The organism is Ketobacter sp. GenoA1 (assembly GCF_003671475.1).
In the GTDB taxonomy this organism is placed as follows: Bacteria; Pseudomonadota; Gammaproteobacteria; order Pseudomonadales; family Ketobacteraceae; genus Ketobacter.
Map to the genome: position 1 here is coordinate 1 of NZ_RCHM01000014.1, position 115,343 is coordinate 115,343.

At 55.2% G+C, this 115,343-nt stretch carries 114 protein-coding genes (1 of these 114 running past the window's edge); 51 read left to right on the top strand and 63 right to left on the bottom strand.

What is annotated here, in order from left to right; genetic code table 11:
• Positions 1 to 730: 730 nt before the first annotated feature.
• The 13 genes from D9N13_RS05025 to nifH all read right to left on the bottom strand — a co-directional run bounded on the left by D9N13_RS05025 (position 731) and on the right by nifH (position 13,780).
• Positions 731 to 1,168, bottom strand: a complete 438-nt coding sequence (locus D9N13_RS05025) for a hypothetical protein (RefSeq protein ID WP_290586765.1) — start codon at positions 1,166 to 1,168, stop codon at positions 731 to 733.
• Positions 1,169 to 1,806: 638 nt separating this feature from the next.
• Positions 1,807 to 2,580 (bottom strand): hypothetical protein, encoded by a 774-nt coding sequence (locus tag D9N13_RS05030; RefSeq protein ID WP_290586767.1) that lies wholly within the window; start codon positions 2,578 to 2,580, stop codon positions 1,807 to 1,809.
• 1,231 nt (positions 2,581 to 3,811) lie between these two features.
• The gene (locus D9N13_RS05035) at positions 3,812 to 5,449 is read right to left on the bottom strand and encodes a SagB/ThcOx family dehydrogenase (RefSeq protein ID WP_290586770.1); all 1,638 of its coding nucleotides are present in this window, start codon (positions 5,447 to 5,449) and stop codon (positions 3,812 to 3,814) included.
• A complete protein-coding gene (locus tag D9N13_RS05040; RefSeq protein ID WP_290586773.1) occupies positions 5,446 to 5,718 on the bottom strand; it encodes a nitrogen fixation protein NifZ in 273 nt (90 codons plus the stop codon). The genes D9N13_RS05035 and D9N13_RS05040 overlap by 4 nt, the downstream gene beginning before the upstream one ends.
• A gap of 181 nt (positions 5,719 to 5,899) precedes the next feature.
• Positions 5,900 to 6,124 carry a hypothetical protein gene (locus tag D9N13_RS05045; RefSeq protein WP_290586776.1) on the bottom strand — a complete coding sequence of 75 codons (225 nt, stop codon included), beginning with the start codon at positions 6,122 to 6,124 and terminating at the stop codon, positions 5,900 to 5,902.
• Between the two features lie 23 nt (positions 6,125 to 6,147).
• Positions 6,148 to 7,338, bottom strand: coding sequence for a Na/Pi symporter (locus D9N13_RS05050; RefSeq protein WP_290586779.1), 1,191 nt, complete (start codon positions 7,336 to 7,338; stop codon positions 6,148 to 6,150).
• Between the two features lie 208 nt (positions 7,339 to 7,546).
• On the bottom strand, positions 7,547 to 8,356 hold the full coding sequence (locus D9N13_RS05055) for a 4Fe4S-binding leucine-rich repeat protein (protein ID WP_290586782.1): 810 nt from the start codon (positions 8,354 to 8,356) through the stop codon (positions 7,547 to 7,549).
• Positions 8,325 to 8,600: a DUF6129 family protein gene (locus D9N13_RS05060; protein ID WP_290586785.1), complete on the bottom strand. Its 276-nt coding sequence runs from the start codon at positions 8,598 to 8,600 to the stop codon at positions 8,325 to 8,327. Before D9N13_RS05060 ends, D9N13_RS05055 begins: the two co-directional genes overlap by 32 nt.
• Positions 8,597 to 9,304, bottom strand: coding sequence for a dinitrogenase iron-molybdenum cofactor biosynthesis protein (locus D9N13_RS05065; protein WP_290586788.1), 708 nt, complete (start codon positions 9,302 to 9,304; stop codon positions 8,597 to 8,599). Before D9N13_RS05065 ends, D9N13_RS05060 begins: the two co-directional genes overlap by 4 nt.
• A gap of 1 nt (position 9,305) precedes the next feature.
• Positions 9,306 to 9,527, bottom strand: coding sequence for a putative nitrogen fixation protein NifT (nifT, locus tag D9N13_RS05070; protein WP_290586791.1), 222 nt, complete (start codon positions 9,525 to 9,527; stop codon positions 9,306 to 9,308).
• Between the two features lie 121 nt (positions 9,528 to 9,648).
• The gene (gene nifK / locus D9N13_RS05075; protein WP_290586794.1) at positions 9,649 to 11,220 is read right to left on the bottom strand and encodes a nitrogenase molybdenum-iron protein subunit beta; all 1,572 of its coding nucleotides are present in this window, start codon (positions 11,218 to 11,220) and stop codon (positions 9,649 to 9,651) included.
• A 65-nt stretch (positions 11,221 to 11,285) separates the two neighbouring features.
• Positions 11,286 to 12,770 carry a nitrogenase molybdenum-iron protein alpha chain gene (gene nifD, locus D9N13_RS05080; RefSeq protein WP_290586797.1) on the bottom strand — a complete coding sequence of 495 codons (1,485 nt, stop codon included), beginning with the start codon at positions 12,768 to 12,770 and terminating at the stop codon, positions 11,286 to 11,288.
• A gap of 134 nt (positions 12,771 to 12,904) precedes the next feature.
• Positions 12,905 to 13,780: a nitrogenase iron protein gene (nifH, locus tag D9N13_RS05085; protein WP_290586800.1), complete on the bottom strand. Its 876-nt coding sequence runs from the start codon at positions 13,778 to 13,780 to the stop codon at positions 12,905 to 12,907.
• Positions 13,781 to 14,277: 497 nt separating this feature from the next.
• Here nifH and D9N13_RS05090 point away from each other — a divergent pair, with 497 nt between their 5' ends.
• Positions 14,278 to 15,138 carry an SIR2 family protein gene (locus D9N13_RS05090; RefSeq protein WP_290586803.1) on the top strand — a complete coding sequence of 287 codons (861 nt, stop codon included), beginning with the start codon at positions 14,278 to 14,280 and terminating at the stop codon, positions 15,136 to 15,138.
• A 72-nt stretch (positions 15,139 to 15,210) separates the two neighbouring features.
• Here D9N13_RS05090 and D9N13_RS05095 read toward each other — a convergent pair whose 3' ends face one another.
• On the bottom strand, positions 15,211 to 15,417 hold the full coding sequence (locus D9N13_RS05095) for a hypothetical protein (protein WP_290586806.1): 207 nt from the start codon (positions 15,415 to 15,417) through the stop codon (positions 15,211 to 15,213).
• Between the two features lie 257 nt (positions 15,418 to 15,674).
• On the opposite strand from D9N13_RS05095, the gene D9N13_RS05100 reads away from it, so the two are divergent.
• Together D9N13_RS05100 and D9N13_RS05105 are read left to right on the top strand one after the other, a co-directional pair.
• On the top strand, positions 15,675 to 16,022 hold the full coding sequence (locus D9N13_RS05100) for a NifB/NifX family molybdenum-iron cluster-binding protein (protein ID WP_290586809.1): 348 nt from the start codon (positions 15,675 to 15,677) through the stop codon (positions 16,020 to 16,022).
• A 184-nt stretch (positions 16,023 to 16,206) separates the two neighbouring features.
• Positions 16,207 to 16,425, top strand: a complete 219-nt coding sequence (locus D9N13_RS05105; RefSeq protein ID WP_290586811.1) for a Nif11-like leader peptide family natural product precursor — start codon at positions 16,207 to 16,209, stop codon at positions 16,423 to 16,425.
• Positions 16,426 to 16,466: 41 nt separating this feature from the next.
• Here D9N13_RS05105 and D9N13_RS05110 read toward each other — a convergent pair whose 3' ends face one another.
• From D9N13_RS05110 to nifL, 10 genes are all read right to left on the bottom strand, one after another.
• Entirely contained in the window at positions 16,467 to 17,195 is a 729-nt protein-coding gene (locus tag D9N13_RS05110) for a dinitrogenase iron-molybdenum cofactor N-terminal domain-containing protein (protein ID WP_290586814.1), read from the bottom strand.
• 26 nt (positions 17,196 to 17,221) lie between these two features.
• Positions 17,222 to 17,488 (bottom strand): BolA family protein, encoded by a 267-nt coding sequence (locus tag D9N13_RS05115; protein WP_290586817.1) that lies wholly within the window; start codon positions 17,486 to 17,488, stop codon positions 17,222 to 17,224.
• Positions 17,489 to 17,824, bottom strand: a complete 336-nt coding sequence (gene grxD, locus D9N13_RS05120) for a Grx4 family monothiol glutaredoxin (protein WP_290586820.1) — start codon at positions 17,822 to 17,824, stop codon at positions 17,489 to 17,491.
• Positions 17,825 to 17,849: 25 nt separating this feature from the next.
• A complete protein-coding gene (locus D9N13_RS05125; protein ID WP_290586823.1) occupies positions 17,850 to 18,638 on the bottom strand; it encodes an ankyrin repeat domain-containing protein in 789 nt (262 codons plus the stop codon).
• A gap of 17 nt (positions 18,639 to 18,655) precedes the next feature.
• Positions 18,656 to 19,204, bottom strand: a complete 549-nt coding sequence (locus D9N13_RS05130) for a nitrogen fixation protein NifQ (RefSeq protein ID WP_411268135.1) — start codon at positions 19,202 to 19,204, stop codon at positions 18,656 to 18,658.
• A gap of 119 nt (positions 19,205 to 19,323) precedes the next feature.
• Positions 19,324 to 19,773, bottom strand: coding sequence for an ArsC/Spx/MgsR family protein (locus D9N13_RS05135; RefSeq protein ID WP_290586829.1), 450 nt, complete (start codon positions 19,771 to 19,773; stop codon positions 19,324 to 19,326).
• Positions 19,774 to 19,779: 6 nt separating this feature from the next.
• On the bottom strand, positions 19,780 to 20,058 hold the full coding sequence (locus D9N13_RS05140; RefSeq protein ID WP_290586832.1) for a 4Fe-4S binding protein: 279 nt from the start codon (positions 20,056 to 20,058) through the stop codon (positions 19,780 to 19,782).
• Between the two features lie 72 nt (positions 20,059 to 20,130).
• Entirely contained in the window at positions 20,131 to 21,651 is a 1,521-nt protein-coding gene (nifB, locus tag D9N13_RS05145; RefSeq protein WP_290586835.1) for a nitrogenase cofactor biosynthesis protein NifB, read from the bottom strand.
• Positions 21,652 to 21,835: 184 nt separating this feature from the next.
• Entirely contained in the window at positions 21,836 to 23,422 is a 1,587-nt protein-coding gene (gene nifA, locus D9N13_RS05150) for a nif-specific transcriptional activator NifA (protein ID WP_290586838.1), read from the bottom strand.
• 18 nt (positions 23,423 to 23,440) lie between these two features.
• Positions 23,441 to 25,021, bottom strand: a complete 1,581-nt coding sequence (gene nifL / locus D9N13_RS05155) for a nitrogen fixation negative regulator NifL (protein WP_290586840.1) — start codon at positions 25,019 to 25,021, stop codon at positions 23,441 to 23,443.
• 453 nt (positions 25,022 to 25,474) lie between these two features.
• Between nifL and rsxA the strand changes: the two genes are divergently transcribed.
• The 7 genes from rsxA to D9N13_RS05190 are packed head-to-tail and all read left to right on the top strand — an operon-like array spanning position 25,475 to position 30,772.
• Positions 25,475 to 26,047 carry an electron transport complex subunit RsxA gene (rsxA, locus tag D9N13_RS05160; RefSeq protein ID WP_290586843.1) on the top strand — a complete coding sequence of 191 codons (573 nt, stop codon included), beginning with the start codon at positions 25,475 to 25,477 and terminating at the stop codon, positions 26,045 to 26,047.
• Between the two features lie 10 nt (positions 26,048 to 26,057).
• On the top strand, positions 26,058 to 26,582 hold the full coding sequence (locus tag D9N13_RS05165) for an RnfABCDGE type electron transport complex subunit B (RefSeq protein WP_290586846.1): 525 nt from the start codon (positions 26,058 to 26,060) through the stop codon (positions 26,580 to 26,582).
• Position 26,583: 1 nt separating this feature from the next.
• Positions 26,584 to 28,053 carry an electron transport complex subunit RsxC gene (gene rsxC / locus D9N13_RS05170; RefSeq protein WP_290586849.1) on the top strand — a complete coding sequence of 490 codons (1,470 nt, stop codon included), beginning with the start codon at positions 26,584 to 26,586 and terminating at the stop codon, positions 28,051 to 28,053.
• Positions 28,050 to 29,165, top strand: a complete 1,116-nt coding sequence (locus tag D9N13_RS05175) for an RnfABCDGE type electron transport complex subunit D (protein ID WP_290586852.1) — start codon at positions 28,050 to 28,052, stop codon at positions 29,163 to 29,165. The genes rsxC and D9N13_RS05175 overlap by 4 nt, the downstream gene beginning before the upstream one ends.
• A gap of 8 nt (positions 29,166 to 29,173) precedes the next feature.
• Positions 29,174 to 29,806, top strand: coding sequence for an RnfABCDGE type electron transport complex subunit G (locus tag D9N13_RS05180; protein WP_290586855.1), 633 nt, complete (start codon positions 29,174 to 29,176; stop codon positions 29,804 to 29,806).
• Complete coding sequence (locus D9N13_RS05185; RefSeq protein ID WP_290586858.1) at positions 29,803 to 30,489, top strand: electron transport complex subunit E; 687 nt, start codon at positions 29,803 to 29,805, stop codon at positions 30,487 to 30,489. Before D9N13_RS05180 ends, D9N13_RS05185 begins: the two co-directional genes overlap by 4 nt.
• Before the next feature lie 19 nt (positions 30,490 to 30,508).
• Positions 30,509 to 30,772: an RnfH family protein gene (locus D9N13_RS05190; protein ID WP_290586861.1), complete on the top strand. Its 264-nt coding sequence runs from the start codon at positions 30,509 to 30,511 to the stop codon at positions 30,770 to 30,772.
• Here D9N13_RS05190 and D9N13_RS05195 read toward each other — a convergent pair.
• Positions 30,769 to 31,887 carry a 5-(carboxyamino)imidazole ribonucleotide synthase gene (locus D9N13_RS05195; protein ID WP_290586865.1) on the bottom strand — a complete coding sequence of 373 codons (1,119 nt, stop codon included), beginning with the start codon at positions 31,885 to 31,887 and terminating at the stop codon, positions 30,769 to 30,771. The two genes, D9N13_RS05190 and D9N13_RS05195, sit on opposite strands and share 4 nt — an antisense overlap.
• Entirely contained in the window at positions 31,887 to 32,369 is a 483-nt protein-coding gene (purE, locus tag D9N13_RS05200; RefSeq protein WP_290586868.1) for a 5-(carboxyamino)imidazole ribonucleotide mutase, read from the bottom strand. The genes D9N13_RS05195 and purE overlap by 1 nt, the downstream gene beginning before the upstream one ends.
• A gap of 202 nt (positions 32,370 to 32,571) precedes the next feature.
• Between purE and D9N13_RS05205 the strand changes: the two genes are divergently transcribed.
• On the top strand, positions 32,572 to 33,522 hold the full coding sequence (locus tag D9N13_RS05205; RefSeq protein WP_290586869.1) for a LysR family transcriptional regulator: 951 nt from the start codon (positions 32,572 to 32,574) through the stop codon (positions 33,520 to 33,522).
• A 47-nt stretch (positions 33,523 to 33,569) separates the two neighbouring features.
• On the opposite strand, the gene D9N13_RS05210 is transcribed toward D9N13_RS05205, so the two are convergent.
• Positions 33,570 to 34,022 carry a DUF805 domain-containing protein gene (locus tag D9N13_RS05210; RefSeq protein WP_290586872.1) on the bottom strand — a complete coding sequence of 151 codons (453 nt, stop codon included), beginning with the start codon at positions 34,020 to 34,022 and terminating at the stop codon, positions 33,570 to 33,572.
• A 167-nt stretch (positions 34,023 to 34,189) separates the two neighbouring features.
• On the opposite strand from D9N13_RS05210, the gene D9N13_RS05215 reads away from it, so the two are divergent.
• The 8 genes from D9N13_RS05215 to D9N13_RS05250 all read left to right on the top strand — a co-directional run bounded on the left by D9N13_RS05215 (position 34,190) and on the right by D9N13_RS05250 (position 44,448).
• On the top strand, positions 34,190 to 34,828 hold the full coding sequence (locus D9N13_RS05215) for a 2OG-Fe(II) oxygenase (protein ID WP_290586875.1): 639 nt from the start codon (positions 34,190 to 34,192) through the stop codon (positions 34,826 to 34,828).
• Positions 34,829 to 34,931: 103 nt separating this feature from the next.
• The gene (locus D9N13_RS05220; RefSeq protein ID WP_290586878.1) at positions 34,932 to 35,918 is read left to right on the top strand and encodes a metalloregulator ArsR/SmtB family transcription factor; all 987 of its coding nucleotides are present in this window, start codon (positions 34,932 to 34,934) and stop codon (positions 35,916 to 35,918) included.
• 33 nt (positions 35,919 to 35,951) lie between these two features.
• Positions 35,952 to 37,112 (top strand): methionine adenosyltransferase, encoded by a 1,161-nt coding sequence (metK, locus tag D9N13_RS05225; RefSeq protein WP_290586880.1) that lies wholly within the window; start codon positions 35,952 to 35,954, stop codon positions 37,110 to 37,112.
• A gap of 27 nt (positions 37,113 to 37,139) precedes the next feature.
• Positions 37,140 to 38,528, top strand: a complete 1,389-nt coding sequence (ahcY, locus tag D9N13_RS05230) for an adenosylhomocysteinase (RefSeq protein ID WP_290586883.1) — start codon at positions 37,140 to 37,142, stop codon at positions 38,526 to 38,528.
• Between the two features lie 156 nt (positions 38,529 to 38,684).
• Positions 38,685 to 39,536, top strand: a complete 852-nt coding sequence (gene metF / locus D9N13_RS05235; protein ID WP_290586885.1) for a methylenetetrahydrofolate reductase [NAD(P)H] — start codon at positions 38,685 to 38,687, stop codon at positions 39,534 to 39,536.
• Positions 39,537 to 39,598: 62 nt separating this feature from the next.
• Positions 39,599 to 40,951: a phosphomannomutase gene (locus tag D9N13_RS05240; protein ID WP_290586887.1), complete on the top strand. Its 1,353-nt coding sequence runs from the start codon at positions 39,599 to 39,601 to the stop codon at positions 40,949 to 40,951.
• 113 nt (positions 40,952 to 41,064) lie between these two features.
• On the top strand, positions 41,065 to 43,020 hold the full coding sequence (locus D9N13_RS05245) for a TonB-dependent receptor plug domain-containing protein (RefSeq protein ID WP_290586889.1): 1,956 nt from the start codon (positions 41,065 to 41,067) through the stop codon (positions 43,018 to 43,020).
• Between the two features lie 75 nt (positions 43,021 to 43,095).
• Positions 43,096 to 44,448, top strand: a complete 1,353-nt coding sequence (locus D9N13_RS05250; RefSeq protein ID WP_290586891.1) for an adenosylmethionine--8-amino-7-oxononanoate transaminase — start codon at positions 43,096 to 43,098, stop codon at positions 44,446 to 44,448.
• Positions 44,449 to 44,454: 6 nt separating this feature from the next.
• On the opposite strand, the gene D9N13_RS05255 is transcribed toward D9N13_RS05250, so the two are convergent.
• Together D9N13_RS05255 and D9N13_RS05260 are read right to left on the bottom strand one after the other, a co-directional pair.
• The gene (locus D9N13_RS05255; RefSeq protein WP_290586894.1) at positions 44,455 to 44,982 is read right to left on the bottom strand and encodes a DinB family protein; all 528 of its coding nucleotides are present in this window, start codon (positions 44,980 to 44,982) and stop codon (positions 44,455 to 44,457) included.
• On the bottom strand, positions 44,979 to 45,338 hold the full coding sequence (locus tag D9N13_RS05260; protein WP_290586896.1) for a hypothetical protein: 360 nt from the start codon (positions 45,336 to 45,338) through the stop codon (positions 44,979 to 44,981). Before D9N13_RS05260 ends, D9N13_RS05255 begins: the two co-directional genes overlap by 4 nt.
• Before the next feature lie 138 nt (positions 45,339 to 45,476).
• Between D9N13_RS05260 and D9N13_RS05265 the strand changes: the two genes are divergently transcribed.
• Entirely contained in the window at positions 45,477 to 46,211 is a 735-nt protein-coding gene (locus tag D9N13_RS05265) for a 16S rRNA (uracil(1498)-N(3))-methyltransferase (RefSeq protein ID WP_290586898.1), read from the top strand.
• A 123-nt stretch (positions 46,212 to 46,334) separates the two neighbouring features.
• A complete protein-coding gene (locus D9N13_RS05270) occupies positions 46,335 to 46,811 on the top strand; it encodes a tetratricopeptide repeat protein (RefSeq protein ID WP_290586900.1) in 477 nt (158 codons plus the stop codon).
• On the opposite strand, the gene D9N13_RS05275 is transcribed toward D9N13_RS05270, so the two are convergent.
• The 10 genes from D9N13_RS05275 to pilG form a co-directional block, all read right to left on the bottom strand.
• Positions 46,812 to 47,546 carry an anti-sigma factor domain-containing protein gene (locus D9N13_RS05275; RefSeq protein WP_290586902.1) on the bottom strand — a complete coding sequence of 245 codons (735 nt, stop codon included), beginning with the start codon at positions 47,544 to 47,546 and terminating at the stop codon, positions 46,812 to 46,814.
• Positions 47,531 to 48,133 carry an RNA polymerase sigma factor gene (locus D9N13_RS05280; protein WP_290586905.1) on the bottom strand — a complete coding sequence of 201 codons (603 nt, stop codon included), beginning with the start codon at positions 48,131 to 48,133 and terminating at the stop codon, positions 47,531 to 47,533. Before D9N13_RS05280 ends, D9N13_RS05275 begins: the two co-directional genes overlap by 16 nt.
• 247 nt (positions 48,134 to 48,380) lie before the next feature.
• Entirely contained in the window at positions 48,381 to 48,830 is a 450-nt protein-coding gene (locus D9N13_RS05285; RefSeq protein WP_290586907.1) for a chemotaxis protein CheW, read from the bottom strand.
• A gap of 12 nt (positions 48,831 to 48,842) precedes the next feature.
• The gene (locus tag D9N13_RS05290) at positions 48,843 to 49,883 is read right to left on the bottom strand and encodes a chemotaxis protein CheB (RefSeq protein ID WP_290586909.1); all 1,041 of its coding nucleotides are present in this window, start codon (positions 49,881 to 49,883) and stop codon (positions 48,843 to 48,845) included.
• A gap of 1 nt (position 49,884) precedes the next feature.
• Entirely contained in the window at positions 49,885 to 56,394 is a 6,510-nt protein-coding gene (locus D9N13_RS05295) for an Hpt domain-containing protein (RefSeq protein WP_290586911.1), read from the bottom strand.
• A 32-nt stretch (positions 56,395 to 56,426) separates the two neighbouring features.
• The gene (locus tag D9N13_RS05300) at positions 56,427 to 57,287 is read right to left on the bottom strand and encodes a CheR family methyltransferase (protein WP_290586912.1); all 861 of its coding nucleotides are present in this window, start codon (positions 57,285 to 57,287) and stop codon (positions 56,427 to 56,429) included.
• A gap of 72 nt (positions 57,288 to 57,359) precedes the next feature.
• Positions 57,360 to 59,426 carry a methyl-accepting chemotaxis protein gene (locus tag D9N13_RS05305; protein ID WP_290586915.1) on the bottom strand — a complete coding sequence of 689 codons (2,067 nt, stop codon included), beginning with the start codon at positions 59,424 to 59,426 and terminating at the stop codon, positions 57,360 to 57,362.
• 243 nt (positions 59,427 to 59,669) lie between these two features.
• Positions 59,670 to 60,209, bottom strand: coding sequence for a chemotaxis protein CheW (locus D9N13_RS05310; protein WP_290586917.1), 540 nt, complete (start codon positions 60,207 to 60,209; stop codon positions 59,670 to 59,672).
• An 8-nt stretch (positions 60,210 to 60,217) separates the two neighbouring features.
• Positions 60,218 to 60,586, bottom strand: a complete 369-nt coding sequence (gene pilH, locus D9N13_RS05315; RefSeq protein WP_290586919.1) for a twitching motility response regulator PilH — start codon at positions 60,584 to 60,586, stop codon at positions 60,218 to 60,220.
• A 74-nt stretch (positions 60,587 to 60,660) separates the two neighbouring features.
• Positions 60,661 to 61,047: a twitching motility response regulator PilG gene (pilG, locus tag D9N13_RS05320; protein ID WP_101894655.1), complete on the bottom strand. Its 387-nt coding sequence runs from the start codon at positions 61,045 to 61,047 to the stop codon at positions 60,661 to 60,663.
• Between the two features lie 283 nt (positions 61,048 to 61,330).
• Between pilG and gshB the strand changes: the two genes are divergently transcribed.
• The 7 genes from gshB (at position 61,331) to D9N13_RS05355 (ending at position 67,155) form a co-directional block, all read left to right on the top strand.
• Positions 61,331 to 62,278 (top strand): glutathione synthase, encoded by a 948-nt coding sequence (gene gshB / locus D9N13_RS05325; protein ID WP_290586923.1) that lies wholly within the window; start codon positions 61,331 to 61,333, stop codon positions 62,276 to 62,278.
• Positions 62,279 to 62,296: 18 nt separating this feature from the next.
• Entirely contained in the window at positions 62,297 to 63,187 is an 891-nt protein-coding gene (locus D9N13_RS05330) for an energy transducer TonB (protein WP_290586926.1), read from the top strand.
• A gap of 90 nt (positions 63,188 to 63,277) precedes the next feature.
• Positions 63,278 to 63,850, top strand: a complete 573-nt coding sequence (locus D9N13_RS05335; RefSeq protein WP_290586928.1) for a YqgE/AlgH family protein — start codon at positions 63,278 to 63,280, stop codon at positions 63,848 to 63,850.
• A gap of 53 nt (positions 63,851 to 63,903) precedes the next feature.
• Positions 63,904 to 64,341, top strand: a complete 438-nt coding sequence (gene ruvX / locus D9N13_RS05340; RefSeq protein WP_290586930.1) for a Holliday junction resolvase RuvX — start codon at positions 63,904 to 63,906, stop codon at positions 64,339 to 64,341.
• The gene (pyrR, locus tag D9N13_RS05345; RefSeq protein ID WP_290586932.1) at positions 64,338 to 64,844 is read left to right on the top strand and encodes a bifunctional pyr operon transcriptional regulator/uracil phosphoribosyltransferase PyrR; all 507 of its coding nucleotides are present in this window, start codon (positions 64,338 to 64,340) and stop codon (positions 64,842 to 64,844) included. The genes ruvX and pyrR overlap by 4 nt, the downstream gene beginning before the upstream one ends.
• Positions 64,841 to 65,851 (top strand): aspartate carbamoyltransferase catalytic subunit, encoded by a 1,011-nt coding sequence (locus D9N13_RS05350; protein WP_290586934.1) that lies wholly within the window; start codon positions 64,841 to 64,843, stop codon positions 65,849 to 65,851. The genes pyrR and D9N13_RS05350 overlap by 4 nt, the downstream gene beginning before the upstream one ends.
• Entirely contained in the window at positions 65,848 to 67,155 is a 1,308-nt protein-coding gene (locus D9N13_RS05355) for a dihydroorotase (protein WP_290586937.1), read from the top strand. Before D9N13_RS05350 ends, D9N13_RS05355 begins: the two co-directional genes overlap by 4 nt.
• Before the next feature lie 22 nt (positions 67,156 to 67,177).
• Here D9N13_RS05355 and D9N13_RS05360 read toward each other — a convergent pair whose 3' ends face one another.
• The 4 genes from D9N13_RS05360 to D9N13_RS05375 form a co-directional block, all read right to left on the bottom strand.
• The gene (locus D9N13_RS05360; protein WP_290586939.1) at positions 67,178 to 67,756 is read right to left on the bottom strand and encodes a DUF6436 domain-containing protein; all 579 of its coding nucleotides are present in this window, start codon (positions 67,754 to 67,756) and stop codon (positions 67,178 to 67,180) included.
• Entirely contained in the window at positions 67,756 to 69,246 is a 1,491-nt protein-coding gene (locus tag D9N13_RS05365; RefSeq protein ID WP_290586941.1) for a methyl-accepting chemotaxis protein, read from the bottom strand. The genes D9N13_RS05360 and D9N13_RS05365 overlap by 1 nt, the downstream gene beginning before the upstream one ends.
• Positions 69,246 to 70,385, bottom strand: a complete 1,140-nt coding sequence (locus tag D9N13_RS05370) for a PilT/PilU family type 4a pilus ATPase (RefSeq protein ID WP_290586943.1) — start codon at positions 70,383 to 70,385, stop codon at positions 69,246 to 69,248. The genes D9N13_RS05365 and D9N13_RS05370 overlap by 1 nt, the downstream gene beginning before the upstream one ends.
• A gap of 61 nt (positions 70,386 to 70,446) precedes the next feature.
• Complete coding sequence (locus tag D9N13_RS05375; RefSeq protein WP_290586945.1) at positions 70,447 to 71,484, bottom strand: type IV pilus twitching motility protein PilT; 1,038 nt, start codon at positions 71,482 to 71,484, stop codon at positions 70,447 to 70,449.
• A gap of 188 nt (positions 71,485 to 71,672) precedes the next feature.
• Between D9N13_RS05375 and D9N13_RS05380 the strand changes: the two genes are divergently transcribed.
• Together D9N13_RS05380 and D9N13_RS05385 are read left to right on the top strand one after the other, a co-directional pair.
• Positions 71,673 to 72,338: a YggS family pyridoxal phosphate-dependent enzyme gene (locus D9N13_RS05380; RefSeq protein WP_290587142.1), complete on the top strand. Its 666-nt coding sequence runs from the start codon at positions 71,673 to 71,675 to the stop codon at positions 72,336 to 72,338.
• Entirely contained in the window at positions 72,335 to 73,888 is a 1,554-nt protein-coding gene (locus tag D9N13_RS05385) for a glycosyltransferase family 39 protein (protein ID WP_290586948.1), read from the top strand. Before D9N13_RS05380 ends, D9N13_RS05385 begins: the two co-directional genes overlap by 4 nt.
• An 8-nt stretch (positions 73,889 to 73,896) precedes the next feature.
• On the opposite strand, the gene D9N13_RS05390 is transcribed toward D9N13_RS05385, so the two are convergent.
• Complete coding sequence (locus tag D9N13_RS05390) at positions 73,897 to 75,054, bottom strand: alkane 1-monooxygenase (RefSeq protein WP_290586950.1); 1,158 nt, start codon at positions 75,052 to 75,054, stop codon at positions 73,897 to 73,899.
• A gap of 138 nt (positions 75,055 to 75,192) precedes the next feature.
• Between D9N13_RS05390 and D9N13_RS05395 the strand changes: the two genes are divergently transcribed.
• The 13 genes from D9N13_RS05395 (at position 75,193) to hemW (ending at position 87,599) form a co-directional block, all read left to right on the top strand.
• On the top strand, positions 75,193 to 75,858 hold the full coding sequence (locus D9N13_RS05395) for a GntR family transcriptional regulator (protein WP_290586952.1): 666 nt from the start codon (positions 75,193 to 75,195) through the stop codon (positions 75,856 to 75,858).
• A gap of 119 nt (positions 75,859 to 75,977) precedes the next feature.
• The gene (gene proC / locus D9N13_RS05400; RefSeq protein ID WP_290586954.1) at positions 75,978 to 76,787 is read left to right on the top strand and encodes a pyrroline-5-carboxylate reductase; all 810 of its coding nucleotides are present in this window, start codon (positions 75,978 to 75,980) and stop codon (positions 76,785 to 76,787) included.
• Between the two features lie 107 nt (positions 76,788 to 76,894).
• Positions 76,895 to 77,455, top strand: coding sequence for a YggT family protein (locus tag D9N13_RS05405; RefSeq protein ID WP_290586956.1), 561 nt, complete (start codon positions 76,895 to 76,897; stop codon positions 77,453 to 77,455).
• Between the two features lie 5 nt (positions 77,456 to 77,460).
• A complete protein-coding gene (locus D9N13_RS05410; RefSeq protein WP_290586958.1) occupies positions 77,461 to 77,754 on the top strand; it encodes a DUF167 family protein in 294 nt (97 codons plus the stop codon).
• A 75-nt stretch (positions 77,755 to 77,829) separates the two neighbouring features.
• Positions 77,830 to 79,821 carry a dynamin family protein gene (locus tag D9N13_RS05415; RefSeq protein WP_290586960.1) on the top strand — a complete coding sequence of 664 codons (1,992 nt, stop codon included), beginning with the start codon at positions 77,830 to 77,832 and terminating at the stop codon, positions 79,819 to 79,821.
• Positions 79,822 to 79,988: 167 nt separating this feature from the next.
• Complete coding sequence (locus D9N13_RS05420; RefSeq protein ID WP_290586962.1) at positions 79,989 to 81,155, top strand: homoserine O-succinyltransferase MetX; 1,167 nt, start codon at positions 79,989 to 79,991, stop codon at positions 81,153 to 81,155.
• Positions 81,156 to 81,158: 3 nt separating this feature from the next.
• The gene (gene metW / locus D9N13_RS05425; protein ID WP_290586964.1) at positions 81,159 to 81,749 is read left to right on the top strand and encodes a methionine biosynthesis protein MetW; all 591 of its coding nucleotides are present in this window, start codon (positions 81,159 to 81,161) and stop codon (positions 81,747 to 81,749) included.
• A 13-nt stretch (positions 81,750 to 81,762) separates the two neighbouring features.
• Positions 81,763 to 82,227 carry a DUF4426 domain-containing protein gene (locus tag D9N13_RS05430; protein ID WP_290586966.1) on the top strand — a complete coding sequence of 155 codons (465 nt, stop codon included), beginning with the start codon at positions 81,763 to 81,765 and terminating at the stop codon, positions 82,225 to 82,227.
• 170 nt (positions 82,228 to 82,397) lie between these two features.
• Positions 82,398 to 83,447: a hypothetical protein gene (locus D9N13_RS05435; protein ID WP_290586968.1), complete on the top strand. Its 1,050-nt coding sequence runs from the start codon at positions 82,398 to 82,400 to the stop codon at positions 83,445 to 83,447.
• Between the two features lie 30 nt (positions 83,448 to 83,477).
• The gene (locus tag D9N13_RS05440) at positions 83,478 to 84,539 is read left to right on the top strand and encodes a hypothetical protein (protein ID WP_290586970.1); all 1,062 of its coding nucleotides are present in this window, start codon (positions 83,478 to 83,480) and stop codon (positions 84,537 to 84,539) included.
• 207 nt (positions 84,540 to 84,746) lie between these two features.
• A complete protein-coding gene (locus D9N13_RS05445) occupies positions 84,747 to 85,781 on the top strand; it encodes a hypothetical protein (RefSeq protein WP_290586973.1) in 1,035 nt (344 codons plus the stop codon).
• A gap of 74 nt (positions 85,782 to 85,855) precedes the next feature.
• Positions 85,856 to 86,458 carry an XTP/dITP diphosphatase gene (locus tag D9N13_RS05450; protein WP_290586975.1) on the top strand — a complete coding sequence of 201 codons (603 nt, stop codon included), beginning with the start codon at positions 85,856 to 85,858 and terminating at the stop codon, positions 86,456 to 86,458.
• A gap of 7 nt (positions 86,459 to 86,465) precedes the next feature.
• Entirely contained in the window at positions 86,466 to 87,599 is a 1,134-nt protein-coding gene (gene hemW, locus D9N13_RS05455) for a radical SAM family heme chaperone HemW (RefSeq protein ID WP_290586977.1), read from the top strand.
• Here the strand turns inward: hemW and D9N13_RS05460 are convergent.
• Positions 87,593 to 88,465 (bottom strand): methylated-DNA--[protein]-cysteine S-methyltransferase, encoded by an 873-nt coding sequence (locus tag D9N13_RS05460; RefSeq protein ID WP_290586979.1) that lies wholly within the window; start codon positions 88,463 to 88,465, stop codon positions 87,593 to 87,595. The genes hemW and D9N13_RS05460 overlap by 7 nt on opposite strands.
• A gap of 280 nt (positions 88,466 to 88,745) precedes the next feature.
• Here D9N13_RS05460 and D9N13_RS05465 point away from each other — a divergent pair, with 280 nt between their 5' ends.
• A complete protein-coding gene (locus D9N13_RS05465) occupies positions 88,746 to 89,021 on the top strand; it encodes a CPCC family cysteine-rich protein (protein WP_290586981.1) in 276 nt (91 codons plus the stop codon).
• A 7-nt stretch (positions 89,022 to 89,028) separates the two neighbouring features.
• Here the strand turns inward: D9N13_RS05465 and D9N13_RS05470 are convergent, their stop codons facing one another.
• The 7 genes from D9N13_RS05470 to D9N13_RS05500 all read right to left on the bottom strand — a co-directional run bounded on the left by D9N13_RS05470 (position 89,029) and on the right by D9N13_RS05500 (position 97,874).
• Entirely contained in the window at positions 89,029 to 90,198 is a 1,170-nt protein-coding gene (locus D9N13_RS05470; RefSeq protein ID WP_290586984.1) for a hydroxymethylglutaryl-CoA reductase, read from the bottom strand.
• A gap of 130 nt (positions 90,199 to 90,328) precedes the next feature.
• On the bottom strand, positions 90,329 to 92,614 hold the full coding sequence (locus D9N13_RS05475) for a CHASE domain-containing protein (RefSeq protein WP_290586986.1): 2,286 nt from the start codon (positions 92,612 to 92,614) through the stop codon (positions 90,329 to 90,331).
• A 63-nt stretch (positions 92,615 to 92,677) separates the two neighbouring features.
• Entirely contained in the window at positions 92,678 to 95,527 is a 2,850-nt protein-coding gene (locus D9N13_RS05480) for a hypothetical protein (protein ID WP_290586988.1), read from the bottom strand.
• Positions 95,528 to 95,579: 52 nt separating this feature from the next.
• A complete protein-coding gene (trmB, locus tag D9N13_RS05485; RefSeq protein WP_317622464.1) occupies positions 95,580 to 96,275 on the bottom strand; it encodes a tRNA (guanosine(46)-N7)-methyltransferase TrmB in 696 nt (231 codons plus the stop codon).
• A gap of 50 nt (positions 96,276 to 96,325) precedes the next feature.
• Positions 96,326 to 97,108, bottom strand: coding sequence for a thiazole synthase (locus tag D9N13_RS05490; RefSeq protein WP_290586990.1), 783 nt, complete (start codon positions 97,106 to 97,108; stop codon positions 96,326 to 96,328).
• A 56-nt stretch (positions 97,109 to 97,164) separates the two neighbouring features.
• Entirely contained in the window at positions 97,165 to 97,365 is a 201-nt protein-coding gene (gene thiS / locus D9N13_RS05495) for a sulfur carrier protein ThiS (protein WP_317622466.1), read from the bottom strand.
• 137 nt (positions 97,366 to 97,502) lie between these two features.
• Complete coding sequence (locus tag D9N13_RS05500; protein WP_290586994.1) at positions 97,503 to 97,874, bottom strand: DUF423 domain-containing protein; 372 nt, start codon at positions 97,872 to 97,874, stop codon at positions 97,503 to 97,505.
• Positions 97,875 to 98,049: 175 nt separating this feature from the next.
• Here D9N13_RS05500 and D9N13_RS05505 point away from each other — a divergent pair, with 175 nt between their 5' ends.
• A complete protein-coding gene (locus tag D9N13_RS05505; RefSeq protein WP_290586997.1) occupies positions 98,050 to 99,111 on the top strand; it encodes an NADH:ubiquinone reductase (Na(+)-transporting) subunit F in 1,062 nt (353 codons plus the stop codon).
• A gap of 40 nt (positions 99,112 to 99,151) precedes the next feature.
• Complete coding sequence (locus D9N13_RS05510) at positions 99,152 to 100,357, top strand: alkane 1-monooxygenase (protein ID WP_290586998.1); 1,206 nt, start codon at positions 99,152 to 99,154, stop codon at positions 100,355 to 100,357.
• A gap of 274 nt (positions 100,358 to 100,631) precedes the next feature.
• On the opposite strand, the gene D9N13_RS05515 is transcribed toward D9N13_RS05510, so the two are convergent.
• The 5 genes from D9N13_RS05515 to ftsY all read right to left on the bottom strand — a co-directional run bounded on the left by D9N13_RS05515 (position 100,632) and on the right by ftsY (position 105,289).
• Positions 100,632 to 101,150 carry a hypothetical protein gene (locus D9N13_RS05515; protein ID WP_290587000.1) on the bottom strand — a complete coding sequence of 173 codons (519 nt, stop codon included), beginning with the start codon at positions 101,148 to 101,150 and terminating at the stop codon, positions 100,632 to 100,634.
• A gap of 146 nt (positions 101,151 to 101,296) precedes the next feature.
• Entirely contained in the window at positions 101,297 to 102,154 is an 858-nt protein-coding gene (rpoH, locus tag D9N13_RS05520; protein WP_290587002.1) for an RNA polymerase sigma factor RpoH, read from the bottom strand.
• 196 nt (positions 102,155 to 102,350) lie between these two features.
• Positions 102,351 to 103,337: a permease-like cell division protein FtsX gene (ftsX, locus tag D9N13_RS05525; RefSeq protein ID WP_290587004.1), complete on the bottom strand. Its 987-nt coding sequence runs from the start codon at positions 103,335 to 103,337 to the stop codon at positions 102,351 to 102,353.
• Positions 103,337 to 104,047, bottom strand: coding sequence for a cell division ATP-binding protein FtsE (gene ftsE / locus D9N13_RS05530; RefSeq protein WP_290587006.1), 711 nt, complete (start codon positions 104,045 to 104,047; stop codon positions 103,337 to 103,339). Before ftsE ends, ftsX begins: the two co-directional genes overlap by 1 nt.
• A gap of 72 nt (positions 104,048 to 104,119) precedes the next feature.
• Positions 104,120 to 105,289, bottom strand: coding sequence for a signal recognition particle-docking protein FtsY (gene ftsY, locus D9N13_RS05535; protein WP_290587008.1), 1,170 nt, complete (start codon positions 105,287 to 105,289; stop codon positions 104,120 to 104,122).
• A gap of 189 nt (positions 105,290 to 105,478) precedes the next feature.
• Here ftsY and D9N13_RS05540 point away from each other — a divergent pair, with 189 nt between their 5' ends.
• From D9N13_RS05540 to D9N13_RS05555, 4 genes are all read left to right on the top strand, one after another.
• Positions 105,479 to 106,831: a M16 family metallopeptidase gene (locus D9N13_RS05540; RefSeq protein WP_290587010.1), complete on the top strand. Its 1,353-nt coding sequence runs from the start codon at positions 105,479 to 105,481 to the stop codon at positions 106,829 to 106,831.
• 27 nt (positions 106,832 to 106,858) lie between these two features.
• Positions 106,859 to 108,346, top strand: a complete 1,488-nt coding sequence (locus tag D9N13_RS05545) for a M16 family metallopeptidase (RefSeq protein ID WP_290587012.1) — start codon at positions 106,859 to 106,861, stop codon at positions 108,344 to 108,346.
• Positions 108,343 to 108,945, top strand: a complete 603-nt coding sequence (gene rsmD, locus D9N13_RS05550; RefSeq protein ID WP_290587014.1) for a 16S rRNA (guanine(966)-N(2))-methyltransferase RsmD — start codon at positions 108,343 to 108,345, stop codon at positions 108,943 to 108,945. Before D9N13_RS05545 ends, rsmD begins: the two co-directional genes overlap by 4 nt.
• A gap of 95 nt (positions 108,946 to 109,040) precedes the next feature.
• Positions 109,041 to 110,429 carry an aminoacyl-tRNA deacylase and HDOD domain-containing protein gene (locus D9N13_RS05555; protein WP_290587016.1) on the top strand — a complete coding sequence of 463 codons (1,389 nt, stop codon included), beginning with the start codon at positions 109,041 to 109,043 and terminating at the stop codon, positions 110,427 to 110,429.
• 2 nt (positions 110,430 to 110,431) lie between these two features.
• On the opposite strand, the gene D9N13_RS05560 is transcribed toward D9N13_RS05555, so the two are convergent.
• The 6 genes from D9N13_RS05560 to rubA all read right to left on the bottom strand — a co-directional run bounded on the left by D9N13_RS05560 (position 110,432) and on the right by rubA (position 114,964).
• Positions 110,432 to 111,277 (bottom strand): hypothetical protein, encoded by an 846-nt coding sequence (locus D9N13_RS05560; protein WP_290587018.1) that lies wholly within the window; start codon positions 111,275 to 111,277, stop codon positions 110,432 to 110,434.
• The gene (locus D9N13_RS05565; protein ID WP_290587020.1) at positions 111,274 to 112,605 is read right to left on the bottom strand and encodes a dicarboxylate/amino acid:cation symporter; all 1,332 of its coding nucleotides are present in this window, start codon (positions 112,603 to 112,605) and stop codon (positions 111,274 to 111,276) included. The genes D9N13_RS05560 and D9N13_RS05565 overlap by 4 nt, the downstream gene beginning before the upstream one ends.
• A 168-nt stretch (positions 112,606 to 112,773) precedes the next feature.
• Positions 112,774 to 113,154, bottom strand: a complete 381-nt coding sequence (locus D9N13_RS05570; protein ID WP_290587022.1) for a hypothetical protein — start codon at positions 113,152 to 113,154, stop codon at positions 112,774 to 112,776.
• Between the two features lie 27 nt (positions 113,155 to 113,181).
• On the bottom strand, positions 113,182 to 113,457 hold the full coding sequence (locus tag D9N13_RS05575) for an HU family DNA-binding protein (RefSeq protein WP_290587025.1): 276 nt from the start codon (positions 113,455 to 113,457) through the stop codon (positions 113,182 to 113,184).
• A gap of 165 nt (positions 113,458 to 113,622) precedes the next feature.
• Positions 113,623 to 114,771 carry an NAD(P)/FAD-dependent oxidoreductase gene (locus D9N13_RS05580; RefSeq protein ID WP_290587027.1) on the bottom strand — a complete coding sequence of 383 codons (1,149 nt, stop codon included), beginning with the start codon at positions 114,769 to 114,771 and terminating at the stop codon, positions 113,623 to 113,625.
• 28 nt (positions 114,772 to 114,799) lie between these two features.
• Positions 114,800 to 114,964 (bottom strand): rubredoxin RubA, encoded by a 165-nt coding sequence (gene rubA, locus D9N13_RS05585; protein WP_290587029.1) that lies wholly within the window; start codon positions 114,962 to 114,964, stop codon positions 114,800 to 114,802.
• Positions 114,965 to 115,128: 164 nt separating this feature from the next.
• Between rubA and D9N13_RS05590 the strand changes: the two genes are divergently transcribed.
• Positions 115,129 to 115,343: the beginning of a chorismate--pyruvate lyase family protein gene (locus D9N13_RS05590; RefSeq protein WP_290587031.1), read on the top strand. It continues 370 nt past the right edge of the window; the window shows 215 of its 585 coding nt (coding positions 1–215); its start codon is at positions 115,129 to 115,131; the stop codon falls past the right edge of the window.

Here is a 115,343-nt window from a genome sequence, read left to right on the forward strand (position 1 = left end):
TTGAATATTTTTATCTCCCTGCGCGAATATATTTGTACTTAACACCACTAAACCAATCATCATCCAATTTCTTAGAATATTCATAATCGTTGTCTCCTTATATGTATGAAATATGACCTTGCATAACGCCTTGCACACCGGCCCAGTGGAGCAGAGCCAGCATGTGGTAAGTTTGCGCAGCAAACCACATGATGGCGGCGCGTAACTGGGTCCGCGTGCTGCAATTTGTTAAAACTAGCGCCACTTAAAGCACCCGACAACCCATTTGTGAAGCGCAAGCGGAACCAGATCTATAAACTGAGACAATTAGAACACCGCAATTGCCCCAACCAAAATACCTGCTATACCACGAAGAACGAACGGTATAAACGTGGCAACCTTAAAGATAGCCCATACCCAGTAAGCTGTGACTTTACCTGGCATGGCAACCCCACCACCCAAGCGCTAACTCGATTTTTCCGACCGGTAGAGCTGGGGCGAACTGAACCAACCAGCCCGCGTTTCATTTTATATTGCCACCACCAAAGATCGATCAGGCGAAGCAACTTCTAAATTTAGTTATCAAAACCAACCGCGATTTTAACGCCAAAATCACTGGCGCAGTGTAGCGGAGCAGTTTTTATGGTAAACGAGCGAAGCGACACCATAAAAATTGCGGAGCGTAACTGTGTCCACGTGCATTTTTTTGTTATGCATATGTGGCACTATCATAGTTGATGATAGGTACTTTTTAGCATGATTTTGCAAATGCGACACATATAAAAAAAGTATAGGCTATAAAGGCTAACATCAGTATGGATTCAAAAAACCAAAGCAAGCTATCACCAGAATGTTTGGTTTTCCACGCTTTTATAAACTTGTCACCCAGCTTCAATCTGCAATTTTTTAACCTTTCCCTTCTAGCTTCTATCGAACCATCTAGTCTCTGTAGCAGCCCACAACCAGCTAACCAAATCAAAAACCCTGCGATAACGAAGATAACGTTATTATTACCGCTCCCAAATTCAAAACTGTGCTCTATAGTTGCCAAAGCACCAAATAATACTAGTGACTGGTTTAAAATATACCATTGAGTCTGCTTAAAGTTAGCAATATCAGACACTGACACAGTATATAGTAGCCTGATGTTATCAAAATCATCAGAAGTCATATCATTTGATGTATCCACGTCGAAATATTCCTTTGTCTAAACCCCAAATCTAAACGGACTGCAATAAGGCCGATATTGCATAACGCTGAGGTAACCGGCCCAGCTGCGTTGTGCCAACATGTGGTAAAAAGCGAAGCGACCACATGTTGGTGCGGCGTAGCTGGGTCCGCGTTGACCGGATAGTTAAAACGGTGCCGGTACCAACCTACCAACAACCTCGTTGTGGCGCGAGCGCGCCACCCTAAATTCAACGAACATGACGATTAGAATACCGTAATTGCCACCGCCAATTCACCCTACTACAACCTCGAAGAACGAGCAGTTTGATGGTCGACCTTCAACAGCCCGCCAGACCTATTAAGAACTACGCAATTTATGTCTCAGCGCCACTTGGATAATACGATTGCAACACTCGTTGCTGGTAGAGTTCAACGAACGTGATCACTATCAGCCACTCAAATATTTGATACCACTACCCAAACTTATAGCGCTCCGGCGAAGCCGAATATCACTTAAAACGAATCAAACTACAGGGCACCATTTAACGCCTGCATCACAGGAGACAACGGAGCAGAGCCAATTGTGGTAAAGTGCGCGTAGCGCACCACAATTGGTGGCGCGTAGTTGGCTTCCTGTGCATGCCTTTGTTAACTGTGCTATGGCCATTTTGGAGGTGGATTCCCCGCCAATGCGCTATTTATTGTTGATTCATATTCTTTATTTAGAACTTTTCCAGAGGAAGCATTTACTACTTCAATTGCTTCATCTCTTCTATCCAAATTCACAAGTACCGCCACCAACGAACCTATACCATATGTATAGCTCTGCTCAGAGTATTCAAGCATTCCGGCACCCATTTCAGGGTCGTTAAGGTATTTCAAATGTGTATCATACAGCTTGTTAATTTGCTTCAAACGCTTCTGGACATCAATATATTTACCGATAATCACGTATTCATGTGCATCAATTAATGCAGGAAAAGCCAGATTAAAAACTTTTGATGCCTTATCTGGGGCATTCCTATCAAGCCATTCGAATAACTTAATGGTATCTTGTGTGGAATCTATATACTCATTAATAGAAGAAAAATCGTGAAATGCATCCCTTACATTTCCGGAGCCTTCCTCAATTTCGGTTTTTGCCAGATTAGCTTTGGTCACAAGAGCAAGTTTTGCTGGAGGATACTTGTCCCCGAGAAGCGCCCACTCGTCCAAATTGTAGGATAGACGAACCCCAAAATATGCCTCATCAATTTCTAGTGCATGATCAAGAAACCAAATATGCTTATCTAAAGCTAGTCCGTATTCCCCATTGTTTCGGTCTTCAACAGCTTGCCTCAATACATCTCCAGGATCTATACCTTTAGGTGGTATCCACTCCGCACTTGCCATCATAGAAATCCAAAACGCAGGTAATATTAAAATACGCATATATTGCTGACTTCAGTTAACGCTGAGGTAACCGGCCCAGCTGCGTTGTGCCAACATGTGGTAAAAAGCGAAGCGACCACATGTTGGTGCGGCGTAGCTGGGTCCGCGTTGACCGGATAGTTAAAACTGTGCCGGTACCAACCTACCAACAACCACGTTGTGGCGCGAGCGCGCCACCCTAAACTCAACGAACATGACAATTAGAATACCGTAATTGCCACCACCAATACACCCTACTACAACCACGAAGAACGTACGGTTTGAGGGTCGACCTTCAACAGCCTGCTAAACCTATTTAAATCCACGCAATTTATGTTTCAGCGCCACTTGGATAATACGATTGCAACACTCATTGCTGGTAGAGTTCAACGAACGTGATCACTATCAGCCACTCAAATATTTGATACCACTACCCAAACTTATAGCGCTCCGGCGAAGCCGAATATCACTTAAAAAGAATCAAACTACATGGCACCATTTAACGCTGAGGTAACCGGCCCAGCTGCGTTGTGCCAACATGTGGTAGAAGCGTAGCGACCACATGTTGGTGCGGCGTAGATGGGTCCGCGTTGACCGGATAGTTAAAACGGTGCCGGTACCAACCTACCAACAACCTCGTTGTGGCGCGAGCGCGCCACCCTAAGCTCAACGAACATGACAATTAGAATACCGTAATTGCCACCACCAATACACCCTACTACAACCACGAAGAACGTACGGTTTGAGGGTCGACCTTCAACAGCCCGCCAGACCTATTAAGAACCACGCAATTTATGTCTCAGCGGTACTTGGAAAATACGACTGCAACACTCATTGCTGGTAGAGTTCAACGAACGTGACCACTATCAGCCACTCAAATATTTGATACCACTACCCAAACTTATAGCGCTCCGGCGAAGCCGAATACCTCTTAAAACGAATCAAACTACAGGGCACCATTTAACATTTACATCTACGTACCAAAAACGTATATCCCCAAATCAACCGTCTTGAGTACGATATCAACCTATCCACATCCGTACATTTATCTTCCTAACTATCTGATAAACAATGATATAGCACTTATTTAAATTCACCTAATCACCCGAGATATACGTCTCTACGACTTATATCCCCTCATCTCATTCCTGTCGGTAAGGTAATGTTTTTTAAATAATTATCAGTAATTTTACACAAGCCTCACCAGATCACCGTCCCAACCACAGATGAACACAAGGCCGATAATTAGGGGCTAACGATTCCGGGGATATGGCGGTAAGGTCGTGATGCGGTGGTCCACTAACGGGCCACCCACGGTGAAGTGGTACAAACTTTGGAGAGTATGATCAGATACTCCGAGCAATTCATGCACGGGGTCATCAAAGTAACAGCCGATTCCGGTGCCACGCAGGCCGGCGGCCTCCGCCTCCACGTACAACACCTGCCCCATTACCCCCGCCTCCCAGAACAACCTGCGGTAATGCCAGGAACCTTGTATCAGCGCGGCATCAAATTCAGCCAACATCGCCACACTAAAACAACTGTCACCGGCAATGGACTGCTGGCAACTTAATTTCGAGATGGTGCGTTCTGCTTTGGCCAGAAACAAACAGTATAGCGGCAGGCTTGGAGGGGCCACTTCTGCCTGTTGCCACAGAAATTCCCGGCGCAGTGACTGGCGCATCATGCCCTCCCCTTTTTTACTTCGTGGCATTGCATACAGCCCAGGTGCAAGCCCTTCCACCCGATGAACAAACAGGATCAGGTGCAACTGGGGCAACCACGGTGCAGCGCTCCAGGGTGCCATGGAGGCGCGAACCTGCAATTGATCCAAACAACGCACAAAAGCAGGTAGCGGCATTTCAGTTTTACCATCAAACGCCTGAGCTGAGCGGCGCCGACGAAACAGCTTGCCGGCCGAGCCCGGATGATTCGTTGGAACGGCAACACCCGGAGTGGTGTGGTCGCAGCTTTCCTCGTTCATCACCATAGGTTCGGAATCCGGCTTTTCACAGGCCGAACTCACGTCGTCGATCAGTTTCCATTGGTATAGGTGACGTTGATCCAATACATTAGCCTGCCCAAACCAAGTGCCTCGTTGCGATCGTAGCAATAAGCGCTCTACATCCAGGCAAGGGTTGCTGCACTGGTCTGTCACCATCGACATGAGCAGGTCAGGGTGCTCATGTTCAGCATCACCATAATCCGCATCCCGTTCGAGCCCCAGCAAATGGCCCAGACTGCAATCGCCCATGTGCAATTGAGGTTTTGCGCTCCACCCTAACGCGGCGGCACTGTAACTGACTGCAGCCATCGCATGGCCCACGTCGTGCTGGCAGTAACGATAGGCACGCTCACCATACTTCCAGGCCTCACGCCAATGTACGGAGCTAAACGCCACATGTAGGGCTGCATCGCGTGGAGCACTGTCGCCGCCCTCCTCCAAAAAGGCGCAACGCAGTTCCAGGGCATGTTCATCGGCACGATAATGGTAAACACCATCAGCCAGCCCTGCTACGCTCTCCGCGATCACATAGGTTTCAGTGGGATGAAGATTACCGCTGGAGGGATTCACCCGCAGCGACCAGCGGGCGGCACCATATTGTTTCCAGGCTGAGAGTGCCAACGCGTTTTCCAGCAAGATGGAAACACTGGTGAGCGCTAACGAATGAACGGGTATTGGATCACTTGATGATAGGTTCGAAAACGGCACCGATAACTGATCAGCCACCAACGGAAGGGCAATGCATTCAGCGCCGTCAAAACGCCGGAATGGGTCCGGTTGCGCATCCCAATCCAGGGTATCAGGGCCCCTGGCATAGCCATCCAATCGATGCTTGGTCCGATCATGGTACTGAACAACAAGATCCCGGTTGGAAGAATCCGTCATACTTTAACGTGGGGTACCGGTGGCGTGGTACTCAGCTCATGCTCGAGACAGGTTACAGGTGGGCCCAATTCCCCGCTGGGTAGCTGAAAGCTCACCAGGAACAACTCTTCGTTAGGGTTTTCTTCCAGATGGCCGGTGTTGATCAACATACCCATGGTGCCAACTTCGGCAAACACCTCGTTGTCGTCGGCATGAGGAACAGATCCGTCGTTTACGATACGAACGGCAGCGTAGATTGCGTCGCCATTGTGGACGTGTCTCAGGCTCATGGTTGGATTTCCTCTACGGTTGTCGCAAAGCCAACAAAACTGACACGGCACCAGGCCAATAGTAAAAGGGTAATCATGCTATGGCTCCTTGTAATTCCCCGTTTGTCAGGGTGTTAAGGAAAACAGGGCAGCGGTGTCTCTGTTTTCCTTATGGAGTCAATGCAATTGGTTTGCCAGAGGATTATTTTTTGGCAACGAAGCGCTCACGAAATTCCTTAACCACAATCGGCCAAAACTCTCGGATGTTTTCCCACTTGTGTTCCATCTCCTGCAGGTGCTCATCCAGATGTTCGATACTTTCGTGCTGCTCTTCTTCCACCGCCCGGTTCAGCTGCTGCTTCATACTGGCAAGGGCAGCTTCCATCTCTTCAATTTTGCGTTCCAGCTCTTGGCGCTTTACGTTCATGGCTTGGTTCCCCACTGACTGGATCACGCGGCAATCAGATTGCTGATGCCGATCATCACAAAAGGAATGACAAAGAACATCCCTGCGATGTAGCCCAAGGCCACCAGTTTGTTGCGCACGGCAACATCAGCGATTTTTTCGGCGCCCTTGATGGGCAGCTCACGCAGGAACGGTATGCTGTAAATAACCAGCACTCCTAATACATTATAGAGCAAATGCACCAACGCGATTTGAAGCGCAAAAACCGCGCTGGGGCCCACAATGGCGGTGGCTGCCAACAATGCGGTGATACAGGTACCGATATTGGCGCCCAGGGTGAAGGGGTAAACCTGGCGCAGGGAGAAGACCCCACTGCCCGCCAGTGGAACCACCAGGCTGGTGGTGGTTGAGCTGGACTGCACCAATACAGTCACCACCGTACCGGAGGTAATTCCACTGATGGGGCCACGGCCCACGGCAGAGTGGAGAATATCCTTGGCCTTGCCCACCATCAGGGACTTCAGCAGCTTCCCAATGAAGGTAATCACCACAAAAATGGTCAACACACCCAACAGGATCATCACCCCACCGGTGAGCATGTCCGGCAGGCCGCTCATGGTCGACTCGATGAGTTTGACCGGCGGTTTTACCACGGGCTTAATGAAATTCATCCCCTTCATGGACATGGATTCCGCCCCAATCAGATGCGTCGAGAGCCAGCCACCCGCCTTCTCCAGAAAGCCGAACATGATCTCGAGGGGTAAAAAAATCAATACACACATGATGTTAAAGAAGTCGTGGATGGTGGCCGCCGAAAATGCACGCCGGAATTCATCGCCCCGGCGCACATGGCCCAAGCTGACAATGGTGTTGGTAATGGTGGTGCCGATGTTGGCTCCCATGATCATGGGAATCGCAATCCCCACCGGCAACCCGCCTGCCACCAGGCCCACGATAATGGAGGTAACCGTACTGGAAGACTGAATCAGAGCAGTGGCAACCGTACCCACCACCAAACCGGCAACCGGATTACTGGCAAAAGCAAACAGCTCCTTGGCGTGCTCACCGGCGGCCAGCTTGAAACCACCACCAATCAGGGAAACAGAAACCAGAAGAAGGTATACCAAGCCGGCGATCTTCAGCCATTTCAACCAGCTGGGGCCATGTGCCAGCTCAGCTGCGTGGCTATCTGAAACATGGGTGGGTGTCGCGGTCAAGACCGTTTCCTTAGACATGTTCTGCTGCTCGTTTTAGTGGTGGATCACAAAATGCGTGTAACCTACCACCAAACCGCGCTTATTACACTATGGTTTCAGCTCAAATTTTGGAAGGTTTTGTACAGAAAACGAACAGGGTGCAACTGCAGATACCGGCCGCCTACCCTATCTGCCTGTCGGGCTTGGTATTTTTCTAATCAGCGCCCACGACCCGGAAGTCTTGATCCTAGTCAGTGTGTGAGGTGCTTTGCTCCAGCAGCCGTTCCTGGACCGCTTCCCTCACCTCAGGATCAGCATCCTCCGCCATCGCTTCCAGACAGGATAACGGTGCATTCAGCACAGCCGCCAGACGCACTGTCCAATCCTCGTCATCCAGCAGGACTTTCACCGATTCCCCGCTCATGCGGGAGGCCACAATCCGGCGCACCTCGGGCTCCGGATCCATCGCCATCAACCCCAGGCTTTCTTCCGGCAGCCGCTTGGCCACCAGCTTGCGTACCTGACGGTCGGCATCACGCATAAACCGAAACAAGCGGCCTACCGGCAAGCGCTGTACCACGTAGGCCCGCACCAGGTAGTCGGCGTCGGACGCCATGCGCTCCAGCTGCTCGATGGGTAAACGGTCTGCCACCGTAATTCGCACTTCGCGGTCTTCATCATCGATCAGGGCCACCAACTGTTCCCGGGGTAGACGATAGGCCACGGCGCGGCGCACCGCCTCATCCGGATCGTTCATCAGTTGGGTCAACTTCTCCACCGGCAGGTAACGTGCGGCAATGGCCCGCCGTTCCCAAAACTTATCCTGGGTATATAAAGGTGCCAACTCCGGGTTGATGCGAAAGAAACGATCGATCTGGCGCCCACTGTCCACCACGACACAGCTGTCACCGGGGCTGCAACGCCCGGACAGCAACAGCGTGCGCCGATACTGACACATACGGCAATCGGCTATGGGGGTCAGGTCATCATCGCAACGGGAATCCATTATCACGTCCACATCCTGTTCAGGCGGCTTCTTCCGCCACCACTTCAGCAAAGACAATACCTGATGCCACATCGGCATCCGCTGTCAGCGTGGAACAGTGAGCGCGGGAATCCACCAGGTAAACGTTATAACCTTCCGTCTCGGCATAGGCTTTAGAATAAATAACGTCATCGTCCATGCAGTAGGTGAAATGACAATCCGGGAACTGACCGCGCAACTCAGTTAAGGTCTGTTCACTCAATCCCTTTTGATCCACATAATCCAAAATGGCTTGTAATGAATGTCGGTTAATCATGATGCTGCCTCCTGATTGAATCGAACCCGCTGTTCCGGCTTTTCACCCATCACCTTGGCCAACCAGGGCGGTGGGGACACTTTTAGCACTGTCTGCAACTCTGCGATGTATTCATCGGCGGGAGCAGCGGCCTTCAATTTGATAGGATGCAACCCCTCACGGATCACTTTCGCCGCCGCCGGGCCCCCAATGGAGGTGGTACACAGTACATGACAGTCGTTGATCAACTCGGCGCGGTGTTTGTTCTTGTCCGCTTCCGGGTCGATCTCGGGTATGGTGCGAATTTCTATCAAGCGGATCTCATCGGCGGCCACCTGATAAATCAGGAATCGCTCACAGGAGCCGAAGTGGCCATCGATCTTATCGCCGTTGTCTGAGCTACAGGCCACCCGAATGGAACCCGGCATATCTCCCGGCTGGTAGGCACTGACTTCAGGCAGCGGTTCCGCTTCGAGCTTGATGCCACGGCCTTTTAAAAAAGAAAGTGCACGTTTCAAATCGTGCTCATCCACAATATCCAATACACCATTGCCGGCCTGCTTCAACCGGTTAAGGCGCAATTTTGACAGTTTGCTGGTGGTAATAGGTTGACCTACAGCAGATATCACTATAGAAACAAATGATTTTGCGTCAACATCCGGCAACGCGCGCGCTGCCAGACCGATGCGCAATGCCACATCGTCATTAACAGCCTGGGACACCATATTAGCCTGCCTCGCCACGCTTGGCGCGGACGGTGATGGGTAAGGAAGGGGCCGCAGTCAGTGGTTCCACATAGTAACTGGAACCATCCGCCAGGGTAATCTCACCGCCCCAACGGTCTTCCGCTTCATGCTCTATGGAAACAATATCCTCTTCCAGGTCCCGCTTGGCGACATAAAGCGTCATCTTGCCCGCTTCATCTTTACGAATCATTACGTTTGGCATAACACCACCTCACTGTTGCGGTAAATCGCGACAAGTCGCGTTAAAAAGTTCCGCAGCGGGCGGGAATTCCCGCTGCGGAATAAAGGACGATCTACAAACAACCTCTGGGAGAAGTTACTACTTAACGAACCAGGTCGTAGTTGTAGTCTGTTGTCTGCATGCCGCGGGTGGCTTCGTCCAAGCGCTCCAGCTCTGCATTCACCAGGGTGGTGAGGATTTGCATGGCTCCCTCATAACCCATAGTGGTTTGACGATGCAGGTGATGTCGATCGAAGATCGGGAACCCGATCCGGATCAGCGGCACTTCATGCTCTTTGCCTTTGTACAAGGTGTCACGCTGAATGAACTTACCGTAGGAATTCCCGATCATGAAATCAGGCTTGTCGGTAAACACCAGCGAACGCATGTGCCACAAGTCTTTACCAATGTGCACTTCACTGTTGGCACCATAGGGTGACTCAGACAGGATTTTCTCCATTTCCTTTTTCCAACGCTTGTTGGCGTTGTTACAAAGAATATGAATAGGCTCACAGCCCAGCTCCAGCAGGAATTTGACCATGCCTTCAACAAAGTCCGGGTCGCCCCACAGGGCATAACGCTTACCGTGCAACCAGGCGTGGGAGTCGGTCATCATATCAACCAGACGGCCACGCTCTTTGGCCAGGGATTCTGGAATTTCCTTGCCGGTAATTTCGCTGACTTTCATCAGGAACTCATCGGTCCAGTCCAGGCCCATTGGTATAAGGTTTTTGGGTACTTCGTGCTTCCAGGTATTGGTGACAAACTTTTTGGTTTTCTGCAAATGCCAAGGTTGCAACAGGAATGTGTTGTGCGCATTCGGTGCATCCTTGATTTCCGCCTGCGTGGTACCGCCGGCGTACATGCGGAACTCACCATCCGCTGGAGTATCAAGCACTTCTTCGGGATCGGACAACATGGTGAAATCCACGTCCATATCCTTCAGCATACGCTTGATAACACGGAAGTTACCCAAATAGGTTTCGAAGCCGGGTACGATGTTGATCTTACCGTTGCTACCGACTTCTTTGTCTTCCATATAGTTCAAAGTAAAGTAACGAATCATGCCTTCGAACATGTTATCCCAACCGGTTACGTGACTACCCACAAAGCTGGGGGTATGGGCAAACGGTACTGGGTACTCATCAGGAACATGACCTTCCTTCTTGGAGTTGTTGATGAAAGCGTTCAGGTCATCGCCGATTACTTCAGCCATACAGGTGGTCGATACCGCAATCATGTCAGGCTTGTAAGTTGCCTTACAGTTTTCCAGCCCGTCCATCATGTTTTTCTGTCCACCGAATACAGCAGCGTCTTCTGTCATGGAGTCGGATACACAGGCAATCGGCTCCTTGAAGTGACGGTTGAAGTAGGTTCGGAAGTACGCCACACAACCCTGACTACCGTGCACATATGGCATGGTCTTCTCAAAACCCAGGGCACAGAGTACTGCACCCAGAGGCTGGCAAGCCTTGGCTGGGTTCACTGTCAGCGCTTCGCGCTGAAAGTTCAGGTCCTGGTATTCTTTGGTGGTGGTCCACAGGAACGTTTCATCGATTTTTTCCTGTGAGTGTACTTCTTCGAAGTTTTCACGCTTGTTCTTCAGTGACTCTTTATAATCCTCGTCACGAAACAAGGGATAACTCGGCTTGATGTTGTCAACTTCCTGACTCATGATCTTTGCCTCCTCCCGCGCCACTAATCTGTGGTCCGGCGGGTAACTGGGTATGGTTTATGGAATTAAGCAGACGCGGCAACAGCTTCGTCAGCAGCAGCTTCTGTCTTTTTCCAGGGTGCTTGCAGTTTTTTCCAGCAAGGGTTATTCAGGGTCATGTCCATGTCACGGGCAAAGATGGCGAAACCATCAAAGCCATGATAAGGGCCTGAATAATCCCATGAGTGCATCTGACGGAACGGCACACCCATTTTCTGGAAAATATACTTTTCCTTGATACCGGAACCGATCAGGTCAGGCTTGACGGCTTTCACAAATTCCTCAAACTCATAACCGGTGACATCGTCATACAACAAGGTGGCATCACCCATTTCCTTGATCGTACGATCGTAGTCATCGTTGTGACCGAATTCATAACCAGTACCAACCACTTCCATACCCAGGTCTTCATAGGCTCCGATCACGTGACGTGGGCGCAGACCACCGACGTACAACATGACACGCTTGCCTTCAAGACGAGGACGGAATTTCGCAATGACGGCATCCCACTCAGGACGGTAGCGTTCAATCACTTCTTCACACTTCTGCTGGATGGATTCATCGAAGTGCGAGGCGATCTTACGCAGGGATTCAACGGTCTTGGTGGGGCCGAAGAAGTTATACTCGATCCAGGGAATCTTGTACTTCTCTTCCATGTGACGGGAGATGTAGTTCATGGAACGATAGCAGTGAACCAGGTTCAGCTTCACTTTGGGTGTCAATTCCATTTCAGCAATGGTGCCGTCGCCGGACCACTGGGCAACCACACGCAGACCCATTTCTTCCAGCAAAATACGAGAGGACCAGGCATCACCACCGATATTGTAGTCACCAATGATGGCAACATCATAAGGAGTGGTTTCGAAGCTGTCGTCTTCGTCACGGGCGCTCAGCACCCAATCACGTACCGCATCGTTGGCAATGTGGTGACCCAGAGACTGGGAAACGCCACGAAAGCCTTCACAACGAACCGGGACAACGGTTTTGCCATGCTCAGCGGTTTTCTTCTTGGCAACCGCTTCAATGTCATCACCGATCAAACCAATAGGACATTCTGATTGGATGGTCACACCCTTGTTCAGGGGGAACAGGGTTTCGATTTCATCAATCAATTTGGCCAGTTTTTTGTCACCACCGAAAACAATGTCCTTTTCCTGGAAATCCGAGGTAAAGTTCATGGTAACGAAGGCATTCACACCGGTGGTACCGATGTAGTAGTTACGGCGTCCAGCACGGCTGTATTGTCCGCAACCAACAGGGCCGTGTGAGATATGAATCATATCTTTAACGGGGCCCCACACCACACCTTTAGAACCAGCGTAGGCGCATCCACGAATGGTCATCACACCAGGCAAGGATTTCTTGTTGGAGGTGATGCACTTTTTGGACTGTTCTACTTCATGGTCATTGGGCGTAAGGTGCTTGGTACGATCTTTCTTCGCCTTCTCCGGATAAACTTCCAGTACTTCTTGAATCAAGGATTCAACTTCATCGCGTGACATGACAGACATGGTCAGTCTCCTCTCTATTTAGGTTGACGGGTCGCGAATACAGGTGGCGCGACTGCTGTATCTGCGCCACCGTATTCGATAGGGCTAATCTGCCCTATCCCGAACAAACCCTGAGCGCACCCAGGCGGAACTGCTTAGGCTTCGTCAGCCGCAGTTTTACCTACGATGCTCAGGTCTTCTTCATCCATGATGCCGAATTCCATCAGCAACTCTTCCAGCTCATCCATGGTGCAAGGCTCTGGAATGACCAGCTTTTCGTTGTTGATGATTTTGTTGGCAAGAGCACGATACTCATCGGCCTGACCGGCGTTAGGGTCATACTCGATGACGGTCATACGGCGAATCTCAGCACGCTGTACAACATTGTCTCGTGGGATGAAGTGGATCATCTGAGTGCCGAGCTTGGCAGCCAGAGCTTCGATCAGCTCGTCTTCACGATCTGTGTTACGTGAGTTACAGATCAGGCCAGCCAGACGAACACCGCCGGAATTGGCGTATTTCACGATACCCTTGGAAATGTTATTGGCGGCATACATCGCCATCATTTCGCCGGATACCACAATGTAGATTTCCTGCGCTTTGTTTTCACGGATCGGCATAGCAAAGCCACCGCATACAACATCGCCCAGTACATCGTAGAATACGAAGTCCAGGTCATCTTCATATGCACCTTCCTCTTCCAGGAAGTTGATAGCAGTGATTACACCGCGACCGGCACATCCAACACCTGGCTCCGGGCCACCGGATTCAACACAGCGGATGTCGCCGTAACCGGCTTTTAATACATCTTCCAGTTCCAGATCTTCCACGGTGCCGGCTTCAGCAGCCATTTCCATGATGGTGTTCTGTGCTTTGGAGTGAAGAATCAGACGAGTGGAGTCTGCTTTAGGATCACAGCCCACGATCATTACTTTCTTACCCGCTTCTGCCAGGGCAGCAACCAGGTTCTGAGTAGTCGTTGACTTACCGATGCCGCCTTTTCCGTAAATTGCACATTGACGCATTGCCATAATCGTTCTCCTCTAGGTTTTTCCAGGCGCTAGGTGGCCTTAAGAAACTTTGTGCGGCAGACAACGTTGCAATGAGTGAAAGGTGTGGATGCCTGCACACGCCTAACCAAGTGCAGGCACTGTGCCAGCTGCGCACCACCTTGATAACTTATTGTTTTATATTGCTTTATTGATTAAGCAGGTAACGCGCTGTCGGCGTTTTGTAGGCTACACAAACAGGAATGGTGTCGTAATAACAACAAATTATGCGCGGCAATTTGAACAAATTGATGTGCGTCAATCGCAGGGGCAGCGCAGCGGTTTTTTTTGTCGCAAATGCGCCAAAGACATCCGCCGGAAGCCCCCCGCTCTGACATTGTTACGACAGGCACAATCGATTCTTTCATAAAATCATGCAGTTAACGCTGGCGTGGTTCTTGCCACTGGTTCTTCCCTATAGAAGAAGGTGTTTCCACTAAAGCAGCTTCTATGTTTCCTATAACGAGCGAGGCAATATCATGGCAGATACACAACTACTAGCGGATCTAATCAGCGGTATTCAAACAGGTAACGTGGTTCCTTACATTGGCCCAGGCGTATTACAGGGCGTGGTGAATGCAGAAAACGGCGAGGCAATTCCCGCAGACAGCGACAGCCTGATTTTGGCCATGAACGATGGCAAACCCATGGCGCCCAGGCTTATGTATGAGTTTCCTCGCGCTGCCATGAACCTGGAACAAAAGCGTGGCCGCAAGTTTATCGAGAAATTTCTCACCAGAACCTATGCTGAAACCCAATGGACGCAATCCGGCTTTCACCGCTGGTTGACAGAACTTAAACCCAACTATGTAGTGGACATCAACCGTGACACCCAACTGCAGCAATGTTATAGCCAACGCCCGCATATTCTGATCGTCGGCCTGGCCCGCATGGCCGGTACCGACTTTCGCTTCAAAATATACCAGCATAATGGTGCTGAATACTCTGAGGTTCAACAGCAAGAAGTGGACACCTCACTGCCGATTCTGTTCAAACCCATGGGTACACCCTGGCCGGAAGCCAACTATGTGGCATCGGATGCTGATTATGTTGACTACATTACTGAACTGATGGGGGGCTTCGCCATTCCATCGTTCCTGAAGGAATACCGCAAAGAAAAGCAGTATCTGTTCATGGGTTTGCGCATGCAGAGAGACACCGAGCGCATGGTGTTGAGCGATATCATCTATGCAGCGGGTGAACCCAGCGGCTGGGTGATGCTGCCCGATGCCAACGAAAAGGAAAAACGTTTCTGCGCCAAGAAAAACCTGCAGATCATTGACGCGGATTGGACCGCTTTACTGGCTCTGGACAAGTCGGCCCTCACCAGTGTCGCCTGATACTGGTTTGGGGGATACCTGAGCCGGTATCCCCCAATCTTAACGACACAGTAACCCAGCACTAATTCCACATCAGGCTATTGCATACTTGGCCGCGCACTCCGTGCAGGCACTTACCTGGTGATACACTTTTTTACCTTCCTGCCATGCGCTGTCAAAGCTGGCAATGGACCCCAGATAACGCAGGCTGTCCGCTCGGGGCAGCACTTTGCAGCTCGAAAAATGCACCAGGTGATCTCCGGTTTCTCGTTCGTTTTTTTCAATGTAGAACTCTGCCATGATGTGATCCTCTCTCTATCTCAAAGTCGTAACGTCGGATTTTCGTAGTGGTGACCCATTACAAAAAACGTGAAGCAATCACGACGAAAGCCATAGGCTGTGTGGTATCTGCCACAGGATTTCGAACAAACTACACCGTTTTCTGTAATTACATTGATATAGAGCAAGATCTGAACCAGATTTTTTTGTTGATCCTGCGGTGTGAATTTTGCAGCAAGACTGTCATTGATTACGTCTTACTGAGAAAGGAAACAGCAATGGCCATTCAGATCGCGGTGGCATCAAAACACGGCGTAGCGGTGGATGAACACTTCGGCCACGCCAAACTGTTTTTCATTTATGCTCTGCACGAAACCGGTGTACAGCTGGTGGAACAGCGTCATGTGGATCACTATTGTCTTGGTGGACATGGCGACAGATCTGCCCTGCAGAAAATACTGGACACAATAGGCGACTGTGAGGCTGTCTTTGTGGCGAAAGTGGGCGACGGCCCGGCGGATAAATTAAGGGCCAGGGGCGTGGAACCCGTCACTGACTACCCTTGGGAAGAGATTGTGCCGGCCATCACCGATTGGGCCGCCACCCGTACGGCCGGAATGTCGTAAACCCACCCTGAAGCAACTGGCTGTCGTAAAGCACACAAAGGAGTCAGCCCCGTGGGCGCAACACTTTCGGATAATCAATCACTTAGCACGTTTCAAGATCCTGTTTCAGAACCCTGCTGTTGGCCCGCTTTCTGCTATTGCTCCCTTGCACCTTGAATAACAACCTGTAAGAGAGATAAGCACTATGTCTGTTGAAGCAATCGCTGGATTTTCTGCCAAGGCGAAATCCGAACCCGAGCTGGCTGAGAAGCTGAAAGCCTGTGTAAAAATGAAAGAAATGTTCGCACTGGCGCGGGACAATGGTTTTGAGTTTGATGAAGATTCACTGTACCCCCCCAACGAACCTCAGTTTACCGAGGATCAACTGTCTGAGCGGCTGGCAAAGGCCCTGTTACGAGCCTGAACCACAGTCAAAAAAAAGGGCATGATCACATGCCCTTTTTGCTAACTGGCGATCTGTTCTTCATCACGATGGTATCGAATTCGATCTTCAGGATCAGCGCCCAGAATTTTGGCCAGCCAGGGCGGTGGAGAACCGGCCATGACCGTCTGCAATTTGGCCAGCACTTCCAAGGCTTCTCCCCCATCGATCTGCTTAATGGGATAAATGCCGGCCCGCACCACCTTGGCCGCGGCCGGCCCCCCCACGGACACCACGTATAGTACGTGGCAATCACGAATAAGATCCGTTCGGTAACCATTGCGATCATCAGAAAAATCGGCTTCCAGGGCGGAGCGAATACCAATCAGGCGGATCTGCTCTGCATTCATCTCATACACCAGAAAACGGATACAGGATCCAAAATGACCGTTGAGCGATTCACCACTGTTAGAAGCCACCGCCACCCGAATGGCATTATCAAGGGGCGTTTCACAGGGTACAACCTCAGGCAGGTTATCGTCACTCAGCTCGCCCCAAAGAATACGCACGGCTTCCTTCAGCGCAGGTAAACCCACACTGATGTCTTCTCCGTCCTCCTCACCATCGGCGCTGCCGAATCCGGTTTTCAGATCCGTTACGGTCACCGTGGTCAGGGATTCCTCATTCAGCTCACCGGGTATGCGGCGGTGCAACACGTCCAGCAGCTGCCGCAGATCAATCCCGGGCAAAACCCTGGATGCCAGAGCAATCCGCAGTGCCGCCTCCCGGCTTAGATTCGGTACATCACTCATGAGCTACTCCCCTCTCTGTCAGAGCCTCACATTTCAATTTGCGTCAGACCTGCCTGCTGAAACGACTTCCATTCCTCAGGAGTGTGCGCCTTTACCGTCAATGCATGCAGTTCGCCCGTTTGCAATTCGGTGGAAAACGCTGCAAGTACTTTCTGCTGGCGTTTCACCACCGGCAGGCCGGCAAATTCCGGGCTCAGCACCACAACTGAAAAGCTGCAATCCTCTCCTTCCACACTGACTTCTGCACCAGGCAGGGCACCTTCAATTCGTTGGACTACCTGTTCCGTCTGCATCTACACCGCCTCGGCTTCTTCCAGCATGGGCATCAACGAACCATCACCCACCATGGCAACAATAATATCGCTACCACCAATCAGCTCTCCTTTAACAAACAGCTGGGGAAAAGTGGGCCAGTTGGATACCCGTGGCAATCGTTCCCGAATAAAGGGGGATTGCAATACGTTCACAAATGCAAAAGGCTTACCGGTTTGCTTGAGGGCGGCCACGGCTGCACCGGAATAGCCACACTCCGGCGCGTCCGGCGTTCCTTTCATGTACAGAATCACCGGATTCTGCGCCAATTGATCGCGAATGATCGCTTCGGTGCTGGATGGGTTGTCAGTGGACATATGAGTCTCCTGTTACGTATCGTGTTTAGTAGTGCTGTACCTGACCGAGGCTGGGTTCTGCTCCCCAGTTGCGCAGCAATTTCAGCGTCTCGCGGTCGGCACACACATCCAACGCGCTGAAATCATCAAGCGTTACCAGATCTTTCTTTGCCCCCAACTCCATCAGCAATTGCACAATGCCGGTTTTCCCGTGGGAGGCGGCGTACATCAATGCCGTGGCACCATTATCATTCTGATTATTGATGTCGACACCATGCCGGGCCAATAAACGAATCAGATTCATATTGCCTGCCACACAGGCCGACCACAGCACATTGTTGCCATCTTTATTCAGCGGATGAATCGAGGCCCCTTTTTCCAGTAGCTCTTCACACACCTCAAGATTGGATTCGAGTGCCGCAACCATCAATGCAGTATGGTGGTTCTCACCTTTGGCATCCAGGTTGTCCGGGTCAAAGCTATGGAGTTCGAGCCAGCCGCACAACATATTGCTCAATGGTTTGGTGGGTGGTGTGATCACTTGAAACCAGGCCTCCCATCCGCCATCAAGGCTGTACACCTGTTCAAATCCGAAATCACCAAACAGTTGCGCCATATCCTGACTGGAATTGCCGTGGTAGCAATAAATAAGAATTGGCACATGCTTCGCGGTGTGTTTCAGCAATGAGCGAAGATTACTGTCGCTCAAATGCAATGCCTTTGGATGATGTCCCGCCATATAGGAGCGGAAGTCACGCATGTCGAGGATCAGTGTGTGGGAGCCCAGTATCAGCTCTTCCGCTTCTTCAACCGATATACAGCGATAGGCTTTCATGTTCATTACTCCTATGTTCAGTCTTCCGGGCCAAAACAATCGTCATACGCTGCGCATTGGTCGCAACTGGGCGCACGGCACACATACCCCCCCTGCTGTTCGCACAACTGTTTGTAGAAAAACTTTTTCCACTTCATGTCGGCGGCATTGCGCCATGCCAGATCCGGAAAATACACCTGCATCAACTCACTGAGTTCAGTACGTGTGCCTAATCCAAGATCCCGCCATAAGTGGTCTCCCCCAAGGCAGGCTGCCGCCACGATAGCGGCCAGATGCAATTCAAAGCTGTCTTTGCCGGCCCGTGCGGACAGTAACAGATCCCGTATCTCCACCCACTCATCCTGACGCAGGGTTAACAGGTCCTGACGCAGTCGCCCCTTGTCAACGGCAACACTGTTCGCAGGCAGTGTTACATCCAGGATCGCATTCAACGTGGGGCATTCAGCAAAATGCTGTGTCACTACCCAGACAAATTCCACCGGCATCAGCCCCAGACAAAACGGCAAACATCCCCGCCCCTGGCGCTGGCTGCTGATCAAACGGGAAAGTAATCGGGCATGCTGCATCTGATCTCTGACTGCCAGTGGATTATCGGTGACAGAATGATGTTCTGAGCCGTTGGTGTCAGCCTCTGCTCCAAGGCGAATCCGGGTCCAACCCTGCTTGGTTAGCTTTGCCCGTGCATTCATGCTTCACAACCTCCAGCTTTACCCCGTTCCAACTGCGTCTGACGGGGGCAGGTCTCTATATCGTCCGGCACCGAAATCGTATCGGCGGCCTGTCCATTCAACAACGGAAGCCAGGTATCCAGATCAAAGCCTGCCCGACGCAGGCTGCCACAACCAATCAACGGCCGCCGAATCAGTAGAGGATCCTTTACCATTTCCGCCAGTGCCTGCTCTTCTGTTAGCAGAAACGGCTTGATCTGCTCCTGCTTGATACGCGGGGCACTGGGGTTAAACCACTGGGGCAATGGCAAACCCTCGAAATAGCAACGTAGCGTTTCTACCTGCCATGGCTGCGTCAACAGGTTATGTACATTCAATTCAAACCCGGCGGCCGTCAATAACGCCTTTTGTTTACGGTTATTGATGCAACCGGGCTTTTCATAGAATTCCAGTACCGGCACTGACATAGCAGCTTACCGAGCCTGTATCTCGCGCATGGCCTCTTCCAGCTTTTCCGGCGGGATGCCCGTCAATGAGCCCGCCGGATTCATGGATTCACCAGCCGCATCCAGTATGGCGCCCTCGATGGGGCAGATGCTCGCGCACTGTGGGTGCTTGTAATCGTCTTCGCACTCTGTGCACTTTTTCGGGTTGATTTTGAAGTGCGGCGAGCTTGAATAAATTGCATTACTGGGGCACACGTCGTAGCAGGCCCAGCAGTTTACACAGGATTCAACAATACTCAGTGCCATGACCAAATTCCTCTCTACTGATTTGGTGATCGCTCACACCACAACACCTGCCATGGTATGAGCTGACCGGGTTTATCCCGCATTTACCTGTTGTGCCGCTTCTTCCGGTGCTGCTTCGTCCAGTTTTCCGGCGGCAATCATTTCCTTGTACACTGCCAATACGGCTTCCTCGATCGGTTCCATGGCATGTTCGCCATTGGGTTCGATACCGGCTTCTTCCAGTAGCGACCAGGGTTCGTAACCGATCTTTGAACACAGCACCGATTCACAGCCTTTCAGCGCTCGAATACTACCACTCAACGCCGATTCCTTTTCGCCGCAGGTATCACCACCAATACAGTACTGATCGACTTTGCGGTGGCCGATGAAGCGCACTCCGGTAGGCGACGCCTCGTACACCAGAAACTCAGTCGCGTGCCCGAAATGCTGGTTCACCAATCCGCCACCACTGGTGGCAACCGCCATCAATGCCGGCCGGTAGTGCGCTGCAATCTGATCTTTGGGTTCGGGAATGCTGACAGCCGCCAGACGTTCACGTTTGGCACGTTTCTCATCCAACTCTTCGATGATGCCTTCGTGCACCACCTTTCGTGTCTTCATGGCAGCGTTGTAGTCGATGTTCATTTCGGCGATTTTATCCAGGGTGAACTCCTCACCCCGATCTTCGCCCAACAGGCCCACCGCATCCGCCCGGCATTGGCGGCAATGACGCATCATGTTCATATCACCGGCACAGGCATCCTGCAAATCCTGCAGTTCCTCCGGTTCCGGACCACGCTGCCCCATCACACCATAGAACGTACCGTGCTCGGCTTCCGCAATAAGCGGCATAACGTTGTGCAGGAATGCGCCCTTCTGTTTAACGATACGGCTTACCTCTTTCAGGTGTTCATCGTTTACACCTGGAATCATCACCGAGTTCACCTTCACCAAGATGCCGCGTTCCACCAACATCTCCAGGCCTTTCTGCTGTTGATCGATGAGTATTTTGGCTGCTTTCCTGCCGCGGATTCGCTTGTTGTTCCAATAGATCCAGGGATAGATTTTTTCACCCACCGCCGGATCAACACAGTTGATGGTGATGGTTACATGGTCGATGTTATGCTTCGCCAACTCGTCAACCGATTCCGGCAATGACAGTCCATTGGTGGACACACACAATTTGATGTCCGGTGCCTGTTCCGACAACATACGGAAGGTATCGAAAGTTCGCTCCGGATTGGCCAACGGATCACCCGGCCCGGCAATGCCCAGCACGGTCATCTGCGGAATGGTGGCCGCCACAGCTTTGGTTTTCATGACAGCCTCTTCCGGCGTCAGCAGCTCAGACACCACACCCGGGCGGGATTCATTTGAACAATCGTACTTGCGATTGCAGTAGTGGCATTGAATATTACAGGCTGGTGCGACCGCCACATGCATCCGTGCGAAGTAATGATGCGCCTCCTCGGAGTAACACGGGTGGTTCTGTACTTTTTCACGGATCTCATCCGTCAAATGGCTCATCTGATCATTGTCGCTGCCACATGACCCAGAGACGCAGCTACTGGCTTCACTATTATTCGCTTCTTGATCTAGCACTGTCAGTTCCATCACGAGAACTCCTCTAGCTGTTTCACCCAAACGTATGAGAAGAAGTGCAATGGCTGTGCCTATTCTTAACTCACTGTTTTTGCAGTACTTAATTTTCTTGCAACTTGTTCGTTGTGGCCTTTGTTACAACAATTTCACAATTCAGGATGTAGGGAACGGCACCAATGTCAGTGCCTGGAGAGAGTTATATTTTGCGTACGTTGATCTTCATGGTTTGAATGCGATAAGCAATCTGGCGTGGGGTCATACCCAGCAGGCGTGCCGCCTTGGCCTGCACCCAGCCGGCCTGCTCCAGTGCCGCAATCAAACGCTCACGTTCATCCATTTCCGGATTGTTCAGGTCCACTTCAGGCACGATATTGTGGGCCGAAGGGATAATGGCACTGCCACCACCGTAGTTATCGGGTAAGGCAATGACGTCACAATCAATGGTGCCCTCTTCGCTCATCACCGACGCCCGCTCCAGACAGTTTTCCAACTGACGTACATTACCGGGCCAGTCGTAACCCATTAACATACGGATCGCGTTATCCGTCAGGCGCAGATCCCGTCCCTGCTGTTTGGCTATTTTACTGAGTAGAAACTTCGACAGCTCCGGCACATCCACAATGCGTTCCCGCAGCGCCGGTAAGCGGATGGCCATTACGTTCAAGCGGTAGTACAGATCCTCACGGAACTTGCCTTTCTCCACCTCCGCTTCCAGGTTGCGGTTGGTGGCGGCGACAATGCGCACGTCCACTTTGATGGTTTGGCCGCCCCCTACCCGCTCCAGCTCACCTTCCTGCAGGATACGCAGTAGCTTGGCCTGAAACATGGGGGAGATCTCTCCGATTTCATCCAGGAACAGGGTGCCGCCGTCGGCTTGCTCGAAGCGCCCTTTGCGCTGTTTCACCGCATTGGTGAACGCACCTTTCTCGTGGCCAAACAATTCCGATTCCAATAGGGTTTCCGGCAGGGAGGCGCAATTCAGGCGCACGAACCGGTTGTGGGCCCGTGGCGAATTATAGTGAATGGCGCTGGAGATCAACTCCTTTCCGGTGCCTGATTCACCTAATATCAGTACCGTGCTGTCCCACTTGGCCACCCGCCGCACCTGGTCAAACACCTGGCGCATGCCTTCCGAATGCCCCACCACCATGTTTTCAAAACCGTATTTGCCCCGCACTTCCCGGCGCAGCTCGTCCCGTTCACTGGCGATGGATTGGCCCTTCTCCACATTCACCAGCAAGCGCACCGTTTGTGATAACAGATCCGCTACCGCTTCCATAAAGGCGGTTCGATCCGGCAGGTAGTCGTCCGCCGGCACATCCGGCTGGGCCGCCAATACACCGATCGCAGAACCATCCGTGCCCCGAATCGGCACCCCGATAAACGGTAACTCCAGATCATAGAGAGCCAACCGATCCAGAAAGCGCGGCTCTGATGAGATGCGCCCCAGTACAATGGAGGTATTATGCTGCAGAATTCGGCCCACAATGCCCTCACCCGCCTGATAACGAACGCCGGATGAGGCCTTGCTGACGGATTCGTTTTCGCTGTACAGCGCGCCCACCTGCAGCATTGCATGCTCAGGGTCCGAGAGCGTGATCACACCATGCAACAGCCCACTCTCCTTGTGTAACACTGCCAGAATACCATCCAGGGTTTCTTCAATATTTTTGGCGCGACAAAGAGTTTGCGATACCAGGCACAGCGCTTTGAACTGACGTTCAATCAGTTCCGCACGGCTGCCCACACTTAACCCACGTTTAGTCACTATCGAAGTATTCATTACTACGCTCGCTGTCCGTTAGCCTGCCGATGTAACAGGCAATTGCACAATGACTCTGCAACCATTCCGATAATTGGGGTCGATGTAGACCGTGCCGGAGTGATCAGACACGATCTCCTGAACCATTGGTAAACCCATACCCCGACAGCCCTGGCCGCTGGCTTTGGTGCTGTAGAAAGGCTGAAATACTTTGACGTGCAGATCCGCCGGAATACCTTCACCGCTGTCACTGATCTCAATAATGACCATCTCTTTTTCTTCCCGGGTCACAATGGTCAGCTCACGGTGTTTCACCACCCGTTCACTCATGGCGTCAATGGCGTTGTCGAACAGCTGCTTGAACATGGATCGCAGGCGGCGCTCCCGGCCGATCAGCGCCGGCAGGCGCAAAGAAGGGTTCCACTCAACGGTAATACCCTGCGCCAGCAGTTTTTCTGCATCAATCGAAATAACTTCCCGGATAAGTTGATTGATATTAACCGGTTGTTTGGTTTCCTGAAGCGGTGGGGGCAGGGATTCCTGCAGATTATCCAACGCCGCCTGCCCCGCCTGCAGAGCCTCTTCCAGGGCCGACAGAACCGCGCCGTCCTGCTTATCATCAACGGCCCGACGTTGCAGGATATTCACCGCCGCGGATAGAAGATTCACCGGCCCCTGCAATTGATGAATGGCGCCGTTCACCGTTTCACGCATACCCTGCACCATGTCTTCTTCGGTCATCAGTGCTTTCAGCGAATTCAGGTGGGTTTCCTGTTGGCGCCGGCGCAATGAGCTGACATCATTGATCATCAGCAGGGAATAATGACTGATGACCTGTTCAAAGAAGCCATCGGCACTTTCATTTTTGACCTCAATACTGGTACCAAAACAAGAGAACCATTTGGGGGACCCACCCCCCAGGTCAATGCTGAGTTCGGCGCCATCAAAACACTTGCGCTGCTGCTTCAAGGCAGAGATGCACCCCTCCATATTGAGATCCAGCACCTCCAGAAACGATTCCAGCGGCTCATCCGGCGCCAGCTCCTGCGCCAACAGTTTGAAACTGGGATTGGCCAACACCACGCGGCCGGCATCATCCAGCAGCACCATGGCAGAAGGCACTGAGTTCACCACCGCCTCGATCATCAGCTTCTGGTTCAGTACTTTCTGTTCCAGCTCATGAACTTCGGTGCTGTCGCGATGCATACCCAGGTAGTGCACCGTTTTATTTTCCTGATCAATAACCGGAGCAACCGTAAGCTCCGCCAGATACAAACTTTGATCCTTACGACGATTCAACAGCATCCCGGTCCAGGGGCGCTGCTGAGCCAGGCGCCCCCACAAGGCCTGATACACCAGGCGCGGTGTGGTGTGATTGGATAAAATGGATTCGTTCTTTCCAATCACTTCGTCTTTGGCGTAACCGGTTACCTGAGTAAACGCTCGGTTGGCATAAACAATATTTGCCTTCAGATCCGTTATGGAAATGGCAACGGGGCAATGCTCTACTGCCTGAAAGAACACCTCATCCGCCAACAGTGTTTCATTTACGGTCATGCCGGCGGGTACATTGCCCTCTTCATCGTGATCATGCGGTTCTGCATACAGGTTTTTGCTCATGTTTCACCCCGAACGATGCAAGCGCACCGTAACTCAGTATCAATGCCAGGTATCAGCACTTCGGTATAGCAGGTTCAGCAAAATGCGTGCCGCCCGCTAAATGCCGTCATTGCTGGGGTTTGTCGTGTCATTTTGTTGTTTTTGTAGCATAACGAACAATCCTACTTTGACCCGGATCAATGCTTTTGTCGTAAACCCGACAAGACTGTCGCCAAGCCACCGCACTATCCCTGTGCAAGCGCACAGGAAACAACAAAAAGCGGGGCCTGGAAGCCATGATTGATTAGGTAACCGCACTGGATTTTGTCGGCTTTTTTCCATGGCATACATCATGCACCTTCACCCGAAATCAGGGGTCAGACGCGACAATCGCGACAATGCCGTAGCCATTCGGCGAACCAACCTCGTGATGTACCTTTAACGCATTAGGCACCAATCAACGGGTGACGGACTATGGATTACCTGCTGCTTTTTATCAGTACCGTACTGGTCAACAACATCGTTCTGGTTAAGTTCCTGGGGCTGTGTCCGTTGATGGGTGTATCCAATAATCTCAGTGCCGCCTTTGGTATGGGGCTCGCCACCACGTTTGTTTTAACCCTGTCTGCGCTCGCCAGCTGGATCATCGAACACCTTTTGCTGGTGCCATTGAACATCGAATTCCTGCGCATTCTTTCTTTTATTCTCATCATTGCTGCGGTGGTGCAATTCACTGAAGCGGTGGTACGCAAAACCAGCCCCCTGCTGCACAAGAATCTTGGTGTGTTCCTGCCGCTGATCACCACTAACTGCGCCGTACTGGGCGTTGCCCTGCTGAACATACGCGAACAATACAGTTTGATTCAAAGCCTGGTATTTGGCATGGGATCGGCTTTGGGCTTTTGCCTTGTGATGATTATCTTTGCCGGGTTAAGAGAACGCATTGCGCTGGCGAATGTACCCGCTACGTTTGCCGGCACACCGGTAAGCCTGGTTACGGCCGGCTTGCTGTCATTGGTGTTTATGGGTTTCAGTGGAATGATTTGAGGAGGCCACCATGTTTACCGCCACACTGGTACTGACTGCATTGGGATTATTATTGGGCTGGCTCTTGGGAGTGGCCGCCAAAGTGTTTGCCGTTGAGGAAAACCCCATTGTCAACGAAGTGGAATCCCTGCTGCCCGGCAGTCAGTGCGGACAATGCGGCTTCCCCGGTTGCAGCGCGGCGGCCGAAGCCATGGTTGAAGGCACTGCGGCTGTTAACTGTTGCCCGCCCGGTGGCCGGGCGCTCACCGAGGCCCTGGCGGAGTTGTTGAATGTGGATCTGAACAGCCTGGGGGATGCTCCGGTTCCGCAACTGGCCCGCATCGAGGCTTCACTCTGTACCGGCTGCACCAAATGTTATAAAGCCTGCCCCACCGATGCCATTGTCGGTGCCACCAAACAAATTCACGCGGTCATCAGCAAAGCTTGTACCGGCTGTTCAAAGTGCAAGGATGTCTGTCCGGAAAACTGTATAACACTCGCGCCGGAGCCGGTTACGTTGAACAACTGGCACTGGACCAAACCCGAGGCAGCCTGACATGTTTGGCCTGAAATCCATTCGCGGTGGCGTTCATCCTGAAACCAAAAAGGATCTGACATCAGAACGGTCAATCCTTACGGCACTGCCGCTGCCCAAGAAACTGTATTTACCCCTGTCGCAGCATGCCGGGGTGGAATCCCGCCCCCAGGTGCAGGTCGGCGACAAAGTATTGAAAGGACAACTGGTGGCCCGTTCCGGTGGTTCGCTGTCCGCCAATCTGCACGCACCCACCTCCGGGATCATCGCCGCCATTGAGCCCATTGTGGCGCCACATCCTTCGAGTTTACCGGCGGTGGCCATGGTCATCGAAAGCGATGGGGAAGACCGCTGGAAGGACCTGCCCACCCTGAATGATCCGTTGGCCCTAAGCCCGGATGAGCTGGCCGACCGGGTGGAAGAGGCTGGTATTGTGGGAATGGGTGGCGCCATCTTCCCCGCCGCCGTCAAGCTGCGCCAGGGGCGCCGCTTTGAGATCAAAACCCTGATCATCAACGGCAGCGAGTGCGAACCCTATCTCACCTGCGACGATCGTTTGATGCAGGAACAGGCAGCCGCCATCGTCGACGGCGCCCGCATGATTCGACACATCATAGAAGCCTATGAAGTGGTGATCGCCATCGAAGACAACAAGCCTGACGCCACCGCTGCCCTGAAACAAGCGGCAGCTCCCTACGGCATGATCAACGTCATCAACGTTCCTACCCACTATCCCATGGGTTCCGCCAAGCAATTGATTCAGGCGGTTACCGGTAAAGAAGTGCCCGCCGGCGGCCGCAGTAACGACATCGGTGTATTGGTGCATAACGTGGGCACCGTGTATGCCATTCACCAGGCACTACGTCTGGGTCGACCGTTGATTTCGCGCATCGTCACCGTCACCGGCGCCTGCGTCAAAACACCGCATAACGTGGAAGCACTGTTGGGCACACCGGTGAGGGATTTGATTCAAGCCTGTGGCGGGCTCACCGCTCATCCGGCACGTCTGCTGATGGGAGGCCCCATGATGGGTCAGATTATCCCATCCATCGACAGCCCGGTCATCAAAGGCACCACCGGTGTTCTGGCGTTGAACCAGCGTGAAGTGAACGAGCACCTGCCCGCCCCCTGCATTCGCTGCGGACGTTGTGTGGATGCCTGTCCCATGGGCTTGGTACCGCTGGAAATGGCCAAGCATTCCGGGGCCGATGATTTCGATCAGGCACAGGATTTCGGTCTGCGCGACTGCATTCTGTGCGGTTCCTGCGCCTATGTGTGCCCTTCTCACATTCCGCTGGTGCAATATTTTGAGTACGCCAAGGGCGAGCTGAGGGAACGCCGCAACAACGAGAGCAAACAGGAATACACCAAACGCCTGATGGATCAGCGCAACGAGCGCGTGGAACGGGAAAAGGCCGCCAAGGCCGCCGCCAAAAAAGCGAAGAAACGCGCCTCCCGCAAAACCAAATCCCCGGCGGAGTCTGAATCATGAATGCGAACGCTGACCTTCCTTCCCCGGCACCCGCAGGCGGTGGCCACCGCGCGGCACCCTATGCCCATGACCGCTCCAGCGTTGAACGCATCATGCTGCAGGTGTGCCTGGCGCTGACACCGGCCACCTTATATGGACTCTATTTGTTTGGCCTACCCGCCATCCTCACCTTTCTCTGTATTGTGTTGGCCGCCATCGCCACTGAAGCATTATGCCTGTGGTTACAGGGTCAATCGCTATGGCGGCTGAAAGATGCCTCCGCCCTGCTCACCGGCTGGCTGTTGGCCATGAGCATGCCGCCCTGGTGCCCTTGGTGGCTGTCCGCAGGTGGCGCATTCTTTGCCATCGCCATTGGCAAACACCTCTACGGCGGCATAGGGCAAAACGTTTTCAACCCGGCCATGCTGGCACGGGTTGCGCTGCTGATCTCCTTTCCGGTGCAGATGACCACCTGGGTTCAGGTAATGCCCCTGGGCAGCGACATTGCACCCGGGCTGTCCCAATCGCTGGCCATTTTTTTCGGTGAGCAGGGGATTCCCGATGGCTTCACCGGCGCCACACTGTTGGGGGCCAGCAAGGCGGCCGCCAACGGTGGTGCCTCCATGGCTGAACTGGCATCCCGGGATTATTCTCTGGGCCAATCCTTTGTGGGCAATACCCTGGGCAGCCTGGGAGAAACCTCGGCGCTGCTCATCCTGCTGGGTGGACTCTGGTTGCTGCGCGCCCGTGTCATCAGCTGGCATATACCGGTCTCGATGCTGCTCAGCACCCTGTTGCTGGCCGCAATCTTCCACTCAATAGATGATTCGCTTTATCTTGATCCCTGGTCACACCTAACTTCCGGCGGCATCATGTTGGGCGCGTTTTTCATTGCCACCGATTACGTCACCTCGCCGTCCACCAACACCGGCAAGCTGATTTTCGGCGCCGGTTGTGGCCTGGTGCTGTTTTTGATTCGCACCTGGGGCGGCTTCCCCGAAGCAGTGGGCTTTGCGGTTTTGTTCATGAATGCCTTAACGCCACTGATAGATCGCAGTGTCAAACCCCGCGCCTATGGCCGGGACAGACGCGGCAACGCCATCAAAAACATCAGCGCCCGTAAAGTTCAATAGGAGGGATTATGGCCACGATTCTGAACCCAACCTATCGAACCCGCCTGGGTTACCAGGCGGCATTGCTGGGTGGCATGTGCTACCTGATGAGCATGCTGCTGATCGGCGGCAACAGCGCCACCCAGGAGCAGATCGCCCAACACGAACTGATGGACAAGCTCAATTTACTGGCCCAGGTGATGCCCGCATCCCGCTATGACAACGATCCGGTGACCGACGCTGAACTCATTACCGATTCACAATGGTTCTCGGCACCAGTGGAAGTACTGCCTGCCCGGCTCGGCAATGAGTTTGCCGGTGCGGCCCTGCAGATTCAGGTTCAGGGTTGGGGTGGGCCGATCAATTTCATTATGGCCGTGGACCGTGACGGTGAAATACTGGGGGTCCGTGTGATCAATCATAAAGAAACCCCCGGATTAGCGGACAAAATCGAACTGGAAAAAGACGATTGGATCAGCGGATTCAATGGCGCCTCGCTGGCCAACACTTCCCACATTCAATGGGCGGTGAAGAAAGACAACGGCAAGTTCGACCAGTTTACCGGCGCCACCATTACCCCCCGGGCCATGGTGAAGGGAGTCTATTCCGGTTTGCAGCTCTATGAACAATGGCAACAGCAACACAAGGAGCCCGCGTCATGACCACATCCTACTCACAGATTTTTCGCGATGGATTATGGGACAACAACGTTGCCATGGGACAGATGCTGGGCCTGTGCCCGCTGCTGGCCGTTACCACCAGCGCCACCAACGGACTGGGCATGGGTATCGCGTCACTGGCCGTGCTGCTGCTCACCAACACGCTTATCTCTTTGATTCGCGGCATCGTTACCCCACAGGTTCGTATCCCGGTCTTCATCGTACTGATCGCCTCTGCGGTGACCCTGGTGGACATGGCCATCAACGCCTGGCTGCACGAGCTGTATAAAGTACTGGGCTTATTCATCGCATTGATCGTCACCAACTGTGCCATCTTCGGCCGCGCGGAAAGCTTTGCCTCCAAAAACGCAGTGCTGCCCGCCATGGCCGACGCGCTGGCCATGGGTATCGGCTTTACCTGGGTACTGGTTGCCATCGGCGGTATGCGTGAGATTCTTGGCAGCGGTACGCTGTTTGCCCATGCTTCCTTGCTGCTGGGGGAGAGCTTTACCTGGCTGGAGATGACCATCATTCCCGATTTTTCCGGCATCCTGCTTTCTATTCTGCCGCCGGGTGCCTTTATGGCGCTGGGCTTTCTGATCGCCATCAAACGGCTTATCGATCGCTGGGCCAAAGTGCGGCAGGAACGCAGCGCCGCCCGCGACCTGATCGCCATTGAGCCTTAGTCTGCAGGAGGACGCTGACATGCAGGTAAGTGTTGCATACGTGGGTGACCTGGCCCAATCCTGGTTGGAACTGCAGGTGGATGACAGCAGCACCGTAGCCGATGCCATTGAACAATCCGGCTTGCTGACGCAGTTTCCCGAAATCAATCTGGGCACCATGAAAGTAGGTATTTACGGGAAGTTCACCAAACTGGACAAGCCGCTGCAGGACGGTGACCGCATCGAGATCTACCGCCCCATTACACGGGTTCTGGACGAGGATGACGACGACGATGACGACTAGACGTTGCCGTATATCCTGGCATGCAGTTGCGTCAGTTTTTCCCGTGCGCCTTGCGCCGTCGCATCGCGCAATACCATATGGCCCACTTTGCGTCCCGGCCGTACTGCCTTGTTGTACCAGCTGAGAGACGCCGCTTCCGTCAGCAGCACATCATGATTCAACGGCACTCCCAGCAGATTCAGCATTCCCACCGCCCCCATCATGTCGGGTTTGCCTAATGGCCAGCCCACCACCGCACGCATGTGATTCTCAAACTGGGAGGTGGTCACACCCTCTGTGGTCCAGTGACCGCTGTTGTGCACTCTTGGCGCCAATTCGTTAACCCACCACTGGTTACCCGTCACAAAACATTCCATTGCCATCACACCAACGTAGTTCAGATGGCCCAGCAACCGCTCTATTGCCGCAGCCGCTTCGTCAACCACAACCGGTTGTACAGCCAACGCCGGCGCCAGGGATTGCACCAACACACCATTGGTATGCTCGTTTTCCGTGGCCGGGTACACCAGCAGGTCACCCTGTTGGTTGCGGGCGGCGATAAATGAAATCTCGGCATCAAATGCCATCATGGGTTCCGCTATCCAGCGATCATCCGCGCCGGCGAAGGGATTCACATCCTGCTGCCAACGCTCGCCATCGGTTTCATTATGCAAACGCCACTGGGCCTTTCCATCGTAACCATCCTCGGTGTTCTTGATCACCAGGGGCCATCCAAAATCCTCCGCTGCCTGGGTCAAAGCCGCAGGCGATGCAATGACCCGATAAGGGGTATGCGGTACCTTCACTTCCTGCAGCAACCGTTTCTGTCTCAGACGGTGCTGACAGCGGTAGATGGCATCCGGGTTGGGGTGCACCGCACAATATTCCGCAAGCCCCCTCAATACGGCAATGGGGAACTGTTCTCGTTCAACCGTCACCACCTGAGGCCGGTTCAAGCCCTCATGAATCTGCTCAAAGCTTTCGTTACCCGTCAGCCTGTACACCGTACCCAGGCCTTCCACAGGCGCTGTGTCTTCTTCGGCCTGGGCCAGAAAACTGAAGCGCAACCCCAATGGGATTCCAGCCAGGGCCATCATCCGCGCCAACTGGCCACAGCCCAGAATGGCAACCTGCATCACTCCACCTCCTCCGGTACCGATTGGGTCTGCTCAGCACGCCACGCCTGCAACCGGCTGCGCAGCTCGGCATCCTGCAACGCCAATATCTGGCCTGCCATCAAACCGGCATTAAACGCGCCCGCCGCACCGATGGCCTGCGTGGCCACCGCCACCCCTCTGGGCATCTGCACAATCGACAGCAAACTGTCCAGGCCGTTAAGTTGGCGGCTGGAAACCGGCACGGCAATCACCGGCAGGCAGGTCATGGCCGCCGTCATACCCGGTAAGTGCGCCGCACCACCGGCACCGGCAATGATCACCTTAATGCCACGCCCGTCAGCCTGTTCGGCAAACTCATACAAGCGCTGCGGGGTCCGATGCGCAGAAACCACTTTGGTTTCGTAGGGCACACCCAACTGATCCAGCACCTGAGCGGCTTCCGTCAGGGTTGGCCAGTCCGAACGGGACCCCATGATGATACTGACGATTGGTAATGACATACTGACTCCTGTTAATTCATAAACCACGTGACGAACGCGCAAGCAACGGCACCCACACCACAACATTAGACGCTATAGCATCTGGGCAGGCCTATAGCAACGCCAAACGCCGCGGGCGGCTATCTTGCCAAATTATTTAAATAGACAAAAATAGATATTATGTATTAAATACATAGACAATCATCTATGTATTATCAGCCTCATGCACAGCCGCCTGCACGCCCACATCGGTACTTTACGCCAGTTGGAGATACTACTGGCGGTTTACGAACACGATGGCATCACTGCCGCATCAGAAGCCCTGCACCTGACCCAACCCACGGTCTCAGCCCAGGTAAAAAAGCTCACCAATGCCATTGGCACCCCCCTGTACAACCAGGTCGGCAGAAAACTGATCTTCACCGATGCCGGGCTGGCCACGGTGGCTACCGCCCGCAAGGTGCTGGATCAATTCGCCCAACTGGACATGCAACTGGCAGACCTGAGAGGGCTGAAATCCGGCACCCTGAAACTGGCGGTGGTCACCACCTCAAAGTACTTCATACCCCATCTGCTGGGGCCGTTCTGCAAGCGCTACCCCGACGTCGATATTCAACTGAAAGTCGGCAATCGTCGGCAGATCCTGGAAAGGCTCCTGGAAGGCAGCGATGACTTCTATGTCATCAGCCATCCGCCGGAAGACACAAAGCTGGAGAAAATTGAGCTGTTGCCTAATCCGCTGGTGGCCATCAGCGCCAGTAAACACAACCTCAGCCAGCGCAAACACATCTCCATCACCGACCTCTGCAATGAGCGTTTTCTGATGCGGGAAGCAGGCTCAGGTACACGCTATGCCATTGAGGAATTTTTGCGGAAAAAGCAGATCGAGTTGCACTCCAACATGACCATTGAAAGCAACGAAGCCATCAAGCATGCGGTCATGTCCGGGCTGGGCGTCTCCATACTCTCGGCTCACACACTTGTGTTCGGTGGCAAGGCGGGGTTATCGGTACTCAATGTTGAGAGCCTGCCCATTGCAACCCACTGGTATTTTGTCTGGCAGCGGGAAAAACCACTGTCGCTGATTACCGAGGCCTTTCTCAACCATGTGAAGGACGAAGGCAAAAGCAAGCTGTTACGGGAACTGCAACGGATGGGCGTGGCGTGGCAATAGCCATGCAATCAAACCATTTCAGCGCGGGAGCGGGTCCGCATCCGCATTCAACCTAGGTGACCGGTTTTCACCAGCACCAACAACAGCACCAGATAAGACAGAATAATCCACAGCGGTGCCCCGTAAGCCAACCCTTTCACCCAACGGCCGGATGCCGGGGGCGGCTCACCCCAGCGGTTAGCAGTGACCTGCCCCGGCCAGAACCAAAGCACGAAATTCACGATGGGAAGCCAGAGCACGGCGGCGGCCCAGCGGGGCCAGCCCACATCCTGTACCCGCCGGAGGGTGGCCCAGGCGAATAAAGGTATCTGCAGATACCAGAACGCCATCAGGCTCACCGGCCCACTGCTGAGTGCCGCCAGCGAAAAAAGGGGAATTCCCAGCGCCCGGAACAGGGCACTCAACAGCAACGGCAGCAGATACAACGCCACCACCACCACCGCAACATAGTGGGTTCGATTCATGCGGCCATCGATCAGGGCCAGTAAAAATGACGGCATAGGATACAACTACCTGTAACACTCAGACTGTAATACTCAGAGTTCGAAACGCTAAAGCTTTTACCTGTGTCAATCAATGGGCCAATAGCGCTTTTTCCCCCGCCCTAAACTCCCTATACTTTTGGCCTGACCCATCTTCACGCGCGAACCCAGTTTCGGATCAAAATATGACCAACATCCTTAATCTTGACGCCCTGCAGCATGCCAACCTCAATACCGAGCCCTACCCATACTTCACAGTGGATAAATCCATTGCCGACGACGCTGTGCAGGCGGTCATTGCCGACTTCCCCTCCATTCAGGATGGCGGCAGCTACAACCTGGAAGACGTGAAAGTCGGCCCGGAATTCGATAAGTTCTTGAAATCCCTGGATACCCCCGAGTTCCGCCGCATCCTGTGCGACAAGTTCGACGTGGATGTGATGGACCTGCCCATGATGATCACCCTGCGTGGCTACTCCCGCAAGAAAGACGGCCGTATCCATACCGATTCCAAAACCAAGGTACTGACCATCCTCATCTACCTGAACGAAGACTGGACCGCCGAAACCGGCCGCCTGCGGGTGTTGCGCAGCGGCGATGACATGGAAGACTACGCCGACGAGATCATACCCGGGCCCGGCACCCTGATGGCCTTCAAGGTCACCGACCACGGCTGGCACGGCTACCCGTCATTCGAGGGCAAGCGCCAATCCATCCAGATCAACTTCCTCACCAACGCAGCCGCCAACAGCAAGCACCGCTTTTTTCATGGTTTGAGTGCCAAGTTGAAGAAATGGCGCCGGGGAGCCCAGGACGACTATTGAACGGAAGGATTACCGATTCGTAATTGGTCAGTCTGATCTCGCGCAAAAAACCTATATCAAAAAACTTTGATATAGGTTTCGATCGCTGCTAGTATTCCTTTCCATGAACGCTGGCCTCCCCCCCATCACCGCCGATCAACTAACTTCCTTAGCCCAGTTGTGCAAAGGAACCGGCGATCCGTTGCGCCTGGAAATACTGCGCAGCCTGCGCACCGATTCATTCGGGGTGATGGAGCTGTGTGAGATCTTCGATACCAAACAACCCGCCATGAGCCACCACCTGAAAGTCCTGGCCAAGGCGGGCGCCGTTACCACCCGGCGCGAGGGCAACTCCATTTTCTACCGGCGCATGCTGGCGGATATCAGTATCCCTCAGGGGCAATTACTGGCAGCCCTCTACAGCGCCATTGACCAGGTGGCGCTGAGTGATGGCACCGCCACCCGTATCGATGCCATCAAACAGGAACGGGAAGAGGTGGCCCGCGAGTTTTTTGACCGTCACGCGGAGCAGTTTCGTGAGCAGCAGGAGCTGATTGCCCTGTTCGATCAGTACGCAGAAAGCGTAAGAGACCTGCTGCTGCAAACCAATCCACATAAGGGCCACACGGCGCTGGAAATCGGCCCCGGAGAAGGGGCATTCTTATCCACCCTGGCGGATCTGTTTCAACAGGTCACCGCCATCGACATTTCCCGCGAAATGCTCGACAAAGCAGAAACCGTGCGCCAGCAGCAAGCGCTGGACAACGTTCAACTGCTGCAGGCGGATACGGAAGATGCCGTGCAACAGGGGATTCATGTGGATCGCATCGTCTGCAATATGGTGCTGCATCACGTGCCCTCCCCCGCTGACGTATTTGAAGATTGCGCCCAATTGCTGAATGCAGACGGCGCCTTGATCGTGGCAGACCTGTGTCGCCACGATCAGGACTGGGCCAAACAAAGCTGCGGTGATCTGTGGCTTGGATTTGATCCGGAAGAATTGACCGATTGGGCGAACGATGCCGGATTGGTGAGTACAGACAGCCTGTATGTGGGATTGCGTAATGGCTTTCAGATACAGGTACGACGTTTTGATAAACCCAACTCCTGATTATTGTGACCGATTGAAAAGGAACCGAGTGCAATGAGCGAATATTCCATCTTCACCTCCGAGTCTGTTTCCGAGGGCCATCCCGACAAAATGGCCGACCAGATTTCCGATGCCATTCTGGATGCCATCATCAAAGATGATCCCCATTCCCGTGTTGCCGTGGAAACCATGGTGAAAACCGGTATGGCCATCATTGCCGGCGAAGTGCGTACCAACACGTATGTGGATCTGGAAGACATCGTGCGCCAGGTGATTCTGGACATCGGCTACAACAGTTCTGACGTGGGCTTCGATGGCGCCTCCTGTGCGGTGCTGAACGCCATCGGCAAACAGTCCTCCGACATCGCCATGGGTGTGGATGAAGGCGAACAAAAAGATCTGGGCGCCGGTGACCAGGGCCTGATGTTCGGTTACGCCACCAACGAAACCGACGTGCTGATGCCCGCCGCCATTCACTATTCCCACCGACTGGTACAACGTCAGGCTTACCTGCGTAAAAACAGCATCCTGCCCTGGTTGCGCCCCGATGCCAAAAGCCAGGTGACCCTGCGTTATGAAAACGGTAAACCGGTCGCGGTTGACGCCGTCGTGCTGTCCACCCAGCACGATGAAGACATCAAACTGGCCGACCTGCAGGAAGCCATCATGGAAGAGGTGGTCAAACACGTTCTGCCTGCTGAGTGGCTGCACAAGGATACCAAATATCATATCAACCCCACCGGCCAGTTTATCATTGGTGGACCGGTAGGCGACTGCGGCCTCACCGGCCGTAAAATCATCGTTGACACTTACGGTGGTGCCGCCCGTCACGGTGGTGGAGCCTTCTCCGGCAAGGATCCTTCCAAAGTGGACCGCTCCGCTGCTTATGCGGGCCGCTATGTTGCCAAAAACATCGTTGCCGCCGGCCTGGCCGACAAGTGCGAAATCCAGGTTTCCTACGCCATCGGTGTAGCCGAACCCACTTCCATTTCCATCAACACCTTCGGCACCAACAAGGTGAGCGAAGAACAGATCGCCGCACTGGTACGGGAACACTTTGATCTGCGCCCCCGCGGTGTGATCGAGATGCTGGACCTGCGTCGCCCCATCTATCGCCCCACGGCTGCCTACGGCCACTTTGGCCGTGAAGATCAGGGCTTCACCTGGGAAAACACCGACAAAGCCGACGCCCTGCGCGCTGCTGCCAACCTGTAATTTACTTGAAGAAACGAGGCAAATACTATGAATGCCGTATTGGAAAACAATTTCTCAGACTACAAAGTTGCTGACATTTCTCTGGCCGAATGGGGCCGCCGTGAAATCGAAATCGCCGAAGGTGAGATGCCTGCCCTGATGGCACTGCGCAGCAAATACAAAGCGGATCAGCCCTTAAAAGGCGCCAAGATCATGGGCTGCATTCACATGACCATTCAAACCGCGGTGCTGATCGAAACCCTGATCGAGCTGGGTGCGGACGTGCGCTGGTCTTCCTGTAACATCTTTTCCACTCAGGATCACGCCGCCGCTGCCATCGCCGCCGCCGGTATTCCTGTGTTCGCCTGGAAAGGGGAGACCGAGGAAGAGTTCTGGTGGTGCATCGAGCAAACCATTCTGAAAGACGGCAAAGAGTGGGATGCCAATATGATTCTGGACGACGGCGGTGACCTGACTCTGGTTTTGCACGACAAATACCCGCACATGCTGGACAGCATTCACGGTATCTCTGAAGAAACCACCACCGGTGTGCACCGTCTGCTGGAAATGCTGGAAGCGGGCACGCTGAAAGTTCCCGCCATCAACGTTAACGACGCGGTGACCAAATCCAAAAACGACAACAAGTACGGCTGTCGTCACAGCCTGAACGATGCCATCAAGCGTGGCACCGATCACCTGCTGTCCGGCAAAAAAGCCCTGGTCATCGGTTACGGTGATGTGGGCAAGGGCTCTGCCGCCTCCCTGCGTCAGGAAGGCATGATCGTAAAGATTACCGAAATCGATCCTATCTGTGCCATGCAGGCCTGCATGGATGGTTTCGAAGTGGTGTCACCCTACAAAAACGGGATTAACGACGGCACCGAAGCCAGCATCGACACAGCCTTGTTGCAGAACACCGATCTGGTGGTCACCACCACCGGTAACGTTAACGTGTGCGACGCCAACATGCTGAAGAATCTGAAAAACGGCGCCGTGGTGTGTAACATCGGTCACTTCGACAGCGAGATCGACACCGCATTCATGCGCAAGAACTGGGAATGGCAGGAAGTAAAACCCCAGGTGCACAAGATCGTGCGCAACGCGGACACCAATGATCACCTGATTCTGTTGTCCGAAGGCCGCCTGGTGAATCTGGGTAACGCCACTGGCCACCCTTCCCGCATCATGGATGGCTCGTTCGCCAACCAGGTGTTGGCGCAGATGTATTTGTGGGAACGCAAATTCGCTGACCTGCCGGAGGCCGACAAGCAAGCCGCACTGTACGTAAAAGTGCTGCCCAAAAAGCTGGACGAAGAAGTGGCGGCGGAAATGGTGCGTGGTTTTGGCGGCGTGATTACCCGCATGACCGACGACCAGGCCAAGTACATTAATGTACCGGTGGATGGGCCTTACAAGCCGGATAGCTATAAGTATTAATTTATAGCCGTAGCGTTCCCGTGCTTCAGTCTGAACAGGTGAATTGGGAACGCTACCAGCCTATCCATGGCCGCTGATGCCCCAATCACCTGTTCAGACCAACGCACTCGCATCGGGCGATGACTCCACTTAAATGCGAGGATAAGTGAGCAGAACATGAACTCTCAACAACAACACGAAAAGCGTTTCAGCTTTGAGTTTTTCCCGCCCAAGACCGACGTAGGCGTAGAAAAACTCAATCTGGTACAACAAACACTGGCCGAAAAAAAGCCCCGCTTTTTCTCGGTGACCTACGGTGCCGGCGGTTCCACCCGCGACCGCACCTTTGAGACCGTGAACAACGTCAAGAATAGAACCGGTATCGATGCCGCACCGCATCTGTCCTGCGTCGGTGATACCAAAGCGCAACTGGCCCAGTTACTGAATCAATACCAGGATGCCGGCATCAATCGCATTGTCACCCTGCGCGGCGATCTGCCTTCCGGCATGGGTGCCTCTCTGGGGGAACTCAAGTACGCCAGCGACCTGGTGGCTTTCATCCGTGAGCAAAGCGGTGATCACTTTCATTTGGAAGTGGCGGCCTATCCGGAAATGCACCCGCAAGCCAAATCCATGGACGCCGATCTGCAGGCGTTTAAAACCAAAGTGCGGGCCGGTGCCAACAGTGCCATCACCCAGTACTTTTTTAATGTGGATGCCTACAAGTTCTTTGTGGACAGCTGCGAAAAAATGGGCCTGGATCTGCCCATCTACCCCGGCATCATGCCCATCATCAATTTTGACAATCTGATCCGCTTCTCCAGCATGTGCGGTGCCGAAATTCCTCGCTGGATCCGTATGCGCATGGAGTGTTTCCGCGGTGATGAGCAGTCCATCAAACAACTGGGTGAAGAGATCGTCACCAGCCTGTGTGAAGAGCTGTTGGCCATGGGCGCTCCCGGCTTGCATTTCTACACCATGAACCAGGCGGAGCCCACCATCGCCATCTGGGATAATCTCAACTTGTGATCTGATAATGCTCGTTATACCCTTCGGTCATCGAATCTTTTCCAGACCGAAGGGGTAGCAGTATGGATCTTAGTGCCTTTAAAGCCTATGACATTCGGGGGCGGGTCCCTGATCAGCTCAACGAGGATATGATTGAGCGCATCGGCCGCGCCTATGTGGCAGTCACCGGCGCCAAAAAAATCGCAGTGGGTTATGACATACGCCTGTCCAGCCCGGCTCTGGCCGCGGCCCTGCGCAAAGGGCTCACCGCCGCCGGTGCCGATGTGTACGACATCGGCCTGAGCGGCACCGAACAGATCTACTTCGCCACCTTTCATTACAGCCTGGATGGCGGCATTGCGGTCACCGCCAGCCACAATCCCAAGGATTACAACGGCATGAAACTGGTGGGCAAGGGTTCCCGCCCCATCAGCTCCGATAACGGTTTGTTGGAAATCAAAGCACAAGTAGCCGGTGACTTTACCGATGCCGAACAACCCGGTACCGTACAACCGCTGGCGATCATGGACGATTACATCCAACATCTGCTGGGCTATATCAACGTGGCCGAGTTAAAACCCTACACCGTGGCCATCAACGCCGGCAACGGTGGCGCCGGTATCGTCATCGATGCATTGCAACCGCATCTGCCCTTCCAGTTCATCAAACTGTTGCACGAACCCGACGGCCATTTTCCCCACGGTGTACCCAATCCACTGCTGCCAGAAAACCGGGAACTGACCGCCAAGGCTCTGCTGGATAACAAAGCCGATTTCGGCATCGCCTGGGATGGCGATTTTGATCGCTGTTTTCTGTTTGATGAAAAAGGCCGCTTCATCGAGGGCTATTACATCGTCGGCATGCTGGCAGAACTGTTTCTGCAAAAAGAACCCGGCGCCAGCATCATCCACGATCCCCGTTTGACCTGGAACACCATGGAGCTGGTGCAGCAAGCCGGCGGCGTTGCCATTGAAAGCAAAACCGGTCACGCCTTTATCAAAGCCCGCATGCGTGAAGAAGACGCCATCTACGGGGGTGAAATGAGTGCCCACCATTACTTCCGCGATTTCGCCTATTGTGATTCCGGCATGATCCCCTGGTTGATGGTGGCGGCCCTGCTATCGCAGACCGGAAAAACCCTGTCCCAATTGGTGGACGAACGCATTGCCGCCTTCCCCGCCAGCGGCGAAATCAATCGCACCATCGCCGATGCCCCGGCCGCCATCGCGGCCGTTGAGAACGCATACCAGAGCCAGGCCAAGGCGGTCAGTAAAGTGGACGGACTCAGTATGGACATGGGCAATTGGCGCTTCAACCTGCGCTGCTCCAACACCGAACCACTGGTGCGACTCAACGTGGAGTCCAGGGGCGACATCCCCCTGATGGAAGCCAAAACCCGGGAATTACTGGCCCAACTGGATCAATTTTCCGCGTGACCAATGCCCATGACCCATGACCATGACCCGTGCCCATAACCAATGCGAGGTAACCTTGATTTAGGCACCAATGTGGGCCATGTTTAGGGTTGGTTCTGAAGGATACCCCGGTTATGGACGACGTATTGGCGACGCACCGCCCTATCAGCACGGTTTATCTGCTTTGCGGGCTGCTCATGTGGCTGCCCGCCCCGTCAATCGCATCGCCGGAACTAGGGCGCCTGCTGGAACTGGACCTGGAGCAACTGCTGACCATTAAGGTGGTCTCCAAGCGCGATGAGAACATCAGCCAGGCCCCGGGCATCGTCTCGGTAATCACAGAGTCCGATATCAAGCGGTTTGGCTACCGCAACCTGCGTGACATCCTCAACCGCCAGACCAGCCTCCAAATCGTGGGCTCCAACCTGTTTCCCCACAATAAAGCCACCATCCGCGGTGTCACCACATCACACGTCGACAACAACGTATTAATTCAGCTTAACGGCCGCCCCATCCGCGAGCCGGTGGTCTCCAGTATGAACCATGATCTCTATGATTTTTTCCCCGTGGCGCTGATTAAAAAGATCGAAATCATCCGCGGCCCCGGCTCTGTGCTGTATGGCACCAACGCGTTCAGCGGTGTGATCAACATCATTACCCGCGAAGCGATTTCCGAGACGGAGTTACAGCTGGCAGTGACCGGGGGCAGCTTCGATACCCAAAAACTGGATGTCAGCGGCGGTGTCAATCAAGGCGGGTTCAATGTGTATGGCGGCATCAGAAGCAGCCGCACCAAAGGTGGGGATTTCGACCCGGTGACCGATGAGCTGGGCACACAGGGCCGCTTCGAGGCTGGGCACGAAGGTGAGCAGGCCTTGGTGCGAATGAGCCATAACAACCTGACACTGACCGCACTGTATTCCGATACCGAAACCGACAATGCCCGATCGGTGTTTGCCTTGCCCTCCACCACCCACCAATACCGGCGCAGCTACCTGGATCTGGGTTACCAAACGGATATCACCACCCACTGGTATGCCAACTTCAACCTATCCTATCAGGACTACAAGTCTGACTTGATCATCTTACCGCCGCCTTTGAATACCCGCGCCCTCAACCGGGCTCAACACTGGTTAGGGGAATTCACGCTCCAGGGTACGCTGTCCCATTGGATCAACGTTCTGTTGGGTGGTAATCATCAGCAAACCGAGGCCGATGCCAGCACGCCGTTCAGTGCCGAGAACAGCAGCCTCTATACCCAGTGGCAGTTCAAGCTCTCATCGCACAACCAGATCATTGCCGGATTGCAATACAATGCTCCGGATTCCGGCGGCAGCCATACCTCCCCACGCCTTGGCTTTATTCATCAGTTCAACGCCAACTGGGGCAGCAAACTGTTGTTCAGTTCCGCGTTTCGTGAACCTTCCGGGTTGGATCGTTTCTTTGAATCCCCTGTGGTCGTGGGTGACAAGAACCTGAAACCGGAAACCATTGATACCTGGGACGCGCAACTGTTTTATTTCTCCGGAGCCGACTCCTTCGCCGTCACGGTGTTTCGCAGCAAACAGAAAGACATTATTACCCGCCAGCCTGGCACCCCGGTTCAGATTATCAATGGCGGTGAGCTACGCTACCGCGGTATTGAAGTGGAAGGCCGCTATGCGCCCGCAGCCGATTGGCTGTTCACTGCCAACACCAGTTATCAAACCAATGCGGATGCAGACAACAACAACGACGTTACCTACAGCCCGGACTGGATGTTGAAAGCGGGCATCGCCCATGATTTCACCGCCGGGGCGAGCGCCGGATTGTTTTATCACTACTTCGCCGCCGCCACCCTGCAAAATGAAGAGGCGCTGTTTTACAACGAAAACCCTTCCGGCTATCACCTGCTGACCTTGAATTTCAACGCCAATGTGGGCCGGTGGCTGCTTAAACCCGGGCTGGAGCATCTGAGTCTGTCCCTGTATCTGGACAACCTGCTGGACCAGGAAATTTATTTCCCGAGTATGAACCGCCCTGCGGTTAACTCCATTCCCCATCATGCCGGGCGTGGCGCCTACCTGAGCCTGCACATCGAACTCCCTTAGTCTGTGCAGGGTTGAACCGGCGCCCCCATGTGCTTACCCTAGTGGCTCCAATCCATCACCCAAAACGGTTATACCATGTCTTTAAACCAGCAACTGATGCAGCGGGATCTGAAGGTACTGTGGCATCCGTGCACCCAGATGAAAGATCACGAAACCCTGCCGCTGATTCCCATCAAAAAGGGGAAAGGCATCTGGCTGGAGGATTTCGATGGCAACCGTTACATGGACGTGGTGAGTTCCTGGTGGGTAAACCTGTTTGGCCATGCCAATCCCCGCATCAACAACCGCGTCAAGGAACAGCTGGACAATCTGGAACATGTCATCCTGGCCGGCTTCAGCCATGAACCGGTGATCCAGCTATCAGAACGCCTGGTGAATATCACCCCCAAGGGATTAAGCCGCTGCTTTTACGCCGATAACGGTTCCTCCGGCATCGAAGTGGCCTTAAAGATGAGCTTCCACTACTGGCTTAACATGGGCAATACCAGGAAGACCAAATTCGTCACCCTCAGCAATTCCTATCATGGCGAAACCCTGGCCGCGCTGGCGGTGGGCAGCGTTGAGCTGTACAAGAAAACCTATGAACCCCTGCTGATGACCACGTTCACTGCCCCCAGCCCGGATTGCTACAACCGGGAAGCGGGCGAAAGCTGGGAAGACTACAGCCTGCGTAAATTTGCCGAAATGGACGCGCTGCTGGCAGAAAACCACGAGGAAATCTGCGCGGTCATCGTTGAGCCACTGATTCAGTGTGCCGGCACCATGCGCATGTATCACCCCATCTACCTGAAAAAGTTAAGGGAAGCCTGTGATCGCTACAATGTGCACCTGATTGCCGATGAAATCGCCGTGGGTTTTGGCCGCACCGGCACTCTGTTCGCCTGTGAGCAGGCGGATATCGTGCCTGATTTCATGTGCCTGTCCAAAGGATTGACCGCCGGCTATCTGCCATTGTGCGCCGTACTCACCCACAACCGGATCTACGACGCCTTCTACGACGATTACGACACCCTGCGCGGTTTTCTGCATTCCCACAGTTATACCGGGAACCCCCTTGCCTGCGCCGCCGCATTGGCAACACTGGATATCTTCGAGCAGGACAATGTCATCGCCAACAATCAGAAATTGATTCAGAAGATGGCCGATGCAACAGCACATTTCTCCGATCACCCCCATGTGGCCGAGGTGCGCCAGACCGGCATGGTGCTGGCCATCGAAATGGTCAAGAACAAAGCCGACAAGACGCCCTATCCCTGGCAGGAACGGCGCGGCCTGAAAGTCTACGAGCACGGGCTGAAAAACCAGGCCTTGTTAAGGCCGTTGGGCAGCGTGGTGTATTTTATGCCACCGTATATTATTACGGAGGAACAGATTGATCACCTGGCGAAAGTCGCATGGGAAGGCATCGAAATCGCCACCAAAGATTAAAGGCACCTAGCCCAGATCCATTAACAACAGGTCCGTTGTCCCCACCTCAACCCCCATTTGTGTGAGCAGGGTGGTGACCTGACCACGGTGATGGGTCTGGTGATTAAACCAGTGGCATAAGGCTTTTTGCCGGGTAAATTCAGTGTGGCTGCCATCCGCCAGCCGATGGGTCATACTCTGGGACAGGTCCGCCTGCTCGCGCTGCAGGCGCGCCATACACGCCACAATCCGGTCATCCAGCTCTGCCCGCCACCGCTTCAGTGTGGGCAGATCCTCATAGATCAGCTGATCCAGAGCCCGGATCTTCACCGCTTCACCCTGCTCATCCAGCAGCACCGGTGCCGCATCATGGGGTGAAAAACGGCACAGCCAGTAATGATCCGCGATCAGTATATGATTAAGGGTGCGGCACACCGACCCGAAAAAAGCACCGCGATCTTCCCTGAACTGCTCTGCCGATAACCGGCCACAGGCAGAGAACAAGCGCTCGTTCATGGACTGGTTGTAACGTGACCAAATCAGAAAACTGTTCATCCGTTAGCACCCCGGTTCTCCAGCCTGCGCACTTCGGCCACCAGATCCCGCGCCAGATCCCGGGTATTGGGCTTGATCATGCCCACCCCGGTGCTGATCATCAATTTCACCACCGACACAAACAGAAACCCGGCCAGAATAATGGACAGCAGGCCGCTGACTTTGAAAAAACCCACCGGCAGCACCATGCTACCCTGCTGCAGGCTGATGGTGCGATCCGCTTCCGGCAGGTTGATCAGCATGTGATAGATGGGAAACGTATCCGGGTTTTTAATGTAGATCCCCAGCTGATTAACGCCCAATACCAGCAACCCCACACCCAAAATCAGAAAACCATAGCCCAGTAATTTGCTCATACCTACCTCGTGATGGCGGTTTTATTGTCTCAGCAACCGCCTGGTTGTCCGCCGTGGGGACACAATCAGGACAGTCGCTGCCATTCTGTTCTAAAATGATGGTTACACCCATTGCAGATAACGTTGTAACCTGCCTTTATGCGTACGCCTCGAATTTTTCAAAACCAGCCATTGCTGGAAGGAAACACCATTCAGCTGGATGAAAACGGTAGCCGCCACCTTAGCAAAGTGCTGCGGTTGGGGGAAGGAGACCCGGTCATCCTGTTCAACGGTACCGGCGGCGAATACCATGGCCAGATCAGTGCCGTGGATAAAAAAGCGGTATCCGTATCATTGGATTTCTTCAATGAGGTGGATCGCACCTCACCGGTGAGGATTCACCTGGGGCAGGTACTGGGCAAAGGCGACCATATGGATTACGCCCTACAGAAAGCGGTGGAGCTTGGTGTCAGCGAGATCACCCCCCTGTTGAGCCAACGCTGTGAGGTAAAACTGTCCTCCCAGCGGATGCACAAGAAACTGGAACAATGGCGGAATCTGCTGATCAGTGCCTGTGAGCAATGCGGCATGAACATCGTACCCACCATCCACCCCCCCATGACCTTGCTGCGCTGGGCTGAATCCGCGGAAGCCGAGCGGAAATGGATCCTGCACACCGAAGACCTGCCCAGCAACCCTTTCAGCGCTGACGCTCCGGAAAGCCTGTGCTTTGCGGTGGGGCCGGAAGGCGGATTCAGTGAGGAAGAGGTGGAGCAAGCGAAGGATTACGGCTTCGATTGTATTACCCTGGGCCCCCGGGTATGGCGTACCGAAACCGCCCCAATAGTGCTGCTGAGCCTGGTGCAACTGTCGTGGGGGGATTTCCTCCTGTAATCCCGGCTCGGCCCTCACTTCCCTTCCCACCTTTGGTAATTTTCACGCTGGGTGCAACTTTCTGACTCATCACCGCGTATTGGGTTATGAACACTCACCTAAAACAACCAAAGGAATTCAATCATGAAAAAGACCAATCTCGTCATCTGTACCCTGCTGGTGTCCACCTTGTCAGTGCCGGCATTGGCCGCAAACACCTCATCTTCATGGAACAAAGGCAAATCCGATGCCATGACCGAGGTGGAGCAACGCATCAACAACCAGCAGTACGAGGCCGCCATCCATGATCTGAAAGGCATTGTGGCCAAAGACACAGACAACGCCGACGCCTACAACCTGCTGGGCTACACCCACCGCAAACTGAAACGCTATGAGGTGGCTGAAGACTATTATCAGCGTGCCTTGGCGTTGGACCCCGATCACCGCGGTGCAATGGAGTATCTGGGTGAACTTTACGTGGAAACCCAGCGCCTGGACGAGGCCAACGCCATGCTCAGCCGACTGGATAAAGCCTGTTTCTTCGGTTGTGAGGAATACCGAAAACTAAAGTCCATGATCGACAATCGGGAGCAGAGGCCGGAAACCGTTTCCAAGTGGTAATCAGCCGGTTTCGGTTTTCCAGCCTTCCACTTTGACACACAATCCCTTGGAGACGATGCGGTTGCTGGGCATGCTGGCACCGCCTGCCGCTTCCACTGACACCATCAGATACTCCGCATCCTTTATCAGACCCCACTGGGGTTTGGTAAGGGATTTCTCGATGCGTTTCTCCACATCAATGACCCCCAGGCTGGTAATGCTGCCATCCACTTTCGAGATTGCCCAAAGTTGTAGATTCTGATCGTTCTGCAACTTGGGCTTTGCCAGCATATCCAGCGCCAGCACGCGGCCGGTTTGGGTAAGGGTCACCACCATAGTGGGCTGGGCATTGCTGTCTTTCATGACCGCCACATAATTAATGGCGGCTGACGGCGGTTGACCCACCGGCGCCCACACCAGCACGGCCAGCACCAACGCACAGGTCAATGCCAATCCGGAAAACCATCGATAAAAGCCGAGTTTCTTCTTGAGGTTTTCCAACATGGGATCGGCCGCGCCGTTGATGGCACTGAGGATATTGTTCAGGGTAGATTTTTTCGGGCTAAGCTCCGGCGTGTAATGGTGCAGCGACTGCAGTTTATGCTCCCACTGCCTGACCCGATTTCGCAAACCGCTGTCATCGAGCATCAGGGTTTCCATACGCCTGCGAGCCGGGCCACGCAGAGTACCGGCAACGTAATTGGATGCCAACCGATCCTGCAGTTCGGGATTTTGATATCTTAGTGACCCAGACATTGTGCCAACCTCGTTAAGCCCCGCTTGAGCCAGGATTTGACCGTGTTGATGGGTTGCTCCACATGGATTGCAATGTCCTCCCGGCTATAACCGTAGTAGTACGCCATCAGAATCGCGTTACGGTTCAACGTATCCAGGGTTTGCAGACATTGATTGAGTTTGATGTCGGTGTCTTTCTGCAGCATGCCGGCGATGGGCGATTCGGCGCTGGTTTCACCAAACAGTTCCTGTACTTCCCCGTATTGGTCCCGGCGCTTCTGTTCACGCTTATCCGATCTCAGCTTATCCAGGGCTCGATAACGCAACAGTGAGGTCATCCAGGTCATGGGCTCGCCCTGGTGGCGTCGGTATTCACCGGCCTTGTGCCAGATCTGTAGAAACGTCTCCTGCAGGACATCATTGCTTTGGTCGGCATCGTTCAGCAGTTTCATGGCGATGCCGTTGAGCTTGGCGGCGACCAGTCCATAGAGCTGCTGCAATGCCGCTTGATCCCGCAATGCAATACGGGCCAGCAATTGCTCCAAGCGGTCGGCTTCTTCCGCACTCTGCTCAGCTGGCGGGTTATCTGCTGGATCGCCGTTGGTCATGGTTGACTCCATTCTCCCCTCAAAACGCCCGTGACTGACCACTGCTCAGCGCAAAAGCCAACCAACCTCAATTCGATACATTATTCAGACTAACACTACGGGAATGCTTACCGTGCTCATTAGAGCAGGGAATAATAACAAAGTTCAACCGGTGGATGGGGCGGAAGACGAGAAGGACGGCAACAGGCTGTGCAGCCTGCTGTATCGCAGCCTGTGGTTTGGCAGCAAAGCGGGTGGCTCAGAAAGGTTAAATTACCTGATTCAGTTGCCGTTCCACACTGGACAGATCCGGGATCACCGCACGCTCACCGCTGACCATCACCAGGGTATCGTAGGCCGGATCTTCCGACACTTCTTCGCTGCTCAACTCTTCAGGGAACACCCGCACCAAACGGGGTAATCCCTGCACTGAAATCGCGTAGAACGGCAGCTTGCACTCACCGACACCATTAATCACCGCCAGACGCTGACCCACATCCGCATCCTCTATCTCAGAGCTGTTCATCCGCTCCAGTGAGATCACCGGTAGCTCAACCCCGCGCCAGTCCACGGTACCCAGCAACCAGTCCGGAGTGTCTTCCTGCTTCTGTGGTTGATCCCAGCTGACGATCTCCGCCACTGCCACGTTGGGAATCAAAAGTGGACGCCCCATCATGGGGATCAACAAGCTGGCAATTTGTTCGGGTAATTCAGCCATAGAATGTTCCGTCTAATTTAACAATGATTCGGAGTAGTGCTCCGAGGTGTATTCGACCAGTTTACGGGCCAACTCCCGGGGAGAGCCACTGAAGCTAACACAACCGGTGGCCCGTGCTGAGTCCGGCTGTGAGCTGTTGGCACAGGTCTCGGCACTTTGCGCCCAGACTTCGATGCCCATCTGTCGCAACTTGGCGGCGGAGATGGCGCCGTCATTGCCCATGCCACTGAACAGTATAGCGCCGCTTTGCACCCCAAAATGGTCCGCTATCAGCGCCATTACCTGATCGATGGACGGTGAATACGGCCCTTCCCACGGTTCCTCAAACAGCTCCACCCGGGCAAACTGATTCACCGACATCACCTGCTCAACCGGCGCGATCAGTATTTCCCCGTGGCTCAGGCAGCGTCCGGCCCGTGGTTCCTTGAAGGTAAAATGGGAGTTGCGGCTCCACACCTTACTCAGGGTTTCCTGGAATCCGGGATCAATGTGCTGCGCGATCACAAAGGCAATGGGCAATCCTGCCGGCAACGCGTCAAGGAACTCCTTCACCGCCGCCGGACCGCCCAACGAGGCCCCCAACACCCAAACGTTGGAAGCGGGATCGCCTTCTTCTTCGGTGTCGGCGTTGTCCGTCTGCACCGGCTCCGTCACCGCCTGGGCCAGGGTCTGCATTTCCGTATCGCAGGGCATCGGCTTACCCACAATGTCTTTCAACTTTGAGAAAATCTTGCGCTCCCAGCGTTGAAACTGCAGGCTGCTGATACTGGGAGCGTTGCCTTCCCCCAACAGAATCGGAACCGTGGAAGACTCAAACAAGTGCACAATGAAATCCGACCATTTGTCTTCGTCTTCGATGTCCACCAACCAAACATCCGCCTGGTCGCCCATGATCAACTCGTCGCTTACCTTATCCGGCGACAAGGTAACTGCCACACCGTAGCCCACCGACTCAATGGTCTTGCAGACCACGTGTCGTTGCAGTGTTGAGTCTGCAATGACCCCCACCCGGGGGTTCTGGCTCCCTTTACGGGTGCCGGGCTTGTGGGACACACTAGGCTTCCTGTTTGATCAGATCTTCTATGGTCTGCAGTAAAACGGTTTCCTGATAGGGTTTACCCATGTAACGGTTAACGCCGATGCTCATGGCCCGGTCACGGTGTTTTTCACCGGTGCGCGAGGTAATCATGATGATCGGTGTATCCTGCAGTCGCTCATCGTGCCGCACCAGGGTGGCCACTTCAAAACCGTCCATCCGCGGCATTTCAATGTCCAGCAACATTACATCCGGTTTGATGTCCTGCAGTTGGGTGATGGCATCCACACCGTCTTTGGCCGTCACCACATCAAACCCGTGACGTTCCAGCAGGCGACTGGTTACCTTGCGTACCGTCACCGAGTCGTCCACCACCATCACCAGCGGCGTCTCATTGGCTTCTTCCCGCGCACGGGCCGCTTCCTGGGACAATTCCAGATTCTCTTCCAGACTGAGCTGTGCCTGCTCGGCACGGATCACAGCATTCAAGTCAAGAATGATGACCACGCTACCGTCACCGCGAATGGTGGCACCGGAAATACCGCTCACCGCCGCTAATTGCGGCCCCACGGATTTCACCACCACCTCGCGGGAACCCAGCAGCGCATCCACCTGCAGGGCCACCGCATGATCGCCACCGCGCACCAGCAGCACCGGTATCGGTTTGGTATGGCTGGTGAGGTTGGGAATGGGATTGTTATGCACATAACGCCCCAGATAACGCATACTGTATTGCTGCGCCGCGTATTCAAACTTGGGTGCATCCGGCTGGTAATACGCTTCCAGTTCATAGGGGCTGACCCGCACGATCCCTTCGATGTTGTTCAAGGGAATGGCGTACTGGTCTTCACCCACCCGCACCATCAAGGCACGGTTGACCGACACGGTAAACGGCAGGCGAATGGTAAACTGGGAACCGGCGCCGGGGGCAGAGTGCAGCTTCACGTTACCGCCCAACTGCTTGATCTCGCTGTGCACCACATCCATACCCACACCACGGCCGGAGATTTGGGTCACTTTTTCCGCCGTACTGAAACCGGGTTTGAAAATAAACTGCATCACTTCCTTGTCGGTCAGGGGCGCATCGGTTTTCATCAAACCCCGCTCGATAGCCCGCTTCTTAACACCTTCAAGATTGATACCCTTACCATCGTCGGTGAGCCGCAGTACCACTTCACCGCCTTCACGGGCCAGGTGAATGGTGATGCGGCCGGTGTCCTTTTTACCGGCGGCCACCCGCTGTTCCGGGGTTTCCAAACCATGGTCCACCGCGTTACGCAGCATGTGTTCCAGGGGCGGCACCATACGTTCCAGCACCGTCCGATCCATTTCCCCTTCGGCACCGATGATTTCCAGTTCCGCTTTCTTGCCCACTTCACCGGCAATCTGCCGCACGATACGACGCAGGCGGGGCACCATGCGGGAGAACGGTACCATGCGCGTACGCATCAGGCTCTCCTGCAATTCGGAGTTGATACGGCCCTGCTGGATCAACAGGGTTTCTGCATCGCGGGCCCGATCCGTCAGCGAGTCCCGCAGGTCCATCATATCCGACACGGTTTCACCTAATGACCGCGACAACTGGTTAAGCGTCGAGTATCGGTCCATCTCCAACGGGTCAAAATCTTCGTAGCCCTGACCCTCGGTCTGGGCCTGTTGATAACGGTAGGAAATCTGGGCTTCGGTTTCGATATCCAGTCGGCGCAATAATTCACGGGCACGATCTATGGTCATGCCGATCTCACTGATGACCCCGTTGAAGTCAGTGATCTCCTGCTCAATCCGGCCACGAATAATGGAGGTTTCACCGGCCAGGTTTACCAATCCCTCCATCAGTTCCGACGACACCTTAACGCTTTCACCACTGGAGCGCTTTTTGTCTTCTGTATGGAAGGCAGAAGCCGGCAGCATTTCATCCGGCTTCGGTGCCACGAAGGTTTCCTGGGGCGTGGGCTGGGCAGTGATGGGCACTACGTTGTCCGCCGGCTCTTCTGCTGCAGACTCTGCTACCGCCTCCTGCGACGGAGCCTCGTCTTCCATGGAGAATTCAAACTCGGCAGCATGCTCCTCGCCTGCAGTGGAAATCAGCTCACCGCCATGCTGTCGCAGATGTTCCATCTGTTCAAACAGCTTGTCGTGTTCCGACTGCACCCGGGCAAAGAACGCATCGTCCATGGCCACCTGATCGGTTTCGCTCTGAATAAGGAAGGTTTCAAAACTGTGACTCAAATTACCAATGTGCACCAGACCGGCCAGACGCGCGCCCCCTTTCAGGGTATGCAGCAGGCGTTTCATCTCGTCCAGGTGTTCCTGATTGTCGCGTTCGGACAGCCACGCATTAATGGTATTGTCGATGCCCTCGGTGAGTTCTTCTGCTTCTTCCAGGAAGATCTCCAGAATTTCGGTATCCACTTCCTCACCGGCACCACCCAGGGCCGATAAGGCTTCGGTGTCCGCTTCGGCCCGCGGCTCCAACGCATTATCCGCCACCGTCAGCACCGGTACTTCCGGTTCGTCCGCGGTCTCGGTTGAAGGCGCTTCCTCCGTCAGACGGCCATGGGTAAAGTCATCGATTTTACCGATCAGGTCATCGGCCGGTTTCGCCTGCTGGCCACTCTGAATGGTCTCAAACATTTCGGCCAGGCGATCGTGGCATTGATGCAGTAAATTATACAACGGTGCAGTCGCCGTGAAGGTTCCCAGGCACAGGCCTTCGTACAGATTTTCCAGATGGTGGGCCAGATCCCCCATTTCTTTCATATCCGACATTCTGGCGCCACCCTTTAAGGTGTGCAGGCTGCGTTGCAATCCTGCCACCACCTCAAGATTGGTAGGTTCATCCACCCAGGTCTGTAACTGTTCGGCCGTGGTATCAAGAATCTCAGACGCTTCTTCCAGGAAGATTTCCACCAGCTCCGGATCGTAGTCGCTGGCCATGTCTTCCTGTGGTGTTTCGGCTTCCGGTTCATCATCCAGTTCGTCAATTTCTTCAATACTGAATTCTGTATCCTCGGCATCCGCATCATCGATAATCAGTTCTTCGGAGGCAAACTCCGCTGTACTGTCCGCGCTGATCTGCTCAGCATCAGCATCAGCGGTGAAATCAAACTTCAGATCATCAGCTTGTTCTGTTTCAACTTCTGGTTCCGCGCTGTCCTCGGCCTCAGAATCTTCCAACACAAACTCATTGTCTGTCTCGGCGGAATCGTCTTCCAGGGAAAACTCAAACTCATCGGCGTCCGCTTCCGGGGCCGCCAATGCACCCAGGTCGATGGCTTCTTCCGCTTCGTCCGCTTGCCCGCTTTCTGCATGTTGGCTTGCGGCATCCAGCTGTTCCGTCACTTCCGGTGCCTGATCCATCAGTGACTGTAATTCACTGATGACCACGGCATCCGCCAGCACCGGTTGACCGGCGGCCACGAAATCCATCATGTTGACCAGGGATTCATGAGCCTTATGGGCAGTCCGGAAGAACACCGGATCCGGCGTGATCATGCCATTGGCAGCCGCCTCATAAAGCTCTTCCAGGGTCATGCTCAGCTCGACTACCTCATTCAGTTGAGCCGCGCTGGCACTGCGAGCCAGAATACGCAGTTCCTGACGCAGTTTATCCAGGTCGTCCCCCGGCACCGGGTTCTGCTCCCAGTGACTGAGCACATCGCCGGCATCCATGATCAGGTCCATGCCTTCGGCCAGGAACATACTGAGCAACTGAGGATCGGCGCGCCCGGACTGAGCGATCTCTTCCTCTTCCACATGCTTGAGTTTCTCTTCGCGCAACTGCTCGATCCGTTGCAGCAACGTCTCGCTACCGGCAATGGGCGCATCCGGGTGCGCCATCAGGTCTTCGAGCCCCTGTTCGATCAGCTGCACAAAGTCGTCCAGCAGTTCAAAAATATCATCCGTTGCGGTTACCCCCTGCAGATGACACTCTTTAAAGAAGCGCTCGGTGGGTGAGGCCAGCTCTGCTATGGGGCCAATTCCCGCCATATGGGCACTGCCTTTCAAAGTGTGCAGCGCCCGCAACATATCGTCACTGAGGGTTTGTTTTTCATCCTGCGCCAGATACCCTTTCAACGTTTCCAGATGGGAGGATGCTTCCTGACTGAAAATATCCACCAACACCGGATCAATCTCTGAACCGGAATCCCCCGCTTCGACTTCCGTCGCCTCAGGCAACTGCTCCATCACCGGTGCTGCCTCCGCAGCCGAGCCGACGCTGAGATCATCCGGTATCGCGGGAGGCGTCTCGCCCTTGGACAGGGCATCGGCCACCGCAGCCAACGGCGCCACATTAATCCCCGGCTTAACCCGCTCCTCAAACGCCTTGACCAGTTCCGGAATCACGCCGGTGACGCGGGCCACAATGTCCGTGACGGCGTCTGTAGTGGGCACACTGTTGTCCAGCACCCGGTTCAGCATGTTCTCCACCGACCAGGCCAGTTCACCGACAACGGTGGCCCCCACCATGCGCCCGCTGCCTTTCAGGGTATGATAGGCGCGGCGCAATTCCTTCAGGGCTTCTTCGTTATCGTGATCGGTGGTCCAGCGGGGTAGGTATTCCTGGATGGTTTCCAGCACCTCACCGGCTTCTTCAATAAAGATCTCAATGACTTCCTCGTCGATGAGATCGTCTTCCGCTTCGGGTTGGGCAGCAACGGTTTCGCCTGCTGCCAGCAGATCCTCATCGGTAAACTCGATCTGAATGATGTCGTCATCGGACTCCGGCTGCAGATCATCGGCAGCGGATTCCAGCGCTGAATCCCCTTTGCCAGAGGCATCGCCATCTTGCGTATCCAACAGCGTGGGCGCCATGTCATTGGGATCGATCCGCTCGGCGGGATAGCCTAATGTCGCCACCGCCTCTTCGGCAATCGACAGAATATCCTCGTCGCCGGGGAAGCGGTCACCCAGTCGTTCCAGATAATATTCCACGCTGGTAATGGCATCTGCCAGGGTGTCCATTTGTTTCCAGTCCGGGCGCACGCCGCCTTCGATCAACTGCTCACTGATGAAGTTGATACAGCTTTGCAACAAGGCCGCCGGATGGGCCAGCGGCACCATCATCAAACCACCCCGCACACTGTGCAGAATATCCGGCACTGCCTGCAACGAATCCGGATCAAAATCCGAGCCAATATAATCGGAGATAGCATCCTTGGCGTTCTCCAGACCGGAACGGGACTCCTCGATCACCGCGGAACGCGCCTTACTGATCTGTTCAGGCGACACAAACTGGGAATCATCCTCCTCATCATCACCGGCAGCGGCGGCGCTGGGGTCCATGGCCATACCCTGCAAGGTGGCTTCCACATACAGCAGTGCACCGGCCACATCCATCAGCATGTTGTCGTCGAGCGCGCTGCTGTCATCCACGATGCGGCCAATGGTATCAATCTGTTCGACGATAACACGGCGTGGATTACCCACGCCCAGTACCGCCAGGGTATCGGCGATTTGTTTCAGCACCGGAATCACGCTGCGCAGCTCCGCGCCATCCACCGCCTGCCCGCGCATGAACAGATCCAGGGTTTCCTTGACACCGCCCAGCTCTTCCAGCAACGCAGACACTACCGAAGCAATGGCGGCCTTATCCGGGCCGGTCAGGCGCTGACGCTCATCATCAAGCCGTTCTTCAGAGGGCAAGGCGCGATCCAGCTTAAAGGCGGCTTTTACTTTCTGAATACGGGACGTTTCACCTTCGGCGCGCGCCACGTAGAACAGCAGGTTTTTCAGCAAATCGGTGGGCAGGGCCTCATCCCGATTGGCTCCGGTATCAATACTGTGTTTCAGTTGACGGTCCAATTGACCGAACAGCATTTTTACGGAAGTACCCAATTCAATGTAGGAACGGGATACGCCTTCCACCAGCGCCGCTGCAACCCACCATAACTGGCCCATGGCGGTGTTGCTGTATAACTGCTCGAGTTTGGCCAGGGATTTGGCCATGTACCCCAGATTGGTGGGCATATCCTGATTGCGGATCAAACCCACCAGGGCGAATTGGTACAGCTGACGGATCTTTTTAAGCAATTGCGGCAGTTGCGCCAGGGCTTCCTGTGATACGGCGTCTTTTGGCGCCGCCTCGCCGCCGGCTTCCAGATCCGGTTTGAACAATGCGGTTTCCGACAGCAGAGGCTCACCCCGGGCCGCCCTTAGATCATTCAACAGCGGCAATACCACCACCGGCATATCGCGCTGCCCATCCTTAACCCGGTCCAGATACACCGGTAATTGCAGGATGGCTTTCATCAGCACTTCCTGGGCATCTTCCACCCGCTGCACTTTTTCATTGATCAGCGCAATAGCCAGGTTTTCCATTTCTTCTGCCAGCAGGGCCGCACCAAAGAACTCCACCATTTGCAGGGTACCTGCAACCTGATGCAAATGGGTGAGGCAAAAGCGCATGCGCGTGGAATCTTCGGGGTTGTCCACGAACGCTTCCAACGATTGTTGCGCCTGTTTCAGGGTTTCCTCGATCTCGCCCTTAACCCAATCCAGCGCTTGAAAATCGTGTTGATCAGCCATGTCTGCTCCTGGCTCTGGTTATCTTGACTGCACTATGAGTGATTGCGTTTCACGAACGCCAGGGTGTCCTTGTACTGAATGCGTTCCATATCCGGACGCTGCCAGTCAATCACTTCACCCACCCCGAGCACCATCATGCCGCCTGGTGCCAATCGATCAGCCAAATGGGTAACGATGTCTTTTTTGCGCCAACTCTGGAAATAAATCAGCAAATTCTGACAGAACACCAGATCCACGTTCTGAAGCGGCGACTGCCGCAGGTCCAGCACATTAACCTGCGCAAAACAGACTCGATCTTTCAAGCGCGGCACCACACGACATCGACCACGCTCATAATTTTCAAAAAACTGCTGGACGTAACGTTGAGCCACGCGCTCCAGCTTACGAATGTTGTACACACCTTCCCGCGCCTTGGACAACGCCGGTAAACTGATATCTGTGGCGGTGATGCCGTAATAGCGGCGCTCATCCTGCAGGCTCACCAGATCTTCCATCACCATGGCCAGGGAGTAGGCTTCCTCGCCGGTGGCACAACCCACACTCCACAGCTCAATATGCTTGCGGCCCTGTTCGCGATACAGGCTCTGACAATAGTTGCGCACCAATTCATAGGAGCTGGGATGGCGGAAAAAACTGGTTTCCTGAACAGTGAGACGGTCAACCAGCGTGGCCCACTCCACTTCGCCCGCCAAACCGGACATCAGCTTTTCATAGTAGGTGTCATAGCTGGTACAGCCAATCTCGCGCATGCGGATATTCAGGCTGGTTTCCAGGAAGGATTTACGCTCGATGGATAACTGCATACCGGTACGATCTTCAAGCAGATTGCGCCAGCGCATGAACTGTTCGTCGTTCAGTTCGGCTTTTTGAAGACTCCATCGTTCTGCTGGCACTGACATCACTCCCGGCCACAACACCTGTAACCGGCCCGATGTCTGTTGCCACAGCCACCGGGCCAAGGTGTTTTACATTCCCGTTTCCGGCAGTTTGAAACCGGCAACTGAATTACGCATCTGCACCGCCAGTTCCGCCAGGTTACCGATGGACGTTGCCGTCGCGGTGGTACCGGCAGAGGTTTGCGAGGTGATTTCCTGGATAACGTTCATCGTATTGGAAATGTGACCTGCCGACGCTGCCTGCTGACGCGCTGCGTTCGAAATGTTCTGGATCAAGTCCGCCAGGTTACTGGATACGTTCTCGATCTCTTCCAGGGCCACACCCGCGTCCTGCGCCAGGCGGGCACCGCGCACCACTTCAGAGGTGGTTTGCTCCATGGAGATTACCGCTTCGTTGGTGTCGGTCTGGATGGTTTTAACCAGTGCCTCGATCTGCTTGGTGGCCGCAGAGGCCCGTTCCGCAAGGCGCTGTACTTCGTCCGCTACCACCGCGAAGCCGCGACCCGCTTCACCGGCCATAGAGGCCTGGATCGCCGCGTTCAATGCGAGAATGTTGGTTTGGTCGGCGATGTCGTTGATCAGCGATACGATGTCACCGATTTCCTGGGAGGATTCACCCAGTCGCTTGATCCGTTTGGAGGTTTCCTGAATCTGTTCACGGATGGTGTCCATCCCGTGAATCGTATTCTGTACCACTTCCGCACCTTTGTTGGCGATGGATACCGATCGCTCCGCAACCGCCGCTGATTCAGCCGCGTTGGCCGATACCTGGTCGATGGACACCGCCATCTCGTTGATCGCGGCTGATGCCCCGGCAATTTCCTGGGCCTGATGTTCGGACGCTTCCGCCAGATGCATAGCCGTGGCCTGGGTTTCCTGGGCCGCAGCCGATACCTGCACCGCTGTCTCATTGATGGTGGATACCAGTGAGCGCAATTGGTCGATGGTGAAGTTGATGGAGTCGGCGATGGCACCGGTGAAATCCTCGGTTACCGTGGTCTGGATGGTCAAGTCACCATCCGCCAGGTCACCCAGCTCATCCAGCAGTCGCAGGATCGCTTCCTGGTTATGCTGGTTCTGCATTTCTTTCTCTTCACGACGCTGTTCCTCTTCCGCCAGACGAGAGCGGGTTTGGGCGATAAAGGAGAAGAAGATCAGCAGCAGGAAGAGCAGTGCCAGAGCGGCGAAGATAATACCGAAGAGTGTCGACCAGAAGCCGGCTACCGGGGTGCCCTCGAAGGAGCGGGCCAGTGCACCGGTTTCGGTCAGCAGGGTTTGTGAATCCTTGAAGATGCCGTTGGCTGCCGCACGCACCTGGAACAGTTCCGGCGAACTCTCCAGGATCTCGTCCACGCTTTCCGCCACACCGGCAAACAGGTCAGAAATTTCATTAAGGGATTCCACCGCGGCTTTATCCCGCACCCGGGTGATACCCAGTGATTTGTCCCCTTCCAACATACCTTGCAGTACACGACCGAATCGCTCGGTATCCTGGCCGAAACTGTCGGCGGCCATGACCGCGTCTTCGCCCCCTTCCAGCACCTTGTTAACCGAACGCACAATTCGTTCTGCCAGCAGCGACTGTCGCTGTGCCACCGCCACCTGGTCTGCCGGTGCCTTGCTGTCCACCAGGGTCTGAACCACCAGATCGTACTCTTCCTGCAGTACGGGGATGTTTTCATTCAGAGCCCGGGCCACGTCGTGCAGGTTAATCACCGTCTGGCGACCTTCCAGAATCACGTCGGAGCTGTCGGACACCTGCTTCCAGACCCGCTCCACGTCACCCATTTCCTGGGGGGCGGAGGTGATAAAGATTGAATCGGCGGCCATGCCTTCATCGGGAGAGCCGTTTTTGATGGCATCCCATTCCAGACCGAAATCCACCCGCGCCTGATCCAGGAAGGAGAACGCGTCTCCGTTACCGGCGGCAGCCTCGAGGGCGTTTTTCGCGATCCTTTGAGAGAGTACCCTCAATTCTGTCGCTTTGGTTACGTACTTCGCTGACTGCTCACTGTGATTTGCCACAAAGTAAAAGTTCAGCAGCATCAGACCAATGGTGATAACCAGGCCAATAATATAGACCGGTATCAGGTTAGTGGACTTGCTGGATTCCAGCTTTCCAGTGCTAGACGACATAGGCGGACTCCTGGCCGTTTAGTGCACAACACATGTTTTATGAACACTTGTTATTGATTACACAAGAAAGGCGCCTTTCAACACCTGTCCCTTAACTAATTAAAGAACAAATTCTGAAAGATGCCTTATCGTTTAAGTTATGAACATTACTGTTCACACAAGTGGGGCGTGAAACCATCTGCAATCCCTGCCCCCATTCAGCAGCCTCTTGCGAGAACCGCACGAATAACAATGCTTCCCTGTTCAGGAAGCCACATTGAGGAAGCGCGGGTCCCGCGCCAGCTCATATAAACTAAACCAGGCAAAAAAGCCTTTTTCGGTTTCGAATCCGCCCTTCAGATAGGGCATGGTGTCGGCGTATTCCCCGGGCACAGTCTGGGTGTAGAGATCCTGTGCAATATGCTGCATACCCAGCACTTCATCCACCACCAGACCGCTGTACAGCTCACCGCGCTCCAGCGCCAGCAGACGCCGCCGTTTCAGTTGCAATTGGGAGGGATTGTTGAGGAAGGCCATCAGATCCATCACCGGCATCAGGCGACCGCGCACATTGGCGATCCCCTTGACCCAGCTCTGTACACCAGGTACTTGAGTATAACGGGGGACCGTGAGAATTTCGGATACTTCATCCATCGGTGCCACATAGCGCCGATCATTCAGAGTAAAACCAACCCCACTCCAGATTGACTTGGCCTGCTCCTGTTCCGGCAGACCGTGCGCATGCTGGCGGCTGCGCTCGGATATCTCAATCAGTTTGAGATAGGCTTGGGAAACCTCAGACATAGTCTTGTTTAACTTCCGCTCATGGCTCGGTTGATGGTATCAATCAGCACCGCTTCGTCCACCGGTTTGGTCAGGTAATCGGTGGCGCCCTGACGGCGGCCCCACACTTTATCGGTTTCCTGATCCTTGGTGGTCACAATAATCACGGGAATGTGCTTGGTGTCCTCGCCTTTGCTCAGCTGACGAGTGGCCTGAAAGCCATTGAGGCCGGGCATCACCACATCCATCAGCACCACATCCGGCTGCTCCTGACGAGCCACCGCAACACCATCTGCACCGTTATCAGCGGAGATGATTTCAAACCCGTGTTTTTCCAGGGTTTCCTTGAATTTGTATGTTTCAGTCGGTGAATCATCAACGATTAGAACGCGAGGCATAGCTCCTCCGTAGTCTTCTTAATATAGTTGGAACATTTCAGGCCGCTGCATTCACGGCCATCGAACACCGGCAATCAGGCTGCCGCCACGTGTTCGCGAATTGCCCCCAGCAACTCTTCTTTACTGAAAGGCTTGGTCAGATACTGATCAGAGCCTACAATACGGCCTTTGGCCTTGTCGAACAAACCGTCTTTACTGGACAGCATAATCACCGGTGTACTCTTGAACGCGCTGTTGTTCTTGATCAAAGCGCACGTCTGGTAACCATCCAAGCGGGGCATCATGATGTCCACGAAGATAATATTGGGTTGGGTATCGGCGATTTTTGACAGCGCGTCGAACCCGTCAGTGGCGGTGATCACAGTACAGCCTGCTTTCTTCAGAAGTGTTTCAGCGGTTCGACGAATGGTTTTACTATCGTCAATGACCATCACTTTCAGATTCTCAAAATTATCTTCCATCGACATTGCCTTTGTTATTAACAGCGATAAGTCAGCAATCTTATTATAGTTATAATATCGTTATGGGCAGTTCGCAAACTCAGAAGGCGAGAAATTCTGCCGGATATACAACGCAGCATGATATTTATCACAGTTTTTACATTCAATCTATAAACCACTGTGGATAAAGCGTTTTTTCGCCCCAATAAATGCACAATATTTATAACCAGAACAACAGATCCAGTGTAACCTATAGAGAGTTTTTGTGTCCCATGGGGACCTTTCCCAGTCAGTAGAGCACACCATGACAATCAAAATCGGGGTGGTGATGGACCCCATCGAATCTGTCACTTATAAAAAGGATAGCACCCTCGCCATGTTGTGGGAGGCGGATTCACGCAATTGGCAGATTTTTTACCTGCTGCAGTCGGATCTGTACATCGACAGCGGTGAACCCTGCGCCCGCATGACCCGCCTGCACCCCAAACAGGATCCGCAAAAGTGGTTTGAGTTCGGCGAGGAAACCCAGGCCCCACTGGCCAACCTGGACGTGATCCTGATGCGCAAGGATCCACCCTTCGATATGAACTTCATCTACACCACCTACATACTGGATCGCGCGGAATCCCGCGGCGTACTGGTGGTGAATCACCCGCAGAGCCTGCGGGACTGCAATGAAAAGGTGTTCGCCACCCATTTTCCCCAATGTTGCGCCCCCACTCTGGTGTGTGCCGACAAGCGCCGGTTGCGGGCCTTTGCGGAAGAACACGAGGATGTGATTCTGAAGCCCCTGGACGGCATGGGCGGGGCCTCCATCTTTCGTACCGGTGGCAATGACGGCAACCTGAGCGTGATTATCGAAACCCTGACCCAGCACGGGCGCACCCCGGCCATGGCCCAGAAGTACATCCCCGAGATCAGCAAAGGCGACAAACGCATTCTGGTCATTGACGGTGAGCCGGTGTCTCACTGCCTGGCCCGCATACCTGCGGTGGGTGAAGTGCGCGGCAATCTGGCTGCTGGTGGCTCAGGGGTGGTACAACCGCTTTCGGATCGCGATCGCTGGATTTGCGATCAGGTACGCGACACATTGTTGCAAAAAGGGTTAATCTTCGTCGGCCTGGATGTGATCGGGGATTACCTCACCGAAATCAACGTCACCAGCCCCACCTGCATTCGTGAAATCGACGCCGGTGCCGGTTTGAACGTGGCCGGGCTGCTGATGGACGCAATTGAAAAGAAACTGAAGTAAGTTGAGTAACGCACAATAATGATGGCTGCTGTTGCCGAACAACCCGTCGTTTCCGCGACGGACCGTTTTACTTTTACGCTGTTTCTGGCGCTGGTGCTGCACCTGATTCTGCTGTTTGGTGTGCACATCGGGCTGCCTGATCAACTGCCTGCGGCCACCTCCCTGGAGGTCATTCTGGCCCAACACCACTCGGATGAAGAGCCGGAGGAGGCGGATTTTCTGGCTCAATCCAATCAGGTGGGCAGCGGTACGGAAGCGGAAAAGCTGAAACCCACCACCGATCAGGTGGCCAGTTTTGATGATGCCGTGATCCGTGATGTAAAACCCCTGCCGCAGGAAGCCAGCCAGAAGCCGGTGCAGCCCACCACCTCCACACAGCTCAGCAGCACTGGGCAAACCGAACAGAAAACCATCAAAACCCCCACCAGTGACCTGGACCGGCAGGTGAAAATCTCCAAGGAGGAGATGCTGGCCAACCTCAATCGCCAGATTGAAATGGCAAGCTACGAAGCGGCCCTGGAAGAAAAGCGGCAAGCCTACGCCAAGCGCCCCAAGAAACGGGTGCTGACCTCAGCCAGCACCAAACGGGCGGCGGATGCGGCCTACCTGGAGTCCTGGCGCCGCAAGATCGAATACCTGGGCAACCTGAACTACCCCAACGAGGCCAAAAAACGTCGAATTCACGGGGAATTGCGCTTGCTGGTGTCCATCAACTCTGACGGTACCCTGCGTGAAATGAAGGTCCTGAAAAGCTCGGGCCACCGCATTCTGGATCAGGCCGCCATGGAAATCGTCAGAATCGCCGCGCCGTTCTCGGTGTTTCCCCCGGAAATCAAGCAAGACACCGATATTTTGGAAATCATCCGCACCTGGCGCTTCGGTAAAGGTGATTTTCTATCGTCCTTCTGATTTCCGGTCCGGGTCAACCTGCTAAAACCCGGACTGGTCATTCCAAAAAATTCACTTGAACCCCTCGGCTGAACCCCCAATACTGAATAGATGACTGAAACCAAGCCCACCAACCTGAAGAACCACTTTCTGATCGCCATGCCATCCATGGCCGATCCCAACTTTGCTCATTCCATCACTTACATCTGTGAGCACAATGAGGAAGGGGCCATGGGTATTGTCGTGAACCGGCCCATGGATCTGATGGTGGGCGACATTCTGTCACACCTGAACATCGACAGTTACGACGACGGCTACAACGACATACCGGTGATGTGTGGCGGCCCGGTCCAGATGGAGCGTGGCTTTGTGCTGCACCGCTCGGATCCGGAGCAATGGGAAAACAGCCAGGTGGTGCACGGCGACCTGTGCCTGACCAGCTCCCGCGATATCCTGATGGCCATCGCCCACAACGAAGGCCCGAAGGACACCTTGATCGCGCTCGGCTACGCGGGCTGGAGTGCCGGCCAACTGGATGAGGAAATGGCCCAAAACGCCTGGCTCAGCGTAAAAGCCGACCCCGACATCATGTTCTCCACCCCCTATGAGCAGCGCTGGCAAGCCGCCGCCAACCTGCTGGGCATCGATCTCAACCTGCTTTCCGACCAAATCGGTCACGCCTGATCCGGCAGTCAGATACGATGGCAAAATTCCCCAGCTCACCTCAGGTCAGCATCATGGCATTTGATTTCGGCACCCAGAAAATAGGGGTGGCTGTGGGCCAGTCGATCACCGGTTCTGCCCAGGCTCTGCCGGAACTGCGCGCCCGTGACGGACAGCCGGACTGGCAGCAGGTAGCGGCACTGATCACCGAATGGCAACCGGACGCGTTCGTGGTGGGGGTGCCGGTGCAAATGGATGGCTCAGAATTTGAGCTGACGCAACGGGCCCGCAAATTCGGCCAGCGCCTGCAGGGGCGCTTTGGTTTGCCCTGGTTCTCCATGGATGAGCGCCTGACGTCGTTCGAGGCTCGCGAGTACCAACGGCAGCCATCAAGGGAGCCGGGCTCTGCCAAACGCAAGGACAGCCTGGTTGACAGTATCGCCGCAAGCCTTATCCTGCAATCCTGGTTCACGGAACAGTGGCCGCAATTATTGAAGGAAGTTTCCCCATGACCATGCCGCAAGTGGCACCTCTGCTGGACACCATGGCCAGCGACATCACCCGCACCCTGCTCGGCAAGCGCAAACAGGAACCCGCCATGGTGGGTATCCACACCGGTGGCGCCTGGCTGGCCAAGGAACTGCACAAAACGCTGGGCCTGAAACAGGCGTTGGGGTTGATGGACATTTCGTTTTACCGGGATGACTTTCAAGGTAAGGGGTTGCATCCGCAGGTGAAACCCTCCAACCTGCCATTCAATGTGGAAGGCCAGCACATCATTCTGGTGGACGATGTGATCATGAGCGGCCGCACCATCCGCGCCGCCCTCAACGAATTGTTTGATTACGGCCGCCCCGCCTGCGTGTCGTTGGTGGCCTTGGTGGACCTGCAGCGACGGGAATTGCCCATTCAGCCGGATGTTTGGGGTATAAGAATGGATTTAGACCCCAAACAAAGGATAAAATTAAGCGGCCCTGAGCCGCTGACCCTGACTCTGATCGAACCCAAAGCATGACGCCAACGACACCGCCACATCAATTGCAGCTGAACGAGAACGGTCAGTTGCGACACTTTCTGACGACCGAAGGATTGAGCACCGCCCTGTTAACCGAGATTCTCGACACTGCTGACTCCTTCGTCAGTGTGGGCAAACAGGCGGTGAAAAAAGTCCCCTTGCTGCGCGGCAAAACCGTGGTCAATCTGTTTTTCGAAGCCAGCACCCGCACCCGCACCACCTTCGAACTGGCGGCCAAGCGCTTATCCGCCGATGTACTCAACATCAACATCAGCACCTCCGCCACCTCCAAGGGCGAATCCCTGATGGACATGCTGTGGAATCTGGAGGCCATGGACAGCGACATGTTTGTGGTACGCCACGAAGCCAGCGGCGCGCCCCATTTTATTGCCGAACACGTCACCCCTACGGTGGCGGTGATCAATGCCGGCGATGGCCGCCATGCCCACCCCACTCAGGCCATGCTGGATATGTACACCATACGCCGCCACAAAGGGGATTTTACCAATCTCAACGTGGCCATTGTGGGCGACGTGCTGCATTCCCGGGTGGCCCGTTCCCAGGTCCATGCCCTGCGTGGCCTGAATGTGGGCGAAGTCCGGGTGATTGGACCCAAAACCCTGATCCCCTCGGATTTTGACAGCCTGGGCGCCAGAATCTACTACGACATGGCGAAAGGCCTGCAGGATGTGGATGTGGTGATCATGCTGCGGCTGCAGAAAGAACGCATGCAGTCGGCACTGCTGCCCAGCGAAGCGGAATTCTATCGCCTGTATGGCCTCACCATGGAAAAGCTGGCGTTCGCCAAACCCGATGCCATCGTCATGCATCCCGGCCCCATCAATCGCGGGGTGGAAATCGAATCGGCGGTGGCCGATTGTGATCGTTCAGTGATTCTGCAGCAGGTAAATTACGGCATCGCCGTGCGCATGGCGGTGCTGTCCATGGCCATGAGCGGGCAGACCGAGTCCCAGAATGCGCTCACCGATGGGGAGGGCGCCCCGTGATTGATTTCTCCCGCCCCCATTTCAATCAGCGCATTGTCATTCGCAATGGCCGGGTAATTGATCCCAGTCAGGTACTGAACCAAAAGGCGGACATTTACATTGCCGACGGCGTGATCGCCAGCATCGGTGAATCCCCGGTGGGCTTCAAAGCGGATCTGGAATACGATGCCAAGGGCATGCTGATCATCCCCGGTGCGGTTGACCTCTGCGCCCGCATGCGGGAACCGGGCCAGTCGCAGAAAGGCAATATTCATTCGGAAACCCATGCCGCGGCAGCGGCCGGTATCACCCACCTCTGCTGCCCGCCGGATACGACCCCGATCATTGATACCCGGGCGGTGGCGGCGCTGATTCAGGAGCGGGCCTATCAATCCGGTTACGCCCACGTTATGCCGATCGGTGCACTCACCCACGGGCTGGAAGGGCAACACCTGTCGGAAATGCATGCCCTGCGCGAAGCCGGCTGCATTGGTGTCTCGCAACTGCGGCGCCCGGTGAAAGACAGCCAGGTGTGGTTACGTTGCCTGGAATACGCCAGCACCTTCGATCTGATCGTGTTTTTCCAAAGTGAGGATCAGTCCATCAGCCCCCGCGGAGGAATGCACGCCGGCCCCACCGCCACCCGCCTGGGCTTACCGGGCATTCCGGAATGTGCGGAAACCATCGCCCTGAGCCGGGACCTGCTGTTGGTGGAGCAAACCGGTGTTAAGGCCCACTTTGGCCAGATCTCCTGCGCCCGCAGCGTGGAGCTGATTGCCAACGCCCAGGCCAAGGGTCTGCCGGTAACCGCCGACGTGGCCGTGCATCAGCTCTATCTCACAGACAACATGATCGATGGCTTCAACAGCCACTTCCATGTGCAGCCGCCGGCGCGCACCGGTACCGACCGACAGGCGCTGATCGATGGGGTGAAGTCCGGGGTGATATCCATTCTGTGTTCCGACCACCAACCCCACGAAGCCGCGGCCAAGGCTGAGCCGTTCCCCAATACCGAAGCGGGCATCTCGGCGTTTTCCCACTACTTGCCGTTGAGTTATGAATTGGTGCACCAGGGCGTGCTCACCGAATCCGAATGGGTGCAACGCATTGCCATGAACCCGGCGCTCCTGATCGGGCTGGATGCCGGCCACCTGGGTATCGGCAGCAACGCCAACTTGTGCGTGTTCGACCCCAACCAACGCTGGACACTGACCACCGATAGCGTTTATTCCGCGGGCAAGAATACGCCCTTTATCGGACGCACATTACAGGGCCGGGTAACCTTGACCTTGCGGGACGGCACCGTCAGCTTTCGGCAGGCATAATCCGCGATTAACAGCACGGCCCCTATCGGGTTGTACTGCAGAAGCAGCCGAATACCAGCGTATTCAATACCGTCAGCTCCTGCCCGGACCGCAAGGCCTGCAGCACCGGCTCCAGGTAACTGTTCTCTGCATTGCAGATACCATCCTGGTGATAGGGGCCGAAATACTGAATCTGTCCGCGCGGATTGAACAGAACGACAGAAGGGGTTGCGGGAATCCATTGTGCCAGCAATCTGCGATCTGCGGCCCCAAACCCACCCGCGGCCAGGTCCACGGCCACAACCTGCATCTGCGCCGGATTCGCCTCGGCCGTAAAGCGCTGGTGATACAATTCAACAAACCGCTCGCAGCCGCAATCATCCTGCTTAAAACGAACAAACCAGGATCGACCATCCTCTAACTCAGGGAAACGTTGACGCAGCAAGGTACGCAACGCAGTTTGCTGCGCCATATCGGCCAGCACCGGAGGCTGTTGCATCTGGGCATCAAACCATTGTTTCGGCTTGACCAGAAAATACCAGTAGGCGCCACCCAGCAGCAGCACCCAAGTCACGAAAAACACGCTGGCCTTGAGCAAGGTTCGACGCTGATTGCTATCCACTAACCAACCCGAAAGCCCGCCAACTTGCCGTTCAGCTCAGACACCAACTGCTCTGCACGCTGCACTTCATGCAACCCGTCACTGGAATGAGACGTCACATCCTGTGATGCCTGCTTGATGTGATTGACATTCTCCGCCACATCGCGACTCACCGCAGACTGTTCCTCTACGGCAGCGGCAATTTGCTGAATCATACCGTTAACACCTTCCAGACCGGTATTGATCTCACTGAGGCGCTCCACCACTTCCGTGCTGTAACGTTCGGTTTCTTTCACCTTGTGCTGACAACCGGTCATTGCTCCCACTGCATCCTCGCTGCCGGACTGCAGGTTAACAATCAGGTTATTAATTTCCTTGGTGGAATCGTAGGTGCGTGAAGCCAGCGCCCGCACTTCATCGGCCACCACCGCAAAGCCACGGCCCTGCTCTCCGGCCCGCGCAGCCTCGATGGCCGCATTGAGCGCCAACAGATTGGTCTGTTCTGCAATACTCTGAATCACATCCACCACGGCACTGATGGCTCGACAATTTTCCGCCAGGGTTTCAATTTTGGTGCCTGCGCCCACCAGCGATCCGGACAAACCCCGGATCGATTGTTGAGTCAGATTCACATTCTCCAGGCACAGTCGGTTATCCGATACCGCCTGATCCGTATTGCGGGAGGTTTCCTGGGTGTTTTCCGAAATGGACACCACCGACTGGGTCAACTGGTCCATGGCCACCGCAATCTGTTCAGACAAACCCATCTTATCGCGCGACAGCGATTCCAGTTTGCGGTTGGACTCAGCGGAGTGCTGCACCACCTGCACCAATTCAGTCAATACCGCTTTGGTGTCTTTAACCAGTTGTTCGATCTTCGCCAGCATATTGTTAAAGCCTTCAAGCACGCCACTGCCCGCCGCATCACAACGCACACTCAAATCCATGGTGCGATCATCCAGGTGGACCTGTTGTGCCACGCGCACGACCTCCTGACTGACCCGGGCTTCTTCTCTGGTGATTTGCGCCAACCAGATCAGGGCAGCGGTTTCGGCCACCACATAAATGGCATGAATGAACACGATGTTCCAACCCAGCCGGTCATTATCGAACACCCACACAGGAGCACCCTGCTCCTGCAACAGGTTGAAGCTCACGTGATGCAGGGCGATCAGCACCGCACCCAGCAGCAAAGGGCGCCAGTCGCGATAGGCAAACAAAAACGCCAGCCCCACGAACACACCAAAATGCATTTCAATCATGCCGCGGGCCTGGTGAATGTGCAGCGCCACCATCATCATCAGGGCCAGCGCATTGGTCATGCGGGACAGCAATGACCCCGGCATCATTTGGTACACCGCAAACGCGCCAAAAAAGCTAAGCCCGCCGATTACCAGCGCCTCAGCCCAGGTGCTGTACCACCCAGCCAGCCCAAGGCTGACCACCAGGCTCAACCCCAGCACAATTAATATAAAACGGTCATTACGGGTGTCTACTGCCAAACTGTCCATTACCAACCACCTTTCATGCCGTCATCATCCTGCAGTGTGAGACCTTTGGTGGCGGTGTCCAGGGCATCCGCCGAGCTTTCCGAACCGAGCTTGATCATCAAGCGCAAGTCGTTGGGTGAATCCGCGTGGGCCAGCGCATCCTCATAGGTGATCTCGCCCGCACTGTATAGATCGTACAGCGCCTGGTCGAAAGTCTGCATACCCAGCTCGCGGGATTTTGCCATCAGCGGTTTCAACAGATGCACTTCACCCTTGCGAATGTGATCCGCCATCAAGGGCGTGTTCAACAATACTTCGATTACCGCGCGACGGCTCTTGCCATCCGGAGTGGGAATCAACTGCTGTGCCACCATGGCCCGCAGGTTCAGTGAAAGGTCCATCCACAATTGGGAATGACGATCCGCCGGGAAAAAGTGAATGATGCGATCCAGGGCCTGGTTGGCATTGTTGGCGTGCAACGTGGCCAGCACCAGGTGCCCGGTTTCGGAGAATGCCACCGCATACTCCATGGTTTCCCGGGTGCGGATCTCGCCGATCATGATCACATCCGGTGCCTGTCGCAAGGTGTTCTTCAGGGCGATGTCGAAACTTTCCGTATCCAGCCCCACTTCACGCTGGGTAACAATACAACCTTTATGCTGGTGAATGTATTCGATGGGGTCCTCGATGCTGATGATGTGGCCCTTGGAGTTGTTGTTCCGATGCCCGATCATGGAGGCCAGCGAGGTGGACTTACCGGTACCGGTTGCCCCCACGAAAATCACGATGCCGCGCTTGGTCATGGACAGATCCTTGACCACCGACGGCAGGTTCAATTCATCAATGGTGGGAATGCGGGTTTCGATACGACGCAACACCATGCCCACCAGATTGCGCTGGTAAAAGGCACTGACCCGGAACCGGCCGATACCACGAGCGGATATTGCAAAGTTACACTCGTGGGTTTCGATGAACTCTTTGCGTTGCGCTTCGTTCATCACCCCCAACACCGTTTCCCGGGTTTTTTCCGGGCTGAGCGCGGTCTTGGTCACCGGAACAATGCGACCGTTGACTTTCATGGATGGAGGAACCCCGGCGGTGATGAACAAATCGGAGCCGCCTTTTTCCACCATCAGTTTGAGTAGATCTTCAAAATCCATAGTTGCCTCTTAAATCGCCCGACAGCAAAGCACCATGATTTGCTGTCGAAAACAGCCGGGATTACTTGATAGCATCCGGGTTCTTTGCTTTCTCCCGTGCCAGTTCGATGCTGACATGACCCTTACGCACCAGGTCGCCCAGGCATTGATCCAGTGTCTGCATGCCCAACGAGGCACCGGTCTGAATCGCGGAGTACATCTGTGCCACCTTGTCTTCCCGGATCAGGTTACGGATGGCAGGGGTTCCGATCATGATCTCGTGGGCTGCCACCCGGCCACCGCCTTGTTTCTTCAACAGAGTCTGGGAGATAACCGCCTGCAGGGATTCCGACAGCATGGATCGCACCATGGCTTTTTCCGCAGCGGGGAATACATCCACCACCCGGTCGATGGTTTTGGCGGCGGAGGTGGTGTGCAGGGTGCCGAACACCAGGTGCCCGGTTTCCGCCGCCGTCAGCGCCAAACGAATGGTTTCCAGATCCCGCATCTCACCCACCAGGATGATATCCGGATCTTCCCGCAGCGCGGAACGCAATGCTTCAGCAAAGCCCAGGGTGTCTCGGTGCACCTCGCGCTGGTTCAGCAGGCACTTTTTCGATTCGTGCACGAATTCGATGGGATCCTCAATGGTGAGGATGTGCTCGTAACGGGTTTCATTGATGTAATCGAGCATGGCCGCCAGGGTGGTGGACTTACCGGAACCGGTGGGGCCGGTCACCAGCACAATACCGCGGGGAAATTCGCAGATATCCTTGAACACCTGGCCCTGCCCCAGATCCTCCATGGACAAAACCTTGGAGGGGATGGTTCGGAATACCGCGCCGGCCCCCCGGTTCTGATTGAACGCGTTCACCCGGAACCGGGCCACACCCGGCACTTCAAAGGAGAAGTCTGTTTCCAGAAATTCTTCAAAGTCCTTACGCTGCTTGTCGTTCATGATGTCATAAATCAGGCCGTGCACCTGCTTATGATCCATAGCGGGCAGATTGATTCGACGTACATCGCCGTCCACCCGGATCATGGGGGGCAGACCGGCCGACAGGTGCAAGTCCGACGCTCCGTTTTTAACGCCAAAGGCAAGCAATTCGGTAATGTCCATGGGATACCTTCTCTGAACTGGGTTGAAGTGATACCTGAATCGAAGATCCTGTTTTGCTAACAATAGAACTCTTTCAAGATTAGCAGACATTCAGCCCGCCACTTTCTCAGATCTAAACACCTAAATGATTTTTGTGATTAAATACCACACTTTGACCAAAATTTCCGTAACTCAACCCCAAAGCCATGATGAACGATCTGGAACAACGATTTCGGCAGGTGCGCCAACGCATCGACGATGCCGCCCGGGCGCAGCACAAACCCGCCCCCACCCTGCTGGCTGTGAGCAAAAAACACCCAAGCTCCGCCATTCGCCAACTGTACCAATTGGGGCAGCGCGATTTCGGCGAGAGCTATTGGCAGGAGGCGGAAGCAAAGTTAACGGAATTGGCAGACCTGGATATCATCTGGCATTTCATCGGCCCCCTGCAATCCAACAAAACCCGCCCCATTGCGCAACATTTTGCCTGGGTGCACAGCGTGGACCGGGAAAAAATTGCCCGCCGTCTGAGTGAGCAGCGGCCAAACCACCTGCCCGATCTGAACGTGTGCCTGCAGGTGAACATTGATCGGGAGACAACCAAATCCGGGGTGTTGCCGGAAGCCGTGCTGCCCCTGGCACAAAGTGTCGCGGCGCTGCCCCGGCTGCAACTGGCGGGTTTGATGTGCATACCGGCACCCACCCATCCGGCGCAGGCCTTTCAGCGCCTGGCCGGCCTGCAGGCGCAGCTGCAACAGGCCGGCTTGCGCGCCGATACCCTCTCCATGGGCATGTCTGACGATCTGGAACCGGCCATTGCAGAAGGCAGTACGATGGTGCGGATAGGTTCCGCCCTGTTTGGAGAACGCATGTGAACAATCCGCAGGCCCTGAGCGGGAAAACCCTGTTGCTGCTAACCATGATTCTGTTGGCAGGGTTGGCGGCCAGAAGCTATAAAGCCGGTCAAATTGAAAAGATTCCTCACGATGACGTCATCAGTTACATGGTGGCCACCGCTCATCTGGATGACTACCATCAAACCATCAGCGACCTGCAGGCAGAACCCCGCTGGCTGGAGAACCGCGTCTGGCGGGATTATCTGCGGCCGGGCCCGGAGCCAATGGCCGCCTCCCTAGCTGAAACCATCCACAACCTGCAGCAGAACGACATCCATCCGCCGGTCTATTTTCTGTGGCTCAATCTGGTATTGCGTGCCCTGCCGGACACCGGACCCTGGAGCGGCTGGCTGTCCAATGCGGTGTTCTATGTGCTGAACGGAATACTGCTCTTTCAACTGGGCAGGCGCCTGCTGCCAAGCCAGGAGGCGGCCGGTATCGGTTTGCTGATCTGGGCGGTGGCAACACCCAGCATCCAGACCAGCATCATTGCCCGGCACTACGAACTGATGGCCAGTATCGGTTTGCTGTCGGTGCTGGTACTGGCCCGCACCAGCAGCCGGCAGAATCTCGACCCCCTGTCCATTGTGCTGTTCGGCGCCTTGACCCTGATCGGGTTTCTCACCAACTACCAATACCTGTACCTGGGCGCGGCCCTGTCCTGCACTATTCTGCTGCTGCACTACCGGCAGCCCGGGCGGGTGTTCGCTTGTGGGATCGCCATCGGTGGCGGGGTACTGCTGGGGCTTTGGCTTTACCCTGCCCTGCTACTGCAATCACAGGAGGTGCGCGCCTGGAGTGCCGAGCTGAACCCTGCGGATATTCTGTTCCGATTGCGCAATACCCTGGAGGAACCCCTGAAGTTCTGCCTCTTTGCCACCCTGACGGTACTGTATCTGGTGACCTTCGCCCGCCGTCAAGGCAAACTGGCATTGGGCAGCGTGCCTACCCTGCTGTACTGCCTGGTGGGGTTGAATTTCGCTTTCATCGCGGCAGCTTATCTGGGCTTTATTGCCCCTAAACACGCCATGGGGGGGCGCTACCTGGCGACGCTGTGGCCACTGCTGGCCTTGCTGCTGGGGCAACTGATCCACCCACTCTGGCAGCAGCCGGCCTATCGTTATGCGGCCATCGTTCTGATCTGCCTGCCCGGGGTGCTGTTGCTCAACAAACCTGAGAAAAACCCCGGCCCGCCTGCGGCCATCGCGGAACACCGCTTTATCATTGCCGACTTCAATGAACGGGGAATTTGGCCGGCCATCGCCCACCGCTTACCGGCAGATCAGCTGACTTTGGTGGCGCCACAGTCCAGCCTGTTGCAACATCAGGGCTGGCAAACCCGGCTCAGCACCATGCAGGCCATCACGGGAACCTGGGTCAGTAGCGCAAAACTGGGCGACAACTCCAGGTCCAAACAACAATCCCTGCGCCAGACACTGGATGCCACTTTTCAGACAGCACCCATCAAGCACAGGGATCGGGGTCTGGCGTACTTCCAGTTGAACCCATCCACCGGACCGGCTCAATAAAGACGGCGTTATGCCGCCGTCTGGATATTGTTGACCCGGGCCTGGTTGCGGAACAGTTGATCCATCTCGCCTTCGTAATACTGTTCCACGCGGGGATTCATGATTTTTTTCCACAGGGGCGGAAACCAGGCCAGCACATACATGGTGGCGTAACCTGCCGGCAGCTGCGGGCTTTCGTCATAGTGGCGCAGCACCTGATAGCGACGCTTGGCATAAGCGTGGTGATCGCTGTGACGCTGCAACTGGAACAGGGCCACATTGGTAAGCAGGTAATTGGAGTTCCAACTGTGGGCCGGGGTTACCCGCTCATAACGTCCATTGGCATTTTCCCGGCGATGCAAACCGTAGTGCTCGATGTAATTCACCACCTCCAGGGTCAGTGCCGCAAAGAAACTCTGCCCAATAAAGAACACCACACCCATCCAGCCCCAGACCAGGCCGTAACCGAGGGCAAACAACGCCGAAATTCCATACCACCAGATTAATTCATTGTAGACGCTGACGTTGGCATGGCCTTTCCGCGCCAGGTGCTCCTTCTCCAGTTTCCAGGCATTGACAAAGTTACGCACAAAAGCACGGGGCAGGAAGTGGTACAAACTCTGGTTATAGCGGCTGGAAGAGGCGTCTTCCGGGGTAGACACGTGCACATGATGACCACGCACATGCTCCACCTTGAACCCGGCGTAGGTCACCGACGCCAGCATCAGGCCCCCGGTCCAGTTTTCCAGCCGTGGATCCTTATGGATCAGCTCATGCCCGAGATTGATGGCAATGATCCCGCCCACGGTACCAATCGACAACATCCAGCCCAGTTTGCCCCAAAAGGAAAAGTCATTGTGGATAAACACGTATCCGGCGTAAGCCTGCACAACCAACCACACCGCGGCCATGATCAGAGTAAAGACACGGTAAATCCGCTCGTCACTCATGGCCGGTACCTGGGTCGCCTCATCGGGATTACTGGGATCTTTGCCGATCACAAAATCCAGCACCGGAATAATGCCGAATACCACGGCATAAAGAAAAAACGCCCAGTAATTCTGGGTACCGGCATCCTGGCCGATCATGGCGGAAAAGGGCACTAACGGCACCATGGTGGCCCAAAACAGCAAATATCCCCACTTCTTCAACGCCAGCATACGGTCCGGCAACATTGACTCAAACATCGACTACCTCGGTTTCGGCTTGTTCTTTTCAGAAGCCCCAATTTATTTATCAATTCTTGAATTGTCAAACAATTCAAGAATTGATTCAAAGTTCGGTTTTCGTGATAATCCTCCCCAACCCCGGAGAGCCATGCCGTCATGCCATTGCAAGCCAAGAGCCTGAGCGAACAAATTGCCCAGCACCTGACCCAGAAAATCGTTACCGGTGAATATGCGCCGGGCATGCGCCTGCCTGAGAATGAATTGGCGAAAGAGCTTGAAGTAAGTACCAACTCACTGCGGGAAGCCTTTCGTTTGATGGAGAACCTGCACCTGGTGGAACTGCAACCACGTAAGGGGGTGCGGGTGTGCGAGGTAAACCCCCAGCAAGTACGGGATCTCTACGATTTCCTGTTCCTGCTGTTGAGCCGCTTGGCGGCGCAGGCGGCTGAGCGCTGGCAGGATGGCCAGATTGAAGACCTGATCGCCATGGTGGATGAGCTGCGGGTACTATTCCAGAACAACGACCTGCCCGCTGCCCATGAAGTGGCGTTTCGTTTCCTGCAGACCGCCAATCAGCGCTTTGCCCACAACGCCTACCTGGCGCAGGACATCGAAGCACTGCTGCCGCAACTGCAGCGCTATTCCTACATTGCCCTGCGGGCGGAAACCACGGAATTCGATGTTTCCCTGAGCATCTTTCAGCGCCTGGTGGGTAACGTGTTGGCCAGGGATGCCGCCGCCACCGTGGCCGCCATCCGGGAATACGGCGAGAACCAGTGCCGCATCGTACTGCGGGCACTGGCCCGGCAAAGTGCCGCCTGAACCCGATGCAACCTGATTGCCGTACCGCACCACCAGTTTTACCGCCAGCCAGAAAACCGTAACAAATTCGTCATAGAATAGTTATCCTACCCTGCAGATTTAACGCTAGAGATCACCAGATGACTATCAAGATTACCTTTATCGGCGCCGGCAATATGGCCAGCAGCCTGGCCGGAGGCATGATCGCCAAAGGCATGGACCCCAATAACATCACCCTGTCCGACATCAATGACCAGCAACTGCAACAGGTGCGAAAACAGCTCCAGGTCAACACCACCCGCGACAATATCAGCGCCTGCCACAAGGCAGACGTGGTGGTGCTGGCGGTCAAGCCCCAGGTCATGGGAAAGGTATTGGAACCCCTGAAGGAAGCCTTCCAGCAACGCAAGCCGGTGGTGATGAGCATCGCCGCCGGTATTACCCTGAGCCAGCTGGAGGGTTGGATCGGTGCCGATATGCCCATCGTGCGCTGCATGCCCAATACCCCGGCACTGGTGGAAACCGGCGCTTCCGGGCTGTTCGCCAACGCCCATGTCAGCGAGCAGCAACGGGAGCAGGCCCGCGCGGTGATGGCCGCCGTCGGACTGGCCCTGTGGGTGGATAATGAAGATCAGATCGACGCGGTCACCGCCGTATCCGGCAGCGGGCCGGCTTATTTCTTCCTGGTAATGGAAGCCATGATCGCCGCCGGCAAAGACCTCGGATTGAGTGAACAAGTGGCCAAACAACTGACCCTGCAAACCGCACTGGGCTCCGCCCAAATGGCCATCACCAGTGATGTGGAGGCGGCGGAGCTGCGGCGCCGGGTGACCTCCCCCGGCGGCACCACAGAACGGGCCATCGGCATCATGGAAGACAACAATTTACGGCAGATCTTCGCCCAAGCCATGCAGGGTGCCTATCAGCGCTCCAAGGAACTATCCGACTGAGGGCTGGTAGCCGGGGCCCGGGCAAGGGGCCCCAATGTGCGAACTTCCTGTTATGATTAGGAAACCGTCCCGAAACCTGGAACAGCTAACGCTAGGAAACCTGGATAATGAATGTAAGCGGCGCCTTTCTCTTTCTGGTCACCACCGTCTTTGATATCTATATCTCCATCGTACTGGCCCGATTCATCCTGCAGATGGTGCGGGCAGATTTTTACAACCCCGTATCGCAGTTTATCGTCAAAGCCACCAACCCGTTATTAATACCCCTGCGCAAGATCGTACCGGGGTTCGGCGGCCTGGACATTGCCTCTCTGGTGCTGTTTGTGCTGATTATTGCCGTCAAACTGGGCTTGTATGTGTTCGTATTCCATGATCCGGGCCCGGTCCAGGTGTTGCCGCTGGTGATCTTCTTTATCAAATCCATGGCCAACACCATCATCAATTTCTTCCTGTTTGTGATTTTTGTGTCCGCCATTCTGAGCTGGGTCACCGCCGCCGGTGGCGGTTACAACCCCTTTGCCGATATTCTTAACCAGATTGCCGAACCGGTGCTGGGCCCGGCACGCAAAATCATTCCCCCCATGGGTGGTTTGGACATTTCCCCAATGCTGGTGATGATCGGGCTGATATTCGTCAAACAGCTGTTTGGCCTGACGGGAATGCCCTGACGCCGATGGCGGACTGGTACCAGTGGCAGGGCCCGGATCTGATCCTGTCCTGCCGTCTGCAACCAAAGGCGTCGGCCGATGAGTTGGTGGGCGATCACGGCGGCGATCTGAAAATACGCATCACCGCACCGCCGCTGGACGGCAAGGCCAACACCCACCTGACCCGCTTTCTGGCCAAAAGCTTTGGTGTGAGCAAAAGCCAGGTGGTGATCGAAAAAGGCGAATTGAGCCGCAGCAAGCGCATTCGGATACATTCACCGGTTAAAATTCCTGCTAAGCTGAACATTAGCAAGCCCTGAGGGGTCAAGGGGTTACCGTCGGCTTGGCTTTGGTATATCGTCAACCCAACTGCATTTTAGCGAGCATTTAACCAGATGGAGTCAGCGCGTCTTTCCAGTCAGATGGATGCCTATCTTCAGTGGCGGCAGGAAATCCACCGCGAGCTGACGCGTTACCGTGGCTGGCTGATCGATCACAATGTGCAGAATGCCGAGCTGGAAGCCAAGCTGGAACAGGCGCTGCAAACCCTGAAAGACGACAAAATCACGCTGGCGTTTGTGGGGGAGTTTTCCCGCGGCAAGACCGAACTGATCAACGCCCTGTTCTTCAGCCACTACGGCACCCGTATTCTGCCTTCCGGTGCCGGCCGCACCACCATGTGCCCCACCGAACTGCTGTTCGATCACCGCGCCAGCGAAAGCTACATTCGCCTGTTGCCCATCGAAACCCGCATGGTGGGTTCCAGCCTGGCCAGTTTTCGTAAGATTCCCGAAAAATGGGTGTTTGTCCCGCTCAATGCCGACGATCCACGCATGATGAAGAAAGCCTTTTCCGAAGTGGCGCAACTGAAGTCGGTCTCCCCCAACGAAGCATCGGCCATGGGTTTCCAGATCGACCTGCTGGAAAAGGATGTAAACAACGCCAGTAAAGTGCTGATTCCAGCCTGGCGCCACGCCATGATCAGCTTCGATCATCCGCTGTTGCGTCAGGGCCTCACCATCATTGACACCCCGGGCCTCAATGCCCTGGGCTGCGAACCTGAACTGACCTTCAGCCTGCTGCCCGAAGCCCAGTCCATCCTGTTTCTGCTATCTGCCTCCTCCGGTGTCAGCGCCACCGACCTGGACATCTGGAACCGCCATATCCGGGATCTGGCCCTGCGCGAATCCACCGGCGTCTACGCCATTCTCAACAAGGTGGATTCCGTATGGGATGAACTGGAAGACGAGCAGTTCAACAAGCGGGTGCTGGGGGATATTCGCGCCCAATGCGCCCGCCAGCTGGCCATCGCCCCGGACGAAATACTCTGCGTATCGGCCAAGGAAGGGTTATTGGCCCAGGTGGAAGGCAACATGACGCGGCTGGATCAGAGCTTTTTGCCCGAGCTGGAAGAACTGCTCTCCAACGACATGATGCGGCGCAAAGAGCACCTGATCCAAAAAAGCGTCATCAAAGACATTCATTCCATGCTTCATGGCAGCCGTAAAACCTTGCTGCGGCGACGGGAATCAGTGCTGGCGGAACTGCGGGTGCTGAAAGCCGAGGAATCCGATCGCAAATCCCAGCTGGAAAAAATGCTGTCCCAGGCCCGCCACGAGCAGGCGTTCTACCACAAAAAACTGATTCTGCTGAAATCCAGCCGCAAGATGATCCTGCGGGAAGGCACTGCCATGCTGGAACCCGTGCACAGCGACAAGCTGAATCAGTATCTGAAGGATGCCGGCAAGGCCCTCACCAGCAGCTGGACCATCGTCGGCATGAACAACGCCATCGACAGTTTTTTTGACAACCTGAAACGGGATATGTCGGAGCTGGCGGCGCGCCAGGAGAAAATCCAGCCTCTGGTGGCGGACATCTACGCCAAATACGAAGCCGAACTGGGCATGGCGCCCCTGGATTACCCACGCTTTTCGCCACGGGAATACGTCACCCACCTGGACGACCTGCGCACCAAATCCGGTAGCTTCCGCCGCAACCTGCGCAAACTGCTGACCGAGCAGAAGGCCACCTCCAAACGTTTCCTGAGTACCATTGTCAATGAAGGCTCCACCATTTACCGTCAGTACGAACGTGCCGCCAAATCCTGGCTCAACGATGTGCTGTTGCCCCTGTTCCAGAACGCCCAGGAGCAAAAGCACCTGCTGGACGAACACATTCAGAAACTGCGCGCCCTGGGCAACGCCGATGATAACGCCGAGCAACGCATCAGCAACATGGAATCCATGCTGGAAGATCTGGACGAACAGATCGTCGAAGTGGAGGACATGATCAAAGGCCTGCGCAAACCCGCCCCCATTCATCAGAACCGCAAGGTATTTCCCGTTATTACCAGCCAGCTCCCGGACCCGTCGTTTACACGACGGTGACACTTTTTTCCACAATGCCCATGTATTTGGGCCCGAGCGCGCAGTACTGGTCCGGCCCGCCCAGGTCATCACCGGATCACGTGCTGAATAGCAAAGCCTCCCTCCTGCCCCTCCCTTATTTCTGATAGACTGCGCACTTCATTGACAGCCGTTCAGGAACACCGGGATTGAATACAGCACTACCGAACAATGCCACCCAGCAAGAAGGCACCGTTGGCATCGTCCAGCCCCAGATTTTCCGCTGCGACCACCCCATCACCCTGCAGTGTGGCAAAACCCTGCCCCACTATGAGCTGGTGTTTGAAACCTATGGCAAGCTGAACGCGGCCAAGAGTAATGCTGTCCTGATCTGCCACGCCCTTTCCGGCCACCACCATGCCGCCGGCTTCCACGGCAGTGACGACAAAAAGCCAGGCTGGTGGGATGCCTGCATTGGCCCCGGCAAAGCCATCGATACCAATCGTTTTTTTGTGGTCAGCCTGAACAATCTGGGGGGCTGTCACGGCAGTACCGGCCCCAAATCCCATAACCCGGATACCGGCAAACCCTATGGGCCGGATTTTCCCATCGTTACCGTGCGGGATTGGATCAACAGCCAGCATGCCCTGATGCAGCATTTAAGTATCCCCCACTGGGCCGCCGTGGTGGGCGGCAGCCTGGGTGGCATGCAGGCCATGCAGTGGGCCATCGACTTCCCCGATCAGGTGCGCAATGCCGTGATCATCGCCGCGGCCCCCAAACTGTCGGCACAGAATATTGCCTTCAATGAGGTGGCTCGCAAAGCCATTCTGTCTGATCCGGATTTTTGTGAGGGGCATTATTACGAACACGACAAATACCCCAGGATCGGCCTCAGCCTGGCCCGCATGCTGGGGCACATCACCTATCTTTCCGACGCCGCCATGCGGGAAAAATTCGGCCGCGAGCTGCGTGACGGCGCAAAGAGTTTCGACTTTGAGGTGGAGTTTCAGGTGGAAAGCTATCTCAATTATCAGGGAGAAGTGTTTTCCAAGAATTTCGACGCCAACACCTACCTGCTGATGACCCGGGCGCTGGACTATTTTGATCCGGCCGAGGAACACGACCATGATCTGAGCAAGGCGCTGGCCAGAGCCAAAGCCCGTTTTCTGGTCATGTCCTTCACCACCGACTGGCGCTTTTCACCGGAACGCTCGCAGGAAATCGTTGAGGCCCTGTTGGCGGCACGCAAGCACGTATCCTACGCCGACATCGAATGCCCACAGGGGCATGATTCGTTTTTGCTGAACGTGCCCCGTTATACCAATTTGTTCAAAGCTTATATGAATTCCATTGCACTGGATGGGGAGCACTGATTCATGCGTCAGGACCTGGCAGCCATTCAACAGTGGGTACAACCGGATTGCAGCATTCTCGACCTGGGTTGCGGCGACGGCGCCCTGCTGGCCCACCTGCGGGACAAAAAGAATGTATTCGGATACGGCCTGGAAATCGACCAGGACAAGATCCTTGAATGCATTAAGAAAAACGTCAATGTGATCGAGCAGGATCTGGATTGCGGACTGGCCAATTTCGAAAACGACAGCTTCGACATGGTCATCATGACCCAGGCCCTGCAGGCGGTTCACTACCCGGACAAAGTGATCGACGATATGCTGCGGGTGGGCAAGGAATGCATCATCACGTTCCCCAACTTCGGGTACTGGCGCTGCCGCCTGTATCTGATGACCAAAGGCCGCATGCCGGTTTCCAAACAGTTGCCTTATACTTGGTATAACACCCCCAACATCCACTTGTGTACCTTCAAGGATTTTGAGGCTCTGTGCTATCGTAAGCATCTGAAGATACTGAACCGCACAGTGGTGGACATGAATTATCGCGATGGATTTATGATGCGACTGTTCCCCAACCTGTTCGGCGAAGTGGCGGTATACCACGTTACCAAATAGAGAGGTTAAGGATATGACCATAAAAATAACCCACATTCGGATTATTCTGGCATCACTACTGGCGCTTGCACTGCTGCTGACAGCAGAGCTGGCGGCGGCGGAACAATTTATCGAAGACAAGGACTATGTGGTGCACTACAGCGCCTTCACATCCACCCTGCTGACCCCGGAAGTGGCCAGCGCCTATGGCCTGATGCGCAGCCGGCAACGGGGCATTGTGAATATTTCGGTACAGCGCAAGCAGCCCGGCGGCTTAACCAAATCGGTATTGGCGCAGTTGAAGGGTTACACCGGCCAACTGGGCGGCAGCGAGATCCCATTGGATTTCCAGGTGGTTGAAGAAGGCGATGCCATCTACTACCTGGCCGAATTCAGGGTCCGGGATGGCGACAAGCTGGATTTTGCTATCAACGTCAGCCCCACCCCGGAAAGCGCTCCGCTGAAAGTCAGTTTTTCTCAGAGTTTCTATTCTGAATAAAACGCGCTGCAGAAAACCCGCTGTCAGAACAAGCAGTTAACGCCCGGCACACCCCTGCCGGGCGGCTTTCCCGTCTATAAAGATCACCCTACAATTCTCTACACTCAATTACATTCTGCTGGGATACAATCCTACGGAATAAGTATTATAAGTTTCGAAAGAGTATTTTAATGTTACCGAAGTATTTGTTTTATCTTGCCTTTGGCACCTTCTTGCTAAGCGGCTGCGGCCTGGAAACCGATGAGGACAGTGACGAGGAATCCGACTCCGTCACCAGTGTACAGATGGAAGTGGAACAGAACGCGTACCTGCCGCTGACCAATGCCACGACGTTGTTTTACACCGCTAATGAAGCCTCTCCGGGCGATATTGAAGGCGCTGTGAGCTACGATGTGGGCATGTCCAACAGTAAGGGCTATCCGGTTTATAAAGTTGGCATCAACAGTGATGATTTGAATCTGGATCTCTATTTCCGCACCACCTCAAGTCAAATCGAGTTCTTGGGAATGGATGGACCTGTTGCAGTTTCCGATGACGCCAGCTTTGATTTTCTACGTTTTGATACACCAATAAAGTTGATTGGTGAACGCAGCAATCAAAGTACGGGCGCCTCAGCCAAACTGGAATCTGACGAAGGCAGCCTTAGTAACGCTGCTCTCACTCTCGAGTACGATGTTACCAACAGCAACACCGCTACATTCCAGAGCTTTGACTGGACAACACTTAAACTCCCCACACTGCAATCCACTTTGACTGCGGAAATCAGTGTCAGCGCACCGGGCTTGACTGTGGGCCCTTTTCCCGTCACGTTAAATTTCTTCTTTGCAAAAGGGTTGGGATTGGTACAACACAGTGGCGACGTTACTGAGGTCGCCGGTAACGAATACGAAATCAAGTTCTATGGGCTGGAAAACCTACCCAATATCGTTGCGTTCACTAATGACGGGGCCACTGTAGAAGGCAGCCTGACCTATTTTTCCATCGCCGAAGCTTCCGGCAACGCCACCATTGAAAGCAGCGACTACGAAATCGTGAATCGCTCCGCCCTGAACGATCTAGGTTGGCTTAATATAACTCAACCCAATTCAGGCGAATACGCTGTGGAAATCAATACCAGTAGTCTCGAGCTGCCGGAAACTCTCACCAGTGTGCAGGTTTTATTTGAGAACCGCGTCAACAGTGGCGAACGGCTGTCAGCAAACCTGACCTTGCTTCCCTGACATCAAAACAATAACAATATGAGAAGTCACATGTACCGAGCCACTTTCATACGCACAGCATTACTGATCGTCCCGACCTGTTTTCTTATCGCCTGTGGTGGCGGTGGCGGTGGCGGTGGCGGCGGCTCCGATGATGGTAATCGTGATGGTGGCGGTGGAACGGTTGGATACAGCCAATCGTTTAATACTTATATGCCACTGACTGAAGATACGTCCATCAATTACCAGGACGGAACATCTGGCGTTGTTGAATATAACTCCGACCTGTCTTCCAGCAGTGAAGACATCTATGACATCACCTATGGTGAAGGGGATGAAGCCCTGACGCTGTCATTCAAATCCACTCCGGTCAACATTGAACTTCACGCCATATCAGGGGATTTTGAGGCCTCCGGGGCAAGAATTTCCAAACTGGTTTTCCTTGATCCGGTCATCATTTACGATGGCACCAACAACAGCTACCCTGCAACGCAGGCAACTGCCTCACTCACCTATAATGGTATACCGCTGACCGCCACCGTTGACATCAGCTTCGCCAAACTGGAATTCGACGACGTTTTCTCCGATACCTTTGGAGACGGCGACCTGCCGGTAAAACTTGTCTCCCTGCAAACCAGAATCCAGTATTATCGTGAAATCACTTTTCCGATAACCGCTGTAATTGACATCGACCAAACGCTATCGACCTCGCTCAGACTGGTAAAAGGTATCGGCATTGTCCAGCACGTGGGTAAATACGGCGGCCTGAATCTGAATGCGATCATCAGCTCGCTCACGTCACTGCCCCAACCCATCTGGTTTGAACATAACATGCTTGACCCCATACCCGTCTCGGCAGACACCACATTCAGAATCAACAGCCAGGCTGCACCCGTTAACTCCACGGTTTACCAAGTCGCCAATATGGAGGAAATTAATGATCTGGGTTGGGTCACGGTGGCAGAGGACACATCCAGCAACACCTTTAATGTCACAATGCAATACGACGATGCACTTCCTGATACCAGTGAGCTGCCAATCAGTATCGAAGTGGTCTTCGAGCGTATCTCAGATAAAACACGAATGTCCGGTAATGTCACGTTGTTACCCTGATATACAAGCAATCTCCGTTGGCACTACAAGAGCCCTACCAACGTAGGGCTCTTTTCCTTCTCCCCGGCAAACCTTTCCGATCTGACCGCTTACTTCGAAATCTGGCCTGCCTTTCCAAATAACTATTCGTTATCCGTGTTAGAACTGAGGCTGTCCCGGCGATTAGCATTGCCTGAACACGCTAAAAAAACAAAAACAGGAATACACATGATGAAATTACGCCTTCTGGTGCGCAACCTGACCTGGTTGTGCGCAAGCATTCTCTTGGCCGCCTGCGGCGGTGACAACCAGCCCGATCCGGACCCACCCTATCAACAACAATTCAATCCCTACCTTCCGCTGGCGGTAGGCGCGTCGCTCAGTTACCAGGACACCAATGTGGGTGCGATCGACAGCATGCACATTCTGAACGAGGAGCTCAGCCAGCAAACCGGCAACGACATTTATGAAGTCACCATGGACAGTGGCGACCGTACCTTCAGCTTCTTTTTCTCCAGCGATGCCAACCGCATTCGCCTGTATGGTATCGACGGCCCCATCGCCATAACCAGCGGCGGCATTGCCTTTGAGCTGGACGAGCTGCGCTTTGACAATCCGATCACGCTGCAATCCAGTACCAGTGCCAGCGGCGGCACGACCCTGGCCAGTGCGGTAATAAGTGCAGGCGGTTCCAGCAGCACCCTCAACAACATCAACGTAACCTATCAAACGGTCAACGTGGACAGTGTCTACAACGGCCAATACGGCACGCTGCCGGTACGGGCTGCCTTGTTGAATGCGGCGGTCACTGCCAATGTGAGCATCCTGGGCGCCACCTATAATATCGATGAAACCCTAAGCAACAGCTTATTGTTCGCCAAAGGTATCGGCATTGTCCGTCACAGTGGTACTTATGTGTCCACCGATTACACCTATAACAGTGAACTGACCGGGCTCAACAACCTGCCCCGCAGCGTCTGGTTCAACTACAACAACGGCAATCCACAACTGGCTTCCGGTTCCAGCAGCATCTTTCAGATCAACGGCCAGGGTACCATCAGCAGTAACGATTACCGTCTGGCCAATCTGGACAACATCAATGCTCTGGGCTGGATCAGGGTCCAGGAAGGCAGTGGCCGCTATACGGTGTCCATGCCCGGCGGCGGCAGCCTGCCCACCAGCACCACCAGCGTGGAAGCGGTATTTGAGCACCGGGTGACCGGGCGCCGCGTCTCCGCCAACGTCACCCTGCTGGTTCCCTGATCAGCAAACCTGATCCACTGCTGCCCGACTGCGGTATACTGTCGCCTCATTTTCCGGCAGCAGTGGATTATTCAATGCAAGACATCGTCGTCGCCACCGGCAATCAGGGCAAACTCAAGGAAATCAATCAGGTACTGAACCCCTTCGGCCTCAAGGCGCGGGGCCAAGCAGAATTTGAGGTGCCCGAAATAGAAGAAACCGGCCTGACCTTTGTGGAAAACGCCCTTCTCAAGGCCCGCAATGCCAGCGCCATTACCGGCAAACCCGCCTTAGCCGATGATTCCGGTTTGGAGGTGGATGCCTTGCGCGGTGCCCCGGGAATTTACAGCGCACGCTACGCCGGGCCGGAAGCAACGGACGCCGACAACGTGGCCAAACTGCTGGCCGCCCTGGAGGGACTGCCGTCACACCAGCGCCGGGCCCGCTTTCAATGCGTTATGGTGTATCTGCGCCATGCCGAGGATCCCGTGCCACTGATCTGCCAGGGCACCTGGGAAGGCTATATTGCGGATCAAGCCAGCGGCAATAACGGCTTCGGCTATGACCCGGTGTTTATGGTACCGGACCAAGGCTGCAGCGCCGCCCAACTGCCCCCGGAGATCAAGAATCAGCTCAGCCACCGGGGTCTGGCCCTGCAGCAGCTGATGGCCGCGTTTGCCGCCCGCCAGACAGCGTAATCCCGTTGTGAATCCCATTCCTCTGGCGCTCTACATTCATATCCCATGGTGTGTGCGCAAATGTCCCTATTGTGACTTCAACAGTCATGAAAGCCGCCATATTCCGGAGACGGATTACATCTCGGCGTTGCTGGCGGACCTGAAGCACGATCAGGCGCTGGCCCAGGGCAGAGCCATCCAGACAGTGTTTATCGGTGGCGGCACCCCCAGCTTATTCAGTGCCGACAGTTACCGGCACCTGCTGCAGGCCATCCACCGTATTGTGCCCATCAGCGGCCAGGCGGAAATTACTCTGGAAGCCAATCCCGGTACCTTCGAATACCGTAAATTCAAAGGCTTTCAAGACGCCGGCATCAACCGGCTGTCCGTTGGCGTACAGAGTTTCAGTGAACACCAGTTGCAGGCACTGGGCCGCATCCATAACCGCCATGAAGCCATCCAGGCCATCGCCACCGCCCGCGAGCTGGGTTTTGAGCGCTTGAACATCGACCTGATGCATGGCTTGCCGGGGCAGACGGTTGAGGCTGCCCTGGCCGATCTGCAACAGGCCATGGATCTGCAGCCCAGCCACCTGTCCTGGTACCAGTTGACCATCGAACCCAACACCCTGTTCTACAGCAAACCACCCACCCTGCCGGATGAGGACGATCTGGGGGATATTGAAGACGCCGGCAAGTCCCTGTTGCAGGAGGCGGGGCTACAGCAATATGAAACCAGTGCCTACGCCAGGCCGGGCTTTCAGTGTCAGCATAATCTGAATTACTGGCGTTTCGGCGACTACCTAGGTATCGGCGCCGGCGCCCACGGCAAAATAACCGACCCGGAGACCGGCACCGTGCTGCGTTACCAGAAAACCCGTCTGCCCCAGGATTACCTGAACCCGGACAAAGCCTTTTGCGCCAAAGAGTGGTCGGTGCCCGCTGCCGATCTGCCCTTCGAATTTTTTATGAATAGCCTGCGCCTGCAGGAAGCCATTCCCAAATCATTATTTGAAGAGCGCACTTTTCTTACCCCCGACATGGTTAACCAGACCATTGCCAAGGCCTGTCATCAGGGCTTGATGACCGCAACCCAGCACAGCTGGCAAACCACCGCTCTGGGCCAACGCTTTCTGAACTCACTGCTGAACCTGTTTCAATGACGGCAGGCCTCCCAGCCGATCATGGCCTGCTTGCGTGTTGGGCCCCAACGATACTGGCTGAATTCCCCGGTACTGCGTATCACCCGGTGGCAGGGGATCAGGTAGCCAATGGGGTTACGGGCAATGGCACTGGCCACCGCCCGCACCGCAGTGGGCTCCTCAATGGCGTCTGCCACCTGCTGGTAAGTACGAATCTGCCCCTCCGGGATGGCCAGCAACGCCTCCCAGACCTTGAGCTGAAACGGGCTGCCTTTCATCAGCAGACCCAGGCGCGGCAACTGCGCAGCTGACTTCACTGACTGCCCGCGCAGCGTACCCAGGCAGGAAGCGAACACCCTTCCCCCCACGGCGCTCACCTGGCCCTGATCCTGATCCTGGCTGATGGTGGCCCGCGGCCACTCCTGATGCAATTCCAGCAGCAATTGTTCAAACGCCCCATCATCATCACAGAACCCCAGTTTACAGATGCCCTTTCCGGTAAGCGCCAACAACGCTTCACCGAACGGTGTATCAATGCGCCCGTAAACAATGTTCAGGCCCGCACCCAGCTGCCGTACCTGCCCCGGTGTCACCCCCTCGCAGCTCAGCAACAGATCGTGCAACCGGCTGCTGCCACTCAGGCCCACATCCAGCGCCGACTCCAACACGTTGGTCTGCAGAAGACGCCGTTTGGCTTCCTGCTTGGTGAGGAATTTCAAGAACTGCTTGGGAGACACACCCACCCACTCGGAAAACAGCCGCTGCACATGAAATTCGCTCAACTCCAGGTGTTGCGCCAGTTCCGCCAGGGAAGGTTGTTGTGCCTTGCGCTCAGTAAAAAAACGGATAGCGGAGGCGATTCTTTGATAATGCTGACTGTGCTGCATACGCATCCCGTAAGGTAGCCTGGAAAACAGTGCCCAGTATCCCCTCTGGCGGCTACCTTGAACACCCGATTCTTGCGCCTCAGCGCCGCCCTGCTGATTGTGTACTTAGTCACAGATTTCCTGTGATCGCGGCCAGCTGCAAAAGCCAACCGGTTATTGCTTTTGAACATTCATCCCGGTCAGTCATCTTTTGTGAATATTTACGTGACCTGTTGGCCCCCGGAACCGTCTAATATTACTAACAGCAACAACCCAAATGCAGTATCAGTCGAGAGCAATCATGAAATTCACATGCCCCTGTTGTGGCTACAAATCGCTGGAAGACAACAAGAACACCTGCAAGGTCTGTAACTGGATCAATGACCCCTACCAGTCCATGGACCCGGACCTGAACAAGGGCCTGAATTCCCAAAGTCTACGCTGGGCCCAGTTTCAGTTCAAAGGTCTGAACAAGCGGGTTTCGGGTTTTGAGAAAGACACTAAATGGTGTGCGTTTGCGCCGCCGGCCGCTGCCACCAACGCAATCCGCTACTTCAGCGGCAAGTCCGCGGTCTGAGCACAGGTCAGGGGCGATTACGCCCATAGGCATCGTGGCTGGACACCCACTCATCCGCCACGATGGCCGCCGCCAGGGATAGCTCACCACAGAGCACCGTGGCCGCCACAATTTCAGCGAACTTCTGCACGCCGCCTTTGCCGTAGCAACCCAATACGTCCAGGCACTCCCGCTGTGTGGGCAAACCGGTACCACCGCCATAGGTGGCCACCACCAGCGACGGAATGGTGGCGGCAAAATAGTAATCACCCTGCTCGGTGACTTCGCTGTAGACAATGCCGGCGGAAGATTCCGCCACATTGGCCACATCCTGCCCGCAGGCGATGAACATGGCGGTGATGCCATTGGCAAAGTGAGCGCCGTTGCACACCGAACCCGCCATCAGCGCCCCCATGTTGGAATACTGACGCTGACGGAACAGATCCTGCGGCGTGGTATGCATGATGTCTTTCACCAGTTGCGCCGGCAACGTCACCTCAGCCACCGCCCGTTTACCGCGGGTATGCAGGCTGTTGACATAGGAATGCTTTTTATCCGTGTCGAAATTGGCCGCCAGACTGAAATTCTCCAGGCCGGGAATGCCCTGATCCAGCATCCACATGCAGGCGTGACGGGTGGCTTTGCTCACCATGTTCTGGCCCGCCGCATCGCCACAGGTGAAATTAAAACGCAACCAGCGCATCTTGGCGGCGGTGTATTGTTCAATATTGCGCAGCTTGCCGGATGAGGTGGTTTCTTCCGCCTTGGCCTTGATGGCCTCAAAGTTTTCCTCCACCCAACGGCCGAAGCGCAAGGCTGAGCGGGCATTGTCAAAGATGAAAACGGGCGCCCGCTGCATGGCATCGTCCACCACCGTGGTGGTGATGCCACCGGCTTCCCGGGTCAGACGCATGCCGCGGCTGTAACTGGCCACCAGGGTGCCTTCCGAGGTGGCCATGGGCACATAAAACTCCCCCTTGGCGTGCTCACCATTGACCAACATGGGGCCGGCGAATCCCAGGGGTACCTGCGCCACTCCGGCAAAATTCTCAATATTGCCCGGCAACACACCCGGATCAATGGAATAAGAGCCCACATGCTCCAGGTTGGAACCGGTCTCCGCGTTCACCACGTCGCGGCGCTGCGAGGCCATCTCCCTGGTGTAATCGTTTTCCTTGTCGCGGGGTAACTTCTGCATGCCTTGTCCTCTTGGTTAACATGGGTAAGGGTGATCTACCCCAGGGATAATAGAGAGCATGGCCCGTTGGAGCAAAAAAACGCGCCCTTCAGGCCGATAATGCTGCTTAATTTGGCCTTATCAGCACGCTTCAGGGTGATTTTTCATCATCCGGGAACCAGACTTCGAACACAGTGCCCTGGCCGGGCCAACTGTGCACATCCACCTTGCCACCGTGCATATCCACCAGCTCCTGCACCAGGGACAGGCCCAGCCCACTGCCCAGATCCCGATTACTGAAGCTGTCACCCAGTTGTTCAAAACGCCGGAACAACCGCTTCAGATCGTCGCTATTGATGCCCTGACCGGAATCTTCCACCTGCATGCAGACACCCGGCCGGCCCTTACGGTGCTGCTGCCGGTAACTCAGACTGATGCCGCCCTGTTCGGTGAACTTGATGGCGTTGGAAATCAGGTTATACAGTATCTGCGAGTAGCGCTTGCGATCCGCATAGACGGTCTCAACCCCGCCCAAATCCAGGCTCAGGGTCAGGCCCCGCTCTTCCGCCATGGGGCGCAGCGCCGACACCACCTCCTGGGTCACCGCCGGTAACGGCAGGGGCGCCCGCGCTATCTGTAACTTGCCTTCTTCAATTTTGGAAAGATCCAGAATGTCATTAATCAAATTCAGCAGATGGCGGCCGTTTTTCTCGATTACCCCCAGGGAATCCAGCACCCGATGCTGACCGGCGCCTTCAAGTTTTTTCTGCGCACGCACGCTGAAACCGATTATGGAGTTGAGCGGTGTGCGCAGCTCATGGGACATGTTGGCAAGAAAGTTACTTTTTATTTTGCTGGCGGTTTCCGCCCGTTCCAGGGCGCGTTGCAGCTCCACGGTTTGCCTTTGCACGGCAAGCTCCACGGTGGACTTCTGGGTCATCACCATAAGAATGATCATGCCGAACACCGACACCGCCACAAAACCGGAAATCAGCACCACCCACACCGATGTGGACTGAGTATTCTTCAGATATTGCATACCCGGTGAATAGGTAATCTGCCAGCGGCGGCCGGCAAACTCAATGTGATGCAGGATACGCTTGTCCGTGGCTTCAACACGGGCGGTAAAGAATTCGATGGGATGATTGCTTTCCGTTACATCTTCTATGCGGATGAACACCCGTTCCAGATCACGAATATCAAACGCCGCTTCCAGCAAATCCCGCGCCCGATACACGCAGGACACCAAACCCAGCAGGCGGTCGTCCGCGCGCACCGGTGTCAGCAGCAGAAACGCCTGTTGCGTGTCTTTTTCCTGCACCAGGGTAATGGGTTGCGTTGCCGTCATGGCATTGTCGTCAATGGCCTGCCGGATAGCCTGCAGGCGTCCGGGGTGGGAGCCAAGATCCAGTCCCATTGCCCGTTCATTACCCGCAATGGGCGCAATGTAGTACACCGGGAAATAGCGTTCCCGGGGGCCGGCCACCTGCATACGCTTGTCAGTGGTCAGTTCCTGGAAACGATACTCCCGCCCCAGATAACGTGCCATGTCCTGTTCATAACGGGCCCGCTCCGCCTGGCTTACAATGGGTATCCAGGATAGTGCATGGGTACCCGGTACATGTTCGTACAGACCATTGGCATACTGCAGGAATTGGGCATAACTTACATCACCGAAGGTGGAGAACAAGCCCGCCAGGGTATGGGAAACATGAGCGATATTATCCAGCTGTTTGTGCAACGCCCGGTGCATACCCGCCACCTGTTCGCTGAACACGTTCTCCACCCAACGCTCATGCTGGGTCCGAAAGTACAAGAAGCTGGAGCTGGCCACAAACACCAAGGCAAAATACACCAACACAAAACTGGTGAGACGGGTGTTGGAAGACCAGGTGTTTCTGCCCTGCACCGCCACGATTAATGGCGACAAACACATCACGCCGATGGCATCCCCCACCCACCAGTTAATCCAGTTAATCGGCAAGACTTCAAGCGGCAGGACATTAAATATAAACAGGGTTCCCACCCCAACCGTAGAGGACACCAGGCAGGCAACCGGCCCACCCAGCAAGGCAAACAAAATGGGGTCGGCGGTACGGCTCCAGGCGGGAAACGACGTGAAACGGTGAATCAGCCAGAAAGCGAGCCAGGTCTGCAAGGCCGCCCCAAGGCCGATAGCGGCGGCAATAAGCCAGTCCACAGACGGCTGCAGCAGGGAAGCATCGGCGAAGCCAAGGTTGAGCAGAAAGGAGGCCAGCCACACCGCCGGCAGAATACGCCGCCCAACGGTGACAATCATAAACAGGGCAAACCCCGCGGCCGGCCAGATGGGGCTGGCATAGCCCGGCGGAATGGCGAATAACCCGGAAGCGGTTCCCAACAACCAGTAGCCCGCCAGGGTGGCGACAAACATCAATGGCATACGGAAACGGGTCATCGCCAATCCTTGTGTGCAGGGGAACGCACACCTAAGAATAGTCGATATTCTGCCGCTTATTACTTAGAAATTCGCCCCCAGACGCAAGTAAACCGTGGTCTCACCGATGTCATCATCCAGCCCCTTGGCAAAGCCCAGGGTGCTTTCCAACTTGAAGGTGGAATATCCGATCAGCAGATCCGGACGCACTTCAAAGCCAACGCCGGTATAAAAGTTCTTGTCCTGGCCGCTATCCCAGGCCGCGCCGTGATCCACAAACAGATGCACGCCGGCCTTACCCAGGCCGATGGGTACACTGGTCAGCCCGTCAAACCACTCCCCCACCGGTAAACGGTATTCTGCGGAGTACAGGCGCAGATTGGTGCCGGCAAGCTGACTCTGGTTGTCGGAATAACCGCGCAGGGTATAACCGGTACGACCGAAACCGATCACCGCACCCAAAGTTTGCAGCTCATCCAGCTCATTACCCAACTGGAAGGATTTGGCCGTATCGTCCGCTTTACCCAATACCACCCGCAATGCCAGTACATGATTGTCAAACAGGCTCAGATATTCGCGCCAATCCAGACTGTAAACATCACCCTGGTGAAAGCCGTCACCGAAGGCGTCGTAATGTTCCGCCTGCAGCTTGATGCGGCGTCCATCCTCCACACTGATGGAGTGTAAATATTTTTCATAATCGGACCAGTTCAGTGACACTCCGGCAAAATTATCGCGGTAGGAATCGTATTCGCCAAAGCCATCCAGTATCCGTTTTACATCTTCCTTACCAACGCCGATATCCACTTCAAAGGTGCCTTCAAAGCGATTGAACGGCTGCTTCCAGACCGCCTGATACCGGGTTTCCTCACGCCACACACCGGGCACCCCGGGCGCTTCATCACGTACTGTATCCAGTTCCCGTTCGGCCAGCAAAGCCAGGCGGTGGTGCGCGATATACGCCACGCTGCCGCCAAATTCTTCCTTGTCAAAATAATAGGCCGGCGCCAGCTGCCACTGATGAAACCCCAGCACATCCTGACCCTGCAAAATAAATTGAATCCAGTTGTTGTCATCGCTGTCGGCGTAGAGATAGGCAAACCATGATGTGGGCGCGATGGTGTCCAGGGGTGAATAGTCGGCGATATCGGTGAACGCCTCGGTGGAATAATCCGCTTGATTGGCTATGGATTGAATCGGGGGCCGCTCTTGCCACAGGCCGGCATAGGTCTCACCCCAGGGTGTGATCGGCTGCTGCCGGATGGCAATACCGTCCGGGGTGTACTCAGCCAAGCGCAGTTGGCGTTGATCCCCGTTCAGGCTGTAGTCCAGAATGGCGGTTTGGGTACGGGTGACGGTTTCCACCTGACCGTCCGACAATCGCAAACGACGCACATTCATCACCTTCTGATGATCGGAAATAAAATACACCCAACGACCATCAGCAGAGAAGCGAGGCCGTTGCTCAAGGTGATCGTTGCGCGTCAACGGTGACCAGGTGCTGCGTTCGATGTCCAGCAACTCCAGATTCCAGCCGCTCTGCTCCCGACGCACTGCCGCCACCAGTTGCCTATCGTCCGGCGACCAGCTCAAATGGCCGATGACTTCCCCGGATGCCAGTGGGGGCAACAACTGCAGCAAGGTACCGCGCTGATCCAGAATGGCAATCTGCGCCAAACCGCGCTCGGTATGCACCGCTGCAATGCGCTGACCGGAGTGGGACCAGGCAAAGCGCGGATAGCGGCCACACTCGGTGATGCGCTCCCAGTCACCATCCCGCAGCCGATACAGATCGGCGTGTACATCAACGTTGTTGCAAACCGTGTGGCGGGACAACAGGACACCGGCCTGGGGATGCACGTCGATGTGCTGATATTCCAGTACATCCGTCACTTTGCTGTCATTACCGTCTGCGTCAATCACCTGCAATGAAGGATGATGGCGGCCATCTTCACGGTAATAGTAAAAACGCCCATCCGCCATCCACACGGGATTGGCGTTCACACGGCCGCCTTCCACCACCGACTCATAGTCCACCACCGGCAGCCGTGCCATCTGCTGTTCAAACTTGTTTTCCAGGTACGCCTGATACTGTTGCCACAGGGCTTCCGCATTCAAACCAAACACCTGGTAAGCCCGCGACTGCATGCGCCAGGGAATGATATTGCTGTTCCAGTTACGCAGGTATTCGAAGGCCTTTTCCTCACCATACTGAGCGCTCAGGAATTCATAGAAATAATAACCGTACAGATACACCTGACCGGATGGCCAGTCTGTTCCCCAATACCCCTGATAACTGAGCTGGGAAAAACTGCGAAACCCTTTCTGGTATTCGGCCCGCATCATGGCATCGTAAAATGCGCTTTGTCCGCGCCCAAACTGTTTATCGGCGTCGGTTTCTTCATACACTGCAATCCCTTCGGAAACCCAGGCCGGGCTGAAAATCTGCGGAAAAGCAAAGAAGAAACGTCCGAAAATATTGCGCAAAGTGGTCTGCCCACCCGCGCTTTGATCCAAATGCAGAATGTGCACAAATTCATGGGTGAACACCTGCTCAATCCAGGGGCTGTTATCCAGCAACTCCCCTTCCACCGGAGCATTCATAAATATGAAAAATCGGTTGAAGGGCAAAACCGTGGCACCACCGTTGGAGCCATCGTAGCTATCAATAATCACCACTTCGGTTTTGGACTCCGGCTCCCACTGCAGGCGCGGTGTTTGTTTCGCATAGACCTTTTCCGCCACCGCCGCCATACGTTGGGCAAACGGCAAATGCCGATCACGATAATTAATGCGAAAGTGATCCGTTTCCAGGGTTTTCCAGTTCTGGAACGGTCGCGGCATCAAAAGGGCAGAGTCTTCGGGCATATGGGCCCAGGCGGTGTGCATCACGCTGCACGCACACAACACCAATCCAATCAAAAAGCGGTGCATTAATGATTCCTTAATTGATATCTTTCTTGTTGTTATGAGCCCCAACGTCATGTCAGCTCGATTTAATAAAGACCAGATCCCAGACACCGTGCCCCAAACGTTCACCACGGCGTTCGAATTTGGTAACGGGTCGATAGTCCGGTTTGGGAGAATACTGCCCGGCGCCGGCCTGATTCTCATAGCCGTCTGCGGCGGACATCACCGCCAGCATATGTTCGGCGTAGGGTTCCCAGTCGGTGGCCATATGAAAATAGCCTCCCACTTTGAGTTTGGTGCGTACCAACTGCGCGAATTCCGCCTGCACAATGCGGCGTTTGTTATGACGTTTCTTATGCCAGGGATCGGGGAAGAACAGCTGCACGCCATCCAGACTGTTGTCTGCAATGCATTGCTGCAGTACGTCGATAGCGTCCTCGCAGAAGACTCTGATATTGGTCACACCGGCATGGTGGGCATCGTTGATCAGTTTACCTACCCCGGGCCGATGCACTTCGATGCCGATGAAATTGCTGTCCGCAGCGGCCTGTGCCATTTGCAGCAACGACACCCCATCACCGAAGCCGATTTCCAGTATTACCGGGCCGTCGTTGCCGAACAGTTCAGTGCTGTTCAGCAGCCCCTGCCGCAAATCCAGGCCATAATCCTGCCACAGGGTTTCCATCGCCCGGCTCTGACCTTCAGTCATGCGCCCCTGGCGACGGACAAAACTGCGCAGACGACGCTGCGGCTGATCCATTTCATTCATCATCAAAACCTGGTTACTGCGATTATGAACCGGCCACGATTAGGCCGGATGCCTCAGAAAAACGTCCCTTCAATGGGTGAAGAGGCACTGGCATACAGTTTCTTCGGCATTCTGCCGGCCAGATAGGCTTCACGCCCGGCTTCGATGGCCTTGCGCATGGCGGATGCCATCAGCACGGGCTGCTGCGCTGCGGCGATGGCGGTGTTCATCAACACCCCGTGGCAGCCCAGCTCCATGGCGATGGCGGCATCCGATGCGGTACCCACGCCGGCATCCACGATGATCGGCACCTTGGCCTCTTCCAGGATCATGCGGATATTATAGGGGTTGCGGATGCCCAGGCCGCTGCCGATGGGTGCTGCCAGTGGCATCACCGAAACACACCCCATCTGCTCCAGTTCTTTGGCAATGATGGGGTCATCGGAGGTGTACACCATGACCTCGAAGCCATCCTTAATCAGGGTTTCACAGGCGGACAGCGTTTCCACTACATTGGGGAACAGGGTTTTCTCATCCCCCAGCACCTCCAGCTTCACCAGGTTGTGGCCATCCAGCAACTCACGGGCCAGACGGCAGGTGCGCACGGCGTCCTTGGCGTTATAACAGCCTGCGGTATTGGGCAGAATGGTATAGCGATCCGGGGAAATCACATCCAGCAGGTTGGGTTCATCGGGATTCTGTCCGATATTGGTACGGCGCACCGCCACAGTCACGATCTCGGCACCACTGGCTTCAATGGCCAGACGGGTTTCTTCCAGATCCTTATACTTACCGGTTCCCACCAATAAACGGGACTGGAATTCGCGCTCTCCTACTTTCAATGCAATATCCGACATGGTCGTAACCTGATTCCTGTTATTGACTGCTCAACTGTAGTGCTCAACCGGTGCGCTCAACCGCCGCCAATGGCGTGAACGATTTCCAACTCGTCGCCATTGTTCAACAGGGTGCCGCCATGAGCGGATTTGGGCACAATTTCCTGATTACATTCCACCGCCACACGGCGGCCTTGCAGATCCAGGCTTGCAATCAGATCCGCAATGGTGGTGCCGACGGCAAAGTGCCTGGGATCACCGTTCACGGTGACCTGAATGGTCTGTTTTGAGCTGATCTCTTCCGGCATGGCTGATTCGTTCATTAAATGCTCATTTTTACTGGCTGACTATTGTCTTGCTTTGCTGACACGCCGTAAAGACTTGGCGCACATTTTTACCGCTTACCGGCGGCCTTTCAGGGGGATTTGATCAAAGACCACGCGATCCAACACCAACCCACAATAAAGGCCATGCCACCAAAAGGGGTTATCGCCCCCAACCAACGCACCCCGGAAATGGCCATCAGGTACAGGCTGCCGGAGAACAGCAGCATACCCGCCAACAACAACCAGCCGCCCCATTGCAGCCCGGCGGCCCCGGGAAAGTGGAACCCCAATACCCCTACCAGAATCAGCCCCAACCCATGGTACAGGTGGTATTCCACTCCGGTCTGATAGGCCGCCAGCAGTGACGGCTCCAAACGCGCCTTCAGGCCATGGGCGCCGAAGGCCCCCAACACTACCCCCAGGGCCATGGCAATCACCCCTATGACGATGAAACTCTTCATACCTTTTCCCCGTAACCGCTTGCAGAGGGGGCAATTCTACCCGTTGTAGGGAGCAGGAAACCAAAAAATCCACAGGCTTTCAGCAAAGAAACTTGCCATTTTCAGAATCATCCGTTATCTTTTGCCCGATTGTAGGACAATCTAACAATAATGACTTTATAACGGGAACGAAACTATGTTTGGTTTTTTCAAAACCGCCAAACCCAGGCGCATTCAGTTCGAAAGCGACGGCCAGGCTCACCAGACCATTGAGGTGAGCGACAAGGAGACGATTCTCAGTGCAGCACTGCGCCAGGGCATCCCCTTTCCCCACAGTTGTCGGGTGGGCGGTTGCGCCACCTGCAAATGCCAGCTCAGGGAAGGCAAGGTTAAGGAATTGACCGAATCCGCCTATGTGCTGTCCGAGCAGGAGCTGGACCAGGGTTACATTCTGGCCTGTCAGTCGGTTCCCCGCACCGACCTGACCATCAGACTGGAACAGGCACAGGTTCCGGGCCCATCCCCCGGGGCGCAGACCCTGTGTGGGCGTGTCACGGACCAACGCCGGCTCACCCACGATATCAGCGCCCTGCGGTTGCGGCTGGAACAGCCGCTGCGTTACGCCGCCGGACAGTACGCGCTGTTGTCTGTACCCGGCATCGTCGATGAGGCCCGCAGCTATTCTTTTGCCACCCCCAGCACCCGCAGCGGTAGATCCGACGTGGAATTTTTCATTCGCCAGGTGCCCGGCGGCGCAATGTCCGGCTGGGCCCAGGGCGCCACGCCTGGTACGCCCATTAGCCTACAGGGCCCGTTTGGCGATTTTTATCTGCGCGAGGGCCAGCAACCCATTCTGTGTATTGCCGGCGGCAGCGGACTGGCTCCCCTGAAAGCCCTGTTGGAGGACGCGCTCCAGCAACACAACTCACGGCCAGTGGTGTTGCTGTTTGGCGCCCGTACCCAAGCGGATCTGTACTGCCTGGAAGAGCTTGCCCATCTGCAACAACACTGGGCCGGGGATTTCACATTTGTGCCGGTGCTGTCGGAGGAACCCAGCTCATCGCCCTGGGGAGGCCAGCGTGGTTTGGTGACCGATGTGTTGGCGCAGCATACCCGCCCCAATGCACAGGCGTATCTGTGCGGCCCGCCGGCCATGGTCGACGCCGCCGAAGCGCAACTGCAGGCGCTGGGTGTGCCGGCAGAGCAGATCTTCAGTGACAAATTCCTGGATAAATCCAGCCTGGTTCACAGTGCCTGATCATCATCCTTCACCCACTATTTTTTAATGAGGACACCTTATGCTGCATTACCTGAAGTTCTTCCTGTTTCACGGCATCGGTCTATCGTCGGCCCTGTTCCTGACCCTGGGCGGCGACTGGATGACCTACGGCTTTCTGGGGATTTTCATCGGCTACATTCTACTGGATGCGGTGCTGGGCGACGATATAACCACACCTACCTACCGGGCCCCACAATTGCTGACCTGGCAACTGTGGCTGGCACTGCCGCTGATGACCTTTATTCTGTTTGTGTTTCTGTGGCAGGTAGGGTCTGGTGATCCCGCCGGGTACGGCGCCCTGGTACAACAACTCAGCGGCTATGATATGCAGGCGGCCCGGGACGCCAACAGCGCCTGGAATCTGTTCTGGGGTGTCATTCTCACCGGTTTGATGATCGGCATGGTGGGCACCATCACCGGCCACGAACTGACCCATCGCACCTGGGACCCTGTCTCCATGTGGGTAGGGCGCTGGCTGCTGGCGTTCAGCTTCGACAGCAACTTTGCCATTGAGCATGTGTACGGCCACCACCGCTATGTCAGCACCACGGCCGACCCCGCCACCGCACCCCGTGGGCGAAATGTTTACGCCCATGTGATCATTTCCACCCTGCGCGGCAACCTCAGCGCCTGGCGTATTGAACGGGAGCGACTGCAGAAAAAACGCAAGCCCCTGCTGTCCGTGCACAATGTTGCCATCCGTGGTTACCTGATGAGTGGCGTTATCCTACTGGCCGCTTTTGCGATTGCCAGCTGGAGTGGCGTACTGTTTTTTACCGCCGCCGGACTGTGGGGCAAAGCCCTGCTGGAGATCGTTAATTATATGGAGCACTACGGCATGGTGCGCAATCCGGAAACCCCGGTGGCACCACGCCATTCCTGGAACACCAACAAACGCTTCAGTTCCTGGTCCATGTTTAACCTGACCCGGCACTCCCATCATCATGCCCAGGGTGAAGTGCCTTATCATGAGCTGAAGCCCTATCATGACGCGCCCATGATGATCAACGGCTACCTTACTACCATTGCGGTAGCACTGATTCCACCACTGTGGCACAAACTGATGACACCGAAACTTCTGGCATGGGATGCCCACTATGCCAGCGCCGAAGAGCGTAGCATGGCGGCCGAAGCGAATCGCAAGAGCGGCCTGAAACGTCTGCAGGCAATGACCTACGATGACGCCGCACCTGAACCCGAGGCCAAAGACCTGAACGCCGCATAGCCCCTTATCCCACTACCTCATAACCCCATTACCCCAGAACCAAAGGCGGCCGGAGAGCACGCCGCCTTTGGTACACTATAAACGGATTAATTACCGCGAAACCGGCCCACTGAAATCTTCAAGCCCAATGCGTTTTCCAGATCACCGGTTAAATAATTTTGATAGAACAGCCCCAAGCTTACGGTGTGCCCCAGATTAACCCCCAACGAATATTCCAGCCAGGCAGAACCTGGTCCCGGCCTATGAACGGGGCGAAGATTAAAACAATGGGTGGCTATAAATCAATCGGTGGTGGGGATGGGATGCGTGAGTAGATGATCTCCCAGTCCAAACTGTCGGGGTAACGACTGAGCAGGCGATTGATGCCCAGGATAAAAGAGTCTCTCTGAAAGTGCACGATCTGCTTCACCGTGGTCAGCTCCTGGCGCGGCCCGGCTTTCAACAGCACATCCAGTCGGTACGCCAACAGCCCCTCTTCGGTAACCAGCGTCTCACCCATATCCCAGGTAGCGGAAATAACAGCGGAACCCAGGGGCGATTCGGCACAGTGGGTATCGGGATAACTGATTGTGGTGATGGTGGCAAGGTGATCCAGTACAAACTCAAAAGTACGAACCTGATAACGGCCCTCTTCAAACTTATAGCAATTGGACACCCACAGACCATCCAATGCGGAAGCACTTTCTGCGATCTGAGTAGCAAACACATCCTTTGTCGCTTGTACAGCATCGTCGGCAAACACAACACAAACCAGAGCGGCCAGTGCTACCCCGACACTACGCACTAACTTCATTCGTGATCCCTAAAAACAAAAAAGCCGAATTGTATCAACCGCCAGTATAACGGCATACCAGGAGTATTTCAGTTAAGGTTTTTTACACAACGTAAAAATAAAGGCCGATCACGGGATCGGCCTTTACATACAGCAACCTGTCCGCTTTACGCTTCCAGCATATGCACTTTGAGTTTTTTCATGGCGTTTTTTTCCAACTGGCGAATACGTTCTGCCGACACATCATACCTGGCAGCCAGCTCGTGCAACGTGGCTTTGTCATCTTCGAACCAGCGGCTCTGCAGGATATCGCGACTGCGATCATCCAGTGTCGCCATCGCCTGATAGAGGCGTTCGTTGTGGGCAGATTCCCAATCGTCATTCTCCAGCATCGCTGCCGGGTCCATGGTCTTGTCTTCAAGGTAATACACCGGAGCCTGACCGGCACTGTCATCGTCTGCGTCCACCGGGGCGTCGAAGGAGGCGTCGTAGGCGCCCAATCGGCCTTCCATCTCACGCACATCGGAAGCCGACACACCCAGGTCTTTGGCGATGGCATTAATCTCATCGCTGTTCATCCAGCCCAGGCGTTTTTTCTGGCTGCGCAGATTAAAGAACAGCTTGCGTTGGGCTTTGGTGGTGGCAATTTTGACGATGCGCCAGTTGCGCAGTACGTACTCATGGATTTCGGCTTTGATCCAGTGCACGGCGAATGACACCAGACGTACCCCAACCGTGGGGTCGAAGCGCTTGACGGCTTTCATCAGGCCCACATTGCCTTCCTGAATCAGGTCGGACTGGGGCAGACCGTAGCCGTTGTAGGATTTGGCGATGTGCACCACAAAGCGCAGATGAGACAATACCAGCTGGCGGGCGGCGTCCACATCGTCTTCGAAAAACAGTTTTTCAGCCAGTGCCTTTTCTTCTTCCGCGCTCAATACCGGTACAGTCTGCACAGACTGCACGTATGCTTCGAGATTGACACCGGGTGCGGTGACAAATGCTGGTTGAAGGGCGTTATTCATATAGTAGAACCTCCATCGGGTCTGACTGAGTTTAGCACTCTCAGTATAGGAGTGCTAATTCCGCCAAAAGTTCCCCGTATCCATGGTCATCCGTCGGGGTCGGGCCTGCTATTGTTGGGGGTTTTGCCGGTGCTTTTCAAGGGGGGTCACGGTATTTCCCCGAATATTTCCGCCGCCCGCGCCTGAGATTCCCCCATTAACCGGGCTCAATTGAGCGAATATGCTGGCTGACCGCCAAGCGAGCACCCACTAACCCTATGAGAATACTGCCCGTTAACATCAGGAACGTCACCTCAAGCCCTAACCCACTTAGCTCAAATTGGCTGCGATACAACTCCGACAGTGCCTGCACCGGGCCATCCAGCCACCACAACAGGGTCTGAATCAGCAGCAGGGCAATCAGGCAGCCCCCCAGTCCATACCATAATCCGGTGTACATAAACGGCCGCCGCACAAAGGCATCGGTTCCCCCCACCAGTTTGACGATGATGATCTCATCGCGCCGGCTTTCAATGGCCAGGCGAATGGTGTTGATGATCACCAGCAGCACCGCCAGCGCCAGGCCGATACTGAGCGCCACCACCAGGCGTCGCCCCAGATCCAGAATGGCGTATAACCGCTGCACCCATTGGGCATCCAGCTGGGCCAGGTCCACCTCTCCCTGAGCGGCCAGATCCAGACGCAGGGCTTCCGCCGCGTCCAGATCGGTTACCGAGGGATACACCACCACCACCGCCGGCAACGGGTTTTCCCCCAGCTCCTGCAGCAGGTCACCAAATCCACTTTGCTCTTCGAACTCAGCCAGCGCCTGTTGCCGGGAAATGTACTCGGTGCGCTTTACATCGCCCCGTTGCGCCAGAGTGTCCGCCAGCTTGCGGCCCTGCTCTGCACTGGTTTTGAAATGGAGAAACAGCGATATCTGGGCGCTGCCATCCCAATCGTCACTGATGGCTTCGGCATTCTTCAGCATCACATACAGGCCTGCCGGAAGGCTCAAGGCGATGGCAATCACCAGCACCGTCATGACCGTTGGCAGGGGCGTTGCCAGCAACCGGTTGAGGCTCTCCAGAGCGACTTCTTTATGATGCTCGCGCCAGCTTTCAAAGCGCTGTTTGAAAGTGGTTCTTGCCGCGGTGGCCCCTTTCGGCGCGGTGTTCTTGACCGGGGTGGCTTTTTGATTCATCAATAACCCCCGGTGTAGATCTGGTGGTGCGGATCCGCCGCAATCTGATCCATACCATCGCTGATCAAACGGCCCGAATCCAGCGACAGCAGGCGATGATCATAACGGGCGATCAAACCCAGGTCGTGGGTGGCGATCAATACGGTCACCCCCACCTGGGAGAACTGATCGAACAGGTCCATGATCTCGGCAGACAGTCCAGGGTCCAGGTTACCGGTGGGCTCGTCCGCAATCAGGATACGGGGTTTGTTGACCACCGCACGGGCAATTCCCACCCGTTGCTGCTCACCACCGGAGAGCGCGATGGGGTTTAAGGCTTCCTTGTCCAGCAAGCCCACCTTGTCCAGCGCCGCGCGCACCCGGCGCCCGGTTTCCCGGGGGCGATACCCGGCGATGATCAACGGCAGGGCCACATTATCGTATACCGTGCGGTCGAACAGCAGCTGATGATTCTGGAACACCATGCCGATCTGACGACGGAAATAAGGGATAGCGGAACGCCCCACTTTTGCCACATCCTGATCACAGATCACCATGCGTCCGCCACTGGGCCGCTCGATCAACATAATCAATTTCAGTAGGGTGCTTTTGCCGGCACCGGAGTGCCCGGTGAGAAAGGTAAGCTCGCCCTGATCCAGCTCGAAGCTGACATTGAGCAACGCATCCTTACCATTATCGTAACGTTTACTGACCTTATGGAAGTGAATCATAGCATCCGGAGTGTGTTGTGTTTTACTTCCGCCCCCTGCACAGTGCCGCTGTGAACAACCCGCCCTGCAGCACTACCGATCAAACAAAGCCCTGACAAATTCGTCCGCTGCAAACGGCCGCAAATCATCGATTTGCTCCCCCACCCCGATAAAGCGGATGGGCAGCCCCATGCGGGATGCAATGGCAAACACAATACCACCCTTGGCGGTGCCATCGAGTTTGGTGAGCGTAATACCCGTAACCCCCACGGCCTGGTGGAACTGCTCCGCCTGACTGAGGGCATTCTGCCCGGTGCCGGCATCCAGCACCAGCATCACCTCATGGGGGGCACTGGTGTCCAGCTTGGCCATGACCCGTTTCACTTTCGACAACTCGTCCATCAGGTTGCTTTTGGTGTGCAGGCGGCCGGCGGTATCGGCGATCAACACATCCACACCACGGGACTGGGCCGACTGCACCGCATCGAAAATCACCGAGGCGCTGTCGGCACCGGTATGCTGCGCCACCACGGGAATATTGTTGCGCTCCCCCCAGACCTGCAATTGCTCCACCGCCGCGGCGCGGAATGTATCCCCTGCGGCCAGCATTACAGACTTACCTTCCTGCTGCAGTTTTTTCGCCAGTTTGCCGATGGTGGTGGTTTTACCCACCCCGTTCACCCCCACCATCAGAATCACATAGGGCTGTTTGCCGGAGTCAATTTGCAGGCCGCCACCGGCGTCTGAACGGCGCAGCACCGAGGTCATTTCTTCCTGCAGGGCGTCGTACAGGGCATCGGAATCCTTCAGTTCCTTGCGATTCATGCGCTCGGTGATGGCGGCAATGATTTTTGCGGTGGCGTCCATGCCCACGTCCGCCACCAGCAACTGGGTTTCTATGTCTTCCAGCAGCTCATCATCAATGGCCTTTTTACCCAGCAGCAGGCCGGCCAGACCATCGCTGAGACCGGCCCGGGTACGGGTCAGCCCCTGCTTGACCCGGGCAAAGAAAGACACCGGTTCCGCCACCGGGGCAGGCTCAGGCGCGGGCGATGAAACCGCCTCCACCACAACCTCCGGTTCGACAACGGTTTCTTCCACTGCTTCCAGGGGCGGTGCCATCAATGCCTGATTGGCCGCCTCTTCATCAAAGAAACGGGCAAACAGGGCTTGCTCAGTCAGCACCTCGGCACCACGCAACAGATGTGGGCCGGGGCCGAACAGGCGCTCGAACACGGCAGCCTCGTGAGCAGGGTTAACCATAGAACAACCTCGAAATCATTTTGCAGTCAGAGTTCTCTGGGCGGTATCCTACCATTTGTTGGAAATCGACTCAGCAGCTAATTCTCAGCGCCCCTGCCAGGAAAGTGATGAGTGGGGAATTAGCAGTTGAATTCGTTGTCTTAGGACGCTTACGCATTTCCATTAACCCATCCCCCAACAAGATGAACCATGATGGTGATACGACACATTTGCAGCACCCTGATTCTGGCCGGCGCCAGCCTGGCCCTGGCCACACCGGTCAGCGCCGAAACCAGCGTGGCCGACCGCACCTTTACCCACACCCTGGACAACGGCATGAAGATCATCGTGCGGGAGGATCACCGGGCCCCGGTGATGGTATCCCAGGTCTGGTATCGGGTGGGTTCCAGTTACGAACACGCCGGTGTGACCGGCGTATCCCATGTCCTGGAACATCTGATGTTCAAGGGCACTGACAAAGTGCCCAGCGGTGAATTCTCCAAGCTGATCGCCCGCTACGGCGGCAGTGAAAACGCCTTCACCTCCTATGACTACACCGGCTACTACCAGGTCATGAGTGCCACCAACCTGCCCCTGTCCATCGAGCTGGAAGCCGATCGCATGCAGAACGCCATCATGCCCGACGAGGAATTCGCCAAAGAAATCGAGGTGGTAAAGGAAGAACGCCGCCTGCGCACTGACGACAAACCCAACTCGGTGGCCTATGAACGGTTCATGGCAGCGGCCTATTTGTCGTCCGGCTACCACAACCCGGTGATTGGCTGGATGCACGATCTGGATAATATGACCGGCCAGGACGCCCGCAACTGGTATCGGCAGTGGTATGTACCCAACAATGCCATCCTGGTGGTGGTGGGTGATGTCAACGCCAAAGAAGTATTCGGCCTGGCCTCCCGCTATTTTGGCCCGATACCGGCAGGGGATTTGCCCAAGCGCCCCCTCAACAAGGAAGTGGCCGGCAAGGGTGAACGCCGCATTGAAGTCGCCATTCCGGCCAAGGTTCCCACCTTGTACGTGGGATACAATGTACCCGGCATCAACACCGCAACCGATGCAACCGACGTGTATGCCCTGCGCATGCTGGCCGGTGTGCTAGACGGTGGTTACAGTGCCCGCATCGAAACAGAAATGGTACGCAACCAGGGTATTGCCGCCAGTGCCGGTGCCGGTTACGGTGGCTTTGCCCTGGGCGATACCCTGTTCTATTTCAGCGGCGTACCCAGTGAGGGCTACTCGGTTGAACAACTGGAAGAGGCTTTCGAACAGCAGATTGAACGCCTGCAAACCGAGCTTGCGGACCCGGCGGAACTGGAGCGGGTGAAGGCCCAGATTATTTCCGGCATCATTTACCAACAGGATTCCATTTCCAGCCAGGCCAACCAGATCGGGCGCATGGAAGCCATCGGCCGCAGCTGGCGGGAAGCAGACACCATGGTGGACAAACTCTCCGCCATCACCCCGCAACAGATTCAGGCGGCGGCCCGCAAGTATCTTATTCCCGACAACAAAACCGTGGCCATCCTCAAGCCGCAGCCACTGTAACGTTGAAGCAAAGGATTTCATTTCCCCATGTCTGAACAAAGCCGCATCAGCCGCAAAACCCTCAGCATCATGATCCTGGTGGTGTGTATCTTTATCGTGGTGCTCTACAACCTGCCGGGCAGCCGCAAACCCGGGGCGGAGCAACCGGGCCCACTGGTTTTACCGAACCAGAATCCAGCCCTCAAGGAGCGGGCCGATGGCCTGAAGCTGACCTCCCTGGAAATGATTGAGCAGGCCCACGCCAAACCCCACAAGGTTCGTATCGAATCCTGGGACACACCCAACGGTGCCCGGGTGCTGTTTGTGCAGGCACCGGAGATTCCCATGCTGGATGTTAAAGTGGTGTTTGACGCCGGTGCGGCCCGCGATCAGTCGCTGCCAGGGTTGGCCCAGCTCACCAGCTCCATGCTGACCGAAGGCGCGGGCATTGCCGATGTGGACGCCATCGCCCGCCACTTTGAAGGCTTGGGCGCCAGCATCAACAGCGCCTCCTACCGGGACATGGCCGTGGTCAGCCTGCGCACCCTGTCCGACAGTCAATACCGCGATCCGGCCTTGACCCTGTTTTACGACGTGGTATCGCAACCAACATTCCCACAGAGCAGCCTGCAACGCTTGCGTGGCCAGATGCTGCTGGGCCTGCAACAGGAAAAACAAAGCCCCGGCGCACTGGCTCAGAAAGCCTTCTTCCAGCAACTGTACGGCGAGCTGCCCTACGGCATTCCCCCCAACGGCAATGAAGACAGCCTCAATCGTATCGGCACCGAAGACTTGCGGCGTTTTCACCAGCAGTACTACGTGGCGGCCAACATGGTGGTGGCCATGATCGGCGACATTGACCGCACCCAGGCCGAGCTGATCGCCCTGCAACTGGACAAGCAATTGCCGGCGGGTCAGCCCGCCCCGCCGTTACCCGCCGCCAATAAACTGCAGCAAGCCATACAGGAACATGTGGAGTTTCCCTCCAGTCAGACCCATATCATGGTGGGTGGACTGGGGGTAAAACGCGGCGATCCGGATTGGTTTGCGCTCTATGTGGGTAACGAAATTCTGGGTGCCGGGGGATTCAGTTCCCGCCTTAACCAGATCATCCGGCAGGACCACGGACTGGCCTACAGCGTCTACAGTCACTTCATCCCCATGGCCGGCGCCGGCCCCTTCCTGATCAATCTGCAAACCCGCAGCGATCAGACCCGGCAAGCCCTTGACCTGCTCAACACCACCCTGTCCGACTTCGTCCGCAACGGGCCAACCGCCCAGGAGCTGGACGCGGCCAAACGCCATATTCTGGGTAGTTTCCCCCTGCAAACCGCCAGCAACAGCAACATCGTGGACTACCTGGGGATGATCGGCTTTTACGACTTGCCCCTGAACTATCTGGATACCTACATCGGCAACGTGGAACAAGTCGAGGTCGACGACGTAAGGCAGGCATTTCAGCGGATCGTTCAGCCAGACGCTTTGCTCACCGTAACGGCGGGCCAGGACAGCGGCGCCGCTGAGACCGTGCCGTGAAATCCCGCAGCGAACTGCGCATCATCGGCGGCCAATGGCGTGGCCGCCGCCTGAGCTTTACCGCCGCTGAGGGCCTGCGCCCCACCCTGGACCGCTACCGGGAAACCCTGTTCAACTGGTTGATGTTCGATGTGGAAGGCGCCCGCTGCCTGGATCTGTTCGCCGGCAGCGGTGCCCTGGGCCTGGAGGCCCTTTCCCGCGGCGCCCGCTATGTGGACTTTGTGGATGCCAACAAACAGGTTACGCAATCCATCCGCCAACATTTGCAAACCCTGGCCTGCACCCGGGCCCGGGTGCATCATCTGCCGGCGCAAACCTGGTTGAAACAGCAGGCTGAGTGCGCAGCAGAACCCTATGACCTGATCTTTCTGGACCCGCCTTTCCATCAGGACCTGTTGCAACCCTGCCTCTACCTGCTGGAGTACGGGGGCTTTATCGGCCCCAAAACCAAACTTTATTTGGAAGCAGAAAGCGACTTCCCCCCTGCCCAGCTACCGGAACACTGGCGGATCCTCAAGCAGAAAACCGCCAAGAATAAGATTTTTCTGCTGCTGGAATGTCCACAACCGCGCACGCTACAAGGGAAATCAGTCACATAGCCTGGTATTCGACAAAACCCGGGCCAAGGAACCTGTGGCAGCATTCTGAGGCGCTACTATGCTTACTGCATGGCGCAGATAGTGAGGTGAGTACCATGCCCATACCCCCAACCGTCAGCGAGCGGCTGAACTCCCAGGGAATCAACTATCAGATCATCGACGACGTGGACATTGCCCCCTTGCATCAACTGTGCAGCGTGGATCAACTGAACCAGAGTCAAATGGTGAAACTGGTGATTCTGCAGGATTCCATGGGCCACGTGCAGGCGCTGATTCCGGCGGACAGCCTGCTGGATTTGACCCGGCTCAACGAATTGAAAGGCCGGCAACTGGAAGCCATCACACCGCAGGAATATGAACAGATGGCGCGTTCGCAGGGGCTGGATCACGTACCGGACTTTCCCCTCAGTGACAGTCAACCGCTGGTGGTGGAAAAACGTCTGATGGCCAATGCAGACCTGTACCTTGAAATGGGTAACAGCGGCCACTTCCTCAAGCTTTCGCAAAGTGAGTTCGCCAAATTACTCACCCACGCTCAGGAAGCTGAATTCTGTGTGCCGTTGGAAGACTTCAGCCCCGGCTCCGACGACCGCGCCAGCATCGAACATTCCGTCCAACGCTTTACCCAATTGCGCATCAAACGCCGCCTGGAAGAAACCCTGGAAATGCCGCCCCTGCCGGAAACCGCCGAGCGCATCATCCAACTGCGCATCGATCCGGATGCGGGGGTGGGTGATCTGGCCGAGCTGGTGGAGAAGGATCCGAGCCTGGCCGCGCAGGTGGTCAGCTGGGCCAGCTCCCCCTACTACGCCGCCCCCGGTGCAATCAAATCCGTGCACGATGCCGTGGTGCGGGTGCTGGGTTTTGATCTGGTCATCAATCTGGCTTTGGGCCTGGCCCTGGGCCGTACCCTGGAGCTGCCCAAAGACGGCCCCCACGGGGTCACCCCGTTCTGGCAATCTTCGGTCTATTCCGCGGTCACCATGGAAGGGCTGGTCAAAGCCATGCCGTCGGAACGCCGTCCATCACTGGGCCTGGCCTACCTGAGCGGCTTGTTGAGCAATTACGGCTATCTGGTGTTGGCGCATATTTTCCCCCCTTATTTCAAAGTCATCTGCCGCAATATCGAAGCCAACAGCCATGTAGACCCGTACCTGATTGAGCAGCATGTGGTGGGAGTGGATCGGGAAACACTGGCCAGCCAACTGATGGAATGCTGGAGCATGCCTGAGGAAGTAATACACGCTTTGCGCTGGCAGAATTATCCGGGGTACCAGGGTGATTACAATGTCTATGCGCGCCTGTTATATCTGACCAACCAGCTGCTGCGCAGTGTGGATCTGGTGCAGGGGCCGGTGCACACCCTGAGCGATCGGGTTTTTTCCGAACTGGGCCTGGAACGGGAAGACGCGCTGGCGGTGATCAATCATGTGGTGACCCGAAAAGATGAATTGAATCAGATGGCGGGGAACCTGGGAGGCTAACCCTAATTGCCTGCCAGTTGCACATCCTCCAGCATCTGTTCGCGGGCATCACGGAAAGACGCCTGAACCGCCGCCACGCACAATGCCATAAACGCATCGAAGGCCGGCTGATCCAGGGACACCACCAGATCACGCACCGTAGTGCTGGGAGTACGCTTGAGCAGATACAGATAGGCGAACAGTGCGTTCTCGCTGATTTCACCCTCCACCGTGGCGCGGTATTCCTGCAGTTGATCCTCCAGCATGGCCTCAGAAAAACTCTCGCTGGCTTTCAGGTGGGATACGGTAGCCAGAAGTTGCTTGCGCAGTTCAACTTTCAGCTCTGTTTCCAGCGCTGACTGCTGCAGTTGCTGATCCAGCGCGGCCAACAGCTCCAGGCGTTGCTGGTTCGGCGAGTTCTCCATCACTTTCAGGCGATAGGCACGCACCGCGCGGCGCACACTGGCATCGTCCAACTGTTGCTGCAGGGTTTGCAGTTGCTGCAGTTTGCTGGACGCCAGCACAGCCTGCAGTTCGGCTCTCTGTTGTGGCGAAAAATCCCGCTGCAGGCGGCGAACAATGTCCTGCTTCAGTTGCTCCGGCCCCAGCTGTTGCCGAAACTGGTTACGCAGGGTCACCAGTTGTTGCGGGGTGAATCCCAAGGGCGCCTTTTCCAGGTTACGGATTTCCTGCTCAATCAGATCATTGGCCTGATCCAGCACCAGCGCCACACCGGCGGACTCGATGAAGTGTTCCCACTCTGCAGGTGCCGTTTGCTGGGCTCCGGCAGCATGGGATTCCGTTTGTGCCGACAGCGATCCGCTCAGCAGCCACCCCAAGCACAGAAGCCATGCCCAATTCCAGCTCATCCCGGTTGTACCTCTACCACGTCAGGATCATCAAAAATAGCCTGATCCAATGCCCCTTCAGAGCGCGCCACGGTACAGGTCACCACGGCGTCGCCGGTAATGTTGACGGCGGTGCGCACCATGTCCAGAATCCGGTCCACCCCAAGTATCAGGCCGATGGCTTCCGCCGGCAGCCCCACCTGCCCCAGCACCATGGCCAACGTAATCATGCCCGCACTGGGTACCGCCGCGGTACCAATGGAAGCCAGTGTGGCGGTGGCGATCACCGTGACAAACTCTGCCATACCCAATTCAATACCATAAGCACTGGCGATGAACACGGTTGCCACCCCCTGCATAATGGCGGTGCCATCCATATTAATGGTGGTGCCCAGGGGAATGGTGAACGAGGCCACGGAGTTCCTGACCCCCAGTTTTTTCTCCACAATACCCATGGTCACCGGCATGGTGGCGGCGCTGCTGGCGGTACTGAACGCAAACATCTGGGCGGCGCGCATTTTGCGCATGAAGATCAGGGGATTCAAGCGGGCCACCAGGGTCAATATGCCCAGATAGGTTAAAGTAAAATGCAGCGCCAGCGCCAGCAACACACAGCCCATATAGGCACCCAGGCCTTTGAGCAGATCGATGCCCTGCTCGGCAAACACCTTGCCCACCAGGAAGAACACGCCATAGGGTGCCAGTTGCATAATGAGTTGTACCAGCTTCATCACCACCACATTCAGATCTTCAAAAATGGCACCGATGCGCCGCCCGTGTTGCCCGGTGTGATTCAGCGCAATCCCCACCAGAATGGCGAACACGATCACCTGCAGCATGTTGCCTTCGGCCATGGCCTGCATCGGGTTGTCGGGGAAGATATTGATCAGCACCTGCACGAACGGCGGCCGCTCTTTCACTGCATAGGGTTCGAAATCCGCACTGAGGTCGGCCCCTGCGCCGGGATCGAAGATCTGGGCCACCACCAAGGCCAGGGTGATGGCCACCCCGGTGGTCAGCAGATACAGAACGAAGGTTTTGCTGCCCAGCCGCCCCAGGCTTTTGCTTTCTTCGGACGCAATCACACCACAGATCAGGGAGACCAGCACCAAGGGTACAATCATCAATTTGAGCAGGTTGACAAAGATTTTGCCAAACACCAGAAACACGCCATCGATCAGATATTCCTGCACCCAGGCGGCGAACATCGCATCGGGAAAGGCAACACGGCTGTAATACATCACCAATCCTGCCCCAAAGCCCAACACCAGACCCGCAAATATGCGCATGGTCAGTGTATCTTTAGGATGGCTGGGTTGGTTGGCCCCCGACTGCGGCGAATCTGTCACCCCGATTCCTCTTTTTATCCTCTGACTGGTGTTGCTGACATTGATATTGAATGATTTTTATGCAGGCACACTGTATCAACGGGCCCGGAGAAACGCCAGCTCACGACAAGTTTCGTCACAAACCCGCAACGAAACAAGTGAAGTTTTACCGTATGACCTGAAAACAGGTTACTTTTTCTTCTTTTTCGGGGGGAAAAACTTGATCAGACTCATGAACCACATCATTTCCTGGGCTTCACCGGTGACCACAATTTCTTTGGTCCCCATGCCTTTCATAAAAGCCATCTTGTCCTTGCTGGCATTCATGATGGTGGCGTACGCATACTGGGCATTCTTGAAGGACATGCACATGTTGGGTTGGGGGTGAATTCCAGCAAAGGGTTTCACGGTCTGGTTCTTGATGATGAAATAGCGGGCGACCTTGCCGCTTTCCGTGCGGAATTGCAGGATGATGTCCTTCTCTTCCAGCTTTTCTTTAAAAGCATCGTTGTTGTTGGCCAGCCAACGCATGCGCCAGCCCAGTACGAGCAGTAAAAACCAAAACTTCATAATGGCATTCCCAAAAGATTGAATACATTAGCCGGATACGGCGTCTTTCAGACCTTTCCCCGGTTTGAAGTGCGCATTGTGCCCGGCCGGTATCTCGATGGGCTCACCGGTCTGAGGATGGCGACCGGTGCGGGGGCCGTGGGCACGCACCTCAAATACACCGAACCCCGGCAGACTCACGCGCTGGCCGCGGCTCATTTCCAGGGTGATCTGGTCCAGAATCACATTCAACAGATCTCGCGCGGCGGTTTTTGTTATGTTGAGCTTCTCTGCGAGTGCCGCTTCCACTTCTGATTTCTGCATCTGTGAGGTCCCCTCAAAAGCGGCGATTGTAATATGGATGCCGGGCCAGGGAAAGCGAGGCGACCCGGTTGCAGTCAAATCGGCCAGGGCATGGCCGAGGTGTCCACATAATGACACTGCGCGCCGGCTACAAAAACAAAAACCGGGCATTCACGCCCGGTCTGGTTAATCCAGCAAGGGCGGCAGCTGTTTGGCCAGGGCATTTTTCTCACTGGTCGCCTCACCGGTCAGTGCAAAGCCACGCAATGTCCCCGCCGTATCCTTGAACAGGGCTTTCACGTTCAGGCCATCCGCTTCGATCTCCCACTCACCTTCGGTGCCATTGGGGGTCGGCGCCACCACCACCGGGCAAGCCGGCGTCTTGATGGCCACCGGCATGGGGCCATAGGCCACTGCGGTTTCCGTGCCGGCCAGGGTTTTGGCCAGGGCGCGGGCGCCCGCCATCAAAGGCAGCACATACAACATGACGTTGCCTTCCACCTCGGAACAATCCCCCAGGGCATAGACGTTTTTCACATTGGTACGCAGGAACCGATCCACCTTGATACCGCGATTCACCTCGATGCCGGCGGCCTCCGCCACCTTGATCCGGGGCCGCAATCCAATGGCCGACACCACGATATCGGCCTCGGTGGTGGCCCCGTCAGACAGGGTCAGCGCCAGTTTTTCACCGGCTTTATTCACCGCCGTGACATATGGCCCGAAACGAAAACGTACACCGATGGCTTCCAGGCCCTGCTGCACCGCCGCCGAGGCCCGCTCCGGCAACAGCGTCGGCAACGGCCGGCCCAGGGGCTCAATCACTTCCACCTCAAAGCCACCATTGGTGAGATCATTGGCGAACTCACACCCAATCAAACCGCCACCGACAATGGCGACTTTTCTCTTGCCGGACAGAGCCTGGCGAAACCGCCCATAATCCATCAGGTCGTTGACGGAATACACCAGATCAACTCCATCGCCTTCCAGGGGCGGACGAAACACCTCGGCCCCCCAGGCCAGCACCAACTGGCTGTAGGAAAGGCTGTCACCGCAGTCCAGCTGCAGCGTCTGTGCCGCCGTATCAATGCCACTGACATGGACACCGGTGCGCACTTCCGCGTTCAATTGCGCGGCCATGGTCTCGGCATCGGCCATGGCCAACTGATCGGCGGTTTTGTCTTTGGTGAATCCGGTGGACAGCATGGGCTTGGAATAATTGCGCCCATCGTCAAAGGTGAGCAGCAGCAAGGGCTGCTCTTTATCTGCTTTGCGGAATTCTTTCGCCAGGTTGTAACCGGCCAGACCGGTACCGACGATGATAACAGGATCCATAACAGCCCCCCTGCTGTGTTAGGTGTGGTTAATCTTCCATTAACTCGAAATCTTCTTTGGTGACACCGCAATCCGGGCACACCCAGTCGTCGGGCACATCTTCCCATTTGGTACCCGCGGCAATGCCGTCTTCCGGCCATCCTTCTGCCTCATCATAGATATAGCCGCATACGATGCATTCGTATTTTTTCATTTTTACACCTTTCTACTGTCTCAACCTCTGTAAGGAAGGGGGAAATTACGTGCGAAACCCCAAAAAAGCAAGTCAACTGAATCAATTGTCCGCCAGCAGGCACAGCAAAGTAATCTGGTTTTCGCTACAATGTCCGGCAACTCTACTAATAGTTTCAATACCTTATGGCAAACCAGCATTTTCTCCCTTCCATTCTGCAGGATCAGGCGCTGTACCTGGGGGGCGGCGGCCGCATTCCACCCTACCGGGTGCCGCGCCCCTATCAGCCCTGGTTGCTGGACCGCGGCTCCCTCACCCGGCGCCTGATTCAGGCCAGCGCCGGGGATTTTGCCGTGAAGCTGCTGCGACAGGGCCACCAACGGGCCACGGATCATGAACG

Coding starts and splice junctions, on each gene's coding strand:
- D9N13_RS05030 (WP_290586767.1), bottom strand. CDS start 2,580: ATGCGTATTTTAATATTACCTGCGTTTTGGATTTCTATGATGGCAAGT.
- D9N13_RS05035 (WP_290586770.1), bottom strand. CDS start 5,449: ATGACGGATTCTTCCAACCGGGATCTTGTTGTTCAGTACCATGATCGG.
- D9N13_RS05040 (WP_290586773.1), bottom strand. CDS start 5,718: ATGAGCCTGAGACACGTCCACAATGGCGACGCAATCTACGCTGCCGTT.
- D9N13_RS05045 (WP_290586776.1), bottom strand. CDS start 6,124: ATGAACGTAAAGCGCCAAGAGCTGGAACGCAAAATTGAAGAGATGGAA.
- D9N13_RS05050 (WP_290586779.1), bottom strand. CDS start 7,338: ATGTCTAAGGAAACGGTCTTGACCGCGACACCCACCCATGTTTCAGAT.
- D9N13_RS05060 (WP_290586785.1), bottom strand. CDS start 8,600: ATGATTAACCGACATTCATTACAAGCCATTTTGGATTATGTGGATCAA.
- D9N13_RS05065 (WP_290586788.1), bottom strand. CDS start 9,304: ATGGTGTCCCAGGCTGTTAATGACGATGTGGCATTGCGCATCGGTCTG.
- nifT (WP_290586791.1), bottom strand. CDS start 9,527: ATGCCAAACGTAATGATTCGTAAAGATGAAGCGGGCAAGATGACGCTT.
- nifK (WP_290586794.1), bottom strand. CDS start 11,220: ATGAGTCAGGAAGTTGACAACATCAAGCCGAGTTATCCCTTGTTTCGT.
- nifD (WP_290586797.1), bottom strand. CDS start 12,770: ATGTCTGTCATGTCACGCGATGAAGTTGAATCCTTGATTCAAGAAGTA.
- nifH (WP_290586800.1), bottom strand. CDS start 13,780: ATGGCAATGCGTCAATGTGCAATTTACGGAAAAGGCGGCATCGGTAAG.
- D9N13_RS05090 (WP_290586803.1), top strand. CDS start 14,278: ATGGCAGATACACAACTACTAGCGGATCTAATCAGCGGTATTCAAACA.
- D9N13_RS05095 (WP_290586806.1), bottom strand. CDS start 15,417: ATGGCAGAGTTCTACATTGAAAAAAACGAACGAGAAACCGGAGATCAC.
- D9N13_RS05100 (WP_290586809.1), top strand. CDS start 15,675: ATGGCCATTCAGATCGCGGTGGCATCAAAACACGGCGTAGCGGTGGAT.
- D9N13_RS05105 (WP_290586811.1), top strand. CDS start 16,207: ATGTCTGTTGAAGCAATCGCTGGATTTTCTGCCAAGGCGAAATCCGAA.
- D9N13_RS05110 (WP_290586814.1), bottom strand. CDS start 17,195: ATGAGTGATGTACCGAATCTAAGCCGGGAGGCGGCACTGCGGATTGCT.
- D9N13_RS05115 (WP_290586817.1), bottom strand. CDS start 17,488: ATGCAGACGGAACAGGTAGTCCAACGAATTGAAGGTGCCCTGCCTGGT.
- grxD (WP_290586820.1), bottom strand. CDS start 17,824: ATGTCCACTGACAACCCATCCAGCACCGAAGCGATCATTCGCGATCAA.
- D9N13_RS05125 (WP_290586823.1), bottom strand. CDS start 18,638: ATGAAAGCCTATCGCTGTATATCGGTTGAAGAAGCGGAAGAGCTGATA.
- D9N13_RS05130 (WP_411268135.1), bottom strand. CDS start 19,204: ATGCAGCATGCCCGATTACTTTCCCGTTTGATCAGCAGCCAGCGCCAG.
- D9N13_RS05135 (WP_290586829.1), bottom strand. CDS start 19,773: ATGTCAGTGCCGGTACTGGAATTCTATGAAAAGCCCGGTTGCATCAAT.
- D9N13_RS05140 (WP_290586832.1), bottom strand. CDS start 20,058: ATGGCACTGAGTATTGTTGAATCCTGTGTAAACTGCTGGGCCTGCTAC.
- nifB (WP_290586835.1), bottom strand. CDS start 21,651: ATGGAACTGACAGTGCTAGATCAAGAAGCGAATAATAGTGAAGCCAGT.
- nifA (WP_290586838.1), bottom strand. CDS start 23,422: ATGAATACTTCGATAGTGACTAAACGTGGGTTAAGTGTGGGCAGCCGT.
- nifL (WP_290586840.1), bottom strand. CDS start 25,021: ATGAGCAAAAACCTGTATGCAGAACCGCATGATCACGATGAAGAGGGC.
- rsxA (WP_290586843.1), top strand. CDS start 25,475: ATGGATTACCTGCTGCTTTTTATCAGTACCGTACTGGTCAACAACATC.
- D9N13_RS05165 (WP_290586846.1), top strand. CDS start 26,058: ATGTTTACCGCCACACTGGTACTGACTGCATTGGGATTATTATTGGGC.
- rsxC (WP_290586849.1), top strand. CDS start 26,584: ATGTTTGGCCTGAAATCCATTCGCGGTGGCGTTCATCCTGAAACCAAA.
- D9N13_RS05175 (WP_290586852.1), top strand. CDS start 28,050: ATGAATGCGAACGCTGACCTTCCTTCCCCGGCACCCGCAGGCGGTGGC.
- D9N13_RS05180 (WP_290586855.1), top strand. CDS start 29,174: ATGGCCACGATTCTGAACCCAACCTATCGAACCCGCCTGGGTTACCAG.
- D9N13_RS05185 (WP_290586858.1), top strand. CDS start 29,803: ATGACCACATCCTACTCACAGATTTTTCGCGATGGATTATGGGACAAC.
- D9N13_RS05190 (WP_290586861.1), top strand. CDS start 30,509: ATGCAGGTAAGTGTTGCATACGTGGGTGACCTGGCCCAATCCTGGTTG.
- D9N13_RS05195 (WP_290586865.1), bottom strand. CDS start 31,887: ATGCAGGTTGCCATTCTGGGCTGTGGCCAGTTGGCGCGGATGATGGCC.
- purE (WP_290586868.1), bottom strand. CDS start 32,369: ATGTCATTACCAATCGTCAGTATCATCATGGGGTCCCGTTCGGACTGG.
- D9N13_RS05205 (WP_290586869.1), top strand. CDS start 32,572: ATGCACAGCCGCCTGCACGCCCACATCGGTACTTTACGCCAGTTGGAG.
- D9N13_RS05210 (WP_290586872.1), bottom strand. CDS start 34,022: ATGCCGTCATTTTTACTGGCCCTGATCGATGGCCGCATGAATCGAACC.
- D9N13_RS05215 (WP_290586875.1), top strand. CDS start 34,190: ATGACCAACATCCTTAATCTTGACGCCCTGCAGCATGCCAACCTCAAT.
- D9N13_RS05220 (WP_290586878.1), top strand. CDS start 34,932: ATGAACGCTGGCCTCCCCCCCATCACCGCCGATCAACTAACTTCCTTA.
- metK (WP_290586880.1), top strand. CDS start 35,952: ATGAGCGAATATTCCATCTTCACCTCCGAGTCTGTTTCCGAGGGCCAT.
- ahcY (WP_290586883.1), top strand. CDS start 37,140: ATGAATGCCGTATTGGAAAACAATTTCTCAGACTACAAAGTTGCTGAC.
- metF (WP_290586885.1), top strand. CDS start 38,685: ATGAACTCTCAACAACAACACGAAAAGCGTTTCAGCTTTGAGTTTTTC.
- D9N13_RS05240 (WP_290586887.1), top strand. CDS start 39,599: ATGGATCTTAGTGCCTTTAAAGCCTATGACATTCGGGGGCGGGTCCCT.
- D9N13_RS05245 (WP_290586889.1), top strand. CDS start 41,065: ATGGACGACGTATTGGCGACGCACCGCCCTATCAGCACGGTTTATCTG.
- D9N13_RS05250 (WP_290586891.1), top strand. CDS start 43,096: ATGTCTTTAAACCAGCAACTGATGCAGCGGGATCTGAAGGTACTGTGG.
- D9N13_RS05255 (WP_290586894.1), bottom strand. CDS start 44,982: ATGAACAGTTTTCTGATTTGGTCACGTTACAACCAGTCCATGAACGAG.
- D9N13_RS05260 (WP_290586896.1), bottom strand. CDS start 45,338: ATGAGCAAATTACTGGGCTATGGTTTTCTGATTTTGGGTGTGGGGTTG.
- D9N13_RS05265 (WP_290586898.1), top strand. CDS start 45,477: ATGCGTACGCCTCGAATTTTTCAAAACCAGCCATTGCTGGAAGGAAAC.
- D9N13_RS05270 (WP_290586900.1), top strand. CDS start 46,335: ATGAAAAAGACCAATCTCGTCATCTGTACCCTGCTGGTGTCCACCTTG.
- D9N13_RS05275 (WP_290586902.1), bottom strand. CDS start 47,546: ATGTCTGGGTCACTAAGATATCAAAATCCCGAACTGCAGGATCGGTTG.
- D9N13_RS05280 (WP_290586905.1), bottom strand. CDS start 48,133: ATGACCAACGGCGATCCAGCAGATAACCCGCCAGCTGAGCAGAGTGCG.
- D9N13_RS05285 (WP_290586907.1), bottom strand. CDS start 48,830: ATGGCTGAATTACCCGAACAAATTGCCAGCTTGTTGATCCCCATGATG.
- D9N13_RS05295 (WP_290586911.1), bottom strand. CDS start 56,394: ATGGCTGATCAACACGATTTTCAAGCGCTGGATTGGGTTAAGGGCGAG.
- D9N13_RS05305 (WP_290586915.1), bottom strand. CDS start 59,426: ATGTCGTCTAGCACTGGAAAGCTGGAATCCAGCAAGTCCACTAACCTG.
- D9N13_RS05310 (WP_290586917.1), bottom strand. CDS start 60,209: ATGTCTGAGGTTTCCCAAGCCTATCTCAAACTGATTGAGATATCCGAG.
- pilH (WP_290586919.1), bottom strand. CDS start 60,586: ATGCCTCGCGTTCTAATCGTTGATGATTCACCGACTGAAACATACAAA.
- pilG (WP_101894655.1), bottom strand. CDS start 61,047: ATGGAAGATAATTTTGAGAATCTGAAAGTGATGGTCATTGACGATAGT.
- gshB (WP_290586923.1), top strand. CDS start 61,331: ATGACAATCAAAATCGGGGTGGTGATGGACCCCATCGAATCTGTCACT.
- D9N13_RS05330 (WP_290586926.1), top strand. CDS start 62,297: ATGATGGCTGCTGTTGCCGAACAACCCGTCGTTTCCGCGACGGACCGT.
- D9N13_RS05335 (WP_290586928.1), top strand. CDS start 63,278: ATGACTGAAACCAAGCCCACCAACCTGAAGAACCACTTTCTGATCGCC.
- ruvX (WP_290586930.1), top strand. CDS start 63,904: ATGGCATTTGATTTCGGCACCCAGAAAATAGGGGTGGCTGTGGGCCAG.
- pyrR (WP_290586932.1), top strand. CDS start 64,338: ATGACCATGCCGCAAGTGGCACCTCTGCTGGACACCATGGCCAGCGAC.
- D9N13_RS05350 (WP_290586934.1), top strand. CDS start 64,841: ATGACGCCAACGACACCGCCACATCAATTGCAGCTGAACGAGAACGGT.
- D9N13_RS05365 (WP_290586941.1), bottom strand. CDS start 69,246: ATGGACAGTTTGGCAGTAGACACCCGTAATGACCGTTTTATATTAATT.
- D9N13_RS05370 (WP_290586943.1), bottom strand. CDS start 70,385: ATGGATTTTGAAGATCTACTCAAACTGATGGTGGAAAAAGGCGGCTCC.
- D9N13_RS05375 (WP_290586945.1), bottom strand. CDS start 71,484: ATGGACATTACCGAATTGCTTGCCTTTGGCGTTAAAAACGGAGCGTCG.
- D9N13_RS05380 (WP_290587142.1), top strand. CDS start 71,673: ATGAACGATCTGGAACAACGATTTCGGCAGGTGCGCCAACGCATCGAC.
- D9N13_RS05390 (WP_290586950.1), bottom strand. CDS start 75,054: ATGTTTGAGTCAATGTTGCCGGACCGTATGCTGGCGTTGAAGAAGTGG.
- D9N13_RS05395 (WP_290586952.1), top strand. CDS start 75,193: ATGCCATTGCAAGCCAAGAGCCTGAGCGAACAAATTGCCCAGCACCTG.
- proC (WP_290586954.1), top strand. CDS start 75,978: ATGACTATCAAGATTACCTTTATCGGCGCCGGCAATATGGCCAGCAGC.
- D9N13_RS05405 (WP_290586956.1), top strand. CDS start 76,895: ATGAATGTAAGCGGCGCCTTTCTCTTTCTGGTCACCACCGTCTTTGAT.
- D9N13_RS05410 (WP_290586958.1), top strand. CDS start 77,461: ATGGCGGACTGGTACCAGTGGCAGGGCCCGGATCTGATCCTGTCCTGC.
- D9N13_RS05415 (WP_290586960.1), top strand. CDS start 77,830: ATGGAGTCAGCGCGTCTTTCCAGTCAGATGGATGCCTATCTTCAGTGG.
- metW (WP_290586964.1), top strand. CDS start 81,159: ATGCGTCAGGACCTGGCAGCCATTCAACAGTGGGTACAACCGGATTGC.
- D9N13_RS05430 (WP_290586966.1), top strand. CDS start 81,763: ATGACCATAAAAATAACCCACATTCGGATTATTCTGGCATCACTACTG.
- D9N13_RS05435 (WP_290586968.1), top strand. CDS start 82,398: ATGTTACCGAAGTATTTGTTTTATCTTGCCTTTGGCACCTTCTTGCTA.
- D9N13_RS05440 (WP_290586970.1), top strand. CDS start 83,478: ATGTACCGAGCCACTTTCATACGCACAGCATTACTGATCGTCCCGACC.
- D9N13_RS05445 (WP_290586973.1), top strand. CDS start 84,747: ATGATGAAATTACGCCTTCTGGTGCGCAACCTGACCTGGTTGTGCGCA.
- D9N13_RS05450 (WP_290586975.1), top strand. CDS start 85,856: ATGCAAGACATCGTCGTCGCCACCGGCAATCAGGGCAAACTCAAGGAA.
- D9N13_RS05460 (WP_290586979.1), bottom strand. CDS start 88,465: ATGCAGCACAGTCAGCATTATCAAAGAATCGCCTCCGCTATCCGTTTT.
- D9N13_RS05465 (WP_290586981.1), top strand. CDS start 88,746: ATGAAATTCACATGCCCCTGTTGTGGCTACAAATCGCTGGAAGACAAC.
- D9N13_RS05470 (WP_290586984.1), bottom strand. CDS start 90,198: ATGCAGAAGTTACCCCGCGACAAGGAAAACGATTACACCAGGGAGATG.
- D9N13_RS05475 (WP_290586986.1), bottom strand. CDS start 92,614: ATGACCCGTTTCCGTATGCCATTGATGTTTGTCGCCACCCTGGCGGGC.
- D9N13_RS05480 (WP_290586988.1), bottom strand. CDS start 95,527: ATGCACCGCTTTTTGATTGGATTGGTGTTGTGTGCGTGCAGCGTGATG.
- trmB (WP_317622464.1), bottom strand. CDS start 96,275: ATGATGAATGAAATGGATCAGCCGCAGCGTCGTCTGCGCAGTTTTGTC.
- D9N13_RS05490 (WP_290586990.1), bottom strand. CDS start 97,108: ATGTCGGATATTGCATTGAAAGTAGGAGAGCGCGAATTCCAGTCCCGT.
- D9N13_RS05500 (WP_290586994.1), bottom strand. CDS start 97,874: ATGAAGAGTTTCATCGTCATAGGGGTGATTGCCATGGCCCTGGGGGTA.
- D9N13_RS05505 (WP_290586997.1), top strand. CDS start 98,050: ATGTTTGGTTTTTTCAAAACCGCCAAACCCAGGCGCATTCAGTTCGAA.
- D9N13_RS05510 (WP_290586998.1), top strand. CDS start 99,152: ATGCTGCATTACCTGAAGTTCTTCCTGTTTCACGGCATCGGTCTATCG.
- D9N13_RS05515 (WP_290587000.1), bottom strand. CDS start 101,150: ATGAAGTTAGTGCGTAGTGTCGGGGTAGCACTGGCCGCTCTGGTTTGT.
- rpoH (WP_290587002.1), bottom strand. CDS start 102,154: ATGAATAACGCCCTTCAACCAGCATTTGTCACCGCACCCGGTGTCAAT.
- ftsX (WP_290587004.1), bottom strand. CDS start 103,337: ATGAATCAAAAAGCCACCCCGGTCAAGAACACCGCGCCGAAAGGGGCC.
- ftsE (WP_290587006.1), bottom strand. CDS start 104,047: ATGATTCACTTCCATAAGGTCAGTAAACGTTACGATAATGGTAAGGAT.
- ftsY (WP_290587008.1), bottom strand. CDS start 105,289: ATGGTTAACCCTGCTCACGAGGCTGCCGTGTTCGAGCGCCTGTTCGGC.
- D9N13_RS05540 (WP_290587010.1), top strand. CDS start 105,479: ATGATGGTGATACGACACATTTGCAGCACCCTGATTCTGGCCGGCGCC.
- D9N13_RS05545 (WP_290587012.1), top strand. CDS start 106,859: ATGTCTGAACAAAGCCGCATCAGCCGCAAAACCCTCAGCATCATGATC.
- D9N13_RS05555 (WP_290587016.1), top strand. CDS start 109,041: ATGCCCATACCCCCAACCGTCAGCGAGCGGCTGAACTCCCAGGGAATC.
- D9N13_RS05560 (WP_290587018.1), bottom strand. CDS start 111,277: ATGAGCTGGAATTGGGCATGGCTTCTGTGCTTGGGGTGGCTGCTGAGC.
- D9N13_RS05570 (WP_290587022.1), bottom strand. CDS start 113,154: ATGAAGTTTTGGTTTTTACTGCTCGTACTGGGCTGGCGCATGCGTTGG.
- D9N13_RS05575 (WP_290587025.1), bottom strand. CDS start 113,457: ATGCAGAAATCAGAAGTGGAAGCGGCACTCGCAGAGAAGCTCAACATA.
- D9N13_RS05580 (WP_290587027.1), bottom strand. CDS start 114,771: ATGGATCCTGTTATCATCGTCGGTACCGGTCTGGCCGGTTACAACCTG.
- rubA (WP_290587029.1), bottom strand. CDS start 114,964: ATGAAAAAATACGAATGCATCGTATGCGGCTATATCTATGATGAGGCA.